The organism is Heyndrickxia sp. FSL W8-0496 (assembly GCF_038007825.1).
GTDB classification, from domain to species: Bacteria; Bacillota; Bacilli; order Bacillales; family Bacillaceae_C; genus Heyndrickxia; species Heyndrickxia oleronia.
The window spans coordinates 1500055-1615397 of record NZ_JBBOXX010000001.1 but is presented as its reverse complement, the minus strand read 5'-3'; the positions used below and the strand labels follow the sequence as shown (position 1 = coordinate 1615397).

Annotated in this window: 112 protein-coding genes, 1 riboswitch and 2 other annotated features (2 of these 115 only partly in view); of the genes, 32 read left to right on the top strand and 80 right to left on the bottom strand. The window is 33.8% G+C overall.

The window, feature by feature from the left end:
* The 5 genes from accA to dnaE all read right to left on the bottom strand — a co-directional run.
* Positions 1–649 carry the 5' portion of an acetyl-CoA carboxylase carboxyl transferase subunit alpha gene (accA, locus tag NST63_RS08060; RefSeq protein WP_058006012.1) on the bottom strand. 329 nt of this gene lie to the left of the window's left edge, so 649 of the gene's 978 nt are visible here — the first part of the coding sequence; the start codon lies at positions 647–649; its stop codon lies off the left edge, out of view.
* On the bottom strand, positions 643–1512 hold the full coding sequence (accD, locus tag NST63_RS08055) for an acetyl-CoA carboxylase, carboxyltransferase subunit beta (protein WP_058006013.1): 870 nt from the start codon (positions 1510–1512) through the stop codon (positions 643–645). The genes accA and accD overlap by 7 nt, the downstream gene beginning before the upstream one ends.
* A 24-nt stretch (positions 1513–1536) precedes the next feature.
* Positions 1537–2154, bottom strand: coding sequence for a FadR/GntR family transcriptional regulator (locus NST63_RS08050; RefSeq protein ID WP_071976967.1), 618 nt, complete (start codon positions 2152–2154; stop codon positions 1537–1539).
* Between the two features lie 8 nt (positions 2155–2162).
* Positions 2163–3401, bottom strand: a complete 1239-nt coding sequence (locus NST63_RS08045) for an NAD(P)-dependent malic enzyme (RefSeq protein ID WP_078110172.1) — start codon at positions 3399–3401, stop codon at positions 2163–2165.
* A 107-nt stretch (positions 3402–3508) separates the two neighbouring features.
* Positions 3509–6859: a DNA polymerase III subunit alpha gene (dnaE, locus tag NST63_RS08040; protein WP_341041776.1), complete on the bottom strand. Its 3351-nt coding sequence runs from the start codon at positions 6857–6859 to the stop codon at positions 3509–3511.
* A 299-nt stretch (positions 6860–7158) separates the two neighbouring features.
* Between dnaE and NST63_RS08035 the strand changes: the two genes are divergently transcribed.
* Both NST63_RS08035 and ytrI read left to right on the top strand, forming a co-directional pair.
* Positions 7159–7491 (top strand): YtrH family sporulation protein, encoded by a 333-nt coding sequence (locus NST63_RS08035; RefSeq protein ID WP_058006016.1) that lies wholly within the window; start codon positions 7159–7161, stop codon positions 7489–7491.
* Positions 7488–7988, top strand: a complete 501-nt coding sequence (gene ytrI / locus NST63_RS08030; protein WP_058006017.1) for a sporulation membrane protein YtrI — start codon at positions 7488–7490, stop codon at positions 7986–7988. The genes NST63_RS08035 and ytrI overlap by 4 nt, the downstream gene beginning before the upstream one ends.
* A 175-nt stretch (positions 7989–8163) precedes the next feature.
* Here ytrI and NST63_RS08025 read toward each other — a convergent pair whose 3' ends face one another.
* Entirely contained in the window at positions 8164–9099 is a 936-nt protein-coding gene (locus tag NST63_RS08025) for a DHH family phosphoesterase (protein ID WP_341041774.1), read from the bottom strand.
* 115 nt (positions 9100–9214) lie between these two features.
* Between NST63_RS08025 and NST63_RS08020 the strand changes: the two genes are divergently transcribed.
* Positions 9215–9517: a YtpI family protein gene (locus NST63_RS08020; protein WP_058006019.1), complete on the top strand. Its 303-nt coding sequence runs from the start codon at positions 9215–9217 to the stop codon at positions 9515–9517.
* A gap of 54 nt (positions 9518–9571) precedes the next feature.
* Here the strand turns inward: NST63_RS08020 and NST63_RS08015 are convergent, their stop codons facing one another.
* From NST63_RS08015 to NST63_RS08005, 3 genes are all read right to left on the bottom strand, one after another.
* Entirely contained in the window at positions 9572–10876 is a 1305-nt protein-coding gene (locus tag NST63_RS08015) for a CBS domain-containing protein (protein WP_058006020.1), read from the bottom strand.
* An 86-nt stretch (positions 10877–10962) separates the two neighbouring features.
* Positions 10963–11196, bottom strand: coding sequence for a hypothetical protein (locus tag NST63_RS08010; protein WP_139254930.1), 234 nt, complete (start codon positions 11194–11196; stop codon positions 10963–10965).
* A 106-nt stretch (positions 11197–11302) separates the two neighbouring features.
* Entirely contained in the window at positions 11303–11983 is a 681-nt protein-coding gene (locus tag NST63_RS08005; RefSeq protein WP_058006021.1) for a metal-dependent hydrolase, read from the bottom strand.
* 197 nt (positions 11984–12180) lie between these two features.
* Between NST63_RS08005 and NST63_RS08000 the strand changes: the two genes are divergently transcribed.
* Positions 12181–13278 carry a M24 family metallopeptidase gene (locus NST63_RS08000; RefSeq protein ID WP_058006022.1) on the top strand — a complete coding sequence of 366 codons (1098 nt, stop codon included), beginning with the start codon at positions 12181–12183 and terminating at the stop codon, positions 13276–13278.
* Between the two features lie 292 nt (positions 13279–13570).
* On the opposite strand, the gene NST63_RS07995 is transcribed toward NST63_RS08000, so the two are convergent.
* The 11 genes from NST63_RS07995 to sppA all read right to left on the bottom strand — a co-directional run bounded on the left by NST63_RS07995 (position 13571) and on the right by sppA (position 23152).
* Positions 13571–15145 carry an IS1182 family transposase gene (locus tag NST63_RS07995; protein ID WP_341041772.1) on the bottom strand — a complete coding sequence of 525 codons (1575 nt, stop codon included), beginning with the start codon at positions 15143–15145 and terminating at the stop codon, positions 13571–13573.
* A 278-nt stretch (positions 15146–15423) separates the two neighbouring features.
* Entirely contained in the window at positions 15424–15552 is a 129-nt protein-coding gene (locus NST63_RS07990; protein WP_259544660.1) for a hypothetical protein, read from the bottom strand.
* A 115-nt stretch (positions 15553–15667) separates the two neighbouring features.
* Positions 15668–16183: a MogA/MoaB family molybdenum cofactor biosynthesis protein gene (locus NST63_RS07985; protein ID WP_251346082.1), complete on the bottom strand. Its 516-nt coding sequence runs from the start codon at positions 16181–16183 to the stop codon at positions 15668–15670.
* 5 nt (positions 16184–16188) lie between these two features.
* On the bottom strand, positions 16189–17001 hold the full coding sequence (locus NST63_RS07980; protein ID WP_212943450.1) for an EcsC family protein: 813 nt from the start codon (positions 16999–17001) through the stop codon (positions 16189–16191).
* Positions 17002–17158: 157 nt separating this feature from the next.
* Positions 17159–18346 (bottom strand): acetate kinase, encoded by a 1188-nt coding sequence (locus NST63_RS07975; RefSeq protein WP_071977015.1) that lies wholly within the window; start codon positions 18344–18346, stop codon positions 17159–17161.
* A gap of 272 nt (positions 18347–18618) precedes the next feature.
* The gene (locus NST63_RS07970; RefSeq protein WP_341041770.1) at positions 18619–19614 is read right to left on the bottom strand and encodes a class I SAM-dependent methyltransferase; all 996 of its coding nucleotides are present in this window, start codon (positions 19612–19614) and stop codon (positions 18619–18621) included.
* A gap of 164 nt (positions 19615–19778) precedes the next feature.
* Positions 19779–20279 (bottom strand): thiol peroxidase, encoded by a 501-nt coding sequence (gene tpx, locus NST63_RS07965; RefSeq protein WP_058006045.1) that lies wholly within the window; start codon positions 20277–20279, stop codon positions 19779–19781.
* 87 nt (positions 20280–20366) lie between these two features.
* A complete protein-coding gene (ytfJ, locus tag NST63_RS07960) occupies positions 20367–20837 on the bottom strand; it encodes a GerW family sporulation protein (RefSeq protein WP_058006046.1) in 471 nt (156 codons plus the stop codon).
* A 22-nt stretch (positions 20838–20859) separates the two neighbouring features.
* Positions 20860–21537, bottom strand: a complete 678-nt coding sequence (locus NST63_RS07955; protein ID WP_212943452.1) for a DUF2953 domain-containing protein — start codon at positions 21535–21537, stop codon at positions 20860–20862.
* A 73-nt stretch (positions 21538–21610) separates the two neighbouring features.
* Positions 21611–22132, bottom strand: a complete 522-nt coding sequence (locus NST63_RS07950; RefSeq protein ID WP_212943453.1) for an RDD family protein — start codon at positions 22130–22132, stop codon at positions 21611–21613.
* A 12-nt stretch (positions 22133–22144) separates the two neighbouring features.
* Complete coding sequence (sppA, locus tag NST63_RS07945; RefSeq protein ID WP_212943454.1) at positions 22145–23152, bottom strand: signal peptide peptidase SppA; 1008 nt, start codon at positions 23150–23152, stop codon at positions 22145–22147.
* Between the two features lie 106 nt (positions 23153–23258).
* Here sppA and NST63_RS07940 point away from each other — a divergent pair, with 106 nt between their 5' ends.
* Positions 23259–24056, top strand: a complete 798-nt coding sequence (locus NST63_RS07940; RefSeq protein WP_212943455.1) for an NAD kinase — start codon at positions 23259–23261, stop codon at positions 24054–24056.
* An 81-nt stretch (positions 24057–24137) separates the two neighbouring features.
* On the opposite strand, the gene rarD is transcribed toward NST63_RS07940, so the two are convergent.
* The 3 genes from rarD to NST63_RS07925 form a co-directional block, all read right to left on the bottom strand.
* Entirely contained in the window at positions 24138–25067 is a 930-nt protein-coding gene (rarD, locus tag NST63_RS07935; RefSeq protein ID WP_212943457.1) for an EamA family transporter RarD, read from the bottom strand.
* 245 nt (positions 25068–25312) lie between these two features.
* Positions 25313–26899 carry an acyl-CoA synthetase MbcS gene (mbcS, locus tag NST63_RS07930; RefSeq protein WP_341041768.1) on the bottom strand — a complete coding sequence of 529 codons (1587 nt, stop codon included), beginning with the start codon at positions 26897–26899 and terminating at the stop codon, positions 25313–25315.
* A gap of 164 nt (positions 26900–27063) precedes the next feature.
* Complete coding sequence (locus NST63_RS07925) at positions 27064–27258, bottom strand: alpha/beta-type small acid-soluble spore protein (RefSeq protein ID WP_058006052.1); 195 nt, start codon at positions 27256–27258, stop codon at positions 27064–27066.
* A gap of 309 nt (positions 27259–27567) precedes the next feature.
* Between NST63_RS07925 and NST63_RS07920 the strand changes: the two genes are divergently transcribed.
* Positions 27568–27786: a hypothetical protein gene (locus NST63_RS07920; protein ID WP_341041766.1), complete on the top strand. Its 219-nt coding sequence runs from the start codon at positions 27568–27570 to the stop codon at positions 27784–27786.
* Between the two features lie 231 nt (positions 27787–28017).
* Here NST63_RS07920 and thiI read toward each other — a convergent pair whose 3' ends face one another.
* From thiI to refZ, 4 genes are all read right to left on the bottom strand, one after another.
* Positions 28018–29226 carry a tRNA uracil 4-sulfurtransferase ThiI gene (gene thiI / locus NST63_RS07915; RefSeq protein WP_341041765.1) on the bottom strand — a complete coding sequence of 403 codons (1209 nt, stop codon included), beginning with the start codon at positions 29224–29226 and terminating at the stop codon, positions 28018–28020.
* A complete protein-coding gene (locus NST63_RS07910; protein ID WP_212943461.1) occupies positions 29223–30374 on the bottom strand; it encodes a cysteine desulfurase family protein in 1152 nt (383 codons plus the stop codon). Before NST63_RS07910 ends, thiI begins: the two co-directional genes overlap by 4 nt.
* 398 nt (positions 30375–30772) lie before the next feature.
* A complete protein-coding gene (gene ezrA, locus NST63_RS07905; protein WP_341041763.1) occupies positions 30773–32464 on the bottom strand; it encodes a septation ring formation regulator EzrA in 1692 nt (563 codons plus the stop codon).
* Between the two features lie 269 nt (positions 32465–32733).
* Positions 32734–33366, bottom strand: coding sequence for a forespore capture DNA-binding protein RefZ (refZ, locus tag NST63_RS07900; protein ID WP_212943463.1), 633 nt, complete (start codon positions 33364–33366; stop codon positions 32734–32736).
* Positions 33367–33555: 189 nt separating this feature from the next.
* On the opposite strand from refZ, the gene NST63_RS07895 reads away from it, so the two are divergent.
* Positions 33556–34035 carry a GAF domain-containing protein gene (locus tag NST63_RS07895; RefSeq protein ID WP_212943464.1) on the top strand — a complete coding sequence of 160 codons (480 nt, stop codon included), beginning with the start codon at positions 33556–33558 and terminating at the stop codon, positions 34033–34035.
* Between the two features lie 59 nt (positions 34036–34094).
* Here the strand turns inward: NST63_RS07895 and NST63_RS07890 are convergent, their stop codons facing one another.
* The gene (locus NST63_RS07890; RefSeq protein ID WP_341041760.1) at positions 34095–35954 is read right to left on the bottom strand and encodes a sensor domain-containing diguanylate cyclase; all 1860 of its coding nucleotides are present in this window, start codon (positions 35952–35954) and stop codon (positions 34095–34097) included.
* 389 nt (positions 35955–36343) lie between these two features.
* Here NST63_RS07890 and rpsD point away from each other — a divergent pair, with 389 nt between their 5' ends.
* The gene (gene rpsD / locus NST63_RS07885; protein WP_058006060.1) at positions 36344–36946 is read left to right on the top strand and encodes a 30S ribosomal protein S4; all 603 of its coding nucleotides are present in this window, start codon (positions 36344–36346) and stop codon (positions 36944–36946) included.
* A 352-nt stretch (positions 36947–37298) separates the two neighbouring features.
* On the opposite strand, the gene NST63_RS07880 is transcribed toward rpsD, so the two are convergent.
* Genes NST63_RS07880 through NST63_RS07870 form a run of 3 tightly spaced genes read right to left on the bottom strand, consistent with a single transcriptional unit; the run spans position 37299 to position 39129 of the window.
* A complete protein-coding gene (locus NST63_RS07880; RefSeq protein ID WP_341041759.1) occupies positions 37299–37631 on the bottom strand; it encodes a YolD-like family protein in 333 nt (110 codons plus the stop codon).
* Positions 37628–38896, bottom strand: coding sequence for a Y-family DNA polymerase (locus NST63_RS07875; RefSeq protein WP_341041758.1), 1269 nt, complete (start codon positions 38894–38896; stop codon positions 37628–37630). The genes NST63_RS07880 and NST63_RS07875 overlap by 4 nt, the downstream gene beginning before the upstream one ends.
* A gap of 2 nt (positions 38897–38898) precedes the next feature.
* A complete protein-coding gene (locus NST63_RS07870) occupies positions 38899–39129 on the bottom strand; it encodes a WYL domain-containing protein (protein WP_212943469.1) in 231 nt (76 codons plus the stop codon).
* A 973-nt stretch (positions 39130–40102) separates the two neighbouring features.
* Here NST63_RS07870 and NST63_RS07865 point away from each other — a divergent pair.
* Complete coding sequence (locus NST63_RS07865) at positions 40103–40411, top strand: hypothetical protein (protein WP_341041756.1); 309 nt, start codon at positions 40103–40105, stop codon at positions 40409–40411.
* Between the two features lie 394 nt (positions 40412–40805).
* On the opposite strand, the gene NST63_RS07860 is transcribed toward NST63_RS07865, so the two are convergent.
* Positions 40806–41345 (bottom strand): Chromate resistance protein ChrB, encoded by a 540-nt coding sequence (locus tag NST63_RS07860; protein ID WP_212943471.1) that lies wholly within the window; start codon positions 41343–41345, stop codon positions 40806–40808.
* A gap of 134 nt (positions 41346–41479) precedes the next feature.
* On the opposite strand from NST63_RS07860, the gene NST63_RS07855 reads away from it, so the two are divergent.
* Together NST63_RS07855 and NST63_RS07850 are read left to right on the top strand one after the other, a co-directional pair.
* Complete coding sequence (locus NST63_RS07855) at positions 41480–41860, top strand: YkvA family protein (protein WP_212943472.1); 381 nt, start codon at positions 41480–41482, stop codon at positions 41858–41860.
* Between the two features lie 504 nt (positions 41861–42364).
* Positions 42365–43660 carry a VTT domain-containing protein gene (locus tag NST63_RS07850; protein WP_212943473.1) on the top strand — a complete coding sequence of 432 codons (1296 nt, stop codon included), beginning with the start codon at positions 42365–42367 and terminating at the stop codon, positions 43658–43660.
* A 173-nt stretch (positions 43661–43833) separates the two neighbouring features.
* On the opposite strand, the gene NST63_RS07845 is transcribed toward NST63_RS07850, so the two are convergent.
* The 6 genes from NST63_RS07845 to NST63_RS07820 all read right to left on the bottom strand — a co-directional run bounded on the left by NST63_RS07845 (position 43834) and on the right by NST63_RS07820 (position 48525).
* Positions 43834–44523: an N-acetylmuramoyl-L-alanine amidase gene (locus NST63_RS07845; RefSeq protein WP_212943474.1), complete on the bottom strand. Its 690-nt coding sequence runs from the start codon at positions 44521–44523 to the stop codon at positions 43834–43836.
* Positions 44524–44838: 315 nt separating this feature from the next.
* Positions 44839–45060, bottom strand: a complete 222-nt coding sequence (locus NST63_RS07840; RefSeq protein WP_212943475.1) for a BhlA/UviB family holin-like peptide — start codon at positions 45058–45060, stop codon at positions 44839–44841.
* Positions 45061–45442: 382 nt separating this feature from the next.
* Positions 45443–46573, bottom strand: a complete 1131-nt coding sequence (locus NST63_RS07835; RefSeq protein ID WP_212943477.1) for a phosphodiester glycosidase family protein — start codon at positions 46571–46573, stop codon at positions 45443–45445.
* Positions 46574–47135: 562 nt separating this feature from the next.
* Positions 47136–47603 (bottom strand): ArpU family phage packaging/lysis transcriptional regulator, encoded by a 468-nt coding sequence (locus tag NST63_RS07830; RefSeq protein WP_341041754.1) that lies wholly within the window; start codon positions 47601–47603, stop codon positions 47136–47138.
* An 18-nt stretch (positions 47604–47621) separates the two neighbouring features.
* On the bottom strand, positions 47622–47810 hold the full coding sequence (locus NST63_RS07825; protein WP_341041753.1) for a hypothetical protein: 189 nt from the start codon (positions 47808–47810) through the stop codon (positions 47622–47624).
* Positions 47811–48321: 511 nt separating this feature from the next.
* Complete coding sequence (locus tag NST63_RS07820) at positions 48322–48525, bottom strand: XtrA/YqaO family protein (RefSeq protein WP_212943481.1); 204 nt, start codon at positions 48523–48525, stop codon at positions 48322–48324.
* A 451-nt stretch (positions 48526–48976) separates the two neighbouring features.
* Here NST63_RS07820 and NST63_RS07815 point away from each other — a divergent pair, with 451 nt between their 5' ends.
* On the top strand, positions 48977–49204 hold the full coding sequence (locus NST63_RS07815) for a hypothetical protein (RefSeq protein WP_212943485.1): 228 nt from the start codon (positions 48977–48979) through the stop codon (positions 49202–49204).
* Between the two features lie 146 nt (positions 49205–49350).
* Here NST63_RS07815 and NST63_RS07810 read toward each other — a convergent pair whose 3' ends face one another.
* The 4 genes from NST63_RS07810 to NST63_RS07795 form a co-directional block, all read right to left on the bottom strand.
* Positions 49351–49845 carry a DnaA ATPase domain-containing protein gene (locus NST63_RS07810; RefSeq protein ID WP_341044160.1) on the bottom strand — a complete coding sequence of 165 codons (495 nt, stop codon included), beginning with the start codon at positions 49843–49845 and terminating at the stop codon, positions 49351–49353.
* 21 nt (positions 49846–49866) lie between these two features.
* Positions 49867–50151: a hypothetical protein gene (locus NST63_RS07805; RefSeq protein WP_341041751.1), complete on the bottom strand. Its 285-nt coding sequence runs from the start codon at positions 50149–50151 to the stop codon at positions 49867–49869.
* Complete coding sequence (locus NST63_RS07800) at positions 50135–50944, bottom strand: conserved phage C-terminal domain-containing protein (RefSeq protein WP_341041750.1); 810 nt, start codon at positions 50942–50944, stop codon at positions 50135–50137. Before NST63_RS07800 ends, NST63_RS07805 begins: the two co-directional genes overlap by 17 nt.
* 629 nt (positions 50945–51573) lie before the next feature.
* Positions 51574–51786, bottom strand: a complete 213-nt coding sequence (locus tag NST63_RS07795) for a helix-turn-helix transcriptional regulator (protein ID WP_341041749.1) — start codon at positions 51784–51786, stop codon at positions 51574–51576.
* A gap of 109 nt (positions 51787–51895) precedes the next feature.
* Between NST63_RS07795 and NST63_RS07790 the strand changes: the two genes are divergently transcribed.
* Complete coding sequence (locus NST63_RS07790; protein WP_058005578.1) at positions 51896–52336, top strand: helix-turn-helix domain-containing protein; 441 nt, start codon at positions 51896–51898, stop codon at positions 52334–52336.
* A gap of 8 nt (positions 52337–52344) precedes the next feature.
* The gene (locus tag NST63_RS07785) at positions 52345–52764 is read left to right on the top strand and encodes an ImmA/IrrE family metallo-endopeptidase (RefSeq protein ID WP_212943493.1); all 420 of its coding nucleotides are present in this window, start codon (positions 52345–52347) and stop codon (positions 52762–52764) included.
* A gap of 118 nt (positions 52765–52882) precedes the next feature.
* Here the strand turns inward: NST63_RS07785 and tyrS are convergent, their stop codons facing one another.
* Positions 52883–54142: a tyrosine--tRNA ligase gene (gene tyrS / locus NST63_RS07780; protein WP_212943496.1), complete on the bottom strand. Its 1260-nt coding sequence runs from the start codon at positions 54140–54142 to the stop codon at positions 52883–52885.
* Between the two features lie 111 nt (positions 54143–54253).
* Positions 54254–54475 (bottom strand) — a binding site (T-box leader).
* A gap of 138 nt (positions 54476–54613) precedes the next feature.
* Here tyrS and NST63_RS07775 point away from each other — a divergent pair.
* Positions 54614–57445 (top strand): transglycosylase domain-containing protein, encoded by a 2832-nt coding sequence (locus NST63_RS07775; RefSeq protein ID WP_341041748.1) that lies wholly within the window; start codon positions 54614–54616, stop codon positions 57443–57445.
* 231 nt (positions 57446–57676) lie between these two features.
* Here the strand turns inward: NST63_RS07775 and acsA are convergent, their stop codons facing one another.
* Positions 57677–59395, bottom strand: a complete 1719-nt coding sequence (acsA, locus tag NST63_RS07770; RefSeq protein WP_180211651.1) for an acetate--CoA ligase — start codon at positions 59393–59395, stop codon at positions 57677–57679.
* Between the two features lie 260 nt (positions 59396–59655).
* On the opposite strand from acsA, the gene NST63_RS07765 reads away from it, so the two are divergent.
* The 3 genes from NST63_RS07765 to NST63_RS07755 are packed head-to-tail and all read left to right on the top strand — an operon-like array spanning position 59656 to position 62128.
* Entirely contained in the window at positions 59656–60288 is a 633-nt protein-coding gene (locus tag NST63_RS07765) for a GNAT family N-acetyltransferase (protein ID WP_212943499.1), read from the top strand.
* Between the two features lie 29 nt (positions 60289–60317).
* A complete protein-coding gene (locus NST63_RS07760) occupies positions 60318–60968 on the top strand; it encodes an acetoin utilization AcuB family protein (protein WP_058005583.1) in 651 nt (216 codons plus the stop codon).
* On the top strand, positions 60965–62128 hold the full coding sequence (locus tag NST63_RS07755; protein WP_341041746.1) for an acetoin utilization protein AcuC: 1164 nt from the start codon (positions 60965–60967) through the stop codon (positions 62126–62128). The genes NST63_RS07760 and NST63_RS07755 overlap by 4 nt, the downstream gene beginning before the upstream one ends.
* 73 nt (positions 62129–62201) lie before the next feature.
* On the opposite strand, the gene lepB is transcribed toward NST63_RS07755, so the two are convergent.
* The 3 genes from lepB to NST63_RS07740 form a co-directional block, all read right to left on the bottom strand.
* The gene (gene lepB, locus NST63_RS07750; RefSeq protein WP_058005585.1) at positions 62202–62750 is read right to left on the bottom strand and encodes a signal peptidase I; all 549 of its coding nucleotides are present in this window, start codon (positions 62748–62750) and stop codon (positions 62202–62204) included.
* A gap of 167 nt (positions 62751–62917) precedes the next feature.
* A complete protein-coding gene (gene ccpA / locus NST63_RS07745; RefSeq protein WP_071976938.1) occupies positions 62918–63916 on the bottom strand; it encodes a catabolite control protein A in 999 nt (332 codons plus the stop codon).
* 251 nt (positions 63917–64167) lie between these two features.
* Complete coding sequence (locus NST63_RS07740; protein ID WP_212943500.1) at positions 64168–65244, bottom strand: bifunctional 3-deoxy-7-phosphoheptulonate synthase/chorismate mutase; 1077 nt, start codon at positions 65242–65244, stop codon at positions 64168–64170.
* A gap of 493 nt (positions 65245–65737) precedes the next feature.
* On the opposite strand from NST63_RS07740, the gene NST63_RS07735 reads away from it, so the two are divergent.
* The gene (locus NST63_RS07735) at positions 65738–67927 is read left to right on the top strand and encodes a cell division protein FtsA (protein ID WP_341041745.1); all 2190 of its coding nucleotides are present in this window, start codon (positions 65738–65740) and stop codon (positions 67925–67927) included.
* Positions 67928–67959: 32 nt separating this feature from the next.
* On the opposite strand, the gene NST63_RS07730 is transcribed toward NST63_RS07735, so the two are convergent.
* Positions 67960–68325 (bottom strand): YtxH domain-containing protein, encoded by a 366-nt coding sequence (locus NST63_RS07730; RefSeq protein ID WP_341041744.1) that lies wholly within the window; start codon positions 68323–68325, stop codon positions 67960–67962.
* A 22-nt stretch (positions 68326–68347) separates the two neighbouring features.
* On the bottom strand, positions 68348–68839 hold the full coding sequence (locus tag NST63_RS07725) for a DUF948 domain-containing protein (protein ID WP_212943503.1): 492 nt from the start codon (positions 68837–68839) through the stop codon (positions 68348–68350).
* 216 nt (positions 68840–69055) lie between these two features.
* Here NST63_RS07725 and NST63_RS07720 point away from each other — a divergent pair, with 216 nt between their 5' ends.
* Positions 69056–70171 carry an aminopeptidase gene (locus tag NST63_RS07720; RefSeq protein WP_212943505.1) on the top strand — a complete coding sequence of 372 codons (1116 nt, stop codon included), beginning with the start codon at positions 69056–69058 and terminating at the stop codon, positions 70169–70171.
* An 87-nt stretch (positions 70172–70258) separates the two neighbouring features.
* Here the strand turns inward: NST63_RS07720 and murC are convergent, their stop codons facing one another.
* Both murC and NST63_RS07710 read right to left on the bottom strand, forming a co-directional pair.
* A complete protein-coding gene (gene murC, locus NST63_RS07715) occupies positions 70259–71563 on the bottom strand; it encodes a UDP-N-acetylmuramate--L-alanine ligase (RefSeq protein ID WP_078109098.1) in 1305 nt (434 codons plus the stop codon).
* Positions 71564–71792: 229 nt separating this feature from the next.
* Positions 71793–74663 (bottom strand): DNA translocase FtsK, encoded by a 2871-nt coding sequence (locus tag NST63_RS07710; protein ID WP_341041742.1) that lies wholly within the window; start codon positions 74661–74663, stop codon positions 71793–71795.
* A gap of 248 nt (positions 74664–74911) precedes the next feature.
* Here NST63_RS07710 and NST63_RS07705 point away from each other — a divergent pair, with 248 nt between their 5' ends.
* On the top strand, positions 74912–75559 hold the full coding sequence (locus NST63_RS07705; protein ID WP_071976930.1) for a YhcN/YlaJ family sporulation lipoprotein: 648 nt from the start codon (positions 74912–74914) through the stop codon (positions 75557–75559).
* Positions 75560–75609: 50 nt separating this feature from the next.
* Here the strand turns inward: NST63_RS07705 and NST63_RS07700 are convergent, their stop codons facing one another.
* From NST63_RS07700 to NST63_RS07680, 5 genes are all read right to left on the bottom strand, one after another.
* Complete coding sequence (locus tag NST63_RS07700; RefSeq protein WP_341044159.1) at positions 75610–76404, bottom strand: DUF1444 domain-containing protein; 795 nt, start codon at positions 76402–76404, stop codon at positions 75610–75612.
* A gap of 89 nt (positions 76405–76493) precedes the next feature.
* Entirely contained in the window at positions 76494–76805 is a 312-nt protein-coding gene (locus tag NST63_RS07695; RefSeq protein ID WP_071976929.1) for a thioredoxin family protein, read from the bottom strand.
* A gap of 16 nt (positions 76806–76821) precedes the next feature.
* Positions 76822–77325 carry a hypothetical protein gene (locus tag NST63_RS07690; protein ID WP_071976928.1) on the bottom strand — a complete coding sequence of 168 codons (504 nt, stop codon included), beginning with the start codon at positions 77323–77325 and terminating at the stop codon, positions 76822–76824.
* Between the two features lie 106 nt (positions 77326–77431).
* Positions 77432–77947, bottom strand: coding sequence for a DUF84 family protein (locus NST63_RS07685; RefSeq protein ID WP_071976927.1), 516 nt, complete (start codon positions 77945–77947; stop codon positions 77432–77434).
* A gap of 57 nt (positions 77948–78004) precedes the next feature.
* Positions 78005–79075: a M42 family metallopeptidase gene (locus NST63_RS07680; RefSeq protein WP_058005598.1), complete on the bottom strand. Its 1071-nt coding sequence runs from the start codon at positions 79073–79075 to the stop codon at positions 78005–78007.
* A 339-nt stretch (positions 79076–79414) separates the two neighbouring features.
* Between NST63_RS07680 and NST63_RS07675 the strand changes: the two genes are divergently transcribed.
* Positions 79415–80254: a YtnP family quorum-quenching lactonase gene (locus NST63_RS07675; protein ID WP_341041739.1), complete on the top strand. Its 840-nt coding sequence runs from the start codon at positions 79415–79417 to the stop codon at positions 80252–80254.
* A 102-nt stretch (positions 80255–80356) separates the two neighbouring features.
* Here the strand turns inward: NST63_RS07675 and NST63_RS07670 are convergent, their stop codons facing one another.
* The gene (locus NST63_RS07670) at positions 80357–80668 is read right to left on the bottom strand and encodes a PepSY domain-containing protein (RefSeq protein WP_071976925.1); all 312 of its coding nucleotides are present in this window, start codon (positions 80666–80668) and stop codon (positions 80357–80359) included.
* A 162-nt stretch (positions 80669–80830) separates the two neighbouring features.
* On the opposite strand from NST63_RS07670, the gene NST63_RS07665 reads away from it, so the two are divergent.
* Positions 80831–82684 (top strand): LTA synthase family protein, encoded by a 1854-nt coding sequence (locus tag NST63_RS07665; RefSeq protein WP_341041737.1) that lies wholly within the window; start codon positions 80831–80833, stop codon positions 82682–82684.
* 46 nt (positions 82685–82730) lie between these two features.
* On the opposite strand, the gene trmB is transcribed toward NST63_RS07665, so the two are convergent.
* The gene (gene trmB, locus NST63_RS07660; protein WP_180211645.1) at positions 82731–83384 is read right to left on the bottom strand and encodes a tRNA (guanosine(46)-N7)-methyltransferase TrmB; all 654 of its coding nucleotides are present in this window, start codon (positions 83382–83384) and stop codon (positions 82731–82733) included.
* 107 nt (positions 83385–83491) lie between these two features.
* Between trmB and NST63_RS07655 the strand changes: the two genes are divergently transcribed.
* Positions 83492–83770, top strand: a complete 279-nt coding sequence (locus tag NST63_RS07655; protein WP_058005602.1) for a YtzH-like family protein — start codon at positions 83492–83494, stop codon at positions 83768–83770.
* 57 nt (positions 83771–83827) lie between these two features.
* Here NST63_RS07655 and NST63_RS07650 read toward each other — a convergent pair whose 3' ends face one another.
* The 6 genes from NST63_RS07650 to pepV form a co-directional block, all read right to left on the bottom strand.
* Positions 83828–84604, bottom strand: coding sequence for a phosphotransferase family protein (locus tag NST63_RS07650; protein ID WP_071976923.1), 777 nt, complete (start codon positions 84602–84604; stop codon positions 83828–83830).
* A gap of 308 nt (positions 84605–84912) precedes the next feature.
* A complete protein-coding gene (locus NST63_RS07645; RefSeq protein ID WP_180211643.1) occupies positions 84913–85863 on the bottom strand; it encodes a diacylglycerol/lipid kinase family protein in 951 nt (316 codons plus the stop codon).
* 6 nt (positions 85864–85869) lie between these two features.
* A complete protein-coding gene (locus tag NST63_RS07640) occupies positions 85870–86829 on the bottom strand; it encodes a hypothetical protein (protein WP_058005605.1) in 960 nt (319 codons plus the stop codon).
* A 23-nt stretch (positions 86830–86852) separates the two neighbouring features.
* Positions 86853–87416, bottom strand: a complete 564-nt coding sequence (thpR, locus tag NST63_RS07635; protein WP_078111179.1) for an RNA 2',3'-cyclic phosphodiesterase — start codon at positions 87414–87416, stop codon at positions 86853–86855.
* A 396-nt stretch (positions 87417–87812) separates the two neighbouring features.
* Positions 87813–88661 (bottom strand): D-amino-acid transaminase, encoded by an 849-nt coding sequence (gene dat / locus NST63_RS07630; protein ID WP_341041735.1) that lies wholly within the window; start codon positions 88659–88661, stop codon positions 87813–87815.
* Positions 88662–88684: 23 nt separating this feature from the next.
* Positions 88685–90103, bottom strand: a complete 1419-nt coding sequence (pepV, locus tag NST63_RS07625; RefSeq protein ID WP_341041734.1) for a dipeptidase PepV — start codon at positions 90101–90103, stop codon at positions 88685–88687.
* Between the two features lie 576 nt (positions 90104–90679).
* On the opposite strand from pepV, the gene NST63_RS07620 reads away from it, so the two are divergent.
* On the top strand, positions 90680–90901 hold the full coding sequence (locus NST63_RS07620; protein ID WP_078111183.1) for a DeoR family transcriptional regulator: 222 nt from the start codon (positions 90680–90682) through the stop codon (positions 90899–90901).
* 56 nt (positions 90902–90957) lie between these two features.
* Here NST63_RS07620 and NST63_RS07615 read toward each other — a convergent pair whose 3' ends face one another.
* Positions 90958–91683: a pseudouridine synthase gene (locus tag NST63_RS07615; protein ID WP_212943521.1), complete on the bottom strand. Its 726-nt coding sequence runs from the start codon at positions 91681–91683 to the stop codon at positions 90958–90960.
* A gap of 125 nt (positions 91684–91808) precedes the next feature.
* Here NST63_RS07615 and NST63_RS07610 point away from each other — a divergent pair, with 125 nt between their 5' ends.
* On the top strand, positions 91809–92024 hold the full coding sequence (locus tag NST63_RS07610) for a hypothetical protein (protein WP_212943523.1): 216 nt from the start codon (positions 91809–91811) through the stop codon (positions 92022–92024).
* 230 nt (positions 92025–92254) lie between these two features.
* On the opposite strand, the gene NST63_RS07605 is transcribed toward NST63_RS07610, so the two are convergent.
* A complete protein-coding gene (locus tag NST63_RS07605) occupies positions 92255–93847 on the bottom strand; it encodes a putative polysaccharide biosynthesis protein (protein WP_212943525.1) in 1593 nt (530 codons plus the stop codon).
* A gap of 125 nt (positions 93848–93972) precedes the next feature.
* Here NST63_RS07605 and NST63_RS07600 point away from each other — a divergent pair, with 125 nt between their 5' ends.
* A complete protein-coding gene (locus tag NST63_RS07600; RefSeq protein WP_212943526.1) occupies positions 93973–95229 on the top strand; it encodes a BaiN/RdsA family NAD(P)/FAD-dependent oxidoreductase in 1257 nt (418 codons plus the stop codon).
* Positions 95230–95308: 79 nt separating this feature from the next.
* Here the strand turns inward: NST63_RS07600 and NST63_RS07595 are convergent, their stop codons facing one another.
* The 8 genes from NST63_RS07595 to NST63_RS07560 form a co-directional block, all read right to left on the bottom strand.
* Positions 95309–95491, bottom strand: a complete 183-nt coding sequence (locus NST63_RS07595; protein WP_058005615.1) for a sporulation protein Cse60 — start codon at positions 95489–95491, stop codon at positions 95309–95311.
* Between the two features lie 278 nt (positions 95492–95769).
* Positions 95770–96081 carry a rhodanese-like domain-containing protein gene (locus tag NST63_RS07590; RefSeq protein ID WP_212943527.1) on the bottom strand — a complete coding sequence of 104 codons (312 nt, stop codon included), beginning with the start codon at positions 96079–96081 and terminating at the stop codon, positions 95770–95772.
* 172 nt (positions 96082–96253) lie between these two features.
* The gene (locus tag NST63_RS07585) at positions 96254–96757 is read right to left on the bottom strand and encodes a class D sortase (RefSeq protein ID WP_341041733.1); all 504 of its coding nucleotides are present in this window, start codon (positions 96755–96757) and stop codon (positions 96254–96256) included.
* Between the two features lie 62 nt (positions 96758–96819).
* Positions 96820–97953, bottom strand: coding sequence for a processed acidic surface protein (locus NST63_RS07580; RefSeq protein WP_341041732.1), 1134 nt, complete (start codon positions 97951–97953; stop codon positions 96820–96822).
* 233 nt (positions 97954–98186) lie between these two features.
* Positions 98187–100601 carry a leucine--tRNA ligase gene (gene leuS / locus NST63_RS07575; protein ID WP_078109574.1) on the bottom strand — a complete coding sequence of 805 codons (2415 nt, stop codon included), beginning with the start codon at positions 100599–100601 and terminating at the stop codon, positions 98187–98189.
* Positions 100602–100750: 149 nt separating this feature from the next.
* Positions 100751–100970: a binding site (T-box leader), on the bottom strand.
* Between the two features lie 84 nt (positions 100971–101054).
* On the bottom strand, positions 101055–102248 hold the full coding sequence (locus tag NST63_RS07570; RefSeq protein WP_341041731.1) for an MDR family MFS transporter: 1194 nt from the start codon (positions 102246–102248) through the stop codon (positions 101055–101057).
* Positions 102249–102528: 280 nt separating this feature from the next.
* Complete coding sequence (locus tag NST63_RS07565) at positions 102529–102699, bottom strand: hypothetical protein (RefSeq protein WP_058005621.1); 171 nt, start codon at positions 102697–102699, stop codon at positions 102529–102531.
* A 9-nt stretch (positions 102700–102708) separates the two neighbouring features.
* Positions 102709–102984, bottom strand: a complete 276-nt coding sequence (locus NST63_RS07560; RefSeq protein ID WP_071976915.1) for a YtzC family protein — start codon at positions 102982–102984, stop codon at positions 102709–102711.
* 167 nt (positions 102985–103151) lie between these two features.
* Between NST63_RS07560 and NST63_RS07555 the strand changes: the two genes are divergently transcribed.
* Positions 103152–103724 carry a class I SAM-dependent methyltransferase gene (locus NST63_RS07555; protein WP_341041730.1) on the top strand — a complete coding sequence of 191 codons (573 nt, stop codon included), beginning with the start codon at positions 103152–103154 and terminating at the stop codon, positions 103722–103724.
* A gap of 260 nt (positions 103725–103984) precedes the next feature.
* Here NST63_RS07555 and NST63_RS07550 read toward each other — a convergent pair whose 3' ends face one another.
* Entirely contained in the window at positions 103985–105106 is a 1122-nt protein-coding gene (locus NST63_RS07550) for a tetraprenyl-beta-curcumene synthase family protein (protein WP_071976913.1), read from the bottom strand.
* Between the two features lie 15 nt (positions 105107–105121).
* A complete protein-coding gene (locus NST63_RS07545; RefSeq protein WP_058005625.1) occupies positions 105122–105928 on the bottom strand; it encodes an alpha/beta hydrolase in 807 nt (268 codons plus the stop codon).
* 198 nt (positions 105929–106126) lie between these two features.
* On the opposite strand from NST63_RS07545, the gene NST63_RS07540 reads away from it, so the two are divergent.
* On the top strand, positions 106127–106639 hold the full coding sequence (locus tag NST63_RS07540; protein ID WP_341041728.1) for a gamma carbonic anhydrase: 513 nt from the start codon (positions 106127–106129) through the stop codon (positions 106637–106639).
* Between the two features lie 173 nt (positions 106640–106812).
* Complete coding sequence (locus NST63_RS07535) at positions 106813–107577, top strand: C39 family peptidase (RefSeq protein WP_341041727.1); 765 nt, start codon at positions 106813–106815, stop codon at positions 107575–107577.
* Between the two features lie 24 nt (positions 107578–107601).
* Here NST63_RS07535 and asnB read toward each other — a convergent pair whose 3' ends face one another.
* Positions 107602–109494, bottom strand: coding sequence for an asparagine synthase (glutamine-hydrolyzing) (asnB, locus tag NST63_RS07530; protein ID WP_341041726.1), 1893 nt, complete (start codon positions 109492–109494; stop codon positions 107602–107604).
* A gap of 328 nt (positions 109495–109822) precedes the next feature.
* Positions 109823–111019, bottom strand: coding sequence for a methionine adenosyltransferase (metK, locus tag NST63_RS07525; RefSeq protein WP_071976910.1), 1197 nt, complete (start codon positions 111017–111019; stop codon positions 109823–109825).
* A gap of 281 nt (positions 111020–111300) precedes the next feature.
* Positions 111301–111482, bottom strand: a riboswitch (SAM riboswitch).
* A 241-nt stretch (positions 111483–111723) separates the two neighbouring features.
* On the opposite strand from metK, the gene pckA reads away from it, so the two are divergent.
* On the top strand, positions 111724–113313 hold the full coding sequence (gene pckA, locus NST63_RS07520) for a phosphoenolpyruvate carboxykinase (ATP) (protein ID WP_341041725.1): 1590 nt from the start codon (positions 111724–111726) through the stop codon (positions 113311–113313).
* Between the two features lie 290 nt (positions 113314–113603).
* Here the strand turns inward: pckA and NST63_RS07515 are convergent, their stop codons facing one another.
* Positions 113604–113846, bottom strand: a complete 243-nt coding sequence (locus tag NST63_RS07515; protein ID WP_058005631.1) for a DUF2584 domain-containing protein — start codon at positions 113844–113846, stop codon at positions 113604–113606.
* 41 nt (positions 113847–113887) lie between these two features.
* On the bottom strand, positions 113888–114619 hold the full coding sequence (locus NST63_RS07510) for an alpha/beta hydrolase family protein (protein ID WP_078111239.1): 732 nt from the start codon (positions 114617–114619) through the stop codon (positions 113888–113890).
* A gap of 233 nt (positions 114620–114852) precedes the next feature.
* Here NST63_RS07510 and NST63_RS07505 point away from each other — a divergent pair, with 233 nt between their 5' ends.
* A protein-coding gene (locus NST63_RS07505) for an ABC transporter substrate-binding protein (RefSeq protein ID WP_071976907.1) crosses the window boundary here: on the top strand, positions 114853–115343 show its 5' portion. 514 nt of this gene lie beyond the right edge of the window; the window shows 491 of its 1005 coding nt (coding positions 1–491); the start codon lies at positions 114853–114855; its stop codon lies off the right edge, out of view.

Here is a 115343-nt window from a genome sequence, read left to right as displayed (position 1 = left end):
CAAGAACATGAATATGATTGCCAACACCTATACCTAACGCACCACCACTTGCTCCTTCTCCAATAACAATACAAATAACAGGTACTCTTAAGCCAGCCATTTCAAAAAGATTTTTCGCAATTGATTCGGAAATACCTCTTTCTTCAGCAGCTTTTCCAGGAAATGCACCTTTAGTATCAATAAAACTAATAATAGGTCGATTGAATTTATCCGCTTGCTTCATTAATCTTAAAGCTTTACGATACCCTTCTGGATGAGGCATACCAAAATTTCTCCGTATGTTTTCCTTCGTATCTCTGCCTCGTTGCTGTCCGATTACTGTAACAGGCAGTCCTTTATATTTAGCTATTCCACCAATAATCGCTTCATCGTCTCCGAATACACGATCCCCATGTAACTCAAAAAAGTCAGTAAAAAGATGTGGAATATAATCAAGGGTAGTCGGTCTACTTGGAAATCTAGCAATCTGTACACGATCCCAAGGCTTCATGTTTTCATAAATATCAGCTTCCACTTTTACAAGTCTTGCCTCTAGCTTGTTAATTTCTGCTGATAAATCAACATCTGAGTCTTTTGTAAGCTTTTTAAGTTCTGCAATTTTTTTCTGTAGCTCCAGTAACGGCTTCTCGAATTCAAGCTCATTTACCATGTTATTTCACCTGCTTGCTTATGAATTTCAAGAACATTTGTAATGGTATCTTTTAACTCTAATCGATCAATAATTGCATCTAACTGTCCATGCTTTAATAAGTACTCCGCCGTTTGGAAGTCCTCTGGTAATTCCTCGCGTACCGTTTGTTCAATTATTCTTCGGCCAGCAAATCCAATTAATGCACCTGGTTCAGCAAAATTATAGTCACCTAAGGAAGCAAAACTTGCTGAAACCCCACCAGTGGTAGGATGAGTCATAATTGATAAAGCTAATCCACCATTATCACTAAATTTCTTTAGTGCTGCACTTGTTTTTGCCATTTGCATTAATGAAAGAACAGCTTCTTGCATTCTGGCTCCACCAGAAGCGGTAAAAATAACAAAAGGAACTCCCTGTTTATCCGCTTCTTCTATGGCTCTCGTTATTTTTTCCCCTACTACTGATCCCATACTTCCCATTCGGAAAGTTGAATCCATTATTGCAAGGATTATTGGTATGTCATTTACATTTCCGCTACCCGTTAAAACAGCTTCATTCATTTTTGTTTTTTGTTGATCTTTTTTCAGTTTTTCTAGATAATCAGGAAAGTTTAAAGGGTTTTCGGATTGTAGATGTCGATCGAATTCTTTAAAAGTCCCCTCATCAATAAAGCTTTCCACACGTTCATACGCATTCATCGGATGATGATAACCACAATGCATACATACTTTTAAGTTTTTCTGCAATTCCTTTGTATATAAAATCTTCCGACAGTTAGGACATTTTGACATTATTCCTTCAGGAACATCGTGTTTAGCAGCCTCTGACGGAATGGTTGCATATTTTCTTTTCTTTGGTTTCGAAAAAAAGTCTTTAAGCAAAAGATAATCCTCCTTGTCGCTCTTTTACAATTTTCTTATTTGTTCATATAAGTGGAGTGATAAAAGTAAGTCTTCATCCAATATAGCATTAATGAGCTTTTTATATGGTTCTATATTGTTTATTTCTCTAGAGACATTTAATTGTGATGCATATTCTTTTATTAATAACCAAATTTTAAGTAGTAAGCGTATATTTGTAAGTTGAACTAACTCAAAAAAGAAATCATCTTCTAATAAGTAGACTCCTTGTTCCATTTTGGTCTTTAATAAGAAAATTGAATCTTTATCCTTTTGTTGAATAATAAGTCTAATTGCACCTTTTTCCAATAATTCTTTAGTAACAAAAACATCATTTTTTACTTTTTCATCCTGTAAAATAAAGGTACTTAATAATTCAACTAAATAATGGTCTGCAAAATCGCGAAGAAATGTTCCTTCCCCTCTACGTGTTTCAATTAAACCAAGTAACTCTAGAGCTCTCAATCCTTCTCTAACAGATGATCGTCCGATATTGAGACGCTCTGATAATTCACGTTCAGAGGGAAGCTTATCCCCAGATACAAGTCCGTCATCATGAATCATTTGACGAATTTGATTAACAATCTCAAGATAAGCCTTTGTTTTACTTGTTTGTTTCTCCACTTAATAAATCACTCACCTTTACCGATTACAGCAAGCTTTTCTGTTCTTGCTCTCACTTCCTCTGGGTCCACTTTTATACGTGCAACACCTGTTTCCATCGCAGCTTTCGCAACAGCAGCTGCTACAGCTGGGGCAACTCGTGAATCAAATGGTCTAGGAATCACATAATCTGCATCAAGCTCTTTTTCATCAATAAGATTTGCAATTGCTTCAACTGCAGCTTGTTTCATTTTTTCATTGATATGTGTAGCACGAACGTCTAAAGCACCTCGGAAGATCCCAGGAAACGCCAAAACATTATTCACTTGGTTAGGAAAATCCGAACGTCCAGTACCTATTACTTTTGCCCCCGCTGCCTTCGCTAAATCAGGCATAATCTCAGGATCAGGATTAGCCATTGCGAAAATGATTGAATCTTTATTCATTGTTTCAACCATTTCTTTTGTTAATGCCCCAGCTACAGATACACCAATAAATACATCTGCACCTTGAATAACATCAGCTAAGGTTCCTTCCAATCGATCACGGTTCGTATATTTGGCAACCTCTGATTTAATGCGATTCATTCCATATGAACGACCTTCAAATATCGCACCTTTTGAATCACACATAATAATATCACGAACACCGTAGTGATGAAGTAGTCGAATAATTGCAATTCCAGCAGCACCTGCTCCACTTGCGACTACCTTAATTTCACTTATTTTTTTGCCAACTAATTTCAATGCATTTAATAAACCAGCAACTGTAACAATAGCTGTTCCATGCTGATCATCGTGAAAAATTGGGATATTCGTTTCTTTTTTTAATCTTTCCTCTACTTCAAAGCAGTTCGGTGCAGCGATATCTTCTAAATTAACTCCACCAAATGTAGGTTCTAATAATTTTACAGTTTCAACAATTTTATCAACATCCGTAGTATTTAAACATATTGGGAAAGCATCTACACCAGCAAAGCTCTTAAATAATACTGCTTTTCCTTCCATTACTGGTAATGCAGCTTCCGGTCCAATATTTCCTAATCCTAATACAGCAGTTCCATCAGTAACTACAGCTACCATATTCCCCTTCATTGTATATTCATATACAGTTTCAGGTTTGTCATATATCATTTTACAAGGTTCAGCTACTCCTGGTGAATAGGCTAAACTTAAATCCTTTGCATTTTTTACAACAACTTTAGATTTAGACTCTAGTTTTCCTTTGTTTATCCTATGCATATGTAGGGCTTCTTCTCGCAAAGTCAAAGTTCTTCCACTCCTTTATTCTTCCTCCGAAACTTTCATTTAGGTGGTCTGACCACATTGGTCTATTACATAATATATCATAATTCTCTTTTCAGTGAAAAATATTATTATTGTAAAACGACATTCTGCTCTCCTAAAAATCCTTTTAACTGGTCAATACATTCCTGTGTAGGATTAACGGATTCTTTCTTCGGGAGTTGAATCGTTCGTTCATTTTCTTCGTAAAAAAGTATGACTGATGTTTCCCCATTAAAAGCATGAATAATCGCTTTTATTTTTTGCAAACTTTCATGTGTTGAAAATGATTGCGGGATTCGAAGAAATAATTTTTTCTTTCTTTCTTCTAAGCAATGAATATCAACAATTTCTTGCACAATTAATTGTATTCCTCCATTACGTTCCTCTAAATTCCCTTTAAGCAAGACAATTTGTCCCTCTATACAAAGTTCACGATATCGTTGGTAAATATTCGGAAAAATTACCCCTTCCATTTCACCAGTTGGGTCACTAAACCTTATAAAGCACATCAATTCTCCTTTTTTTGTCCTAATTGTCCGCGCATCTAATATGAGGCCTCCCATTGCTACTTTGCGCTGACTAGTTTGGCACCTATCGATAGTCAGATTTGAAAATTCCTCTAATAGATTTTTGTAAGGGCCTATCGGATGGTCGGATAAATAGATACCTAAAACTTGCTTTTCAAAGTTCAGCTTTTCAATTGATTTCATAGGCTCAACTTCTAGGTATTTGGGTTTTATATGAAATAGTTCTTCATCTACAAATAAATCTAATTCAGTTTCATCAGGTTTGACTAACTCAGCATGCTGAATAGCCACGTCCACACTAGCTAAAAGTGTTGCACGATCTTGATTAAATTCATCAAACGCACCAGCAAAAATTAATCCTTCTAGTACATTCCGATTAATGGATTTATAGACTGTCCTTAAACAAAAATCGAACAAATCACTAAATGGTTTGGACGATCTAACGTCTAATATATCCTTTAACCCGGCAACTCCAATCCCTTTGATTGCAGCTAAACTATAACGTATCGCTCCTTTCTCAACTGTAAACGGAAAGTAGCTTTTATTAATTGAAGGAGGGAGAATAGTAAGTCCCATTTGTTTTGCCTCACGTATATACTGTGAAATTTTATCCTCATTTCCAATTGCAGAGGTTAATAATGCCGACAAAAAATATAATGGGTAATGTGCCTTTAAATAGGCTAATTGATAGGCTATTACACTATATGCAACTGCATGGCTTCTATTAAATCCATAATTAGCAAATCGAACGATTAAATCATATATTTCATTAGCTGTACTTTGATCATATCCATTGTTTATTGCACCCGTTACAAAATGCTTTCTCTCTCGATCAAGAACATCCCTTTTCTTCTTACTTACTGCTCTTCTTAATAAGTCCGCTTCTCCTAAAGAAAAACGAGCCATTTTTGAGGCAATTTGCATAATTTGTTCTTGATATACAATAACACCATACGTATTCTTTAAGATTGGTTCTAAATCCGGATGAGGGTAATAAACTTTTTCTCTCCCATGTTTTCTATCAATATAAGTTGGGATATTCTCCATTGGTCCTGGTCTAAATAAGGCATTGACAGCAACGATATCCTCAAATTCGTTTGGTTTCAACCTTTTTAATACATTTCTCATTCCATCAGATTCAAGTTGAAATACCCCAGTTGTATCTCCTTTACTTAATAATTGAAAGGTTTTTTCATCATTCAATGGGATATGAGAAAGATTGATTACTTTCTTTGTTCCTTTTGAGATATTAGTTAGAATTCTTTCTATGAGAGATAAATTACGGAGACCTAGAAAATCCATTTTTAAGAGGCCAATCTCCTCTAGTATATCCATAGTATATTGCGTTAAATATACCCCTGCATGTCCTTCTTGAATGGGAATTAAATTGACTAGTGGCTCCTTACTGATGACCACCCCTGCCGCATGTGTTGAAACATGTCTAGGTATTCCTTCCAACTTTAGTGCTGTTTCAAATAGTTTCTTATGAAGATTTGATTCTTTTACAAAACTCTGCAGCCGTTCTGATTCTTTATAAGCTTGTTCCAAAGTAATTCCAAGTTTAGTTGGTATCATTCTTGAGAGCTGTTCCAATTCCTTGGAATTGAAACCAAAAGTTCTCGCTACATCTCTAGCAGCGGCTTTTGCTGCAAATGTCCCAAATGTAATAATTTGTGCAACATGGAGATTATCATATTTCTCTGTCACATATTGGATGACTTCATCACGACGATGATCTGGAAAATCAATATCAATATCAGGCATTGAGACACGTTCAGGATTTAAAAAACGCTCAAACAGTAATCCATAGGAAATAGGATCAACATCCGTTATATATAATACGTAGGCTACGAGAGAGCCTGCCGCTGATCCCCGCCCTGGTCCTGTATAAATTCCGTTATCCCTGGCAAACTTCATAAAATCCCAAACAATTAAAAAATAATCGCTAAATTCCATTCGCTCAATGATATCTAATTCGTAGTTTAACCGCTCCATGTATGTGGTTGTTTGATTTGTTATCCTTTCTTTTAAACCATTTCTACACAAATCTCGTAAAAAACTAGAAGCCGTTTGATTATTAGGTACTGAGAATTTCGGAAGAAGCTTACGGTTCATTTCTATTTGAACATGACAAGCTTCCGCTACTAAAATGGTATTTTCTAATGCATCTATATATGCTGCAAAATCCTCAGCGATACTTTCTTTATCTTTTAAATAATATTCCTCAGACATGAGCTTAGGTCGTTCATCATCACTTAATTTTTGATTTTCACGAATGGCCATTAAACATTCATGACTAAAGGCATCTTCTTTATCTATATATTGAACATCATTAGTGACAATTTGTTTTATCTCATATTTGTATCCTAACTCGATTAACTGTTCAATTAGCTTTTTTTCTTCTGGTAGACCATGATTCTGCAAAGAAAAAAAGAAAGAGTCCTTTTCAAATAGATTTTTAAAAGTTACTGCAACCTCTTTCGCAGCTTCATTATCTCCATTTAAAAGATACTGTTCAATTTCACCCTTTAACCCGGGAGTAAAAGCAAATAAACCAGAGCGATAACCTCTTAACCATTTTAATGGAATGCCTTGTTTAGATTTTGTTTGTATAGTACTGGATAGCTTCAAAAGATTTTCATAACCTTTTTTGTTTTTTGCCAATAGAACTAGAGGGTATGATTGCTCTTGATTGATTTCACTTATAACATCAATCGTTAATCCGATAATTGGTTTTATATTATTTTTTACACATTCTTTATAAAACGGCACAACACCGTATAAAACATTTCTATCTGTTATAGCTAATGCATGGTAGTTTAGCTTTTTCGCCTTCTCAATTAATTTATGAATGGAGACTGTGCTTGATAACAAACTATATGCCGTTGAAATTTGTAAATGAACAAATGACATCTATCGTCCCCTCCTTATTGATCTTCTTTGTATCTATTATAAATCGCTATGGTCAAAAAAGAAAATATGTTCCCATTTGATCTTTTTTATTAATTCTCTACATAACTAACTAAGTTGTCCCATATATATTGTAACAGGCTCTATTCTTAAACTTTGTCGAATTTATAGTTACAAGCTTTATAATTGGTAAGTTTTAAAATTAATGTACACTTTTTGATTCAACAATCTATACGGAAATATCCTTTTAAAAGAATTCACTAAAATCTTCACCTAATTTATGGTAGTTGGAGTGGATATATATGGATGAAGCTTTTTTCCCCGCATTTTTTAATAGTTTTTTTATCGCACTCGGGGTGATGTTAGGGGGCACCTTAATAGGTGGACTTGCAGCTTTTATAACTGGTGAACAGGTCTTATGGGAGATTTCCAGAATTTCCAAAGGCCTAAGAATCTGGGCAATTATCGCTGCAATTGGGGGTACATTTGATACAGTTTATAGCTTTGAAAAAGGATTTTTAAACGGAGAAACAAAGGATCTATTTAAACAATTTTTACTCATCTTATCAGCGATGGGAGGAGCGAATACGGCTTCTTTAATTATTTCATGGTTAACACAGGAGCATGGTCAATGAGAATTCCGCCTTTATATCGTCGACCTGCATGGCAGCGTTTCATTGCTGGAGTAGTCATTGGAGGATGTATAAGCTGGATTATCTTTCTGTTTATGTTTGGGGTATTGCAAGAGAAACAAGCTAAGAAAATCAAATCACAAACAGAAATTATCAATAATCTGGAACAAGATAAAAAAATATGGCAAGAAGACTATAAAGAACTAAATCGGAAAAACGCCGAACTTTTAATTATACAAAAGGTTCAAGTAAAAATTAAGAACTATGAAAAATATAAAATTGACCATTTAAGTATTATGGAAGCCGAAAATAGAATTAAAGATGACTTAAGCTCCCTTATCGCTAAGGACTTATATAACACTTACAAAAATAAAGATTTAGTTTATAAAACAATCGAGAATAGAATTGATAAATTTAACAATCGTCCATACAAATATACGATAAAAAACATCGTTTTCTATTCTACGATAAGTATTGAACTCGAAATAAAACTGAGTTGATGGTCGTCGAGAAATTGTCAAGCGCCTTGATCTAACTTGATGAGAGGATCAAAATTTCCATTGATTGCTAGTTTTTATCTTGAAAGGTTAGGCGCTAGGATATGACATATAATCGCTCAACTGCAATAATCCAATTGCACGTATTTATATTAATTTCTTAGACTAGTCGACATGACTAGTCTTTGCACAATTCAATCAAATCATCTATCACTGTATCCACTTCATTCCATGAATAAACTGATGCTCCTGCTGCTAATGGATGTCCTCCACCATTGTATTTCTTTGCTAATTGATTAATAACTGGTCCTTTTGAACGAAGTCGGACACGAATTTGATCTTCTTCTTCAATAAAAAAACACCATGCCTTGATCCCTTTAACATCGCCGAGTGTACTAACTAATAAGGATGCTTCTGAAGGAATGACATTAAATTTCTTCAATAGATCTTTTCTAAGCTTAACAACTGCTGCCCCATTGACATACATTTCAAAGTTTTGTAGAACATATCCATGCAATTTTATCACCTTTGGATCACGCTCATACATCTTGTCATATAATTCGTTACGATCGAAGGAAAACTTAATTAGCTCACCTGCGAAATCAAATGTCTTTTGGGTTGTACTCGGATATAAAAATCTTCCAGTATCACCAACAATCCCACTATAGATTAGTCTTGCGGCCTCATCGTTTATTTTTAACCCTTTTTCCAATCCAAATAGATAGAATTCATAAATCATTTCACTAGTGGATGAAGCTGAAGTATCTACCCAAAGCAAATCTCCATATGCATCTTCATTTGGATGATGGTCGATTTTAATCAATTTATCTCCCAGTTTATACCGACGGTCACATATTCTTTCTTCATTTGCCGTGTCACAAACAATCACTAATGCATTTTGGTAAGTCTCGTCTGGCACAATGTCTAATTGTCTTAGGAATTCCAATGATGGATCCGGTTTTCCGACAGCATAAATTTTTTTATCCGGAAATGAAGTACGTAAAATTTCTACAAGCCCACCTTGTGAACCATATGCATCCGGATCAGGTCGAACATGACGATGAACGATGATCGTTTCATATTGTTTTATAGTTTCTAAAATTTGATCTTTCATTCTTTTAACCCCTTTATAAATTGTCAAGATTATTTAATGAACCTCTGTGGCTTTTTCATTTAAAACTCGTTACAATAAAATCAATATTGTTATTATACGTGTTGGAGGGAAGTAAATGCCTTTTTTAGTATTGTTAATTATTTTATCACTGACATTCTATGTATTCTATAAAATAAAATTTGTCAGAAGTCGTCTTCCAATGGAGAAAAAATATTTATCTGGAAAATCAGGTATTGCACTTGGCTTATTCGTTGGTTTGTTTGGTATTAATCAATTATTCCTACACCCTTCGACCATTACCTACATTATAGGAGGTATTTTTATCCTTTTAGGTTTTTTTAGTGTGTGGGCAGGTATTAAGTCATTGCGTTATTTTAAACCTTTTGCCATAAAGGAACTTGAGGAAATAAATGAATAATCGCTGAATAGAAAGAGGGTGTCCTAATAAAGGACATCCCTTTTTCACATATACTTACCTATCAATTAATTGACACATTAATAAAGCTTTTCCAACAAGCTGCCCTTCATTAAATACTTCAACGTCCATTTTCCCGAATTTACGCCCTGCCTCTAAAATGGTCGGAACAACCTCAATTGTACTCTCGATTTGTACAGGCTTAATAAAATAGATTGTTAAATTCTCAATTACTATATCGCCCTTTTTTTGCTTTTTTAATTTTCTGGAAGCTGCTTCATACACAAGTGTAGTAAATACCCCATAAGAGATTGTCCCTAGGGGGTTGGTCATTTGCGGGGAAACTTCAAAATAATAGCTTTCATCACTACTATTTGCATCGATCTGAGTTGTAATAATATCATCAATTGTTTCACCAACTTGTGGCTGACGTTGGGACATTTGTAAAGCTTTTAACACATCCTGTCTACTAATGATGCCAAATAGTCGATGATAATCATCTACAACAGGAAGAACCTCAATCCCTTCCCAAATCATCATATGTGCAGCTGAAGTAACACTTGTCTTTAATCCTACGGTAATAGGATTTTTGGTCATTACCTTCTCAATTGTCACCTGATAATCATGTTCGATAATATCTTTTGAAGTGACCATTCCAAGTACTTTCATTCCTTTATCAACAACAGGAAAGCGACTATGGGAGGTCAATTTATTTTTTTTATACCAACTACCTAGATTATCATTATTCAGTAAATAGGCAGTTTGATCAATTGGGGTTAAAATATCTTCAACTAATATGATTTCCTTCTTAATTAATTGATCATAAATGGCTCGGTTAATCATCGTTGCAACTGTAAAAGTATCATAGCTTGTTGATAAAATAGGTAATTCTAATTCATCCGCTAGTTTCTTTACTTCTTCGTCTGTATCAAAACCACCTGTTATTAAGACGGCTGCTCCAGCTCTTAACGCTAATTCATGAGCCTTTGTCCGATTTCCGATAATAAGTAAATTTCCGGCACCCGTATACTTCATCATCGCCTCAAGCTTCATGGCACCAATAACAAATCGAGTTAACGTTTTATGTAGTCCTTTTTTGCCACCTAGTACTTGTCCATCAACAATATTCACAACTTCTGCAAAGGTTAACTTTTCAATATTGTTTTTCTTCTTACTTTCAATGCGAATGGTACCAACTCTTTCAATGGTACTGACATATCCTTTATTTTCAGCATCCTTAATCGCTCGATAAGCAGTACCTTCACTTACATTTAATGCCTTGGCAATTTGTCTAACTGAAATTTTTTCACCAATTGGTAAATTATCGATATATTGTAATATTTGTTCATGTTTTGTTGCCAAGCTCCCCACCCAATTCTTCCGCTTACTATATTAGTTACATTATAAGGTGAATAGCTTGGCAATTCAATTTTTAGCGCGAAAAACACTTAATTCGAACGTGCACGTTTTCGAGTGGTTTCAGCAATTTTTTGATTCGCTCGATATTTTTTTGGTGTATAGAGCCAAGCCGAAAGGTTACCTGCGAAAACTAGTAATGATAATCCTAACCATGCTAATGAAAAAATGCCCTGCTTATTTTCAAGTGAAAATGATAAATGAGGTAGTGCATAATACAGCATTAATATGGTTAATAACATACATAGTAAGTATCTGTTTCTCATAATTTATTCCCTCCCCATAAATAAGCTTGTATTATTCTATGCACAAACAACACGGTCAAATACTAAATATATAAAGAAAAAAAGAAGACCACATAGGTCTTCTTTTTTAAAGATTCATTGAATCTCCAGCACTCATTATCTTTCCATTATTTTTTTCTAATAAGTCAATAAAAACCTGTGGATCCTGTTTGATTGGTGGAAAGGTATTGTAATGGATTGGTACAACGACCTTAGCTTGACAGAACTTGGCTGCAATTGCAGCATCCTCAGGCCCCATCGTAAAATTATCTCCAATTGGTAAAAACGCTAAATCAATAGGATGTCTCTCACCTATCAGTTTCATATCTGAAAATAACCCTGTGTCACCCGCATGATAGATCGTTTTACCTTCTACCATTAATAGTACTCCTGTAGGCATTCCTAGATAAATTATTTCTTTATTTTCGGTGATTAATGCAGATCCGTGAAAAGCAGGTGTTAATTTTACTTTTCCAAATTCAAATTCAAACGAACCACCAATATGCATAGGATGAGTATTAATTCCCTGCCAGCTTAAATAATTGGCAATTTCATTATTCGCAATCACTAGAGCCCCGCTTTTTTTGGCAAGTTCAACTGTGTCACCGACATGATCCCCATGCCCATGTGTCAGAATAATATAATCGGGATGTTCATTTTCTACCTTTAAATCAGTTTGTGAATTTCCTGTAATAAATGGGTCGAATAAAATTGTCTTACCTTTCGTTTCAACCTTTACAATTGAATGACCATGATAGGATACCTTCATTTATTCTCTCTCCTTTTTTTAAAACTAGCTTATTTCTTTATTTCCATAGAAACTAAAGAAATCCTTCATCATATTAAAAAATACCCTTTTTGAACTAAAATTAAAAGAAACTTTTATATTTCATACAGCTTCAAAAATAGATAGTCTGAACCATTTCTGCTATTCTGTATATATACGTATTTAAGGAGATGAAAAAAATGAATCAACGACTACATGAATTAATGAATTGGCTTAAACAAGAAAATATAGATTCTGCCTTTATAACTTCAACTGAAAACGTATTTTATTTAAGTGGATTTCGAAGTGATCCTCATGAACGACTACTCGGTATTGCAGTGTTTCAGGAAGCAGAACCATTCCTAATCTGTCCATCATTGGATGTTAACGATGCTAAGGCTACTGGATGGGAATATGAAGTGATTGGATGTTCAGATACCGACAATCCATGGGATACACTTGAAAAAAACATGAAAAGTCGTGTAACGAATATACATACAATGGCATTAGAAAAAGAACATGTAATAGTAGAAAGATATGAACAGTTAATCAATCGATTTGAGGGCACTAAATTCATCGCTGCTGAAGAAAAACTACGCCAGTTACGTTTGATTAAGAACGAGAAAGAAAAAGAGCTATTAAAAAAAGCAGCAGAATTTGCTGATTTTGCTGTGCAAACAGGTGTTAGTGAAATTAAAGAAGGCAAGACAGAATTAGATATTATTGCTGCCATTGAATATGAATTAAAGAAAAAGGGAATCTCTGAAATGTCCTTCTCAACGATGGTGCTAACTGGAGCAAATGCTGCCTCACCCCATGGTAACCCAGGCCTAACTAAAATTAAAAAAGGCGACTTTGTTCTTTTTGATTTAGGTGTTGTATATGAAGGATATTGTTCAGATATTACTCGTACAGTTGCTTATGATCATTTTAATGAAGAACAAGAAAAAATTTATAATACTGTATTAAAAGCAGAGATAGAAGCAATTAATGCAACCAAGCCAGGTGTCCAAGCAAAAGATTTAGATAATATTGCTAGAAATATAATTACTGAAGCTGGCTATGGAGAATACTTCCCACATCGCCTTGGTCATGGATTAGGTATTGGTGTTCATGAATATCCTTCTGTAACAAATACTAATGAACTTGTTATTCAGGAAGGAATGGTCTTTACTATTGAACCAGGAATTTACGTCCCTAATGTTGCTGGTGTCCGTATAGAAGATGATGTATTTGTCACAAAAGATGGAGTTGAAATTTTAACTGCTTTCCCTAAGGAGTTGCAAATTATTAAATAAGACTCTTTTCTCAAACATTGTTGCTATTTAAGTAAAGTTTCAACTAATAACTATCGGCTGAAGACCACTGCACCTTTATTTCTCTGAGAAAAGAGCTGCAATCTTCATAAAAACCGATGAATCTTTATTAGGTGTAAAAGCCGGCAGTTGGGCTTTTACAGAAACAACAAACTATACGAAAACAGCCTTAAATAAAAAGAGGCTGGGACATAACTAGCTTCAAATAGTGAAAAAGTTGAATTTGAGCGAACTCAAATTCAACTTTTCCTATTTTTGTGTGTTAATTCTTCTATTACCGTAGTTGTTTGGCCGTGAATTTTCTTAAATTCACGGCCATTAATGCGAGTCCCATTTCATTTTCTACCTTCGATTTTCCTCGTACAGAAAATCGAGTGAAACGCAAATTAGCCTTCAAGAATCCAAAAACTGGTTCCACATCGATTTTGCGTTTTCGATAGATGGAGCTCGTTTTCTCTTCTGAAAGCTTCGCTCTCACATATTCCTTTTGTTGTTCCCATTGTTCATTCACCATTAGTTTTCGATTGTTGCCTTCTTTCGCTTTTGTACATGATGAACGGAATGGACATCCCGAACAGTCCTCACACTCGTAGATCTTGAACCTTCGTTGGAATCCCGTACGATCAGTACGGACAGAATGATATTGAAATTCAAGACGTTTCTGGTTAGGGCATATATATGTATCTGTTTCTTCACAATACTGCCAGTTGTCGGGATTCAATGGGTTTTGTTTGTACTTTTTCTTTTGCTCCTTCAAATACAGATTATACGTAATCAGTGCTTCTCGTTTTCTGTTCGAAAGGATATCATTATAGTTTTGTTCACTACCATAACCTGCATCTGCGACAATATGTTTCGGTAACACGAAATAATGGTTCTCGATTTCATCAAGAAATGGAATTAACGTACGTGTATCTGTTGGGTTTGAAAATAAACTATAGGCAAGCGTGTATTGCCCTTCTGTTGCGATTTGTACATTGTAACCAGCTTTCAATTGTCCGTTTTGCATATAATCATCTTTCATTCGCATAAATGTCGCGTCCAGATCTGTTTTGGAATAGCTATTACGTGTGCCTAAGATTTCAAAGTCTCGTTGATATTTTTGTTTTCGTAAGACAAAATCAATCAACTGTTTACGCACTTGTTTCGGGTATTTGCGTTCACTTCTTAAAGCTTTTCGTTCTGGAACGTCTGATGATTCCTCAATTTGTTTATCATACTCAGCTACGACATTGTCCACTTTTCCTACCAATTGAGCGAGCTCTTTCAATGATAATTGTTCATCACCTTCCCGTTCAATTTCAGGTATAATTTCGTTCTCAAGTAGCTCGTTATATAGCTGGTTTGACCTTTCAATTAAACTGTGATGATATTTCTCAATCGATTTCTTCCAGACAAACGTAAATTTATTCGCATTTGCTTCAATCTTTGTACCATCAATAAAAATTGCTTCTTGATCGATTAGTTTTTCCTCGATTAATTGGCAACGAAATTGGACGAAACATTGGCGAATTAATTCTTTCACATCTGAATGAACACGGAATCGATTGATTGTACGGTAGCTTGGTTCATACCCTTGAGCTAGCCACATCATCCGGATACTGTCTTTTAATAGAGCTTCAATTTTTCGCCCTGAAAAGACAGATTGGGTGTAGGCACATAAAATAATTTTAAGCATCATGCGTGGATGATAAGCAGGACAGCCCTCATTTCGCAGAAATGGTTCGAAAACTTCATGAGGAATACTTTCAACTAGATGATGGATATGAAAGGCAATATCATTTTTTTGTAATTTTACTTCTAAATCTAAAGGCAAAACTAATTGATTCATGGTATAATTTTTAAACATAAGGATCCTTCTTTCTGTATAATTTTGTTGTGGTGACTTAATTTTATCAGAAGTGGTCCTTATTTTTATTCAAAAAATAATCAAAGCCGGTGAAATTTTACTTGTCGTAAAATTTCACCGGCTTTTTCATCTCAGAAGTGGGTTTTGTCCCAGCCTCTTTTTTATTAGGATCTTTTCTCTTACAATATTGCTGTTAAGGTAAAGATTTAACTTGAAGATCGTTCCTCCGATTTCACTGAGAAAATAATTTGCAAACATTATAAGAGCCTTTGAAGCCTTTATTTACTATTTTCTTCTTCATCATTTATATCTGGTCGATCAACTGTGCCACTCGTATAAGCACTCATTATTTGATTACTGATTTGCTCTACACCTTGTTCATCATAGAATAATTCTTTTTTATTCATCATCTAACCCCTTCCTATTTTCTAACCTATATTGTTTGAATTATAGGATTAGTTATGCCCTCTAAAATTTGGAAGAGGAATGTTTAACGCTGTTTGTCGCTTCTATAATGAAAATTTATCGTATATCTTTTGCTAACTCATGAATAATATGAGGGAGTTCCGGAATAATTAGTTTCGTCATTGCAAGCTTAACTGCTCCAGTAGAGCCAGGTGTGATAAAGATGATTTTATTTTTATAAACACCCGCTGTCGCTCTTGATAGCATGGCTGCTGAACCAATATCCTCTGTATAGCTTAAATACCGAAATAACTCACCGAAGCCTGTAAGCTCCTTATCAAATAAAGGACTAAGCGATTCAATAGTAACATCCCTTATTGCAATACCTGTGCCACCATTGATTAAAATGACTTCAATATGATTATTCTCCGACATGTTCTCGACCGCTTCTAAAATTTGTGCTCCTTGATCAATAACAATTCGATAATCATGCACACGATGACCTTTTGTAGTTAATAAATTCATCATTAATTTCCCACTTCTATCCGTCTCAGTTGTTCGTGTATCACTTACTGTAATAACACCACAACTAACTTTTCGAGTGCCGTCCTCTTTATGCTTTGTAACGCTCATTCCAATCATCCTTTATCAAGTAAATATCTATATTTGTAAAATTTATCTGCAAAATCAGTTACTTTTCTTGAAAATTGATAATTAAGCCCTGCTCCAATTGCAATCGGAATAATTGACGGCTTCGATTTAAACATTGTGATAAAATATGTTTTTAAAATTTGCTTAAAGGGTTCTTCCAGCCATTGATATGATAATAAATTTTCGGGACCTTGATAAAAATAGGGGTCTTCCTGGAGATCAATTACAATACCTTCCCATGCTTCTCTTCTCAATCTTTTTGGTAATGTCGCTGCATGAAACACTTTAAGAGAAATCATCAATTCAAGTGGGGTTTTTACATCATATCCATAAGAAATTGCAGTAATTTGTACCGATCGTAAATTTAACATCATTAGAACTAAAAAATCAGTACTAAGTAAAATTGATTTCCCCGTTCCCGTCATTCCTCCTTGTGCTAATGCATATAAACGATGTCTTGCACTATGTTGATCTGCAATGAAAGAAAGCTGATCAATCGATAGTTTTCGCATATCTGCAATGGTTTGTATACTTTCATCAAACACACGTGCACTTGTAAGAATTCTTATTCTTGCATCCTCTTGTATTTGAGAAGCTTGAATAAATGAATGTAAATGAAACATCCAAGAATCTAATTTTTCAAAAAAAATGTCGGATAAATGTTTAGGTATAAACGAAATTGCTTGATCTACCCATTGAATATATGTATCTTTAAAATCGTTCGAACGGATAGCCTCAAGTGAATGAATATAGTTTTCGATTTCTTCCCAGACGGCTTGATCTCTATTGGTCCATCTCATCAGGATTCACCTCGTTATTTAGATATTTATCCAGTTTAACCAAGTATATCATATCGCTAAAATAATTCCTTTAGTCATTATAAATTAACGAAAATGATGTAATTCTTCATTCTTTCAATAAAACAAAAAGGCAAACGAATATGTTTGCCTTTTTGTCTTATTTTGATAATCGCACAACATCGCGTGCAATCATAACCTCTTCATTGGTCGGTATAACCATGACTTTAACTGGAGAATGAGGGTAATTAATAAATGCTTCCTTACCACGGATTTTATTTAAAGAAGGATCCCAATATACACCCATAAATTCTAATCCATGCAGTACCCGCGCACGAATAAGTTCACTATTCTCCCCAATGCCTGCAGTAAAAATAATTGCATCGACACCTGACATTCTTGCAGAGTAGGAACCGATATATTTATGAATCCGATTCGCAAATACTTCTAAAGCTAATTCTGCACGTTTATTGCCCTTTGCCGCTTCTTGTTCAATATCCCGAAGGTCACTTGATAAACCAGATACTCCTAACATACCTGATTTTTTATTTAAAACCTCAAGTACTTCATCAGCTGTTTTACCAGTTTTATCCATGATGAAAGGAATGAGAGCTGGATCAATATTCCCAGAACGTGTTCCCATCGCTACTCCTGCTAATGGAGTAAATCCCATGGATGTATCAATCGATTTCCCTCCTTCTATTGCAGCAATACTAGCCCCATTACCAAGATGACAAGATATTAATCTTAATTGTTCAACTGGGCGTCCTAGCATTTCTGCCGCACGAAGGGAAACATATTTATGTGACGTTCCATGGAAACCATATTTACGGATGCCATATTTTTTATAATAATCATAAGGTAAGCTATATAAAAAAGAATTTTCCGGCATTGTTTGATGAAATGCCGTATCAAAAACAGCTACTGATGGAATGTTCGGCAAAACAGATTTGAATGCTTGGATCCCTGTAATATTAGCTGGATTATGAAGAGGAGCTAATTCTGAAAGTTCAATTAGCTGTTGAATGACTTCATCGGTTATAAGAACAGAATCATTGTATGTTTCTCCTCCATGTACAACACGATGACCCACTCCTTCAATTTCATCTAAGGAATGAATGATGTGAAGCTTAGTTAAACGATCTAAAAGGAGTTTTACTGCTACTTCATGATTGGGAATATCAAGAATCTCCTCGTGTTTTTCATTATCTACCGTTATCGTAAAGATTGAATCTGATAATCCAATTCTTTCAATTAGACCTTTTGTTATAACACGTTCTTCAGGCATTTGAAATAATTGAAATTTTAGTGAAGAGCTTCCAGCATTTATCGCTATAATTTTCGCCATTTCTACCTTCCCTCTCATCTTTTGAAAGTTAAAAACTCGATAGTATGAATTTTATCTATACTTACTATTCGATTTATCATTGTAATCCCCAAAATAGATATTATCAAGCATTAAGCAGAGTAAAAGCGTTTACAATAAAAAAGAAAGTTAATTCAAATGATTTGGAAATACCATTAAATAACCTAAAAAGGGAAAAATAAGAGGCCACCTAGGCAGGTGACCTCTTCATCATTTTTTATTACAAAATACAATCGTAAAATCAAGAAATAAGACTACTGTTCTAGTTTATTTTCCATGAACCATTTATCAATTTTTCCAATCATATTTTCCATTGAAGATTGATTAGAAAGAGAAGGAAGATTCGCAATTAATACTTGCTTAGGTGCTTTTAAGGCAGGAGCTTTTTTTTGTAAAATAAATATACTTTTTGCTGCATTTGGATTTTTAAACATGGATTCAGGAAGTTTTAATATTCCTTGTATATTTACTTGCTCTGATAAAAATTTGTGGAGCTTAGGTGCCTGTTCCGATTCAAATAAACCATTTGGAATAAGAAAAAATAAATATCCACCTGGTTTCGTTTGATTAATACTTTGCTCAATAAACAAATGATGAGCATAAGAATGTCCATTATCTGCTTTTAATGTATATTTTTCTGCACCTTCATCATTCGGATAATACCCCACTGGTAAATCACATACAACAGCATCCACTGATTCTATAAATAATGGCTCCAATGAATCTTGGTTAAAGAATTGTATAGGCTGACTTTGTAAGTTTGCACCGATGTAAGCTAATTTTATGAGTAAATCATCAATATCTACACCATAGGATGTTATTTCTATATCATCCATTTGATTTAAAATGGTTGTTAGTAAATTCCCTGTTCCTACAGCTGGATCTAATAATGAAAAAGAACTCAATTCTGCCATGAATTTTTTTATTAAATAACTAAAGACTAGCCCAATTGAATCAGGTGTCATTTGATGATTGGATTGTACACTATCCTTCATACCTTTTAAAATGGCTAATTGATAGGCTTTACGAATTTGCTCTTGACTGAACAAATCTATGTTTAATTCACTATATTTTTTTTGCAATCTTTTAACAGTTAATTCACTTAATTCTTCCTGAATAATATTACCATGAAATAAATTCTCACCTGTCTCAGCAAGAGCTTCTAAATAAGAGCAATTCAGTTCCTCTTGCAAAATCGTGGTAGTCTCATTAAAGATATTAAATATCGTTTCCATTGGTGAAATCTTCATATTTTTCCTCCTTTTCCTTCACTCTACTTATTCTTCAATCAACATAAAAGAGGATGACCCATCAGATAAAATGGGACACCCTCTTTTTAGAAGGTTCTTTCGCAAAGATTTGTTAAAATCTACGTTTTAACCTATTACCTATCCGCATAATTCTTACTTTTAAATTACTTTGCTTGCTTAACAGCCTCAATTGCTTTTTCATAATTAGGATGATTCGTTCCTTCACTAACATATTCTACATATGTAATTTTGTCATTACTATCCACAACAAACACAGAACGAGCAAGTAAGCGTAATTCTTTCATTATAACACCATATGCTTCACCAAAAGATAAATCTCGGTGGTCAGAAAAAGTTTGAACGTTATCAAGGCCACTCGCTGCACACCAACGACTTTGAGCAAAAGGTAGATCAACTGAAATCGTTAAAACTTCTACACCATTTAATTTAGAGGCTTCTTCATTAAATTTACGTGTTTGAGCATCACAAACACCAGTATCAACAGAAGGTACAACACTGATAAGACGTACCTTACCTTTTGTATCATTAAGAGTTACTTCTGAAAGATCGTTTGCTAAAACTGTAAAGTTTGGTGCTTGATCACCGACCTTTACTTCATTCCCTAAAATTGTAACCGGGTTTCCTTTAAATGTAACATTCGTCATATTCATTTCCTCCTTTATTTACTCATCTCTCTTTATCATACTGAACTATTTATATTTTTTCCAATTAAAAACTCGCCATTGGCGAGTTTAAAAGTCAAAATCTTGTTTCTGAGTAGATGGCTGATGATTTTTCCACCCGTTCGAGCCTGTATTCTGGTTATTTTTCTTCATCATTGCCTGAATTTTATCTACTACACTTGGTGCTACATCTAATATTTTTTCTAGCAAATGTGTACCTTCATCAAGATGAAGCATTTTTACCCCTTGAGAGTTTACTATCAGAAAGGCAATCGGTGTAATCGAAACTCCACCCCCACTACCTCCACCAAATGGCAGTTCGTTTTTACTTCCTTGTCCTTGACTACCAGACTCAGATTTCCCACTTGCATTAAATTGACTTCCTCCAGCTGCAAATCCAAATCCAACTTTTGATACAGTTAAAATCACACTTCCATCTGGTGTTTCAACAGGATCCCCAATAATGGTATTAACATCAATCATTTCCTTTAAGTTTTCCATTGCAGCTGACATTAATCCTTCAATCGGATGTTCACTCATAGAAATCCTCCTATCAATTTGTTTACATGGATTGACCAGGATCTTCCTTCGATACTTTCGATAAAGGTTTAGTTCTAAATGATCCCTTACCGCCTCTCCAAAACTTAAATACTTTTAATCCTGCTAGAATAGCATTCCCGATTCGTAATTTAAACATACATTTTAGTGTTGTTTCAGATAAAGGTATTTGAAAGGACGGCGTAACTGAATAAGTAGGTAATTGAATAAGATTCATATGCATACTAAGAAAGGCAATCAGTAGACCCTTCACTGCCCAAATAACACCGGTAATTTTCCCAGTAAGTGCTGCATCTTTAAGACCAATAGTTGTATACCATTCCAGCTGTTCAACTTTAATTTTCTTTAAAAATTTTGAAATGATGGTTTTTAATCCAAGAACATGCTCAAGCAGCTCCTTAAAATCAGCTAGCTTATCTGATATTTCTTCAGGAGTAATTTCACTGTGCTCATTTGTTCCCGTATTTGTTTCCTTTTTAAAGGTGATGGTAGGTTCATCTTGTTCTACTTTGATTTTCGGCACTTTTATCTTGTAACGGATCACCTTCCAAATAATCAGTTGAATGATTAAATGATCATCGTCTTGTCTATGGGAATAATCAATTAAAATGCTGACCGTTGTAAACCAAATAACCAAAAATAAAAGAAAAATAATTGCAATAGTAATGAGAGCAACGATCATTTTTTCACAACCTTTCAGCCTACCATTATCGTCAAAGGAGCAAAAAAATAAACCCGCTTTTAGCGGGAAAAAATCAAGCAGGTTGAAATTGTTTTCTTACACGTTCATATATCACTGAGGTATCTGCAAAAATATCATGCAGGGCTTGCTTTTTCGGTGTAAATGCAACGAGTAAGTATAATAATTTAATGAGAACTGAGATATATCGGCCAATTCCTTCACGAAAAATAATTGTCGACCATGAGAGCCTACTTTCTTTTAAGGATATAACCCTCAATCCAAAAACCATTTTACCAATTGTTGCATGAAAGTATTTTGTCATAAGAATAAAATAAAAATAAAAAATTAACACTGAAGCAATAGTAAATGGAGAAAACATACTGGAATCAAAGGATAGATCTGCTACTCTGAAAACGGGCTTGATGATCAAGCGTTCAATACTCGCGATAACAACTAAATCGAGAAGATAGGCCCAAAATCTCATCCAAAATCCAGCATACTCGTATTCGATGTTTTTCTGAAGAGTATTTATAACATCTCCTTGTGATCCAGCAGCTAACTGTATTTCCTGCTCAACATTATTATCTTCTGTCATTCTACTCCCTCCTTATTCGGAATACATGTACATCAATCTAGGAGCATTAGGTTGGGATAACATTTTTAATAAACCTGTCGCCTCGGCTTCTCGTCCCATTAACTTTTGAGCAGTCAAAGAAAAAAGTGATCCGAATCCCCCATTATTTGAAAAGCGAACTACTTCTGCATTTTTTAAATGATAATCCTTTTTCACTTGCTCAATAACATCATCTAGATAACCAAAATCATCAATTAAATTGAGATCCTTTGCCTGCCTTCCATCGTAAACGCGACCATCGGCAATCTTACGAACATCTTTTTCAGTCAAATGTCTCCCTTCAGCTATTACACGAACAAATCCATCATATGAATTATTAACCATGTTTTGAATAATTTTCTTCTCATCTTCTGTCATTTTTCTTGATGAGCTCATGATATCCTTATAAGGTCCACTTTTAATAGTTACAAAATCAACCCCGAAATTTTTAGCAAGTTCAGAGTAGTTAATTCCTTGCATAATCACTCCAAGCGAACCTGTCATCGTTTCAGGAGTGGCAAAAATTTTGTCTGCTGGAGTAGAAATATAATATCCACCTGAAGCCGCCATTGCTCCCATTGATACATACACTGGCTTTTTCGTTTCCTTTTGAATTTCGATAATTTTGTCATGAATCTCAGCAGACTCAACAACCCCTCCACCAGGAGAATTCACTCTTAAAATAACTGCCTTTATATCATTATTATTTTTTACATAATTAAGTTGTTCCATAAATCCTTTGTGATTATATGTACTACTATCAAGCAATGAACTACTTCCAGTATCCTGAATCACTCCCTCTACATCAAGAACAGCTACTTTCCTCAATTCATTTCCATCCTCAATAATTTCCTCGGAAAATGATCGTTCAGGCTTAGTGAATATTTCATCAAAAATTGACGTTATGTCCGTCGTGAAAGCTACAGTTGCTACATTTACAATAATAGAAACACCAAATAGAAATACTGCAATAGCTAATGCAGCCCATCTTTTTTTATTCATTTGTCATCTCCTCCCTTTTCCTATGTAAAAATGGTAAACTAATTATATACTCATTTGCAAGATTTTAGAAATCGTTAAAACAGAAAGAATAGAAAGGGGTTTCTATATGTCTGAACGGAGGAATATTTATTTTTATAGTAATCAACAAAATATAGAAGAAAAAGTAGAATTACTAAAAAAGACCGCGATTCAATATGACTTTCATATCGTTGAGAATGATCGAGACGCTAATATTATCGTAAGTGTTGGTAGTGATGGAACCTTTTTACAAGCTGTTCGTAAATCTGGATTTAGAGATGATTGTTTATATGTAGGAGTATCAACAAAGGATCGTTTAGGAATGTATTGTGATTTTCATATTGATGACCTATCCGAAATGGTTGAAGCGATGAACAAGGATAAAATCGAAGTAAGAAGATATCCAATTATTCAAGTCAATATTGATCAACAAGGATCGTTCTATTGCTTAAATGAATTTAGCATCCGATCTAGCATCATTAAAACATTTGTCATGGACGTTTACATCGACGACCTCCTCTTTGAAACCTTTAGAGGAGATGGATTATTAATTGCCACACCAACTGGGAGTACAGCCTATAATAAATCCGTGAATGGCGCGATTGTTGATCCACTTCTTCCTTGTATACAGGTAAGCGAGTTGGCATCGCTCAATAATAATCAATATCGAACATTAGGCTCCTCATTTATTCTCAGTGGTAGCAGAAAACTAACACTAAAAGTCGTCCAGTCTGGAAATGATTATCCTATCATGGGGATGGATAATGAAGCAATCAGTATTCAACATGTTGATAAAATTGATATCTCATTAAACGATAAAAAAATTAAAACTGTAAAATTAAAAGATAATTCTTTCTGGGAGAAAGTGCAAAGAATTTTTTTATAAATAAAACAATCTTGCTCTTCTAAAAACAAAATTTGATCAAGTTACTAATAGAAAAGAGCAATCACTATGGATTGCTCCTTTCTATGCACTGAAGCTTTTATCTTTTTTGATACGATTCGTCAAACTTATAAACCATTTTGAATTACCAATTGATAGAACAATAGCTGCAGTCCATATGCAAATAAATGCAATCATGTGTGCAGTACTAAAGTGTTCGTGATAGACAAGTACACCTAAAATAAGCATAATCGTTGGGGCAATATACTGGAGAAATCCTAATAAATACAAAGGAATTCTTTGAGCTCCTTTAGCAAATAAGAGTAATGGAATCGCTGTAGCTGCTCCAGCTCCAATTAATAGAAAATCGATTTTTAACGATCCATTTAAAAATGAAAAATTGCTAGTAAACAATAGATAAATCATATATATTAACGCAAGTGGAGCAACTGTCATAGTTTCCAGGGTTAAACCGATTGCAGAATCTACTTTAATCATCTTTTTTACTAATCCATAAAGTCCAAAAGTTATTGCTAGACTAAAAGATATCCAAGGAAAATCGCCATAGGAAATTGTTAATATTAATACACCAAGTGCAGCAATACAGAATGAGATGATTTGTGCTTTATTCAGTTTTTCTTTTAGAATGAAAACCCCTAATAATATGCTTATAAGTGGATTAATATAATAGCCAAGACTTGTTTCCACGATATGATTCTCATTAACGGCCCATATATAAATAAACCAATTCGCAGTAATGAGAAGAGAGGCTAAAATAAGTGAAAGAAATACCTTTTTATTGACCTTTAAGTCTTTTAATGTTTGTAAAAACACCTTCCACTTTTTAGTTACAGCTAAAAGCACAAGCATAAATATAAAAGACCAAAATATCCGATTTGCTAATATTTCTTCAGCAGATACACTGCTGAGCCATTTCCAATATACAGGGAGAACTCCCCAGATAATGTATGAAAAGGCAGCATAAAAAACACCTATTTTTTCCCCATGTTTCATCCAAATTCCTCTATTCTTTAGATTTTCGAAATAATTACTATTTTAAAACGTATCATATATGAATACAATCCTTTTTTAACAATATTTTCAGACAAAAATTTTAACAGAGTAAACTTCTTACTATATTGCCTTTCTTTAGCCGTTGATTATCGCGAAGTTATTATTATTTCGCCATTATACTAGGAGAATAGAAAACAGATGAAGCTGCTTGACTAGTCTTCAAACAGCTTCATCTGCTCATACATTTATTTATTTAATTTTTCATATTCCTTAAGTCTCAGTTCAATTCTCCTTATTTTACCAGAAGTTGTTTTCGGCAATTCATCTATAAATTCTATTTCACGAGGGTATTTATAAGGTGCTGTCAAGTCTTTCACATGATCCTGTAATGTTTTAACTAGGCTCTCTTTATCCAAATCAACGACTCCATCTCTTAGTACGACATAGGCTTTGACGATATTCCCGCGCACATCATCTGGACTTGCGACAACTGCACATTCCTTAACTACTGGATGTTTTACAAGTGCATCCTCCACTTCAAATGGCCCGATCGTATACCCAGAACTGATAATAATATCATCAGACCGTCCTTCAAACCAAAGATAACCATCCTCATCTACTTTCGCTTTATCTCCTGTAATATAATAGTCACCTCTAAATTGCATAGCCGTACGTTCAGGATCTTTATAATACTTTTGGAATAATGCGGGTGTTTCAATATGAACGGCGATATCTCCGACTTCACCTATATTGCATGGTACACCATGTTCGTCAATCACTTCCACACGATTTCCAGGTGTCGGTTTGCCCATTGATCCAGGTTTTACTCTCATCCCTTTTGTCACACCAACTAATAATGTATTTTCCGTTTGACCATATCCATCACGTACTGTTACTTGAAAATGCTTTTCAAAAGTATCTATTACTTCTCTATTTAATGGTTCTCCTGCAGAAACAGCACTATGCAGTTGCTTCAGCTGATAGTCGGCTAAATTATCAACTTTAGCCATTAGACGATATTCTGTTGGCGTACAGCATAGAACATTCACTCCATATTTATCAAGAAGATTTAAATAGGTTTTAGGTTCGAATTTCCCATAATAAACGAGACCGGTTGCACCTGATCCTAATACAGAAAGAAAGGGGCTCCAAATCCATTTTTGCCACCCTGGACCAGCTGTTGCCCAAACAATATCATCTTCTTTAATACCAAGCCAATGAGGTGCAGCAGTTCGCAAATGGGCATAGCCCCATCCATGAGTGTGTACCACACCTTTGGGATTTCCGGTTGTTCCTGATGTATAAGAGAGAAATGCCATATCATCCTGTAATGTTTTTGCTATATCTAATTCATCACTTGCATTCTCCATTAATTGATCTAATAAAAGCCAATCATTTGTTTCCTTTCCTATCACAAAACGTTTAAGCTCATTAGAATTTTTTACTTGATTAACTTCTTCAATATAAGGAAAATATGAAACGACTCCTTTTACATCTCCATGTTCAATGCGATACTGTAAATCTTTCGTTTTTAGCATTTCTGAACATGGAATAACAACTATTCCTGTTTTTAATGCAGCTAGATACACTTGATAAGCTTCAATTATTCTTGGAATGATGACTAATATAGTATCTCCTTTTTTAAGTCCATTCTCTAAAAAAACATTCCCCGTTTTATTTACCTTATTTATTAATTCTTTATATGTAATTTCTTTAGTTTCACCTAATTCATTCACCCATTTAATGGCTAATTTTGAAGGACTAGATGCATATTTTTCTATCTCTTCAACAATATTGTACTCTTTAGGTGCTAATAAATCTTCACGCTTCATAATGTTTCCCCCTTACAAATAATTAGGTGATAAAATCCTCAAACTCATTACTCTATTTAATATTATACTAAATAATTTTAAAATTTAAAATAGTTAGCTGAGAGAGAGGAACACAAATAAGGAAGCGGGTTATGCCGCTTCCCTAAGCCAAAATATTAAATTTTTTAACGAAAACTTCCACCTAATTGTTGTTCAGCCATAGATACAAGGCGTTTTGTAATTTCACCACCAACTGATCCGTTAGCACGTGAAGTTGTATCTGCTCCAAGATTTACACCAAATTCTTGAGCAATTTCATACTTCATTTGATCTAATGCTTGTTCCGCTCCTGGTGCTAGTAATTGATTATTGTTTGGCATGTGTCTTCACCTCCTTGTGAGTATAGAGTGTGCGAAAACACATACCTTCATACGGAATTTCTATTGGTAATTCTTCCTTTTTTATAAGGATTTTTCTAGTAAATTTTTATACCTTCCTAACTATTTATCTTTATCGTCACGTGTTCGGTAATAAAAGAATGGTTACTTATCTAAAAAAACAATTATTTATCTAATTATCTTCTGCAAGTACAGTAATTTGTTCCCATCGCCTGATTGAAATATGATCAAATAAATATTTAAAAATTTCCACGATCTAGTTGTAGTTCTTATGTAGAAAGAAGGAGTAAAATGATCAAAGGATTTCAATGGTTATTTAAACAACGACAACAAGATTTGGTTACATTTATTACTTTTATTATCGGTTTATTGATAATAAGTTTTGTAACAGCAAACATTAAATCAGGAGTAAACCATTGGTATTGGATCATTCCATTGCTTATTTTATTGTTAATTCTCTATAAAATCATTGAAGATTGTTATAAGATATTTGTTTGTGAAGGGAACTAAAAAGGTAAACAGTGGATACTTTGTATTGGTAATAATCGTAGTAGCATTCATCAACACACTTATTCAATAAAAAAATCATTATTGATGATAATACAAGTAATGTACCTAATTCAAACACTATAAAAAAACAGATTTTTTACCGAAAATTATTAATGTCGATAAAAAATCTGTTTTTATTAAAGCTCTTTTCTCCAATACTACCTGTAATAATTTATCAGCAATAATTAAAATTTAGAGTAGATCAGCAAAATCCTCTATATCTTCTTTCACTTCCGTTGAAACATTAATCGTTTCTATATTTTGCAATGTTTCCTGAATAAGTGAATCAAAATCGACTTTACTTTCAAAATACTGCATTTTATCAAGTTTTGGTCGTGTTTTTGGTGCAGGAGGAGTAAAGATCGTACAACAATCCTCATACGGTAAATTGGATATTTCAAATGTATCAATCTTTTGAGCAATATCAATAATTTCTATTTTATCCATTGAGACTAATGGACGAAGAATTGGCGTTGATGTTACATCATTAATTGCAATCATACTTTCTAAAGTTTGACTAGCTACCTGCCCCAAACTTTCTCCGGTTACGATAGCAAGACCACTGTTCTTGCGTCGTATTTCATCCGTAATTCTTAACATCATTCTTCTAGTTGCTGTCATTGAATAGCCTTCTGGAATTTCCTTATGGATAATCTCTTGAATTTTTGTAAATGGAACAATATGCATTTTTACATTCCCATTATAAGGGGCCATTTTTTTAGCAAGATCAATGGCTTTTTGCTTTGCACGTTTACTAGTAAAAGGTGGGCTATGGAAATGAACCGCCTCTATTTTCACACCGCGTTTCATTGTTAAATAACCTGCAACAGGACTATCTATTCCTCCAGATAGCATTAACATAGCCTTTCCAGAAGAACCAACTGGAAGACCACCTGCACCACGAATAATTTCACTTGATAAATAGACGCCATCCCTTCTGACATCAACAATCAGATTAATGTCGGGTTTCTTTACATTGACGTTAATTGAATCCATATTCATTAAAATATGTGAGCCAATCGCATGATTGATATCATTTGTATCGTATTGAAATGATTTATCCCCACGTCTTGTTGAAACCTTAAAAGTCATTCCTTCTTGATACAGCTGTTTAACAAGTGTTAAGCCTACATCTTTCATTTCATCAAGATTTTTTTCTGTTTTTACTGCTAAACTAAAGGACTGAATTCCAAAAACCTTTGAAAGTTCCTCCATTATTGGTTGACTATTATGCCCATTTAATAGAATGTACATTCGGTCATGCCCACCTTGAATGACAAGTCCTTTAAATTCCTTTAAGACGCTGCGAATATTTCTTTTTAAATGGGTGATAAAATGGTTTCTATTTTTACCTTTTGTTGATAGTTCACCATATCGAATTAATATGCGGTCATATTTCAATGTGTATCCCTCATTACTTCATTCAATTTATTAATTATACTTTCTAACTTACTCATAAATATTTTTGCTTCATCCATCGTATTTTCATACGAAAGGCTAATACGAACTGCGCCTTCGGCTATATCCTCAGTCACCCCTATTGCTTGAAGCGTCCTACTGATTGATTTTTGCTTAGAAGAACAAGCACTTGTCGTTGATACATAGATTTTTTCAGCCTCAAGTGCATGGACAACTACTTCTCCCCTTAATCCAATCGCAGAAAAATTAATAATATGGGGTGCAGAAACGGATGGGACTGTGTGAACCTTTATAGTTGAAAGCTTCGTTAAACTTGAAATTAAAAAATCTCTTATTGAAATCATTTCTTCAAGTTTTTGCTTCCGATGGGCTTCAGTTAATCGAAGTGCTTTTGCCATTGTGACAATTCCACCTACATTTTCTGTACCACTTCTTACTTTATTTTCTTGATTTCCTCCTGAAAATAATGGAGAAATTCGAACACCATTACGGATATAAAGAATTCCGCTCCCTTTTAAGCCATGAATTTTATGGGCAGAAATCGTACAAAAATCCACATGAGCTTGTTTTAAGTTTAACGGGACTTTTCCAATTCCTTGAACATGGTCAACATGAAACAAAATCTTAGAATATTCATTTAGTAGTTGGCCAATTTCCTCAATTGGTTGGATTGTACCCATTTCATTATTAACATGCATGATGGAGACCAGTATAGTTTCATCTTTAATGGCCGATTTGAGATCATCTAGCTCAACCTGTCCCTTTTGATTGACAGGCAAATAGGTAATGTCAAAACCTAATGAGCGCAATTGCTCACAAGCTTCATAAACAGATGGATGCTCAACAGTTGTGGTAATAATGTGATTCCCACGAGAACGATACTGAAGAGCGGTCCCTTTAATCGCTAGATTATTCCCTTCTGTACCACCTGAAGTAAAATATATTTCATTATCCTTCACTTGTAAAAGTGAAGCGATTTGTTTTCTTGCCTGATGAACTAATGTTTCGACTTTTCCACCAAAATTATGAAGTGAAGAAGGATTTGCATAGTACTCTTGGGAAACTTTTGCAAATGCTTCAATTACTTCATTATAAGGTTTCGTTGTTGCACTATTATCAAAATAAATCATTCATTAACACCTTCATATTTAATATTCCAACAATGATAAATCATAACATAGGATGAGAAAAGCGCAAGTTCCTTGATTAGCTTTCACCATGATAACATGGGAATCATTTCGTCTTTGGAACTATCTTTTAGACAAAGATTTTTTTTGTATAATTGGCAGCTCTTTTCTCAATAAACGAAAGCGGGAGAAGATGGTCTTCACCCTATATCTATTAGCTATAGCAACAATTTGAGAACAGACTCCTAATAAAAAACTACTTTCTGCATTTTATCTCTTTTTAGTTTTAATCTTCCTAACACATTTCACCAAGGAAAATCTAGGATAACTCTTTTTTATAGATCTAGTATTATAACTGTGTTATCTAGAAGTAAAAAGACGAAAGCAACTCTGCCATCGTCCTAAATTTCTTCTTTAGTTATCATTTCCTCAATTTGTTTCAGTGCTCCCTGCTCTACACCTTCGATTGCTGAAGCGGCTTCTTCTAAAGCTGAATAGTAATCATAGCTTCTAAAATATTCTTCTGCTCTTTGTAAACCTTCTGCAAGGTTTCGATTTCTTGCACGGTAACGGTTCCCATACTGTATGACTTTCTCAACTAACACGACTGTCTCAATCATTTCAACAGATTTATTATAGAAAACATCTACTGCTTCAATTGCGTTCTGCAAGAAATCTTGTATAACTTTAATATTCAAAGGTTTTTCATTTAAGCTTTTAAAAACATCTTGAATATGTTTATTAACATCATCCATTAATTGTTTATAATCATCTGGAAGCCCAGGTATATTACTTTTGGTAATGAGCCTTGTTGCCTCATTCGTTTTTCTTCTTAATTCAGTAAGTTTATCACGTGCTTCTAATTCATCTTTTCGCAAGTTTTGTAAATGTAATGAGAAATCGTGTTGGTCCTGATTTAGCTTTTCTATCCCTTCACGTATTTCTCTTAAATCAGCACCAAGAATCGTAAATGCAGAATGGTCTTCTGTAATCTTAGTTTCAAGTGCTTCAAATCTCTTCGTTAATTTTGTTAATTGTTTCTCCAAACTATAAGGCGTATTCAATTCTCCGTCTAATAATTGATAACTTTGTTGGACAAAATTAACTTCCTCTTTAATTTGTTCGTTTGATTCTTTTATTCTTTCTAATTGGTTCTTTGTTTCTTCACGATTTTTAATGATAAAATGCTTTTCATGAACCTCTTTTTCTAGCAATTCATATAATAGGTCTATTTTTTCCTTTTGCTCATATATTCCTGACTCAACTTCTTTAACTTCTGTTTTCACAAGAAGATCCGTACTGATCTCTAACGACTTTCTTAATTCTTCCAACTCTTTATCCATGTTTAGGTGATCCAATATGAAACCTTGGTCAATCATTTCTTTATATCCTTCTTCAATCTCATTTAACTGTGAAGGGATGATGTTAACCTCAGTAATTAAGTCTGGAATTTTTTCGATTTTTTCAGTAAGTGTTTGAATTTCATCTTTTAGCATGATGACAACTTCTCTTGCCTTCAAGTAATCTCCATTTGCTGTAAGATCATTGTAAACAACAAATTGTTCCGACAAAGAATCTAATTTCTTTTCTAATGCATCAATTGATGTTCCATATGTATGGCGCTGAATCAATAATGTCTTTTTTATTTTTTTATGCTCGGCACTGAGTTCCTCCATTTCAGCACGATTTGACTCTTCACTGCCGATCAATTCATTTAACTCCCCAAGAATTTTATCTATTTTTGCATCAATGTTTGTTAGAATGGCTTCTATTTTTTGATTCGACTCCTTTGCCAACTTAAAACGATATTTGTCCGTAAATTCCTCAGAATCAAACAGGTGATCTTCAATATCAGGTAGTTCTACAGCAACAATGTCATCCCAATTTTTTCTCCATCTTTCAAACATTTCCTCGGTTTCACCGGTCATGTTAAGCTGTTTTACTTTTCCTAGTTCGTCTATTACGGGACGATTCATAATTTCAATTTTCCAAGATTCAAGTCGATCAATTTCTTTATAAAATTTTTTCTTAATAATATAACCACTTACAAATATGATGAGAATAATTAAGATTGCGCCGATGACTAACTCCATCGTAAGCCTCCTGTTCCAACGTTCACTTATCTATTTTTAATAAATCAATTAATTAAATATGTAATGTAGTATTAATGATACCATGTAACGACAATTTTTGACTATTAAATTAAACATTTTTTACAATTTTCGTAGAGCTTTCTAGTTCATTTGTATGATTTATAAAAAAAAAGAAGGATGGTCCAGTAATGTACTGAATCATCCTCTTAACGAACTAATACATCAATTCACTGGGAAAAGAGCGACAAACTATACGAAAACAGCCTATATTAGACAGGAATATTTAAGCGACTATTCCTACTTACTAGTGATTCTTCAATCCACCTATCAAGATGCTGATAGTATTTTTCAACAAAGTATCGCTCATGAGGAGAAACATTCCAGACCTCACGTAAGTACTGCCCATTAAGAAATGGCATGGTTAACAAACTCCTTAGTTGAATAATCAAAAAATGAATATCTGAATTCGAAAATACTTTTCCTGCATTTATCTCTTCAATTAATTTTTTAATTAAATATCTTTCTTTCATGAAGTATGAAGAGGTAATTTCTCTAACAATTTGAGAGTCAATGGATACCTCTCTCCAAACAAATCGTGCTAATAAATGATTGGTACTTTGAAAATATAAAATCTTGTAGATGGCTCTTTTTAAACAATTTTCTGGACGATCAAATTTTAATGATTGAGCTTCTTCCTCAAAAAATGTCAGATAGGCTTCAAAAAAATGAATAAAGCATTTTTCTAGAAGGCCCTGTTTTCCGTCGAAATAATAGGATATATTTGCAGGATTCACCCTTGCTTTTTTGGCAATATCTCTCACCGATGTTCCCGAATATCCTTTAATATTAAATAATGATATGGCTGCATCAATAATCGAATCCTTTGTAGACATCTTCGCCATCTGATATCCCTCATTTCAATCATTTTGCTTGAATCAATCATCTATTTATGCTAAAAGTAATTCAACTGTTTAATATACTATTTCTTGTTGATCCAAATATTTTCCTTTAAGAAAATATCGACAATATCCTGTATAATCAATGAGAATTTGTTGCTTTAAGTAAAAATTTGTTGAGATTGGGTGATGACTATGTTTCATACGACAGCCTATGAAGGTACACGAGATGAAAAATATCAATTAGTAAAGAAGCAACTTACTGCACTTATTGAAGATGAGTCTAATATGATTGCAAATTTAAGTAATGCAGCAGCCTTACTGAATCAGTTTTTAGATCGAATCAATTGGGTAGGTTTTTATTTAGTAGAAGGAAATGAGCTCGTATTAGGGCCATTTCAAGGACTTCCTGCATGTGTTCGGATCCCTTTTGGAAAAGGTGTTTGTGGTAATGCGGTTAAAGAACGTAAAACTTTAAGGGTCGAGGATGTAAATCAATTCCCAGGCCATATCGCCTGTGACTCTGCTTCTCAGTCAGAGATTGTCGTTCCAATTATAAAAAATAATGAAGTAATCGGTGTATTAGATATTGATAGTCCAGAAATCAATCGGTTCGATGAAGTTGATGAGATACATTTAAAAGAATTTGTTGACGCTTTAGTTAAACATTTATAAGATCAATTGTTGATAGATGAAAAAAGGAGTTTTCCGTTACAGGAAAGCTCCTTTTCACACTACTTATTACCAACCTCTTGTACAACTACTTGATTCTTTCCCAACTCTTTTGCAAGGTATAAACCAATATCAGCCCGATTAAAAAGATTCGGCACCTGATCCTCTCTATTCCTCGTCCAATAGGAAACCCCACAGGAGATTGTCACTTGCGGATTTGTATTTTCATAGACAGCTTTCACTAATCTATTCGCTACACGAGCTCCTACTTCCAATGGTGCACCCGGAAGATAGATTGCTAGTTCTTCTCCTCCCCATCGTGCCCCAATATCAGTTTGTCGAATATTTTGGTTAATTAATTTTGCTACTTGTATTAAGATTTCATCACCAATTTGATGTCCATATGTATCATTGACTACCTTAAAATTGTCAATATCTAATAGGAGGAATGTTCCTTCTTCATCATTCTCCATGGATCGTTGGATTGTATCATTTAAATAGTTTTTTGCATATAGTTGTGTCAAATGATCTGTTATTACCATCTTTTCCAATTCCTCTCTTAACATTGAATTGGTGACAGCTAATGTTGAATGATGAATTAAAGACTGAAATAATTTAAACATATCAAATGTAAAATAATAGGGTTGTTCATTTAAAACAACACAGAACCCTTTAATGGTTTCCCCTTCAATCATAGGTACAGCCATTAATGATGAATAAGGAGATAAATGTTCCATTTGCTTTTTAACATTACTAAAAATAATTGATTCCTTTCTTTTCATCATTACATCTGTAACAAAATCAAGATATGCCTTACCTTGGGATGTTGTAAAAAAATCATGACTCCCATCCAAAATCGTTCTTTTTTCTTCATTTAATAAAAAATATCCAGTAATATTTGTGTGAAATGATTTTAATATTTGTGAGTTAAGAAAATGTAAGGTTTCATCTAATCTTGCTGATGAATTTAATCGATGTGACGTCTCATTAATCAACTGTAGATCCTCAACTAATCGTTGAGATTGTTCATATAATTTAGCGTTTTCCAATGCACTTCCACCTGTATTTGCAAGTAAACGAATAAATTCTACTTCGCTATTTTGAAAAACAAAGGAAGAAAAGGTGACTACTTGCAATACACCATAAACACCTTGTTTACCGCTTAATGGGGCGTATAGCATCGTTTTTTGCTGAGGTTTTTCCACAATATTGGTTTCCCCATTTAGAAAGGATTTCATCACAGCTTCGTCTGCGTCATCGAATTGAATTTCTTTTATCGGTAAATTCTTATCATGTTTAGTATCATTCGACAATAGTAAAGTATATGTAAAGTGCGGAAAAACTCTTCTAAGTGTATTTATAATTTCATATAAAATCGCATCCACATCCATTGAATCATGAAATGTTTCAGTCACTCTAAATAATTCTTTAAATTTCTTTTCCTCTTCCACAATACAAGAGATGCTTTCTAAAACACTAATAAATTTTCCACTCTCATATATAAAAGAAGTTTGATGCGGGGCAATATATTTTTTCAGACTATCTTCATTACTACATAAAAACAAACAGCCAACTTCTTGTCCCTTATATATAAAATTAAATGCAGAATTAAACCCCTCAAAAAGCATTGGATATTCCACAAGCTTTTTTCGATCAACATAATTAGATTCACTAAACAAAGACTGTATTATTTCTTTATTTATACAATTTGGATACTCAATCTCTTCATTTGAATATGTATATTCCAAACAAAGCTGATTATTAATTTCCTTCTTTCTCTTATAAAAAACTGCTTTTCTGACTTCCAAACACTCTACAAGGATGGATATCCATTCAGTAATTCTTTTATCTTTAGGAGCTTCCATTAAATCAAATAGTCTAGATTTATAATATAATAAGAAATTTTGTACGCTAAGATTCATTTTTTATCACCTATAGAATCAATTTCAAATTTTAAATTTCAATAATAATCCTTAATACCTATTTATTTCCGAATTTCATCTAGTACTATTATACTATATTCTATTTTTTTTGCATTATCTTCTTAACAATTTATTATTAAGCTATTCAAGCTAACTTGACTTTCTAATTTATCCATCATATAATACTCTTTGTGTAAAATAATGCAGCCTTTGCGGACAACTTTATGATCGTATGTTGTTCCCGTTTTAGATTCTATTTCTAAAATGAGGTGTATCGCGTAACCCTCTGCTGCTAGGGCGATGGTACATGAAAACAATATACACTTAATTTTTGTTCACACCTGGTTTTTATTTTATACAAAATAAAAACAATGAAGGAGGAGTCTTAAATGGCTCGTTATACTGGTCCAAGTTGGAAATTATCACGTCGTCTTGGCATTTCTTTAAGCGGAACTGGTAAAGAACTAGAAAAACGCCCTTATGCACCAGGACAACATGGTCCAAACCAACGTAAAAAATTATCTGAATATGGTCTTCAATTACAAGAGAAGCAAAAGCTTCGCCATATGTATGGAGTAAATGAACGCCAATTCCATAACACTTACTTAAAAGCAGGAAAAATGCAAGGTAAGCACGGTGAAAACTTCATGATTCTTCTTGAATCACGTTTAGATAACCTTGTATATCGTCTAGGTTTAGCACGTACTCGTCGTCAAGCACGTCAGCTTGTTAACCACGGTCATATTCTTGTTAATGGTAAGCGTGTTGATATTCCATCTTACCGCGTAGCACCTGGTCAAACAATTGGTGTTCGTGAAAAATCTAACAATTTATCTATCATCAAAGAAGCAATCGAAGTTAATAACTTCGTACCTGAATACCTTACTTTTGATGCAGATAAACTTGAAGGTACTTTCACTCGTTTACCAGAACGTTCTGAATTACCAGCAGAAATTAACGAATCATTCATCGTTGAGTTCTACTCTCGTTAATAGTAATCTTAAAAGCCTAGAAAACATTGATAAATCAATGTTTTCTAGGCTTTTTGTGTTTTTTAGGTTTGTAGAATAATGTATTCTCATGTAATTGATTGGAGGTCTTTTGGGGCTCCTTTTCTAATAAGTGGACAGATGAGATCCATTCATTTTATACTGCTTCCCTCCTTATTTTAGAACATTTTGAATAAGTGACGATCCTTGTTAAAGCATGTGGCCCATTATCACAAGGTGGTCATGAATCATTGAAACTAAGGAGTTAATAATGTAGTAGGTGTTACTGGATCTATAAATGCGATAAAGATTTTAATAAATGGAGAAACAAAATAAACCGTCCACGCGGGCGGTTTTAATCTAAAATCTTAATTTCTATAACATCGGTGAAATTTATATACTCAAATTCAGATTTCATTGTCTTTATCTTAATTTGCTTGGATAAAGGATCTAATTTAATGACTCTTCCAATACTATTTTTTATAAAACCCAGATCAAATATACTGAATTCCAGCAGCAACTTATATTCTTGTGCATACTTTATCCGTTCTTCAAACTCCTGAACCTGGTATTCATCAATCATTGGTCTACTTTGTCTATTTAGATCCACTTTCATATCCTTTAACATCTTGATATGTTCGGGGAGCATAAGTGATACCCATTTCTTATTACCTCTGTCACGAATCATGCTTTATGACCCCCAACAAGTGCTGAACGTTTCAGTGATGTTCCAGCTTCAGTAAAAGATACAGCTCTCAATAATGCTGCGGAACCAAAGCGATCCCTTATTTTATCTACAACATAACCTAAGTCATGTAATTTCAATTTATCAGGCTCAAATAAATTTAATTGTAATGTCACATCATCAGTGATTTTTGAAAGTGTTATTGATATTTGACGTACACTTTTCCCCTCATAAAATTGATGAAAAAGCTTTAAACACTCATTATAAATATCCATTGTAACATTAGTTGGTTCATCAATAGTATGTGATCGATGAAATCCCCCTCCAAAATCAGAGTCACTGTATCCGATGCCTAAGCTTATTGTCCGTCCTGCCTTTTTAGCAGATCGCGCCCTACGTGCAACTTCCTCGCACATTTCCAATATCACCGCCTTAATTTCATGCTCTTCTTTATAGTCACGAAGGAGTATTTGTCCTTTTCCATAACTTATTTGCCCTTGTAAAAGTGGTGCACCTAGATCAGATAAATCTACTCCCCAGGCATGATGATAAAGTTGGTTTCCAATTATTCCAAATTTCTTTTCTAACATTTCCAAAGGATACTTTGCTAATTGTCCTACATTAAAGATCCCCATTCTATTTAAATTTCTTTCCATTCTCCTCCCTATCCCCCACATTTCACTTAATGGAGACACTGGCCATAGTTTGGATGGGATATCTTCGTAGGTCCATACAGCAATACCACTTGGTACTTTTTTAGATTGTAAATCTAAGGCTAATTTTGCCATAAGCATATTAGGTCCAATCCCAATAGTGCAAGGCAAACCAAAATTTTTATAAATCCCATCTTTGATCATCTGTGCAATTGTATAAGCATTACCAAAAAGATTTTTCAATCCATCGACCTTAATAAAGCTTTCATCAACAGAATAAACATGGATATCTTCCATTGGAGCATACTTATTAAAGATTTTTATGATTTCTGTAGATATTTTTAAATATGAAGACATTTTAGCTTCTTCTATTACAATTCGCTTATCATCCGGAATATTAAAAAGCCTAGAAGATGCTGATTTAACACCAAATTCTTTTTTTAATCGTGGTGAGGCAGCAAGCACAATACTACCAGGTTGCTCTTTGTTACCAACTACAGCAAGATAACATGTCATAGGATCCAATCCTTTCATTACGGCGCTGCAGCTAGCGTAAAACGACTTCATATCAATACAAAGAATTTGATTATGTGGAAGTTCATCGTAATTAATCATTATTAAGCCCCTTTTCTAAGATGTTTATGATGTTTTCTAACAGGGCCAATCGATAAAATGTTACTCATACTAAAAGTGCGAATCTGGTTTCTTGTATAGCAATATGCACGAAAATAATCCTCTCCAACTTTCTTCACTTTGATAATACGTTGAGTGATCTCACCTTTATTGGACAGATAGATCATTTCAAGCCTTTCACCAGCAGTTGAAGCTTTATGAAGTAACCCTTTCATCGATTGTCCCTCCTATTTTCTAATGATGGGCAGTTGATACCTGCAGTATATCCATAAAAGGAATCTTTATTGTTTCCATTTTACTTTCCACATGTAATATATTAATTTTGTTTGAATATCCATTTTAGTGATGGTGCCTTTTCGTTTGTTGAACTCCCCCTTCCTTCCACACTTTTAAGGTTAACTAAAGTTTTGTCTTGATATGTTTCAACAAACATACTCTCTAATTCAAATTCATCGTGAGTAGGTCTTTGAGGTTTAGTTTTTTAGGAATTTTTACCCCTATTATTTATTACCTCCACATAATACGAACTATTGTTCTTATTATATGCGAACAACTGTTCTTTATTCAATGTTTTTTACTGGAAAATAAATAGAAATTATTTGGGAGTAATGGTATAAATTTTTATAGATACCAAGTAAATAGGAGTAGACGAAAGAGATATGCGTAATGGATATAGACATTAGTATTAGTAACATAGTCTAATACGGAATTTTTTAGTTAATTACTTTAATTTAGGCTCTTTTCTCATAGACTTATGAAATGGAAGGGGCTGAACTTAGGTCTCACTTTGAAAATGAATTCGAAAGAAGGAGACGCGAATTGAAGAAAACCTTGACGACGACTTCTTTGGCGACTTCAAGGGAACAAGAATAAGGAACTTATAAACAGTGTTTTAAAGAGTTAACTGGCTCTTTTTTAGGGAAAGCTATTTATGTATTGCATTAATTCTTTATAGTTACTAAGTATATATAAATCTGAAACATAATTTTCTTTTTGGAACTGTTTGTTTTTTTGAGTAGCATTGGGATTATAAACATCTTTTCAACTAAACACAAGAATAATACGGTATAGGGTTCTAGAGTATTTGTCTTACTAAAAATGGGTAGTAGTGCTAGTACATATGACCAGGCCACATTATAGATAGCGAATATAATAATTGTGAAAAAATGAATAAGGAGGAATTTTAAAATGGAAAGAAGGCGAAATAATAATACAAATGTTGATGTTGACACAGATATTGACAATCGTTTAAGAAATCAATCCGAATCAGAGGCTGAGTCAAATGTACGCAACTTTGATAGAAATACCAATATAGCTCGTGCAACAGTAACAAACTCAGGTAATTCAAGAGTAGATGTTCGTTTAAACAGCAGAAGTAATTCGAACGTTAGAGCTGAACAAGAACAAGAAAACGACCAGGATCAAGACCTTAATATTGATATTGATGTTGATGTTGAAGAGAGACGTAGACGTAGAGAATTCGATGAAAGTTTTTAACTTTTTTACCATGGATGGAGTTTTTAACTTCATCCTTTTACAATACAGGTTAAAAAATGTACATTAAAAGGGGCTTTCGCTTGAATTACTGGCAAAGCTTTTTTTTATTTTAGTATAGGTTTATCAATTACTAACTAACTTTATTAAACTACGGGGAGCAAGAGCTAAAGAAGATTAAGACGTTACGGAGATTTTTTTGTTCCCCGATGGGGTAGGTTAGTTTCATAATTTCCCCTGCACTCTTTCCTTTAAAGCGATATTGATTAATAAGAATAATTTATAAAAACATATAAAAGACGCTGAATATTCTTAAAGCCAACGTCCGTTTTTTGTTTCCTAAAAAGTTTTTTAAAATGACTTACATTAACAAGGAAACTTTTTTATCTTTATTCTCTTAAGTAATTCCTTCACTTCTGTATACCTTTTCCGTAAAATTGTCAAATGTCTTTTCGCATTCCTCAAAACGTGTTATTGCTTGTTTTTGCAATTGGCATTGAAAGAAGTCTCTTTTTTTTATTTTTATTAACCAATTTTTTAACCGTCGTAATTCAACTTCATTCTCTTCAATTTCACGGAATGAAAAGTTGGCTTTCTTTGTTTCATTTTCTATTTCATTTAAAAACTTTTCCGATTCCTCAATAAATTCCTGATATTCAAGTGTACGTTCTTGATTAAATTCATCTAAAATTGTTTCTTCGGATTTTGTAGATAATTTTTCAACTTCTAAAAGAGTAATTTCTCCACCATTTTCAACAATAAGTAATTCTAATTTTTTTAATCTTTTAAGTAGCTCTTTCGTATTTGGACAAATGCAGACAGATTGTTGAATGTAATGAACCCCTATTGATTTAAGATTTCTCCATACCCTAACTCTAATTGAAGACGGTTCAGAAGGAATTTTATATGCAAAAATAATCCAACCATTGAATCCCATAAAGTTTAAAACCCCTTAAGTGAATTTTTCTTTTATTTTACCACAACTTTAAAAGTGTAACATCTGTTGCATTATCAAATATCATAAGTTACACTTTTATTATAAAAGAAGCATCTTTATTGGAGGATACATACGTGGGGGAAGCAATTGCGAAATTAAAATCTAAAGCGAATAAAATAAAACAAAATATTTTTGTATTAATAGAAGCATCCAAACACCCCCGAACTCCTATATTAGTAAAATTCTTATCCATTATTGTCGTAGCATATGCATTTAGTCCAGTTGATTTAATTCCTGATTTTATTCCAGTGCTAGGTTATTTGGATGATATTATCCTTATCCCACTAGGAATTATCTTAGTATTGAAATTGATACCGAAGGATGTCCTTCAGGAATGTTGGAATAAAGTAGAGAAATTAGAGAAGATAAACTACAAAAATTGGATTGCTGGAACAATCATCATACTCCTGTGGATTGTGGTTTTATTTTGGATTGTAACTCTATTCATTCAATAGGAGTGAGAACATTGGAACTTATATTAAAGAGGTTAAATGTTAAGGGATATTTTATTGATATTAAGAAAAGGATAATAAAAAAATAATCCGACCAACGGATATTTTATACCTATCATTCTCTGTTTTATTTATAAGTATATTTGATATTGTGACATCATCAATTCTTTTTGAAATCTTTAAAAACTATGGTCATGTTACCACTTTCATTTTTAAAATGAAGTCCCCACTGTTAATTGTTTTATCAGTGTTGTAATTTTTATTTTTTCAATCATTTCTTGGATAATACAAAAAGTTAAAAGTTTATTAACCTTTATTCATCCCAACGAAATCATTTCATTGGGCATTACTAATAATAACCTTTGTTATCAATAGTGATTTTATATTTTACAATGATAAATTAAATATTCTTTCCAGGTGGATGATATGTGGAGTAGCATAAGGTTATTTTATTGAACATTGTGGATACTTTAGCATTTTTATTGTTTAAATTGGAGATGTAAATTGATGAATGAAATGATCCAGTTATTAAATCATTATGGATATATTGTTTTGTTCTTATCACTTTTGTTGGAACTTATAATCGTCCCTATTCCTAATGAAGCACTAATGAGTTATGTAGGTGTTCTTTGCTATCAAGGGAAAATGAATATCATTCTTTCCATTCTCTTTGCAGGGGTTGGTGGCGTGGCAGGAGCTACTATATCTTATTGGATAGGATATAAACTTGGAGTTCCGTTTTTCAGGAAATTTGGTCACTATTTTCACATGGGCCCAGAAAAAATGGAAAGAATGTCCAGGTGGTATGGGAAGTATGGAAAAGTTTTACTAATTATTTCTTATTTTATTCCTGGAGTCAGACATATTGCCAGTATTATTACTGGTGTGATTAAGCTACCATTTGTTTCATTCTGTATCTTCTCCTATATTGGAGTTTTCCTTTGGGTAGGGACATTCATAACTCTGGGGAATGTTTTCGGACCTCAATGGGATCAATATCAAGGCGAAATAAAAAAATGGGTAGTATTGTTCAGTATCGTAATCGGTTTTTTTGCACTTATCTATTTTATATTTAGAACAAATAAAAATTATATTAAAGAATCGATAGTTCTACTACATCAGGCTGCTTTTAGAAGGTTTAAAAGTTTTTTAAAGATAAAGTTTTTAATTTTGTTCATCTTCATTTTATTTATCACCTTTTTTACGTTAATGGTTGGATTAATTCAAGATCTAATCAGTAATGAATTTGGCCATTTAAACATCATAGTAAATACCCTTATTTTTACAATATTTAATGTTCATTGGCATTGGATAATGTATTCTGTATTTTCCCTTTCATCTTGGAAGGTCTTGGGTGCAATTGCACTATTAACAATAGTTGTAATCTTTATTAATAGAAAAAATAAATGGCTTGAGTTGACCTTTTTTGTTTCAACATTAATTGGGGGGGTTCTTTTTTCAAAAGGAATTCGATGGATATTTCATTACATGCTTAGTAAAAATAAGATCAGTCCTGATTTTCCAAATAGTGAAGCAGCGCTTTTTGTGATGACCTTTGCTTTTTTCTTTATTATGATGATGCGCCATAGCAGAAATTATTTTTATATAGGTGCAATGTTTTTTGTGTTTATCTTTATTTTAGCCGGGTATTTTATTAGTGCAATTTATGTTCATCATCTCAAACCAAGTGATTTATTAGCAGGTTATGTTTTTAGCGCAGTTTGGGTCACTGGTATGGTATTTACAATGGAGATGTTTCGTTTATTATCTCTAATAAAAAGCGATTTAACTAAAGATAAATGATGTGAAAATACAAATTCTTATTTTATATTGATATATAACCGTTGTTAAATCTAATAATTTAACTTTTTTATTAAGTTTGCGAAAAAATGTACTTAAACTGGAAGGGGCGTTAGTTAAATAAGAAAAAGCCCCTCTCTATTGAGAAGAGCTCATTTTTTTGTTCAATTAATTTATTATTTAACTCTCAATACTTGTCCTACATAAATTGTATAATTCGCATCAAGATCATTCCAATCACGTATCTGCTGAATAGTGCTTCCATACTGTCTACTTAGTGAATATACTGTATCACCCGCAATAACAGTGTGATAAACTGCCCCACCCTTCTTTTGTAAATTAAAAGCTTTAGCTAAGCCATTCACATGACCACGAGCTACATCTGTTATCCAAGAATCACTTTTCATTTTTGCCGCGTCATTAGCGTTATCAATAAATCCATTTTCAGTTAAAAGAGCAGGCATATTAGATTCACGTAGTACATGAAGGTTACTTTGTTTTTTCCCTCTATCCGATAATTGATTAAGTTTCATTACTTCATTATGAATAGTAGATTGATAAGTAGTTGTCGGAGTACCTACTCCAGGATAAACAAAGCTTTCAAATCCAGTTCCACCCCCAGCATTAATATGAATGGACAAGAAATAGTTAGCTCCCCATGAATTGGCTGCATTTGTACGGTCACTTAATGTTGGATACGTATCCCCAGTTCTAGACATAAGAATAGATACATCACTGTACTCATTTAAGAGAAAATCCCTTATTTTTGTAGCAATCTTTAAAGTAATATCCTTTTCTTGAATCCCATTACCTACTGCACCTGGATCACTACCACCATGACCTGGATCTAAAAATAATTTAAACATTTAGCATCTACTCCTTTAATATATAAAATGATTTTCCTTACTATTTGGTACAGGCTATCTGACAAAAAAATTGATTGATTACTTAGTAACCCTCTAGCTTTTAAAACTTCTCTTTGTTTCTTTCCTTTTGCAGTAAGTTTTTGAACCAAACCATTGAAGCAGTAAATCCACCTGATAAAACTACTATTGTTCTTCCTCTGTTCCTGGTTTTTCATAAAGTCTGAAACCCTCTAGAAACTAATTCACTAAAATAGCCAATATGACTGTACCTTTAACCATTGACCTCACCTCCTTTCAAGCAATAAAAAAAGACGATTACTCTTTGAATGGTAATCGCTCCTCCATGTCATCTAATTTTGTTATAATGATGTCGTACTTTGTACTAAACCTTTTAATGATTTCATTCTGATTATCAATCGTTTGATACAATTGTTTTTCTCTTTCTTGGCTTTCCTTTCTTGAAGAATAAAAAAGCCAAACAAATAGGACCGCAAAGGGTCCTTGTGTTAAAAAATATTGTGCTAAACTTGCATCCATATGATATCACCACCTATATAAAAAATAGCCTTGATCGATTCAAAGCGTTGCTGAGGTCTTGGTGTATGTCTTAGCCTGGTATGATTCACATTCAGTTAGAGATGCACTAATTACCATTCCAAATGACAAAGTTTAAGTAGCGCTAATACATAACCCGCCTCCATATAAAAAAGCACCCAAAAATGAATGCTTTACATTTCTATATGACTTAAACACGGGTAAGGATTTGCACCTTACATGAAACTAGGATTAAAGGGAGAACACCATAATATAGATTTATAGTGTTAGTTTCTTATCCCACCTTGCCAAGCGTCTACCTATTCCGCCACCGTGTAACTGTTACTACCTTTTCTTAAAGATCATTAGAAATTCAGTAAATAACTTATACTGAACGCCAAGCAAACCATTTTTTTTCTTTTGGATCAGTTCTTCGGCTTTGAAGTGTATTTTTGCTCCAATGATACGGAATTGCTAGCTGCAATGCATTCCAATCACTATGTTGAATATGGAGAACAGCCCAAGCACTTTCTGTATTTGGTGCACCAGCAGATTGACCGTTGATCCAGTAGATACCATTTTCTTTTAAATCATTCAAACTAGTAACAACTTTAGTTTTTGGAGAGAATTCACCAATTGAATTAGTTGTATCATCAAGTTTCTTTTTCACTTCACCGATATCTTCATGAATATTCGCAAGATCTATATCTCTAGGGATTTGCATTTCCTTAGAAAAATATAGAAAATCCGGAACATGTCTTTCAGTAAAACCATTATCGTCGATAGGCGTATTCATTAAATGTCCTCGAATAACAGTTTCTGTAGAACCACCACCATCAAGCATATAGGCAAACTGTACATTTTTCGCTAAAAGGATACGAATGACATCCTTATCTAACATTCCTGCTTGGTCTGGTTTTCTCCCTTCACAAGTAAAAAACACCAAGTCTTTATTGGCCATTTGTCCAATGACTTGTCTAGGATTTCTTACAGAACCATTTGCGTTGGTATCAAGTATACTTTGTGAAACAGCAACACCATTAGAAATTAACGGAGTGAAAGCTGTCAATGCATTCACACACCCATCAGCAAGCATTTGCTGAGCGGAAGTACCAGGATTATAGTATGTTAGAGTATTATCAGCTTTAATTCCTAAAGTATATCTTTGAAGGGTTTTATTCTCATTAAGAATCTGTGAATTAAAGATATGAGTACCAGTAATTTCATAAGTTGTCGTATTGAAAATTGAAGCATTCACAGCAAAAGTAACTCTATTATCATTAGCAAATTTCCTCACAGAAATAGCCTTATTATCTTCAGTAGTTGCAGGTGCAAAACCTCTTTTTAATTTAATTAAATTTCCATCTGAGTCCTTATTTTTTACCGTTGTTATCCAATAGTCCGTTCCAGACGTAGCATCTCTTTCTTTGACAACTTTAATATTTTGTACAAATGCAGAGCTATTAAGTATTGTGTTTACATCCTCTTGTTGTAATTCAGTAGTATAGATTTCCATAATTATCTCTCTCCTTGTTGTAATAATGTTTTTTACGAGTAACCTATTTAGAATTTATTTCATAACCTCACCTCCTTAAGGCATAAAAAAAGCACCCAATACTTTGGATGCTTTCCCTTTTTATACTCTCTTTTCTTTTAGAACAGTAGCTTAAAATAAACAATGTTCTTGCTCCATTCCTTTAATGGGTCTTCATTTCCCATTGCCCAAAATTCTTTTAATATTTTACTCTTGATGGTTAGTAATGTTAATTAATGCCCTTCCTTTTTGCGGTGTAATCGCGAATCATCCTGATTCATTTCTTAGGGATTATGAAAACAATGTAACCGGTAATGGAGTAAAAAGAAAAGGAACCAACGATTGCTGGCTCCTTTGATCAATTGTCTATGATATAAATTTAACACATAAATCCCCTTTTGTTCTGTCATTTTCCTGCCATAGTTCTGCCATTATTTTAAATTAATTTCAAAAAGCAATGAATATTAATGTAATTCGCATGATGATATATTATTATATTTTTTGACTTTATCTCAAATAGTGCCTGTAACAGAAAGTAGATAAATTAGGTTTGTTCATGCCTATGATTAGAAATATCTCTTTTATAAACTTCTAATCGTAAGACAAATGCCAATTTATAAATAGCTCTTGATTTAATTCTGTGGTAAGTTCTTTCGCTTAAATTCATGTTATTGTAAACTTCATAATCATAAACATCATCTTCGGTCATATATCGATCTATTAAAATGGCTCTTTCTTTATACCCAAGGCGATTCACAGCCATACTAATGCGTCTAATGTATTCACTTCTTTCCCTTTCATAATCAGCATTAGCAACAGCAGCATCTTCTGTTGAAGAATAAAATTTATTTGTTTTTGCAGGCGGTACAATTGAGAAATCTTGAGTTACTTTCGGTAAACGATCTAATTCTTGAGTAAGAAGCATAATACGGTATTTTTCTAATGCTTTTTCTACATTTTTCTTTGTTTCTACGCGATTAATTTGATCTAATTGAAAATCTAACTGTTTCATTTTATCACCCTCGACCTTCTACTTTCTTCGGATTGCTCCACCTCTACCACGTCTATAAGTATCTCGATTCACTCCCATAAGATCTTTTATCTCATCATCAGATAAACTCTCTAATTTCCGCCTTCTGTTCGTCTCACGCTCTTTTCTAATCAAATCCTTATATTGTTTTTCCCATTGATTTAGTTGTTCTTTAAATGATTTATTCATTTCTTCATCCCCTTTTAAACAAATAAAAAAAGACACGATACGGCAGCATAAAAAGCTGTCGCTTCGTGTCCTCACGCTTTCGGTCTTGGACTCTTCTATTTCCTCATAATCTTTTTCATGAATGAAAGGTACAATCAATTTAGTATTTTCTTCTTTTAAGAAAGAAATCACCCTTGAATTAAATGAATGTTATCTCTAAGATTACTGGTACAATACAATCAATTGAGACGCTATTACCTTTTTTAAAAAGTCTTTTCTCAAACATTGTTGCTATTTAAGTAAAGTTATAACTAATAAATATCAACTGAGGATCGCTACACGTTTCATTTTACTGAGAAAAGAGCTGCAATCTCCATAAGAACCGCTGGAATCCTTTATTGGGAGTAGAAGCCGGTAGTTGTGCTTTTACAAAAGCAACATATGATACGAAATCAGCCTTTTAAAATATCGATAATTTTAAAATCTATCTCAATTTTTTGTGAAGGCAACATAATTAACACCCTATCAATTGTTAAAAAAGTTCACCCTCTTCAAATTTAATTTTAGTAGCTTTCCCCTTAGCTGTCTCTATAATTGTAAAACCGTGTTCAACGGCTTCTACACACTTAACTTTTCTTTGATTTCCATCTAAAATTACAACTAAAACTTTCCCAAGTTCAAGTTCCTTTTTTATAGACAGATCCTCTATATTAATATCTAGTTCTTTCGCTCTCACCAATACCCCTCCTAATGGTTTCTTGGATCCCTAGAATAGATCATTGACCAATAACTAATAACCAACACAAGGATTATTACCATACTTTATTCTATTAATTCTGTTTTTAATAAAATTATAGGAAGTTACAACAAAATCGATTAGCATTTCTGGAAATCCATCTGACTGATATAATGTCATTAGCAATTCACTGCCCTTCTGTATTTGCATTGCCTGATAAAAATTTTCTAACGAAAATAATCTATTTCTACATATCCAACACAACAAGTCCTGCAATTTCCATTCCTAAACCAATCCGTCTATTCCTGCAAATAAATCTAAGAAGTTCAATTGATTACAATCTTTAGATAACACGCATACTAATGTGTTCCGTCATCTCTATATTTTTCAAATTCTTCAGAAAGTGGTATCATATACATTATTTGAATCTTAAAAAAGGGAGATATAAAATATGAAATTGACTCCTAATGAACAATCCGTATTACATGCATTAACCACAGAGTGGCAGACACCGATACAGATTGCTGATCAGCTACCTAGTTGGAAGCAATCCGAAGTAAATCAGTCTCTTAAAAATTTAATGCGTAAAGATTTTGTTCAGGCGAATTCAGTAGTTTTTGGCATGTATCGATTGACTTCGGAAGGCTCTGCAGCTAAGGCAACTATGCTAGGGGAGTAATTGCTCCCTTCCTTATTGTTACTGCTTGAATCGTACCTATCCTTAAGACTTTCAGTTTTTTATTATACTCTCGTATTACCTCTTTTGTTTTTTGTATTAATCCTAGGATCACAAAGATTGTTGAATAAATTTGATCCTCCATTCTCTTAAAATGGAATACTTGCTAATCTCTTATCTTTAGTTTCTTTAAATAGCACATACTTTGGGTTTTTCAAAAGTCTTGATACTAATTTCTTATCATACATTTTGAAAAGTACTTCGCTGGATAAATTAGTTGTTAGAATAGTCGCTTTATCTTGTCTTGTAGTAGTAATTGCATATAAAATCCGTTGCACAAAGTCTGAAGCTGTTTTATCCGTATCAATGGCTCCTGTTTCAGCTCCAACATCATCTAGTACTAGGAAATCTACAGACGACAGTAAATCAACAAAGTACCGTTCTGTATATTTACTTTGACGATTACTAAAGGAATCTTTAATCTTCCTCATCATGTCCTCAACATTTATGAATAAACATGATTTATTTAACTTGGCATCATTGATTCTTTTAAGAATAGAATAGGCTAAATGACTTTTCCCCGTTCCTTGTATACCTTGCAAAAATGGATTAAATACTTGTCCACTTTTTAATCTCTCTGCAATTTCGATGCACGTGCTTTTATTTTACCGCTCTTCTTGAATGCTTGTTTCATAATTTTCAAATGAAGCATTTAAAATGGTTTGATCAGTTATAATGCTTTTATTTAAAAATATGTTATATATTTTCTGACTCTGAATACCATCATAGTAAGCTTGTACCTCATTTGTTAAAGCTTGATGCTCTTTTTCTAATTCGCATCGAGGGCAAACAACATGTCCCCCGATGACCATTTTTTGAATAGGATTTACAATCTCTTTCCCATTCTTTCTGTATGTATGTTCTTGGCAGTATTCAGAATGGAAGATCATACTCTTCTGCAAACTGTGCGGTTTCGTTAGTTTTTCTATTGGACCCACCGCCTTTTTGATTTAGATAAGATTCAAACTTGGTTCCAAACAATGTCTCTGGTCTTAGAAATTTATTCATTTTATCATCCTTCAGCCATTCTACTGATTTCTTATCAATGACATTTTTAAAATCCTCTAGTTTAAATCCTTCATTCCATCGTGCTTTAATTAAATTTTGTGTTTTTTTAGATGTAAACCGATACGAAGAATTAGTTTTTAAATTTAGATATGAAACAACTTCCTCATAAGGAATAAATTCTTTTTCTTCTTTTTCTTCTTTTTCTTCTTTTTCTTCTTTTTCTAATTCTTTTTCTTGTCCACCTGACGTTGACGATTCGTAATACGCCTCGTACAATCTTTTGATATCTTTTTTTTCGATTCGTTCACCAACATACTGAATTAATGATGTATCTTTAACAGCTTTTAGCTCAGACTTAACGCAATCTATAATTGGCTTTCCACCTTTATTGAAGTTATATCTTCCCCAATTTTTAAGGGCTATTTCTCGTGATTCAGTACTAAAACGAACGATTTTATGATGATTGATAAATCTCTCTAACAAGACATTTACACTTTCAAGTGAGTAACCCATATCAAATGCCATTTGTTTTTTTGTAATTTGGTAGATTCCTATTTGAGTAGTATTAGAATTTGTAAGAAGATATAAAAAGAAATATTTATCCTCTGGTGTCATTTCTTCAATCACTTTAGGATCATCCCAAAATTCAGTATGAACCATTCGAAATCTTGCCATATCCTCACCTCTTATTGTTTGGAAATAAAAATAATGATAAGGTAGTAGTAACTAAATTATTTTCTTATTTGCAGTAGGTGTTGCAGCACTTACTGCTATTTCTTTCTCGGTAATCATGCTTCATATAACCAATACCTTTTAGCATTCCTTTAATAATTTCTGTTAAAAACCTTTTGTTCTATTAATATGATTCAGTTAATTGAAAAGCATTTAAAATAGGTTAGGATTTAATTTAGAAAAAATGCGCTAATCAGGATGCCTATAAGCATTACCATGGGTACCAAAAAGAATAGAATTCATTTGAATTAATTCTTCTTAAATGCGTCTGTCCACGCCCTAGTCATTACCATTCATTATTTCATCCTTCAAGACCTTGACTATAAAACCAATATTGTTTTCCTTCCTTCATTCGAGAATCATGTAAAAACTCATTTTCTAAAAATAATTGCATGCGGGTTTCTTTTTTGGTTTAATTCAACGTTAATTTGATTAAAAAACAAGAATGTTCACCTCCTAAGTACTAACGGTACTCTAAGTACCATTATCAACAAAAAAATAAAAGAGTTAAAATAGGTATTGACAGTACCATTATTACTACCTATACTCAATAATAGGTACAACGAATACCCTCAAACACAAATGATGTCTTTAAATAGTTCTTCTGGTGTGGAATTCAATTCCTTACATAATTTATACATTAAGTGAATACTAGGATTGACTCTTCCATATTCAAGACTTTTTATGTGCTCGAAACTTACACCTACTAACGTTGCAAGTTCAGTACGGGTTAATCTAAGAGCTTGCCTTGATTCAATAAGTGCTTGTCTTTTTTGAGCAGTCAACATTTTCACCTCACTTAACATTTGATGTACCTTGATTATAAATGGTACTTATAGTACCGTCAATTATTTTTAGGACCATTTTTTATATTTTTTTTCAGGGGGAACATTTATGTCTTTAGGTAAAAGGATAAAAGAGCGTAGATTAGAAAAGGGGTTAACTCAAGAAGATGTAGCTAAAAAGTTAGGTATGGGACGATCAAATTTAGGTCATATCGAACGTGGAAGAACTAAGCCAAGTGCAGAAGTCTTAAATCAAATTGCAAGTATCTTAGATACGACCACAGATTACTTACTTGGTAGATCTGAAAAGAAAGATGAAACTTTTAACCCAGAACTTACAGAAAAAGATGAAAGAGATATAAAAAAAGAACTTCAGAAAATGATTGATGGTTTAAACAACAAAGGGAGTTATGCTGCATTTGATGGTCAAACTCTCGACGATATGGATGATGAGGATCGTGAATTATTGATTGCTTCATTAGAGAATTCTTTAAGATTAGCTAAAAGGATTGCAAAACAAAAGTTCACTCCTAAAAAATATCGTAAGTAGGTGTTTTGATGTTATCAATAAAGGGGAAAGCCAATGAACTTATAGATAAATATGGGACAAACTGTCCATTTAAGATTGCAAAAATGATGGGAATAATTATAACTTATGAAAATTTAGGAAATACACTTGGATATTTTAGCAAAAATTTCAGGGTTCCTATTATTCATATAAATGAAAAAGCAAGTGAATATGGAAAAAAGTTCATTTGTGGTCATGAATTAGGACATGTAATTTTACATCCAGAGGTAAATACTCCTTTCTTAAAAAAGAGTACCTTTTACTCTACAGATAAAAAGGAAAAAGAAGCAAATATTTTTGCAATAGAATTATTATTTCCAGACAGTATGTTGGAAGTAGAAAATATCACTTTATATGAAGCATTAGAGCAATATAAAATTCCAAAAAACTTAACTAAATTAAACTACTAAAATTTTTTTACCTTCATTGGAAACATAGTTAAAGGATATAACCAGAAAAAACTGCACCACTATTGTTAATGTTATTGATTCTAACAATTATGGTGCAGATTATTTTTATCTATTATCATTAATAACGGATAAGGAAATACTTTTTCTTCCCTCTACGTATAATCGTAAATTGCTCTTCAATACGATCCTGTTCACCTAACACATACTGTACATCTGTATTTCTATCACCATTTATATAGACTGCTCCATTCTGAATATCTTCACGAGCTTGTCGTTTAGAAGGTGAAATTTTAGCTTCCACTAATAAGTCAACTAACCCTATTTCTTCGCTATTACTGAAATTAAATGATGGAACATCTTTAAAGCCTTGTTTTATTTCTTCAGCTGTCAAATTTTTTACTTCTCCACTGAAAAGAGCATCTGTAATTTTTATAGCTTGCTTTAACGAATCTTCGCCATGAATTAAACGAGTCATTTCTTCTGCTAATGCTTTTTGTGCATGACGTAAATGTGGTTCTTCTTCAACAGCTTTCTCAAGCTTCTCGATTTCCTCACGAGATAAGAAGGTAAAGTATTTAAGATACTTCACAACATCTGCATCTGCTGTATTAATCCAAAATTGATAGAATTCATATGGTGATGTCTTTTCTGGATCTAACCATATTGCGCCACTTTCTGTTTTACCAAATTTCGTTCCATCTGCTTTTGTCACTAAAGGAATCGTTAAGCCAAAGGCTTTTTCCCCTTCAGGATTCATTTTACGAATCAGCTCTAAACCAGTTGTAATATTTCCCCATTGGTCACTTCCACCAATTTGCATTCTACAGTTATGATTTTTGTGTAGATGGTAAAAATCAATAGCTTGTAAAATCGTATAAGTAAACTCAGTAAATGAAATACCTGTATCAAGGCGAGATGCAATTGTATCTTTTGCTAGCATATAATTAACACCAATGTATTTCCCGTAGTCACGTAAAAATGTGACTAAATCCATTGATCCTGCCCAATCATAGTTATTCGTCATAATTGCGCCATTTTCGCCTTCAAAATCAAAGATTTGTTCCAGTTGTTGCTTAATACTTTTCACATTATATTCAACGGTTTCTAATGTTTGAAGCTTACGTTCTTCCTTCTTACCACTTGGATCTCCGATGAGGCCAGTAGCTCCACCAACTAAAACGATGGGACGATGCCCTTCCCTTTGAAATCTTCTTAATGTTAAAAATGGAAGTAAATGACCAATATGCATACTATCAGCAGTTGGGTCAATTCCACAGTACAAAGAAATTTTTTCCTTATCTAATACTTCACTGATTCCATCCTCATCTGTTTGCTGATAAATAATACCTCTCCATTGTAATTCCTCTAATAAATTCATGCTACCTCTCCTTCATGTAAAAAATGTAGTTTTCAATTAGTGAATGATTTTCTGAAAAACCAATTCAATTAGAAATTTGTAGAGAAATAAAAACGTCCCTTCGCAATCATGCGAAGGGACGACTATTTACCGTGGTACCACCCAACTTGAGAAAAATATAATTTCTCCACTCTTATTCTATAACGGTTTAATCCGTTTACTGCTACTTACTTTTTTCACAGTAAAAGCTCCAGGAAGTAATTCATCTAAGCTATTTGTATCGATTCTCACCAACCATCGACTCTCTACAATAACAGGGATAGAAAGACTACTTTTTCCTCTCAATGCTTATTCTATGTAGTTGTGTATGAAAACTTAATCTATTTTAAACATAAATAAAAATGAATGTCAATTAATTTCAGAATTCGATCGATTTTAACATTTTCCATAGTAAATTATGCTATAATGTAGGTGATTTTAAGGGGGTATATAATGAAAGAAACATCAAACAAATGGGTAAAAACTCTCCAAAAGTTTTTCTCTTTTTTCCAAAATGAAAGACTACAAAAAAATTCAAGAATAACCTATGGAGTTATCTGGAACTTATTATTAATATTATTTATTGTTTGTATTATAGGTGGAGCATTTGCTGGAGGGATCGGTGCAGGGTATTTCGCCTCACTAGTGAAAGATGAACCTACTCGTTCATACGCCCAAATGAAAAAAGATATTTATAATTATGAGGAAACCTCCAATCTTTACTTTGCAGATAATGTTTATTTAGGAAAAGTACGCTCTGATTTAGAACGTGAAGAAGTAAAAATTGAAAATGTGTCAAAATACCTCAAAGACGCCTTAATCGCAACGGAAGATAAATATTTCTATGAACATAATGGTATCGTGCCAAAAGCCCTACTACGTGCAGTATTTCAAGAAGTAACCAATTCCTCAATGCAAACTGGAGGTAGTACATTAACACAGCAAATAATAAAAAACCAAATACTTACAAATGAAGTCTCTTTTGATCGAAAGGCTAAAGAAGTTCTCTTAGCTCTTCGACTTGAACAATTCTTTAAGAAAGATGAGATTTTAGAAGCGTATATGAATGTTTCTACATTTGGAAGAAATTCATCTGGTCAAAATATTGGTGGGGTTGAATCAGCTGCTAAAGGAATATTTGGTGTCTCAGCAAAAGATTTAAATTTAGCACAATCAGCCTTTATTGCAGGTTTACCACAAAGCCCTTTTATGTACACACCTTTTACAAATGATGGCAAGCTAAAAAGTAAGGAAGGCTTAGAACCTGGTTTAAATCGGATGAAACTAGTTCTACACCGTATGAATGAAAATGGATATATTACAGATAAACAATACAAAGAAACGATCAATTATGATATTGTTAAAGATTTTATAAAGCCTCAAAAAAATCCACTTGATAAATATCCATGGCTAACAAACGAAATTGAACAACGGGCAAAAAATATTATAGCTATTATGCTTGCAGAAAAAGATGGTTATAAAGAAAAAGATCTAAATAAAAATGCTAAGTTGTACGAAAAATATATCACTCTAGCAGATCGTAATATTAGACAAAATGGTTATAACATTCATACAACCATTAATAAAAAGATCTATGATAATATGCAGAAGACTAAAGATGAGTTCAAAAACTACGGTCCTGATAAAACTGTAACTAGAGTTAATAAGGAAACAGGTGAAGAAGAATCCTATGTCGAACCCGTTCAAATTGGGGGCATCATGATAGAAAACAAAACAGGTAAAATACTTAGTTTTGTTGGGGGTAGAGACTTCAAGCAAGAGCAACTAAATCATGCTACCCAAGGAAGACGACCAAATGGATCAACGATGAAGCCTTTACTCGTTTATGCACCTGCAATGGAGATGGGCGTTACCGCACCTGGAACGGTAATTGCAGATTCTGATACTGGAATTAGAGTTGAAGGAAGAGCATGGCCAAGCAATTATGTTACAGGAAAATATTATGGCCTTGTAACCACTCGAGAAGCTTTGGCTAAATCACATAATGTAACTGCGATAAAAGTTTATCAACGTATCATTAATAAAAGACCAGCTCAATATCTTGCTAAAATGGGATTCTCCGATTTAACAGATGTTGATTATGAAGTATTGAGTGTGGCCTTAGGAGGTTTAACAAAGGGAGTAACAGTTGAAGAAAACGTTAATGCTTATACTACCTTCGCAAATAATGGTAAATTTATTGATGCCTATATGATCGATAAAATCACTGACCAAGACGGGAAGATTATCTATAAGCATAAAGTAGAGCCTGTTGACGTATTCAGTAGCCAAACTTCATATTTAATGCTGGATATGATGAGAGATGTTTTTAAATATGGTACTGCTGCCTCCGTACCTGGAATGTTGAACTTTTCAACTGACTGGGCAGGCAAAACAGGAACAAGTAATGACTATAATGATGCATGGCTTGTTGCTTCGAATCCCAATATTACATTTGGTACTTGGATAGGATATGATACACCAAGTAGCCAAGTACGAGGATATGATCATAGAAACTATCAAATATGGAGTAAGTTGATAAATTCTGCCTATGATGCAGATCCAAATTTAATTGCTACAAAGGAACGATTTAAGATGCCTAGTGGAATTGTCCAACGATCCTTCTGTGCAATTTCAGGTATGCTTCCTTCTCAAGGGTGTTCCAGTGCTGGATTAGTTCGTACTGACTTATTTAACGCAAAATATGTTCCAACTGAAGTAGACAATAGTCTAATTCAAGGTAAATATGTAGTCATAAATGGAAAGAAATATATGGCACTTGATTCTACACCTGCAGAGTTTTCTCAATCTGGTCTGATGCTAAATCCTGATTTTATCAAGAAACTATCACAAGGTGGTAAGATCGATGCAAATCAAATAATCCCAGAGGGTCACCCTTTATGGGAAAAAATCATGGCACCAGAAAATAAAATGAGTGATGATGGTAAAGCACCTTCATCGGTAAATGCCAATGTCTCTGGTAATAAATTAGTTTGGAGTGCTTCGGGAAGTCCAGATGTAATTGGATATCGTGTCTTTACAAGTGGCGGTCAGCAGGTGGGCTCTATTCACGCTGGGTCCAATTTATCCATATCATTGGGAAATGGTGAATATTTTGTTGTAGCAGTTGACATTGCTGGAAAACAATCAGGTCCTTCCAATAAAGTCACAATTGGTACGATCAAACAAGAAAAACCACCTGAAAATGAGACACCTGATGAAAATGACAAGAATACTAATAATGAAGAAAATCCAGGAGATGAAGATACGATACCAAATCCGTAATCATTTCAATGACTTTAAAAAGCCCGCATCATCGATGCGGGCTTTTTGTTTATTTTAAAGCGATAATATTTAATATTGATTACAAAGTTAAGACATCTTGTCAGCTCTAATCAAGAGCCTTGCTCTTACCTACTCTATGCCTAAACATATTACATTTAGGCTCTTTTCTCAAAGATTGTTGCTATTTAAGTAAAGTTTTTCGAATAACTATCTGCTGAAAACTTCCTTTATTTAGTCCTCCATCGTAGATAAATCTCCAGTAGGAAGATCTAACTCCCATGCTTTAAGGACTCTACGCATGATTTTTCCACTTCTTGTTTTCGGAAGTTTATCACGGAATTCAATTTCCCTAGGAGCTGCATGAGCCGCTAAACCCGTTTTCACGAATTGACGAATTTCCTCTTTTAGTTCATCTGATTCTTCATATCCCTCTAATAAAGCAACAAATGCTTTAATAATTTCACCACGAACTGGATCTGGTTTCCCAATAACTCCCGCCTCAGCGACCGCTGGATGTTCTAATAATTTGCTCTCTACCTCAAATGGGCCCACACGTTCCCCAGAGGTCATAATTACATCGTCCACTCTTCCTTGGAACCAGAAATATCCATCTTCATCCATATAGGCTGAATCCCCTGAAACATACCATCCTGACGGAAAAAAATATGAGTCATATTTTGCTTGGTTATTCCAAATTGTGTGCATCATTGATGGCCAACCTTTTTTAATCGCTAAATTTCCCATTCTATTCGGAGGCAGTTCATTTCCTTGATCATCAATAATCGCTGCTTCCACACCCGGAATTGGTTTACCCATCGATCCAGGTTTAATTTCCATACAAGGATAATTACAAATTAAATGTGCACCTGTTTCTGTCATCCACCATGTATCGTGGATACGTTTATTAAATACCTTCATCCCCCAACGGATTACTTCAGGATTTAACGGCTCACCCACACTTAAAACATGTCTAAGGCAACTTAAATCAAATTTCTTAATAATTTCATCCCCAGCTCCCATTAACATACGAAATGCGGTTGGCGCACTATACCATACAGTTACACTAAAGTCTTCAATTGTTTTATACCAATCCTCTGGTTTAAAACGTCCACCAACAATAACATTTGAAGTTCCTGTTAACCATGGACCGAAGATTCCATAGGAAGTACCGGTAACCCAGCCAGGATCAGCTGTACACCAATAAATATCCTCTTCTTGTAAATCTAGTACCCATTTTGCCGTTTGATACTGTTGAATCATCGCATTATGAACATGGAGCACACCCTTTGGCTTACCTGTTGAACCAGATGTATAGTGTAGAATTAAGCCATCAGTACGATCCACCCATTCAATTTCTAAATCTTTTGATGCAGTTTTTACATGCTTTAAAAAATCAAGATATTTATCATCTTCTTCAATATCCGAACCGACAATAAATATTGTTTTAAGAGCAGGTAATTGATCTACAGGTACACGTTTTAACAATTCAGGTGTTGTTACTAAAACCTTAGCTTCACTGTCCTCTAAGCGGTCTTTTACCGCCCCCTCCATAAATGCTTCGAAAAGTGGACCAACGATGGCACCTAATTTAATCGCTCCAAGAGTGGCTATATATAACTCTGGAGATCTAGGCATGAAAATAAAGACCCGATCCCCTTTTTCAACATTTCCATATGCTTTAAAAACATTTCCTGCTTTATTGGAAAGATCTTTCATTTCTTTAAAAGTGTATTTTTCATTTCTAGTTTCATCCCGATAATATAGGGCTACTTTATTTTTGCGAAAGGTATTTGCATGACGATCTATCGCTTCATACGCCATATTCACTTTACCTGTTTCGGACCATGAGAAGGCTTGTTCTACATCCTTCCAGTCAAAACTATTATACATATCTTCATAGCTTTTAAGATTATAATCACCTTTTACAGATGGCAGCGTTACTAATTTCATTACAAATCCCCCTTTTTAAAAAATTCACACTATTATTATATTATAAAATAAAATATTTCACAAAAAATTTAAATTTTCGGAAGTAGCATAATGGAATTTAGAACTGTTATGAATATATAATTTCTACACCTTTTAAAAAATTTTAAAAACATTCATAAGTTTACTCTTAAGATAATCATCTTATCATGTATAATAAGTACGAAATCCTGTTATGAAAATTTAGTATATTAAATAAAAATGCTGAAATAGGAGGTGTTACTATGGAACATAAAAAAACATATAATGCGATGGAATTAAAGACAACAAAAGGCAGTCTAATTATAGAAGGTCCAATTTCTTCAGAACAATTAGCAGGTTATGAATTTCATCAAGATTTAGTTGCTTTTCGTCCTCCCAATCAACAGCATAAAGCTCTAATTGAAATCGCTAATTTACCAGAAGGTAGAATTATCATTGCTAGACAATTTAATACCATTGTTGGCTATGTAACATATCTATACCCCGATCCACTCGAGAGATGGTCGCAAGGAAAAATGGAAAATTTAATAGAACTAGGGGCAATTGAGGTAATACCAGAATTTAGAGGTTGCTCTGTTGGAAAAAGCTTGTTAAGGGTGTCAATGATGGATGATGCAATGGAAGATTATATTACCATTACGACTGAATATTATTGGCACTGGGATTTAAAAGGAACCGGACTAAATGTCTGGGAGTATCGAAAGGTGATGGAAAAAATGATGGGAGCAGGCGGGCTAGAATGGTTTGCAACGGATGACCCTGAAATTAGCTCTCATCCTGCCAACTGTTTAATGGTCAGAATCGGAAAAAGAGTAGATTATGATTCGGTTCAAAAATTTGATCAATTACGGTTCATGAATCGATTTATGTATTAGTCAATGACTTAAACAAGGAGTTGAATGGCATGATCATTGAGGAAATAATGAAAACAGATGTTATTACATTACAGCCTGAAGATACGATTCACTCTGCTTTATTGATTATGAGGGAAAAAAAAATCCGTCATATTCCTATCGTTGACAGCGAACAGCATTTATTAGGTTTGGTGACAGAACGTGATATTAAGGATGCAACTCCATCCCCCCTATTCGAAAAGAAGCGGTTGGAAAAAGAATTGACAATCCCTCTTGAGCAAATAATGAATCCAAACGTAATTACCGGTCATCCTTTAGACTTTGTCGAAGAAGTGGCTGGTATCTTATATGAACATCGAATTGGTTGTTTACCTATTGTCGTAAATAAAAAGGTAGTTGGTATTATCACTGGTACTGACATCCTCCGAACTATGGTTGAATTAACTGGAGCCAATCAACCTGGCTCACAAATTGAAATTAAAGTGCGGAACCGTACTGGAGTTTTACACGAAGTCACAGGCATATTCAATCAATATCATGTTAATGTTCATAGCGTGCTCGTATATCCCGATAAGAAAGATCCAAACCATAAAATACTAGTTTTTCGAATTCAAACAATGAACCCAATCATTGTAATTGAGCATCTTAAAAAAAATGGCTACCAAGTATTATGGCCAAATATGCCTGGAATGTCATTATGACAAAAGAAGCGGTTTTTATTTACTCAGATGAACTTCTTTCTTATCGTTTTTCAAAGGACCATCCATTTAATCAATTCCGATTGACATTAACATTAGATTTATTAAAAGAACTCAATGCTATAACAAATGAAGATATCATACCTCCTAGAATGGCAACTGATGAAGAGCTTTGCTTAATACATGATTCATCCTACATAGAAGCGGTGAAAAGTGCGGGAAATGGACGTTTATCAGAAGAAACTGCAGAAAATTATGGATTAGGTACAGAGGACACACCCATTTTTTCTGGAATGCATGAAGCAAGTGCCCTACTTGTTGGTGGTACATTGACGGCAGTGGATCAAGTAATGACAGGACAAAGTCGACATGCTGTACATCTAGGCGGAGGATTGCATCATGGATTCAGGGGGAAAGCTTCCGGATTTTGTGTTTACAATGATAGTTCAGTAGCTATCAAATATTTACAAAAAAAGTATAATGCTAGAGTTCTATATATTGATACTGATGCCCATCATGGGGACGGAGTTCAATGGTCATTTTACGATGATGAATCAGTCTGTACATTCTCAATTCATGAAACCGGAAGATATTTATTTCCCGGGACAGGTAATGTCAATGAATGGGGTAGTGGTAAGGGTTATGGATATTCATTCAATATACCAGTGGATGCATTTACTGAAGATGAATCTTGGCTCTACTGTTACGAAACAGCTTTGAGGGAAGTTGCTGCCTATTTTAAACCTGATGTTATTCTTACTCAAAATGGTGCAGACTCACACTACTATGACCCACTTACCCATTTATCTGCTTCTATTAATATATATAAAAAAATTCCAAAGCTTGCACACCAACTTGCTCATCAATATTGTGATGGAAGATGGATTGCTGTTGGTGGAGGTGGATATGATATTTGGAGAGTTGTTCCTAGAGCATGGTCACTTATTTGGCTAGAAATGAACAATTATCCAGATGTAAAAGGTGAACTTCCAACTTCATGGGTCAATAAGTGGAAAGCAAAAGCACCGATACCATTAGCAACCGCATGGGAAGATCCGGAAAATATGTACAAACCTATACCAAGAAAACCAGAAATCACAGAAAAAAACAAACAAACTGTGGAACGTTTATTACATTTTATTAGACAGCAAACGTCTCGTTAAAAATGATTATAAAAAAAGGGTTGTCCCATTAGTGTATGAACACATTTGTAGACAGCCCTTCTCTCTTTAAAACTTATTTAAAATAATCAAACTCATTTAATGGCCAAAAGCGAATTTTCACCTTTCCTATGACAGAATCCATTGGAATGACACCGAAATATCGGCTATCTTTACTTACTAAGCGATTATCCCCAAGAACAAATAAATAACCCTTTGGAACTTTACTTTTACCCGTTTTTTCCTTCAAAGTAAAGTCTTCAGTTAATTGTTGCATAGGTAGTAGATCTTTACGATTTTCTTTCAAATAAGGTTCTTTGTATGCTTTTCCATTTATATATAGAACATCATCTTTCATTTCAATAGAGTCACCCGGTAAACCTATAACTCTTTTTACGTAATGTTCATCAGCATCTGGTGCATGAAAGACAATTTCATCAAAACGTTTAATATCACTTAGCTTACTTACAATAATTCGGTTTCCATCCTGTAAATTAGGCATCATCGATTCTCCTACAACAACAGATGGTGTGAAAACAAAATATCGACAAACAAGAACAATCACTACCGCAAGCAATATTGATTTTATCCATGAAAATAATTCACTTTTCTTTTTCTCTTTCAAACTCTGTCACATCCTTTTGACTTCATAACGAAACTCTTACCTTACTATATAAAGAGTATCAGAAATAAATAGAGGTATCAATTCACAATAGAAAAAGCTGCTAATATTTTTCTACTATGTCCGAAATAATATATGCCTTCCGATAATAATCAAAAGGCATTTATTATTTATTTTGTTGAACTTCTATGTTCAATTCTATGAGGTAGTATTACAATATTTTCGGATACCTTTTCTTTATTCATATATTTAGTCAACAGGCGCATGGCCACCGCACCAATATCATACAATGGCTGGACGACAGAGGTAAGCTGTGGACGGACCATTAATGCCAAACGTGTATTATCAGATGTAATCACTTCTACATCGTTAGGAATTTGCAATCCATTATCTTGTGCACCATGTATTACACCAATTGCCATTTCATCATTGCCTACAAAAACAGCAGTAGGTCTATCAGGAAGAGAACTTAGCTTCTCCCATGCTTCAATTCCTGAATCATAGGTGTAGTCTCCCTCAATTACATACTCCTCATTAAATGGAATTCCCGCTTTTTCAAGTGCTTCTTTGTATCCTTCAAGTTTTTGTTCTTTATTAATTTGATTGTGTAATGGACCTACTACAAAGGCAATATGCTTATGTCCTTTTTCAATAAATTCCGTTACTACATCATATGTTGCTTGACGATAATTAATATTTACAGAAGGTATTTTATTAAATGGCTCTATCGATCCTGCTAAAACAATTGGCACTGGTGAACGTTCGAATTCTGCTACATGCTCCTCAGTAATATTACCACCCATAAATACAATTCCGTCAACTTGCTTTCCAAGCATTGTATTCAATAGATGTAACTCTTTGTCTTTATTCTGATCTGAATTACTCAAAATGATATTGTATTTGTACATTGTTGCGATATCCTCAATACCCCTTGCTAATTCAGCGAAGAAAATATTAGAGATATCTGGAATAATTACTCCTACAGTCGTTGTTTTCTTGCTGGCTAATCCACGCGCAACAGCATTGGGACGATAGCCTAATCTTTCGATTACTTCATTCACCTTTTTTCTTGTTGCTGGCTTCACATTAGGATTCCCATTCACTACCCTAGATACAGTAGCCATTGAAACATTCGCTTCACGGGCTACATCATAGATGGTAATATTCATAAAACATTCACACTCCATTACTACTATATATAATCGTTAGTTTTTATCAGTCATCACATTTCTAATCACTTTAAATTAAAGAAAGTAAAAAATATGTACTCATATAATCATACGACAGACAACTACTAACTGCAATGAATAACACTAATTTGACACGATTTTTACATAGAAAACACAAGTATTTATCCATTATCTTCATTAATTAGAAAAAACAAAAACCCTCTGAATGTTTCAGAAGGTTATTACAGCAATTATACCCTTACTGGTTGCGATTGTTGTAATTCACGATAAAAATGTTCGAATTGATCTAAGTCCATTTGCTGGGCTGAATCAGAGAGAGCAACTGCTGGATCAGGATGAACCTCAGCCATGACCCCATCAGCGCCAATTGCTAATGCTGCTTTCGCTGCTGGTAATAATAGATCTCTTCTTCCCGTTGAATGAGTAACATCTACAAATACGGGTAAATGGGTTTCTTGTTTCAAAATTGGAACGGCTGTAATATCTAATGTATTTCGTGTTGCACGTTCATAAGTTCTAATTCCACGTTCACAAAGAATAATTTCACCATTACCTTGTGACATTATATACTCAGCTGCATTAATAAATTCATCAATCGTTGCTGCTAAACCTCTTTTTAATAAAACGGGTTTTTTCACTGAACCAGCAGCTTTTAATAATTCAAAATTTTGCATGTTACGTGCACCAATTTGAATCACATCTAAATAATCCACTGCCTTTTCAATATCATTAGGCGTAACGATTTCACTGATAACGGCTAAGCCATATTCATCTGCTACTTGTTTTAGTATTTTCAATCCTTCAATGCCCAATCCTTGAAAATCATAAGGGGAAGTTCGTGGTTTATAAGCCCCACCACGTAATAAAGTTAACCCTTTAGCCTTAACTGATTTTGCAACTTCTGCAACCTGTTCATAAGACTCAACTGCACAAGGTCCAAAAACAAAATGTGGTCTACCATCACCAATCATCTCGCCCTTAATTTCTATAATGGTATCCTCAGGCTTCTTTTTGCGGGAAACAAGAAGAGCTTTTTGCTGGTTTTCCTGTTGAAGATCTAAGCCAGCTTTAAAAATCTCTTTAAAAAGATGTTCAACAATCTTGTCTTCGAATGGTCCATTATTATGTTCTTTAATTACATTGAGCATCATTCTTTCTCGAACCGGATCATAACGATTAACACCACCAGCTTCTTTAACTTTCCCTATATCCTGAACAAGTTTTGCTCTTTCATTAATAAGTGTTAACAATTGTAAATTAATATCTTCAACCTGTTGACGTAACTGATCAAGCTCTTGATTACTCAAAACGTACCATCCTCTCCAAATTATTGTGATGATCTGAACATTTGTAATAGCCTCTTTCCAAGCATTGCTGCTATTTAAGTAAAGTTTGAACTAAGATGTTTAACCACCTTTAAGAAAAGTGCTGAAAACTTCATAAGAACCAACTTATCCTTTATTAAAAAGCTCGGCTATGAAGGGCTTTTTCAAAAGCAACAAACTAAACAAAAATAGCCTTGCAAATAAAATTCTTTACAATAACGTTCACACCAAAAATCTTTGAAATGACAAGTCAGTTTAATTTTATACTCCTTTGTGATACATTTTAAAAAAGGAAGAAAAAATAAAATCTGATCCTATTAATATTAGGACTAATTATAATCTATTGTTAATAAAATGTCACGATAAAAGTTTTAATACTTAAACGCTTTTAAGCATTAAAGTATTTTTAGAGAAATTATAAACTTTTTCATTGATCTTTATTGCTACATATATTCATTTAAAGAAGGTGTATCTCTTGCAAGAAAAAAACAAAATATTTGCACTTGATATTGGTACACGGTCCGTTGTAGGAATTATCCTAGAGGAAGCCAATCAACAATATTATGTTTCCGATATTTTTATAAAGGAACATAAGGAAAGGGCCATGCTCGATGGACAAATCCATGATGTCCTTTCCGTTTCAAAAGTGATAAAAGAGGTAAAGGAACAATTAGAGAAAAAGCATGGAAAGTTAACTAAGGTTTGTGTTGCTGCCGCAGGGCGTGCTCTAAAAACAGAAAAAGCTCATGTAACCATATCTATTAAAGGAAAACCAATGATTACAAAAGAGGATATTTTGCATCTAGAATTAAGTGCTGTTCAAAAAGCTCAAGCTATCGCAGCAGAAAAATATTCATCTTTAAAAAGTCATTATTATTACTGTGTTGGTTACTCGGTGTTTAACTATCAGTTAGATGGCGAGGAGATTGGAAATCTTATCGACCAGCAAGGAAATGAAGCATCTGTCGAAATAATCGCTACTTTCCTACCTAGAGTAGTCGTTGAATCATTAATTTCTGCCCTACAACGGTCAGATTTAGAAATAGAGGCATTAACATTAGAGCCCATTGCAGCTATCAATGTCCTAATCCCTTCATCTATGCGACGATTAAATGTTGCACTTGTTGATATTGGTGCCGGCACATCTGATATTGCCTTAACTGATTTAGGCACAGTAACTGCATATGGAATGGTTCCTATTGCAGGGGATGAAATTACAGAAGCAATTAGTGATCAATTACTGCTGGACTTTCCTATTGCAGAGGAAACTAAAAGACAGTTAGTAGCTAGAGATACGATAATCATTCAAGATATTTTAGGGTTTGAAACGGAAGTAACTACTGAATATATTATCGAACAAGTTTCTCCAGCGATTGATAAGCTAGCCAGTGCTATTTCTAAGGAAATTCTTTTATTAAATAATGGAAAGCCCCCAAAGGCAGTGATGTTAGTTGGAGGTGGTAGCCAAACGCCAAAGATTACAGAAAGAATTGCAAAAGAATTGCAATTACCTGAAAATCGTGTAGCGATAAGAGGAACAGATGCCATTCAGAGCTTAGTTCTTTCAGATCAAATCCCAAAAGGCCCTGAATTAATTACACCGATTGGTATTGCTATCGCAGCTAAACAAACACCTGTCCATTATGTAACAGCTTACGTAAACGACCAACCTGTAAGATTGTTTGAAATAAAGAAGCTAACGGTTGGAGATTGTATTCTAGGTTCTGGAATGAAATTAAGTCAATTACATGGAAAACCTGGAATGGCAAAGATGATAACTGTTAATGAAAGACAGATTACCGTTCCAGGGGAGCATGGTAAACCGCCAGTGATCATGAAAAATGGGGTAGAAGCAAGTCTTGATCACCCAATTAATAACGGTGATGAAATTTCTATCATTAAAGGAAAAGACGGTGCCCATGCAGTGGTGGAAATTAAAGAGTTTCTTGACGATATTCCAACTAAAAAGGTCTATATTAATGGAAGGTCATATAATGTTTCAATGATAATAAAAAGGAATGGCGAATCGGCTTCAGAAAATGATCTTCTCGAAGACCGCGATTCTCTAGAGATTTATTTTCCTAGAAACATAGAGGAATTATTTCTTTCCTTAAATCTATATGATTACCTTCAAGAACTAAAACCATTTCGAATCAATATTGATGGTAAAGAAACTTTTTTACCTTCTCAGTCTCATAAACTATTGCTAAATGATCAAGAGGTTAAACTAGCACAAGGTTTTCAAAATAATGATCAGATAAGTATCAAAAAGAAAAGTCCTTTGACGGTAAATGACCTTGCAAAGTTAAAGAATCTTCGTTTAAATTATCATATTAATATTACTTTCAACGGACAACAGATAAAGATTCATAAACCACTTACTGAAGTGATTCGTTCAGGGAAAATACTGACCAAAGATGAAATTATCCATTACGGAGATATGATAGAATTAAAATCTCATAAAATCGAAGAATTTATTTTTCAAGATATTTTTAAATTCGTAGAAGTGAATATGCCAAAGCATAGTAATGGTAATTTTCAATTGCTTAAAAACAAAGAACAAACCACCTTCTATGATCCAATAAGAGAAGGTGATCAATTGGAAATTATTTGGCCAACTGAACATACAAAACAAAAGGGACTTAACCAAAAACACACTATCTAGTAATAATCTAGATAGTGTGTTTTATAAACAGTTTAAATAAATTCTTCCTCTGTCTCTACTTCTTCGTTTTTGAGCATTTTTTCTTTTTGTTCTTTTACAGTTTCCTTCAACTTATTCCCTGCATCAACAGCTTTATCCTTCAATTGAATCGTTTTTTCTTTTGTTGCAGCAGCTAAATCATTTCCTTTTTGAGTCACAGCTACACGGAGATCATCCGTCTTGTCTTTTAATGAAATAAATTGCCCGCTTACATCATTTCTTAAGTCTTTACCTGATTTGGGAGCTAGGAACAAAGCAGTTGCAGCTCCTACTACACCACCAATGATAGCTCCTATTACAAAATCCTTCGTATTTAAATGTTTTGGTTCATCCAAATGTTTTACTTCATTATTTGCCATTTTTGATTCCTCCTTATTATTTCTACCCTCTTGATCTTTTTACTTCACGCAGATGGGATTCATCTTCAATCGCATGTTTCACTAATTGCTCTGTTTTTCTTTTTTCTTTTTTTTGTACCCATTTATCTTTTATTTCTTTTAATACATTACCCCATTGTATTGCCTGACTTATTTTATCTTGATTTTGTTCTAGTTGATTTGAAACATTATTCGTTACCTTTCGAACAGATGCATTTAGAGATTTAATGGTTGTCCCAACTTCTTCAACAGCATATACTACTGTATTTAACTTTTCAGCTTTATGCTGAATATCTTCTGCAAGTGCATTTGTCTTATGTAATAGCATTGTTGTTTCGCTTGTTATTCCTTGTAACTGTCCTTCCAAACCATCCATTGTTTTTGTCATTTGATTAACTGCGTCTTTTACTGAATTTAATGTTTTTGACACAAATATGACTAAAACCAAAAAAGCAATTGCAATCAAGGCGACACTTAAATAAAGAATTATAATCATGTTAGTTGACCTCCCTTGTATAATACACAGTACCCTTTCTTTTCTTTTGTAAACAACCATCTTCTTTTTCAGACATAAATTCCTCCTTTATTTTCTCATATTCTGCTATCTTCGCCAAATATTTTTACTAGTAAAGTGCTAATTTTCTTTATTCAACAATTGGATAAATAAGAGTACAATGAAAAAGTATGAAATATTGTTTATGGAGGAAAAAAGATGAAAGATCCAAGAGTAGAACTACTAGCAAAAAATTTAATTAACTATTCTGTGCAATTGCAACCAGGAGAAAAAGTTCTGATTGAAAACTTTGGTCTACAAAAAGAACTTGTAGTCGCATTAGTAAAGGAAGCATATGCCGCAGGTGGGTATCCTTTTGTCTCAATTAAGGATCACCAAGTAGATCGTGCACTATTAATGGGTGCTAAAGAAGAACAATTTGATATGATGGCTGATTTCGAAGCAGAAGTTATGAAAAAAATGGATGCATATATTGGCCTAAGATCTGGTGATAACATTAATGAACATGCAGATGTTCCCGATGAAAAAATGAAAATACAAGGGAATACTGTCGGCAAAAAAGTTCATCGAGAAATTCGTGTTCCGAAAACTAAATGGGTTGTTCTTCGTTACCCTAATTCAGCAATGGCTCAATTAGCAAAAATGAGCACAGAAGCCTTTGAAGATTTTTACTTCAATGTATGTAACCTTGATTATAGTAAAATGGACAAAGCGATGGATTCTTTAGTGGAGTTAATGAATAAAACAGATAAGGTTCGCCTTATAAGTCCTGGAACTGACCTAACTTTCTCAATCAAAGATATTCCTGCTATTAAATGTGCTGGACGTCTTAATATTCCAGATGGTGAAGTGTATACAGCACCTGTGCGTAATTCAGTTAATGGGACTCTTACATACAACACACCTTCTCCATATCAAGGCTTTACTTTTGAAAATGTAAAATTAACGTTTAAAGATGGGAAAATTATCGAAGCAACATCTAATGATACAGAAAGAATCAATAAGATTTTTGATACAGATGAAGGCGCTCGCTATGTCGGTGAATTTGCAATAGGCGTCAATCCATATATTCTGCATCCTATGCAAGATATATTATTTGATGAAAAAATTGCGGGAAGTATTCATTTTACACCTGGACAATGCTATGATGTAGCCCCTAATGGTAATGACTCTAACATTCACTGGGATATGGTGCTTATTCAACGTCCAGAGTATGGTGGAGGAGAAATATATTTTGATGACGTGCTTATTCGTAAAGATGGATTATTTGTTTTACCTGAATTAGAATGTCTCAATCCAGAAAATTTAAAATAAAAAAACAGCTTTCACATATAATTAGAAATTAATCGATTTTCTAATAACAAAAAAACAGGCCCTATCAAAAATGATAGGTAACCTGTTTTATTGTTTTTCTAAAAGCTGTTCATAGGCACGTTGATATTTTTGAATATCGCCTGCCCCCATAAATAAGATCACACTATCTTTTAGCTCAAGTAGTGGGGATGTATCCTCTTCTAAAAGTATTTGTGCGCCTTCGATTTTGTCCTTCAAATCATTTACTGTTAATTTACCATGAACTTCTCTTGCTGAACCAAATATCTCACATAAGAAAACATGGTCAGCCTCACTAAGACTTTGCGCAAATTCCGTTAAAAATGTTTGTGTTCTTGTAAAAGTATGCGGCTGGAATACGACAACTATTTCTCTATTTGGATATTTTTGTCTAGCTGAATCTATTGTTGCTTTTATTTCTGTAGGATGATGCGCATAATCATCGACAATAACTTGTGTGCCTACTTGCTTTTCCGTAAATCTTCTTTTTACACCTTTAAATGTTTTTAAATATTCCTGAGTTTTCTCTGTTGATATTTGCTCATAATGACATAAAGCGATGACTGATAAAGCATTTAATACATTATGGTCGCCAAAAGTTGGTATTTCGAATGTAGCAAAATAATTATTACGAACAAATACATCAAATTTAGTTCCCGTAGAATTTTTTTCAATATTTCTTGCTTGAAAATCATTTTCTTCAGCAAAACCATAGAAAAGAACAGGAACTTTAGCCTGGATTTTTTGAAGTTGCTCATCATCGCCGTAAGCGATAATTCCTTTCTTCACATGCATTGCCATTTCTTGGAATGCAGAAAACACATCGTCAATATTTGCAAAATAATCTGGATGATCGAAATCAATATTGGTCATGATTGCGTAGTCTGGGTAATATGAAAGAAAATGACGTCTATATTCACAAGCTTCAAAAACGAAGTATTCTGCATCTTTTTCACCATGCCCAGTTCCATCCCCAATTAAATAAGAAGTAGGCTTTGATCCAGAAATTGCATGAGCAAGTAACCCAGTGGTTGATGTTTTCCCATGGGCGCCTGTAACAGCAACACTCGTAAACTTCTGCATAAATTCCCCTAAAAATTTATGGTAACGGATAACTGGTACTCCAACTTTTACTGCTTCTTCGATTTCTTCATGTGTATCAGGAAAAGCATTTCCTGCAATAACAGTTAAGCCTGGTTTAATATTTTCGCGCTGGAATGGTAATATTTTAATTCCAGATTGCTCCAAGCCTTTTTGGGTAAAGAAATATTTTTCATAATCTGATCCTTGCACTTCATAACCCATATCGTGTAGTATTTGTGCCAATGCACTCATACCGGACCCTTTAATACCTACGAAATGGTATACAGTCATAATAGAACCTCCAACAATGTCTATATGTACACAGTATATGATATACGTATATCATTTGCTATAATTGGTTTTATGAACGATTGACAATAATCAAATGTTCATATTGAAATATTATAGCACTTTTTCTATTCCATGACTATGCTATGTATGACATCTTCATTTTAGGAATATTTTCAAGGACTGTGCTTTATAAATTTTAAAGTAATGGGCAGAGAGAATCTCTGCCCTTTCATTTCATTTGATTGCCATAGGCAACCTCTAAATCATCCCTAGAAATTAAAACATCTCTTGGTTTGCTTCCTTTTGCTTCAGAAATAATTCCTTGTTGCTCCATCATTTCAATCAACCTTGCAGCCCGATTATAGCCAATTCGAAAATTTCTTTGTAATAATGATGTAGATGCACCGCCCTGTTCAATAACAAATTCACATGCTTCAAAAAATATTTCATCTTCTTCATCTTCAATTTGTGCCTTTTTTAATAATTCATCTTGTTCAAATAAATAATTAGGTTTTTCTTCATTTCGAACATGTGCTACTATACGATCTATCTCATCATCCGTTACAAAGGTTCCCTGTATTCGGGCAGGTTTAGAGGATCCATTCTCTAAAAATAGCATATCTCCTCTTCCCAACAGCTTCTCAGCACCGCTAACATCAATAATTGTCCTAGAATCCACTTGTGAAGATACCGAAAAAGCAATCCTCGTTGGAACATTTGCTTTAATCAATCCAGTAATAACATCAACTGACGGTCTTTGTGTAGCAATGATTAGATGAATTCCGCATGCTCGCGCTTTTTGGGCGATTCTACAAATAGCTTCTTCTACATCAGCTGGAGACATCATCATTAAGTCTGCCAGTTCATCAATAACTATAACAATGTATGGAAGCTTCTGATTAAACTGACGGTTTTGTTCAGCTACCTCATTGTATTTTTTTATATCCCTAACACCTGTATGAGCAAATAATTCGTATCTTCTCTCCATTTCTTCAACAGCCCATTTCAGTGCTGCTGTTGCTGCCTTCACATCAGTAATTACAGGACTAACTAGATGTGGAATATGATTATAGGGTGCAAGTTCCACCATTTTTGGATCAATCAATAATAATTTTAACTCACTAGGTTTTGCCTTATATAACAAACTCACAAGGATTGAATTGATACAAACACTTTTTCCTGAGCCAGTAGCGCCGGCAATTAGACCATGTGGCATTTTTCTAAGATCGGTTATAATTGGATTTCCCGAAATATCAAGCCCCATTGCTGCTGTTAAAGGAGAATCACTTTCTTTAAAAACTTCACTTGAAATAATTTCACTGATCATCACTGGTCTACTACTAACATTTGGAATTTCAATTCCAATTGCATGCTTACCAGGAATAGGCGCCTCAATTCTAATATCTCTTGCTGCAAGACTCAGCTTAATATCGTCGCTTAAATTCGTAATCTTATTTACCTTTACCCCTGGCTCAGGTTGTATTTCAAATCTGGTTACAGACGGTCCTTGACTTACATTTACAACCCTTGCTCTCACATTAAAATTTAATAAAGTCTCATTTAAAATGGTACTTTGCTCTTGTATCCAATCATGATCTAATGATTTTTCAACAGGTGGAATCAATAATTGGAAGGAAGGGAACATATAAGACTGTATAGGCTCCATATCCAAATCATTTTCCTGATTAATGGTTAATACTGACTCAGGTTCTATCTTTACGGAAGTCTCCTTTTTGAATTTTTTCTCTAACTTCTGTCGATCCTGCTTTAACATAAGGACATTAAATGGTATATGAGAACGATTTGGCTTCTCGACAGTGTCGGAAGCTTCATCTGCTTCTATCATCGCTGCCCCTTCCTCAAATCCTAGATCTCCATCATTTGATGGAGAATTCTGAGATAATGGTTTACGATCTATTTGAAAGTCTTTTTCGACTCCTACAGCTATTTCGTCTACAGTTTCAGAAAATTCTTGTATGAATTTTTCCTCACTTTGGAATGTTGGATTGTTTTCTTCCGCTTTCATTAATGGTTGTATTTCTTGTGTCTCTTGCTCCACATTCATTGAAGGTACTTCTTGCAGCTCTGCTTCATTGAACATCAATATAGGAAATGCCTCATTTTCTTCTTTGGTTTTCTGTATAGGTAGTGTCCGCATTTCTTCTTCTGTTTGCTGCACTGGTATTCTCGGTTGCTCTTCTACCATTTGCTGTACTGCTTCTCTCGGCTGCATTTCTGCCATTTGCTGTACTGCTTCTCTCGGCTGCATTTCTTCCGTTTGCTGTACTGCTTCTCTCAGCTGCATTTCTTCCGTTTGCTGTACTGGTTCTCTTTGCTGCATTTCTTCCGTTTGCTGTACTGCTTCTCTCAGCTGCTGCTCTTCTGCCGTTTGCTGTACTGCTTCTCTCAGCTGCTGCTCTTCTGCCGTTTGCTGTACTCGTACTTTCGGCTGCTCTTCTGCCATTTGCTGTACTGCTTCTCTCGGCTGCTCTTCTGCCACTTGCTGTACTCGTACTCTTGGCTGCTCTTCCACCGCTTGCTGTACTGGTTCTCTTTGCTGCATTTCTTTCATTTGCTGTACTCGTACTCTCGGCTGCTCTTCTGCCATTTGCTGTACTGCTTCTCTCGGCTGCTCTATTTCCTTTCGGATCCCTTCCATCTTTTTGAGTTGGAGATCATTCATTGAAGTTAATTCATATTCACATATTTCTTCTTCTTTTTTCGCTTGTTTTGGACGTGAAAATCCATAAACAGGTGAAGGAATTTCTGTTGGACGAAAAGGTTGTCTATTTTTTGGTTCTATTTTTCTAGCGCTTTTTTGTATGTATACTCTTTCTTTTTCCAATTCTATTGGTTGTTTAACTTTTTGTTTAACTGGCTCCTCCCTCTTTGAAATCGACCTATTACTATTCCTCGTTCTTTTTTCATCGGGAATGGCAGGAAAGCGAAAATTCCCCTTTGGATATTGATATTTCATACGAGTTTCCATCGTTCTATATGGTTCATTTTGTTTTTTTTCAATTAATGTATTTTCCTGTGGTTCAATTGTATCTTCAACCTCAACGGTAAATATATTTAATATTTTTCTAAACCAGCCCAAATTACTCACTCTTTCTTTTTATACTACAAAATAGTCCTTTTTTTACAACAGACTGTTCTAAGATCATTAAAAACACAGTCATGTCGAAAAACTTGCTCTTTTTCATTATACAAGTAAAAAGAAAAATATCGAGAGATTTTACCATTTTAAAAAAAACGAAATGTAAATTTAATTTTTTTTTAATTAGAGCATAAAAAAAATTTTGCATGGAAAATTAGTTAATGAATAAAAAAAAGGAGGCAACAATGATGAAATTGACAAAAACCTTGCTTTGTGTTGGTTTAATATCAGGGCTTTTAGCTGGATGTGGAACAAATAATAATGATAAAAACGTTGCAAATAGAAATAATGTTAATCCAGTAAGATATAATAATGATGATCGTAATATGAATCCTAGAAATGTTAATTATGACAATGATTTAGGAAACAATAACAACAATATGAACAATGGCTTAGGTACGAATAATAACAATGGTTTAGGCACAAATAATACTAACAACAATGGTTTAGGCACAAATAATGATAATAACGGTATTGGAAATAACAATGGACAGGTAAATAATAAAATGAGAGTAGCGGATGAGGCTGCAGATCGTGTAGCCAAATTGAAAGAAGTTAGCCGTGCAAATGTCATTGTTACTGACAATAATGCATACGTGGCAGTTATGCTAACTGATCGTTCGCGAAATGAATTAAACAAAACTTTTGAGGATAAAATTGCAAAAGAAGTTCGCAAAGCAGATAAGGATATCGACAATGTTTATGTTTCCGTTAACCCTGATTTCTATGATCGAATGAATGATTATGCTAACGATATCAGAAATGGAAATCCAATTAGCGGCTTATTCGATCAATTTAATGAAACTGTCCAACGTATTTTCCCTAATGCTCGTTAATTTTGGTATACACTTTTTATCATTAAAATAAGAGGGAACTCAATTCCCTCTTATTTTTTACTGTTTTTTCCCATAATAAAAATTGGTTCAAGTTCACCATCATCATAAATAAAAGATAATGCAGTGATCGGGACATGGCCATTGGTAAAGAAGCTCATCGTCATTTGTGCTAATACATCATATCCTGTTTCATTTCGAATATCCCCGATAATAAGAACATCCTGATGTGGGACAGACACAGTCATATCACCAGTGATTTTTTCTGACATTTCTTTTAGAAATTTATCATTTAATATCCTACTTGCATCATATCCGTCATTCGTATTTAAAAAATAAAAGATATTATCTGCTACAGTGTCCTGCTTAGTTAACGTACTTAATGACCGCACATTAAATCGTGCCATTTCTTTAATTTCTTCTCTATCCCACTTTTCTTTCCTTAGCATTTCATCATCAATCAAACGATAGGTATTCCCTAAATCTAGTGCATAATATATTCTTGTCTCAGCTGTATGATCTTCTGTAAAAAAGGAAACCCCTTCTGATGTTTCTTTAGGAAATGAGGTAGACCGAATCACAGGAAAAATCCTACTTTCCTTGCCACCCATTTTTTGTTCCGTCCCCATTACATTTAATGCTTCCTCTACATAATAAACAATTTCATCGACTGCTTTTTCCTTTTTTTCATGCCATTTCGATACTGCATTGGACAAAGATACAGTAATTCCTTTACCTGTTTGTTTATTTTCAATTCTTAAAGTTTCTTTCTCACGATTATAAATAATGCTTCGGTTATCATGCTCTAACCGTTTTTGAAGCTCCTTTTTCATTTTGATTGTATCCATTTTCATGATTATTTTCCCACCTTTGATTGATTGCTTTACTCATTCTACATGAAAAACTCCCTCATCTCAAAGATGAAGGAGTCGAATCATTAAAGCCCTTTTAAAAAGTTTTCAATTTCCTCTTTTGTTTTACGATCTTTACTTACAAAACGCCCTAGTTCATTGCCTTCTTTAAAAACAATAAAACTTGGAATCCCGAAAATATCTAAATCAGAACATAGATCAATGAATTCATCTCGGTCTACATATACAAAAGTATACTCTGTAAAATCAGCCTCTATTTCTGGTAAAAACGGATCGATAAAGCGGCAATCAGGACACCAATCAGCCGAAAACATAAAAACTGTCTTCCCACTATCCTTCAATGTTTCGAATTCTTCCATTGATGTTAATTTTTTCATTTCCATCCTCCTAATATTATTTTTTGTATTGAACTGATTTAACTACTCTCATCATTTTACTCGCATTGGCCGAAATATTCTTCTCTTTTGACTCGGTGGTCATCTTAATACCTCCAATGCCGACAGTCACTTCATACATATCTTTCTCTACCTTAGATACAATTAAGTACCCAAATTGTTTTTTATTTTTAAAGGTATGGTCAACAACTAAATTTTTTTCAGGTTTAGACATTTGATATACAATTTTACTGTCTTCTTTCTCATTCTGATTATAAAATAATATATAATCATTTTTTCCTTTAATAATAACATTGTTAGGGGATTCATCTTTAATAGACATACCAAATGGTAAATAAAACTTCACATTATTTGATCCATCGGTAATTTTTTCGCTTTTATGATTAAATGCTTCCTCAACATTTTTAATAGCATCGTCGTTTTCATCCTTTAATGAATGACTGCAACCTGATATGACCATCATGAGACAAATGAAAACGACCCCACTTATCCATTTTCGCAAATTTACTTCCTCCTAAACATATGAGGCTCTTTACCTATTCTAACGAAAATAGACAAATGTTGACAAGAACTTTTCGCAAAATTCCCAATAGGAGTTCATCATTTTTTTACTTCTTTCTAAATTGAAATTGCCCAATTAATATTTTCATTACATGAGTAAACATCTCATCCCTTGTTATTACATTATTCGTGAATATTCCAATAGCCCCTTCTTTCTTACTAACATTTCTTACTTTTGATACATCCTCCATTACAGGACCTAATTCCTCCCCTTTCCTTAAACGTTCTGCCACATCTTCTGGTAATCGAATTCTAGCCCCACCCGCAATAATTGGTGACTCCCCCTTTACTACAAGAGCTCCCCAATTACATACGAATAGTCCAAAAGGAGTTTCTACAACTCCCCCCTCTAAACCTATTCCAATTTCTATGTTTTCCTCTAATAAACAATTTGTCGCACGATTGACCGCACCTTGTATCGTTTCTTCATCAGAAAAAGGCTGATTACTTACTCCTGAAGGAACTGACATTGGGGTAATGATTACATCGATATCTTGTTCTTTACATGCTTCTTCTACTGCCTTAACTTTTGCAGGATTTACAGATCCAATAGCGATTTTCATGCTTTCACTCCTAATTTATTAATTTCCATAAAAAAAGAGGCAATAGCCCCCTTTTTTTTAATTATTTAATATCGTATTAACTGTGGATTGGTCACATAATTGAACAAGTTTGACTAATAAAGCCTTTGCTGCTGCATAATCATCAACGTGGATAATAGATGCATGTGTATGAATATATCGAGAACAGATTCCAACGACAGCACTTGGTACACCTTCATTTGAAGTATGGACACGTCCAGCATCCGTTCCACCTTGAGATACAAAATATTGGTATGGAATATTATTACTTTCAGCTGTATCTAAAATCAGCTCTCTCATACCTTTATGAGTAATCATCGAACGGTCCATGATACGAAGCAATGCTCCTTTACCAAGTTGGCCAAATTCATTTTTATCCCCGGTCATATCGTTTGCAGGGCTAGCATCTAAGGCAAAGAACAAATCAGGCTTAATCATATTAGCTGCGGCTTGAGCCCCACGAAGGCCGACTTCCTCTTGCACATTTGCTCCTGAGTAAAGAATATTAGGAATATCTTTTCCTTGAAGCTCTTTTAATAATTCAATGGATAAACCACAGCCGTATCGATTATCCCATGCTTTAGCTAATATTTTTTTCTCATTAGCCATAGGTGTAAAAGGACAAATAGGAACAATTTGCTGACCAGGCTTAATTCCGATGCGAATGGCATCCTCACGATTATCAGCACCAATATCAATTAACATATTTTTAATATCCATTGGTTTATTTCTTTTACTGTCATCTAATAAATGTGGAGGAATTGAGCCAATTACTCCAATTACAGGACCATTATCTGTTATAATTTCCACTCGCTGAGCTAATAATACCTGACTCCACCAGCCACCGAGTGTTTGAAAACGAAGCATTCCATTATCAGTGATAGAAGTCACCATAAATCCAACTTCATCCATATGGCCAGCTACCATAATTGTTGGTCCTTCTTCCTTACCACGTTTTATCCCAAAAATTCCGCCTAAACGATCCTGAACTACTTCATCCGCATATTTTTCAAGCTCCGTTCTCATAAAAGCTCTAACTGCATGCTCATTGCCTGGTGCACCGGGCAATTCTGTTAATGTTTTAAACAACTGTAAAGTTTCTTGTTCCATCGAATATCCCTCAATTTCTATTTATTATGTACCCTTCTATTTTACAGAACTTTCATACTGCTTTCTAGTTTTCTGTTTTGTCATTCTTTTTTGATTGGCTCTTTTCTCATACATGCTTAAGTATGCTTTAACTACTATATATTAGTTTGATACACCTCTCATTGAACACCAATGACCCTCTAAAAATCCTTTATTCGCTGTAAAAAGGGAGGCTATTAGGCTTTGACAAAAGCAATAAACTATACGAAAAACAGCCTTTTGATATCAATTCATTCTTTAATCTTAATTTTCCTAATAGATTATTCAACATGATACAATAAGGAATGAGGAGGGATAAAGATGGAGAAATTATCAATTGGTGAAATAAGTATTTACTGGTTAGATGGAGGGGTAACATTTTTAGACGGAGGGGCAATGTTCGGTGTTGTGCCTAAACCGCTTTGGTCAAAAAAATATCCTGTCAATGAAAAAAATCAAATTGAATTAAGAACTGATCCAATGCTACTACAGATTAATAACAATAATATTCTAATAGAAACTGGGATTGGAAAGGGAAAGTTAACTGACAAACAAAAAAGAAATTATGGAGTGGTTGAGGAATCGAAACTAGATGAATCATTAGCCGAAATTGGATTATCACCAAAGGATATTGATATTATCTGTATGACACATCTTCATTTTGACCATGCTAGTGGATTAACAAGATGGGAAGATCATCAATTAGTTTCTGTTTTCCCTAATGCAAAAATTTATACCTCCAAAGTTGAATGGGAAGAGATGAGGAATCCAAACATTCGGTCGAAAAATACATATTGGTCAGAAAATTGGGAACCTATACAAAACCAAATATACACATTTGAAAATCAAGTGGTTATTGAAGAGTGTATTAAAATGATTCATACTGGCGGACATAGTGACGGACATTCTATCATTGAAATTGAAAGTAATGGTCAAAAACTAATTCATATGGCCGATTTAATGCCGACACATGCCCACCGTAATCCTTTATGGGTCCTAGCCTATGATGACTATCCGATGACATCGATTTTTGCAAAGGAAAAATATATTCCATATGCAATCGAGAATCAGTCATGGTTTATTTTCTATCATGATGCCTACTACCGAGCATTAAAATGGGATCAAGACGGAAATATCATCGACGAGATAAAACGGAATTAAAGTATCATTTTGACCCAAAAGCACATCTTACATTAATTTCTATATCAAAGAGTGCACTATCATTCGTAATGTAACGGTGCACTCATTATTTTATTATGTAGATTATATTGGATAAACATCCAATACAGTACCTGTATAGGCATCAGCAATAAATTCATATTGCATCCTTTTGTCATTTATACGACAGGTAACCCCGCCACGATAAATTTTTGCTTTAATAGGAAACTTCTCATAATCTTCCTTCATTTGCTGAATCCAAGAACCCTCTACATCTGTTGATTCTTTAAATGCTTTTTTTACATTTGACAATACTGTATCACTAGAAATAAAGGTTTTACTTTTAACTACCTCATTAACTAAGTAACCGCTTACCGCACCAATTGCTATACCAGTAACAAAAGATTTCAAATTCATGCATCATACCTCCTATTTCCCTATAGTTTATCATATTCAAAATTATCCATGATATATTTTTAAACCTTTAATGATACAGAAATAACTATGTAAAATAAATTCAATTTTGCTTGTAAAAGGTATCTTACTTTTTTTAAAATGGAGATAGAGAGGATGAATGGCATGAAAAAACTAAATAGTTTTTCCTTCTATATACTAGCCGTTATAGTATTATGGCTAAAGACACTTGTGATATACTTCTTTGAATTTGACCTAAGAACGAGTACATTTCTTGAAACATTCCTAATATTAGTGAATCCACTTGGATCAATTGGATTATTTTTAGGGATTAGTTTGTTTTTTCCAAAAAAAGTTAGAAAAACAGCTTTTATGGTTTTATACATATTACTAACTGGTCTTTTATATGGAAATATTTTATATTATCGTTTTTATATTGATTTTATTACTGTTCCTGTTTTATTTCAATTTCAAAATGTAGGCGGATTAAGTCAAAGTACATTAGAACTCATTAATTGGACCGACCCTTTTCTATTTATTGATATTGCTCTTTTAGCCTGGTTACTCGTGAAACGAGTAGATAAAGGTTTACCGCTAACCATAATTAAAAGAACATCAATGATATGTAGTAGTATTGCACTTATCATTCTTGTCATTTTAAGTGGTTTCATTGAGAATCCACAGCTTTTTAAAAAATCATATGACAGAGAAAACCTAGTCAAAACGCTTGGGAGTTTTAATTACCATATCTACGATATCCTATTCAATTCTAAAATGTCTGTCCAGCGTGCGTTTGCAGATAGTACCGATGTTGATGATGTGACTAAGTATATAAATAAATTAAATTCAAACGCACCCCCGTCCTCAATGAGCGGATTGGCAAAGGGGAAAAATGTCATATTAATCTCTCTCGAATCAACACAGCAATTAGTCATTAATCGTAAAATTAACGGCGAGGAAATTACGCCGTTTCTCAATTCAATTTTAAAAGATAGCTTGTATTTCCCTAACTTCTATCATCAAACTGCCCAGGGGAAAACATCTGATGCTGAATTTATGATAGATAACGGGCTCTACCCATTATCGGGCGGTTCTGTTTTTGTCAGAAGGCCAAGGAATGATTTCTATGCATTACCAGAAATTTTAAAAGAAGATGGGTATTATAGTGCCGTTTTTCACAGTAATGATGAAACTTTTTGGAACCGTGAAAATATGTATGAAACGATGGGATATGATCAATTTTTTTCGAAGAAATATTATCATGTTTCTGAGGAAAATAGTGTGAACTACGGTTTAAAAGATATTCCATTTTTTGAGCAATCCATACCCTATTTAAAAGATTTGCCACAGCCCTTTTATGCAAAGTTTTTAACATTAACCAATCACTTCCCGTTTTTATTAGAACCGGAAGATCAATTTCTTAAAGATGACGAAGAAAATCCTGATTTAGTTCATCGTTATTTCCGTACAGTTCGCTATGAGGATGAAGCAATTAAACGTTTCTTTACACTATTGAAAAAAAATGGGTTATATGATAACTCCATCATCATTTTATACGGTGATCATTACGGTATATCAAAAAGCTACCATAAAGAACTTGAACAAGTATTAGATAAAGAAATTACACCTAATGAACAAATCGATCTTCAAAAAGTGCCTTTTATTATTCATATTCCGGGAGAAAAGGGAAAAATCATTAAGACCATTGGAGGTCAAACAGACATTAGACAAACGATACTTGATCTACTTGGTATTCACCCTGAGAAGCCTGTGATTGATTTTGGTCATAGTTTAATTTCTAAAAAGCCGAAGGATCTTGTTGTATTTAGGGATGGTAGTTTTGTAACGAAAAAATACACCTTTACAGAAAATGCTTGTTACAATAAATTAACAGGCGATAAAGTGAAAATGAGCAAATGTACACCTTATTTTGATCGAGTTCAAAATGAATTAAATTTCTCAGATAATGTGATATTCGGTGATTTATTACGATTCAATGATGAAAAAATGGCAGAATAATAAAAAGGCGGCAACCCTATGATTACAGGGTAGCCGCTTTTTTGAATTAGTTATTCGCTTCATTTTGATACTTCACTTCACAGCGATAAATCCGTTGACCCTTTGCAGAAAATTTTTCTTCATATTCCGTCATAATATTATCTTCAAACTCACTATTATGCAGATCCAAGCTAATATATTTTAATAGCAGCCCGTATTCAGAAAAACTTTGAAGCGAGTATTCGAATAATCCCTGATTATCTGTCTTAAAATGAATTTCTCCACCATCAATTAATAATCCTTCATATAATTTAAGAAAGCTTTTATAAGTTAGTCTTCTTTTCGCATGTTTCTTTTTAGGCCAAGGGTCAGAAAAGTTTAAGTATACCCGCTCAATATCCCCTTTTGCAAAGAGATCACTCAAATTACTTCCATCGATATTTAATAACTTAATGTTAGTAAGCTCTTCTTCGATCAACTTGTCCAATGCCGAAACAATTACACTATCCTGCATTTCAATCCCAATATAGTTAATTTCAGGATTTGCTTTTGCCATCCCAACAATAAATTGTCCCTTTCCCGTTCCAACCTCAATATGAATAGGATGATCATTATTAAATAGTTCTCCCCATTTTCCTTTATATTTCTCAGGAGTTTGAATCACAAATTGGGGATATTCCATTAGTTTTTCTTTTGCCCATGGTTTATGTCTCAATCGCATTTCTATACACCTCAATATGAATTTTTTAGTCCATCATGCATAAAGACAAAAGGAATTCACAAAATAATTGTGGATTCCTTTTTACTAATACTGAAAGGAGATTGCTCATGCCTCTTAGTCATCATGATCAAATGACCTTATTAAAAGATATTTTAAACAATCATCAAGTTGATTGTTGTGGCTCTGTTGCCGAATGTGAACAGTTGGAACGCTTAGTTAAATCATTAATGGTAAATCCAAATATTCATGAAAATATTAAACCTATTTTACAGGAAGTATTCAATTACAGTCAAAATGGTCAATATACTCAACACTTGGATTTCCATATTGAATCAAATCAAGAGAATATATCTGAATGGGTAGATCAAATGAATATATATAATTAAAACGTCTCTCGCACAGATTTTTTACCTCTTCAATTAAAGATAGTTATGAAAGAGACCTTAAATTATAACGGCAGATAGCCGATCTAGCCAATCATTCACTTCGCTTATGCGATTTTTACTTTTATTCCATTGTACGGCCAAGAGAGACTGTGAAATATAATACCATTTCATCCGTAATAAAAGATGATCATTTAGATGAAGGCCATATTGTTTTAACCACTGATCCCAGTTTTGTCGATCAATGTATAAATATAAAAGCATCCCAATATCAAGAGCAGGGTCGGCGATCATTGGACCATCCCAGTCAATTAGATACAACTGGTTGTCATCTGATAACAGCCAGTTGTTATGATTAATATCTCCGTGGCAAACAACGTATTCTTCGCTTTTAATATTTGCAAGCTCGTTTTGGAGATAATAGATAGATGACTGAATAATGGGTGTTGATAGTAGGTCATGATCTAATTCAGTTTTTATTTGTTCCAGTATCATATTAGCTTCAATTGGAGTTTTTCCTAACCGAAGCAGCATAGAAAGTAATGGACCAGATTCATGGATTTTTTTCAATAGCTTAGCAACAATATCTTGGCTCATTTCATGAGACTTTAATTCTCGTCCACTTAGCCATTGCTGTGCCGTGATGACATCCCCATTTTCTGTCCTTTTTGTCCAGACAAGCTTTGGTACAATCCCTTCAGCCGATAATACAGCTAAAAAAGGAGAGGAATTTCTTTTTAAAAATAATTTTTGTTCTTGATGTCTGGCAAAGAACGCTTCTCCCGTTGCCCCACCGGCTGGGGTTATTTCCCAACCTTGACCAAGTATGTGTTCCAACATCATTCACCTTCAATTGTTTCGCCCATCACCATTTTAATTACAGCAAAAAATAGTACTAAGATTTATAAGATGGCTGTTTTCGTAAATAGATTTAGACCTTAAACAGTATAAAAAGCCTATAAGAATAAAAAAGATAGCTATTGATACGGCGTACAACAATAGCCACCTTTACTAATACAGATTTTAAATTATTGTCGCAGCTTTATATAAATAAAAAACTGCATAAATCATATCATTTATCGACTTTATAAAGATCTTTAAATAAATTTTATTCTTTATGACATTTTTCGTCAAGTTGTTTTAACCTAGGCAATTAGTTGTTTCACATTTTCATATGTTTTAATTAATTTCCACGAATGAGGACAGACCTTAATTTGAACTGGTGTTTCACCTGCAAACTCACCGTCAGCATGAACAGGAATGTTAGCCGTTGAATGAATGAGAATATCTGTCCCTTTGAGCAAATGAACAGCTTTAAATTTTGTATGGCCTCCCCAAAATACACTAAGAAAGATAAATAAGATCATTATTCTTGAAATTTCCGAAACAACTGTAATATCTAATTCGCCATCTCCCGGATCTGCCAGTGGAGAAATTTTCATCCCCCCGCCGTAGAAGGCTTGGTTAGATATTGTTACAAACCATGCCCTTTCGAATGTATATTCTACACCGTTAATGACAAGATAAATCGTTGTTGGGCGATATCGAAAAAGCTCTATTAGCATGAAAATAGCGTAAACTAATTTTCCTAAACCTAATAGATTTAACCACTTTTTTGTAAAGGAAGAATTCACCCTTCTAGTAATTGATGCGTCAAAGCCTGCACCTAGACTATTAACAAAATGCCCTTGACCCGTTATATTCGTAAATTTTCCTGTATCGAAAAAAACTCCTTCATTTTCCTTCATTTGCAATAGGTGAGCTAAACATTCATCCGGTTTCGTAGGAAGTTTGTAGCCTTTAGCAAAATCATTACCAGAACCCGCTGGTATATAAGCAATCGTTACATGCTGGAATGAAACAACACCATTAATTACTTCATGGATGGTACCGTCACCACCAACTGCAACCATTAAAATAGGATCAGATATTGATAGAGCAATAGAATGCGCTAGATCCTGTGCATGTTTTTGATGTTTTGTATAGAAAACCTCATATGGAATATTATCCAGCTTATAGTTTAGCTTATTCCAAATCTTTTTGCTTACTCCATTTTTAGCCGAAGGATTTACAATAAATACAAGCCTTTTCTCCATACTTCCTCATTCCTCATTCCCTTCTTGTTCAACCCACTCTGGTCTTCTTGAACAAGTCGTCTGACAATAATCTAGGAGAATCTTTGCTGTCTTTAATTGGACATGCTTTAAAGGTGATTGTAATTTTCTTTGCTGTTGAAACCATGTAGGGTAGGATCTTTTTTCCAGTAATACAAGATCAGCCGGTGCATTAGGAAAATCAATATACCCATCTCTACATATAACAGCCTTTTTTAACGGGATATCGAGCTGATATTTATTTAATAATTGTTTGATTATTTTTGACATGCGATTCAGTGCAATGACAGGGTTTAAAATTTTGCTTTCTCCCCCAATTGATCTTTTTATCCAAAATTTTTCATTTGACCCAAGGTACACTGCATCCTTTTCTTGGTCTAAGAAGGATAAGCACCATACTTCAGTTGGAGAAATTAAGATAACCTCCATTTCAATCGGAGCTTTTTTTAACAAGAAGATCGGTTCATATAAAAATAAAAAAGTATCAGGAAAACGTTGCAATAAGTATTTTAAATTTTCATTTCGATAGTATCTTTGGTCAGGAAAAGATTTTTCTACTATTGTCGAACTTGCCCATTTCATTTGGAAAGAAAATAGCTGATCTAAGAATAACTGCTTCAACTCATCAATTGAATCCGGATAATACGTTAATTCAGGCATAAATTGAAACAATGATTCTTTGTTAATTGGTTGTTTGTCTACGGTCTCTTCTTCTATTTTTCCTTTCTTAAATAATCGTCTAATAATATTGGTCGATGTTGACCGTTTATTCTCCACATGCTCATTCCCTATAGGTGAAACAAGTTGGATTTGTTCCTCTCTATTTTCCCAACGATCCTTTAATTTGTCCCATTGTTGTTTCTTTAGTCTTACATACTGTGCTGGATACCTAAACGGATCCATTTCGTATCGTGAAATATAATCTTGTAACTTTATTAATTGTCCCATGCTGTTACTACTTCCTTTTCTACCTATTCGTCACCCAAATATATGCTTGCTTTTTTTTGATATTTAGGAACCGCTTCAAGAACGGTTTCATATAGTACAACTTCCTCTATATTGAATTCTTCCATTTTTATAAACTTTTCTTGTAGAGATGATAATGAGAATGCACCGAATGATTGCTCCCATTTTCTTGCCAAAGTAATATGAGGACGAAATGGTTTTTCATCTAATTGAAATCCAGACTGTATACATTTTTCATACACATTTACTCTTAGTTTGTTTAATTCATTCGATTCATGTACACCAGCCCAAAAAATCCTTGGAGTCTCATTTCTTCCAAATATACCTATATGATTGATCTGTAAACGAAAACTACTAATTTCTATAAGAGATTCTTTCATCAAATTAAGTGCTAAATTTAATTGATTTATTTCGGCATTACCTAAAAAAGCAAGTGTGATGTGATAATCTTCTGGATGAACCCATCGCTTAAAAGGATAATCTTTTTTAATTTCATCACACCATTCAAATAGTTTGTTTTTTATAGCAGAAGGAATGGGAACAGCAAAAAAATAATGTCTGCTTTGCATTAGGTCACCCTCTATAAAGTTTGTGTTACTCCTATTTTATCAAATTTCTTCTTGAATATGACATATTTCTATTTTTTCCTACATATATTGAAATGACAACAAGGTTTTCTTTTAGTTTTATTGGGTAAAGGATACAGAATTGTATGAAGGGAGAATAGATTTGTGAAAAAGGGAGAAAAGGTTATTTATAACGGGGAGGAATATGAGATCTTTTTTTTATATGATAGTGGATACTGTGAAATCAAAAGGCTTTACAGAAAAAATATTTTATTAGTCCATCATACCGAAATACAAAAAATACATAAATTTGACCATTTTGGAAAATTATCCCCAAACAATAATTACATAACAGAACCCCATAAGTGTTAACGAAGCTTATGGGGTCTTATTTTAATTTTATTCACTTAATTTTTCGATTTCACGTTTAAATAAATTCTGAAGTTTTTTGGTAATCTTTCCTGGTGTTCCGGAATTTATTTGTAATTCATTAATTTGTACAATTGGCATAACTTCAGAAGTTGTACTGGAGATAAACACTTCATCAGCTTGTTTTAAATCGTTAACAGTAAATATTTGTTCCTTATATTCTATTCCATTTTCCTTACACAATTTTAATATTACTTGTCTTGTAATACCATTTAAAATAAGATTAGTGGCTGGACGCGTAATGACACAGTTATTTTTTACAATAAATACATTAGAGGAAGATCCTTCAGTAATTTCCTCTCCACGATGCTGAATTGCTTCATAACAACCAGCCTCAGCCGCTTTTTGTTTTGCTAATGTATTTCCAAGTAAATTTAAGCTCTTTATATCGCATCTTAGCCAACGGATATCTTCTACTAGTAATCCTTTTACACCATTATCCATCGAGACCTGTGGAATTGGCATTTCTCTTGTATAAGCAACATATGTTGGAATAATTTCTTCACTAGGAAAACCATGTTGTCTTGTATAGGTTCCTCTTGTTATTTGTAAGTAAATGATACCAGTATCTAACTGATTTGTTTCAACCAATTCCTCTAATCGCTGCATTAAATCTTTTTTGGAAAATGGAATATGGATGGAAATTTTTTCGGCACTTTCATATAAACGCTGTATATGTTCATCTTTCGTAAATAAGTGACCATTGTATACACGAATAACCTCGTATATTCCATCACCAAATTGGTATCCACGATCTTCAATGTCAATATTCACTTCTGATTTTTCTACAATTTCTCCATTAAATATAATTTTCTCCATACTTTTCCTCTCCCATCAAAATATTATTTATTTTTAGCTAATTCAAAAATAGCTTGTGCATAAATAGCAGTAGCTTTGATTAAATCCTCAATAAACATAAATTCATCCTTTTGATGCATTACATCTGGTCTACCTGGAAACAATGCTCCAAACGCTACACCTGATTTCAATGAACGTGCATAAGTTCCTCCACCAATTGATAATAATTCTGCTTTTTCACCAGTCTGCTCTTCATATACCTTTTGCAAAGTCTTTACAAGATCAGTATTTGCATCTACATGGTGCGGTTTCGAATCAGAAAAATTCTCAATAACAAATCCCTTTTCATTTACCTTATCATTAATGATTTTTTTATTTTTTTCCATATCGAATGTCACAGGATAGCGCATATTCAAGCCGAAGCGACCACCGGAATTTACTTCATAGAGCATTTTTCCGACATTGATAGTTAGGTCTCCTGTAATTTCATCCTGATACTGAACTCCCAATCCTTCCCCACGTGATTGATCAAAGAGGAAATTCACTGCAAAATCAATATAACGTTTGGAAGATGTATCTAAATCTAATTCATTCAAAAATGTTGTTAATAATAACCCGGCATTTTTCCCATTTTTGGGTTCCATCCCATGTGCGGAAACACCTTCAAGTTCTAAATGTAGCTCCCCATTATCAATAAAGTATTTTCCTTTTAAACCTATTTTCTGAAGAAAATCACTATATCTTTGTAAAATATCTGTTTTCTCCCCGTCAAAGGTTAAAACAGCTGATGCAAAATCGGGTACCATATTATATCTTCGTCCAGATTGGAAGGATAGAAGGGTGATATCCGCTTGTTCTTCAATTACTGAAAAAGGTAGAACTATATCATAATCAGCAATTCCCTTTTCCGCATTAATAATTGGAAAATCGGCATCTGGAGCAAAACCGATTGATGGCATTTCTTCATGCTTGAAATAATGTTCGACACAGCGCCAGTTACTTTCCTCATCCGTACCTATGATCATTCTTACTCTTTTTTCAATTGGAAGACCTAATTCTTTTACGATTTTCATCGCGTAGTATGCTGCCATAGTAGGTCCTTTATCATCGCTAGCTCCTCTAGAGTATATCTTTCCGTCTTTCACTTCCCCACCATATGGATCAACACTCCAACCATCGCCTTCAGGAACTACATCAACATGACACAGAATACCCAATAAGTCTTTCCCATCTCCCATTTCTAAATGACCAGCTAGGTTCCCCACATTTTTAGCTGTAAACCCATCTTTTTCTCCTAAATCTAATAAATATTGCAAAGCATCTTTTACCCCTTGGCCAAGAGGAGCATTTGGTGCACTATTTTCTTCGTCTAACACACTTTTAATTTTTAAAATGCCCTGTAAATCTTTAATTAGATCCTCTTTTCTTTTTAAAACCTCTTCCATCCAATTTATCTTTTCCATTGCTAGCACTCCAATTTTATGTATTTTCTAAAAGTTTATCGTTTTTTATTTTACTCCTTTTCATCAATTTAATAAATCTTTTATATTCTGTTCACAAACATTGTTTCTATTTAGATAAAGATTTAACTAATAAATATAACTTGATCTCATTATTTCACTGTAAAAAGAGTGTATCACTCATACAAACTCGAGGAAGCCTTTATTATAATTACAAACTATACAAAAACAGCCATCATTAATAAAGAAATATATTTGAAGGAAATGGAGAGATTATTTTATTTTTCTGAAAATTATACTAATTTCATTTTATTTTCATATAATATACTATGACAATTACCATATTAATTCCTTGTTATCTCTGGATATTTTAAAAAAGAAGGTGTACAATGTAATTGTCTGAAATCAAAGTCAATAATTTAAGAAAAAAAGGAGTTGTCTGTGAGGAGAATAAGTCTTTTCTAATTTTATTGAAGAATAATTTCTAAACTGCTTGATTAGCATTAAAACAGAATTTTCTTCAATTTCATAAGCCGTCTGTAGTCTTAGTCTTTGGAAATAAGATGAGGGAGTGGTTTTTTGAAACCTTCAACCAATCGAATGCTAACCCGAATTAAATCAATCTACATGTTTATTAAGGAAAATGGGACAGTAACGACACAGGACCTTGTAGATGAGTTCGGCATCACTCCTCGCACCATTCAAAGGGATTTGAATGTGTTAGCATACAATGACTTAATAATAAGCCCAAATCGGGGAAAATGGACAACAACAGATAAAAGAGTAAAGATGTCTTCTTAACCAAACAGAAAATCATCCTATATACTAGATAGGGCTGTCTGAATCAGACAGCCCTATTATTTACCCTTTATTTCATATGTGGTGAGTAGTTGAACTTCTTCATCAGATAATTCACGATAGTCACCAAGTTCAAGACTTTCATCTAATTGAAGTGGCCCCATCTCAATTCTCTTAAGGTATATAACCTTTTTATCAACCGCTTCAAACATTCGTTTTACTTGATGAAATTTCCCTTCTGTAATAGTTAATTCTATATCAGACCGTAGACCTGATTTTAAAATTTTTAATATACCTGGTTTTGTATAATAACCATCCTCTAACATGACACCATTTCGAAAAGCCTCAACATCTTTTTCCGTTACTTCACCTTGAATGACAGCAAAATACGTTTTTGGCACATGATTTTTAGGGGATAGAAGGCGATGTGCCAACTTACCATCATTTGTTAGTAATAATAAACCTTCCGTATCTTTATCTAATCGTCCAACTGGAAAAGGCTCCATGATAGCATCCTCTATTTTTAATAAATCAACAACGGTTTCTTCATTAACATCTTCAGTTGCAGAAATGACACCTGGTGGTTTATTCATCATAAGGTATATAAACTCACGGTATATGATCTTTTCACCTCGTACCGTTATTTCATCACTTTTGGGATTTATATGTATTTTACCATCTTTCGTTAATTGATTATTAACTACAACCACGCCATCTTTTAACACTTTTTTTACTTCTTTTCTACTACCTAGACCAGCATTAGCTAAAAATTTATCTAATCTCATGAAAGCACCTCTATTTCTAATTAAATCTTTTTTATTTAGTGAAATAGCCTATACGTATTTCTTTTAGGGGCATAGGCTAATATGGGAACCATTCATAAACAAAAGAAGACTGGAGTGAATTTTTTATGGATTATAGGCAACAACAAGCACCGGCGCAATTTCCATGGCCACCTGGACAACAAAATCAAAATGTAAATAGAAGACTGGATAATATTGAAAGGCGACTCGATCGTTTAGACCGTAGGTTTGACCGTTTAGAACGCCGTGTGACTCGGCTTGAACGTCAAATGGGTTGGGGTCAAGGTCAAGGGTCTCCAGGACGAGAATACTACTATTATTAATCTAGGCTCTTTTCTCAAGCATGGTTTGCTATTCAGGTAATGTTTTACTAATAAAAATAGATTGAAGGTCGACATGTCCTTCATTCCTCTTAGAAAAGAGCTGCAAACTACTAAAATAACGCTGAACCCTTTATTAAGGGTAAAAGCCGTGGAGTAGGGCTTTTACAAAAGCAAAAAACTATACGAAAACAGCCTTAATCTAAAAGGAGGTCAATTCTAAGACCTCCTCTTTAACTAATGTGTAATTTTGATTTAATCCTTTGGAGTCTGTCACCAAATAATTTATCGGCTAACTTTGATCTTAATCCCATATAGCCATAAACCACTGCGCCAATTCCACCGCAAATAATAACGATGATCAATGATTGGATTTTTGAATCAGTCATTAAGAATAGTGTAAGGAGCTTATATACCAATAAAACGACTACAGCCATGACCCCATTCATTAAGAGAATGAATATCGTTCTTCTAATGATGATTTTAAATGGATATTTGGCAAAAATCTTAATGACAATTAAATTAATTAGTATCGTTGCTGTATATCCAAGAGCAGTTGCATATACTGCCCCTTCAGTCTCATATAACTTCATTAATGGAATATTTAAACTTAACTTAACCAATAACCCTACCAATAAACTCAATACTGTAAATCTTTGTTCATTAATTCCTTGAAGGATAGCAGCTGTAACTGAAAACAATGCAAATAAAATAGCAACTGGTGCATAGGTAGCTAATACATCTGTACCGAATTTACTGTGTTCATAAAATACAGTATAAATAGGTTCCGCCAATAAAGATAAACCAATTGCTGCTGGTACAGTTATGAAAAGAAGAACCTGAAAAGTTTGGTCCACTTGACGAACTAATGTATGTCTATTCCCTACTGCATAAGATTCTGTTATGAGTGGTACTAAGGTTAAAGAAAAGGCAGTAGCTAATGAAACTGGAATAATAACTAACTTATGAGTGGAGAAATTTAAAACTCCGAGATGCTCAAGTGAAATTGCTCGACTATATGTTAGTTGATCAATCCCTTGAAATAATGAATTAGCAATTCCGACTAAAATAAAAGGAAATGCATAAACGAAGATTTCCTTATACATAGAAATTAAGGATATCTGCATTTTTCCTTTATCATGTTCAAGTAATTCATCAAAATGATGCTTTCTTTTTCTCCAGTACCATAAGAGTGTAATAAGACTTGCAATTCCTCCAATAAAAGCTGCAAATGTTGCTGCACTAATGGCAGAAACCATACTACCTTTTAGAATTTTTAATACAAAAAAGGCACCGAATAATAAAAATACAATACGAATAATTTGTTCAATAACCTGTGAAACCGCCGATGGTCCCATCGATTGATGTCCTTGAAAATATCCTCTTAATAAACTCATTACTGGTATGATAATTAGGGCAAAACTAACAGCTCGAATTACTGTTGCAACTTCAGCAATAGTATATGGACTATCCGCTTTGTTCATAGACATTTCCGCAAAAAACGGCGCAAATATATACATGATTAAAAAGCTGAGGATTCCTGTGATCAACATCAGCAATATACCAGATTTAAATAATTTTCTTCCAACAGCATATTCTTCCAATGCATTATATTTCGCTATATATTTTGATACCGCCAATGGAACACCTGCAGTTGCAATACTTATAAATATTGTATATGGGACATAACCAAATTGGTAAAGGGCTGCTGGCTCAGACCCACCTATAATTGCATAAAAAGGGATTACATAAAATAATCCTATTATTTTTGATATAATAGTCCCTAGTGTTAATATAAATGTACCTCTTATTAGTTTCGAAGACATACGATCCCTCAATTTTAAAAATTAAATTGCACTAATAAGTAGTGTACCTCTTACAAGATTAATTGACAATTTATTAGAGTAATCTTTTTTTTCTTGAACATAATTTTTACAAAAGGTGTGAAATAATGAAATATGATGTAATTGTTATTGGTGGAGGGCCATCAGGACTTATGGCTTCTATTGCAGCTGGTGAAAACGGATCAAAAGTTCTATTACTGGATAAAGGAAATAAATTAGGAAGAAAACTCGCTATATCTGGTGGAGGAAGGTGCAATGTTACCAATCGATTGCCTATTGATGAAATAGTAAAACATATTCCCGGGAATGGACGTTTCCTGTATAGCGCTTTTTCTATCTTTAATAATGAAGACATTATTCGTTTTTTTGAGGACTTAGGCATTGAATTAAAGGAAGAGGATCATGGAAGAATGTTCCCCGTTTCTGATCGTGCTCAATCAGTCGTAGATGCTCTGTTAGATAAGTTATCAAAATTAAATGTAGAGATTCGAACAAATACAGCTGTCAAAGACATATGCTATGCCAACGGTTGCGTTGAAAGTGTTGAGCTTATGACTGGAGAGAAAATACCTACTAATGCTGTAGTGGTTGCAGTTGGAGGAAAATCTGTCCCTCAAACAGGTTCAACAGGAGATGGTTTTCCTTGGGCTGAAAAAGCTGGACATACCATTTCAGAATTATTTCCTACAGAAGTTCCAGTGACCTCAAATGAGCCTTTTATAAAGGACAAGCTACTTCAAGGTCTGTCATTAAGAGATGTAGCAGTAAGTGTTTTAAATCCAAAGGGTAAAGCGATAATTACCCATCAAATGGATATGATTTTTACTCATTTTGGCATATCAGGTCCCGCTGTACTTAGATGTAGTCAGTTTGTTGTTAAAGCGATGAAAAAGTGGAACTTAAAGGAAGTATTGATGAGTATCGATGCCCTTCCCGATTACAATGAAGAAGAGCTATTCCAAAAGATAATGAAAAACATCAAAGAAGAGCCTAAAAAAACAATTAAAAATTCATTGAAAGGATTAGTTCCGGAACGCTATTTACTCTTTTTGCTTGAATTCAACCAAATAGATGTAAATGCACAAGGTGGTACTATTTCAACAGAGTTAATTAGAAAATTTGTGAAGTCTTGTAAACAATTTCAGTTTCATGTAAACGGTACACTCCCTTTAGAAAAAGCATTTGTCACAGGGGGCGGTGTCTCTGTAAAAGAAATTGAACCAAAGACAATGGCATCTAAACTTATGCATGGCCTATATTTTTGTGGTGAGGTACTAGATATCTACGGATATACCGGTGGCTATAATATTACTTCAGCATTAGTGACTGGAAGATTAGCTGGCATGAATGCGGCCCTGAAATAAAAGGAGTCTACCTAGATAGTGCACCCCCCATTTTAAACATCGTTTAATATGAAGAGGTGCACCTCATTTAGGTCTCATTTTATTTACGATACATTACCAAAGCACTAAAACAATAAATTTGTTCTTCATTTTCCTCAGTCATTGCTGCTACATGAAATTTAATGTCTATAAGCTTATCTTCTTCTAAGCGGCTTAAAAATTGATTAACATCCTCTTCTAAATCCTTCTCATGCTCACAATCAAATACTTTTACCTGAACCATTTATATCTTCTCCTTTAATTGAATAGTATTTATTATTGACAAAAAGTAATAATATTCAATCATTTCCCCTAAAAATACTGTCTTCGTATCATTGATTGTTTTTGTAAACACCCTACTACCGACTTTTACGCTTAATAATGATTCAGCTTGTTCTTATATAGTTTGACGGTTTCAAAATATTTATTAGATAACACTTTGACTAAATAGCAACAATGTTTGAGAAAAGAGCCTAAAAAAAAGAACCAACTGCATTTCTTGTACAGTTGGTTTCTCTCTGATCATTTCGGTTTTGTTACTCCTGTCCAATTAAGCATGCCACCCTCCATATTCACGACTTTATAGCCATTATCTTGAAGAAATTGACAAACCCTGGCACTTCGACCGCCAGAACGACAAATCATAATGTATTCCACATTTTGATCTAATTGATCTAATGACTCTGGAATTTCTCCCATTGGTATATGTTTTGCTTCTGGAATCATCCCTTCTGCAACTTCATCAGCTTCACGGACATCAATTAAATTTAGTTTTTCTCCTTTTTCCAGCTTTTCTTTCAATTCATCAGGAGTAATAATTGGAAATTCTCTCATTCACTCTTCTTCCTTTCAATATATAATCTTTTGTTATTATACCAAAGTTATTATTAAAGGAATAATTAAGGCTCTTTTTAAGCTCTTTTTACAAGAGCTATCTTTATAGAGAACACCGGGTAAAATTCAGTTTTAAGAGTTTACAGTAAGAAACACAATAAAAAAACGAACATCAACGAACTAGATCAGCAACTAAAATAAATCGTTTAGGTGCATCACCAATAAAGTTAAATGGATAACAGGTTGTGACCGTTAATGTTGCTCTAGGTTTTGGAACAATTATCGTTCGATCATCTGCATCAACGATTTTAATTTTTTTAATTTGATAGGTGAAATGTCCAGCGGATGTCTTTACGATTAATTTATCATCTTTTTTCATTTCACCTAATTTGCGAAAAACAGTGTCCCGATGCCCTGATAGTACCGAATTATCTTTTTCACCAGGCAGTACACTTTTTGCAAAATGACCGACACCCTTCTCTAACTCCTCGTCTTCTGCCCCTTCATAAATTGGTAAATCGGCATTGATTTTTGGAATAACTAAATTTCCAATTATGTCACCCTTTTTCGGAGCTTTTTGATAAAGCTTCCGACTGTTTTCAGTTTTTAGCTCGGTGGTTATGTCTTTATTGTTGGGATGTTGCGAATAAAACAACTTATATCCATTTATGCTCATTATCCATATTCCACATAAAATAAATATACAACTGAAAATAAAAAGAAAGATATTTTTCATTCTCATATTTTCTTTGTTCGCCACCTACGTAGCACTAGACTACCTACGATAAGCATAGCAAGTCCACCTAATATATTATCAACATAGTGTCCAGCAGTATTCGGTAATTTACCGCCTTTTATTGTTTTCTTAACTGGTTTGGTTATACTTTTTTCAACTTTTTCTACCTTATTAATCGTATCCGTAATCAATTCAGAACCAAATAGATTTGCTGAAATCATCATATCTGCTAAAAAATCACCATTATAATTATATAATTCGATAGATAGATTATATCCATTCGTTGTTTCAAGCTTGGTTAATTCATTCAATGTTATTGGTTTTTTATCTGTACCTTTTACTAAATAGAACTTAGCATCTAGTTTAAATAATGCTAAGATTTCTTGATATGCTTGAATAATCTCTTGAATCTGATCGTTTGATAAATCTGTCTCGCTTTCAAAATCCCCAATCGCCATCATACGCTCAGAAATGGCTACAAGCTTTTGCTCCATTTTTTCATCCATATCAATGGACATAAAATGATTCAACAAATTTTCAACTTCATCATCTGTTATCCCAATTTCTTTAAAAATATCAGAGAATATCTCTGAATCATCTGTATAAGCAAGAATTGCATTATCGAGGTCTTCAATATATTTATATTGGTCGATAGAATCTCCATTACTTGAAAGTAATTCTATTAGTTCCTCATAGCTCATATCATAATCTTCTAATAAAGACTTTAGATTTTCCTTCGTGATTGGTGTACCGATATAAAAAGAAATGGTCTCATCTAAAGTATTGATAAAACGATAAACATCATTTAGATTATCCTCTTTATCTATTTCTCCATTTTCTACTAAGAAATCCTTAAGATCTGCTTCATCTTTAAATTGATACTCTACGATTAATTTTTGTAAATTATCATTATTAATAGGTTCTCCTAGAAACTCCTTCAATTCAGCCACCGAAGAAAATGAATCAATATTTTCATCATAAAAGTATTCTAAAAAGTCATTCAATTCTTCCTCTGACATATCAATATCTTCAAAATATGACATGAGCTCCTCTTCAAAAGATGCTGCCGAACTTAAACTTGGTAAAAAATTTAAACATACAATAAATGCTGTGATAAATAAAAAAATCTTTTTCAACTTTTTTCCCCCATTATTATTAAATAAATACTTTCATACTATAAGCTAGAAAATTTTTTTAAGATAGTATTGATTTTTTTATTTCGTTTATGTAAAATATCAAATATTTTTTTCACCATAAAAAAAGGGCAGAAACCTTAATAAATAAGGATTCTGCCTTGTAATCAAATTATAATCTTTCACAAAAACAATCATTATTTTACCTGTATTTCCCTTTAATTCCATCATTTTTATTAGTTTGCAACAATGTTAACTAGCTTTCCAGGGACAGCAATCACTTTACGGATCGTTTTTCCATCAATCAATTCTTTTACTTTTTCATCCTCCATTACGAATGCTTCAAGTTGTTCACGAGAAATTTCGCTTGAAACCATCATTTTCGAACGGACTTTACCATTAAGCTGTACAACGATTTCAACTTCTGCATCAACTAGTTTCGATTCATCGAAACTTGGCCATGCTTCATAAGTGATTGTACCTTCATGCCCTAATTTACTCCATAGTTCCTCAGCAATATGTGGGCAAATTGGTGAAAGTAATTTAACGAAGCCTTCAATATATTCTTTCGGTAGAACATCAGATTTATATGCTTCATTAATGAATACCATCATTTGTGAAATTGCTGTATTAAATCCAAGTTGATTAAAGTCTTCCGTTACCTTTTTCACCGTCTGATGATACACTTTTTCAAGCACATCAGAATGTCCTTGCTGAACTTTGCTTGTAATTTCACCTGTTTCATCAACAAGTAAGCGCCACACACGGTCAAGGAATCTTCTTGCACCATCTAATCCGTTGGTTGACCAAGCAATCGATGCATCTAAAGGTCCCATAAACATTTCATATAGACGTAATGTATCTGCTCCATGACTATCAATAATATGATCTGGATTAACAACATTTCCTTTTGATTTACTCATTTTTTCATTGTTTTCTCCAAGGATCATCCCTTGATTAAATAATTTTTGGAATGGTTCTTTAGTTGGAACAACACCGATATCATACAAGAATTTATGCCAGAAACGTGCATATAACAAATGAAGAACAGCATGCTCTTGACCACCAATATAAATATCAACAGGAAGCCATTTTTTTAATTTTTCAAAGTCTGCCAAGGCATTTTCATTTTTAGGATCTACATAACGTAGGAAATACCAACTGCTACCTGCCCATTGAGGCATTGTATTTGTTTCTCGACGACCTTTTTTACCAGTAGCTGGATCAACAACATTTACCCAATCACTAGCATTCGCAAGTGGTGATTCTCCTGTTCCAGATGGTTTGATTTCTTTCATTACTGGGAGTGTCAACGGAAGTTGATCTTCAGGAACAGTAGTCATTGTTCCATCTTCCCAATGAATAATAGGAATTGGTTCACCCCAATAACGTTGACGGCTAAATAACCAATCTCTTAAACGGTAAGTTATTTTTTTCGTTCCTATATTTTTTTCTTCGAGCCACGCAATCATCTTCGAAATAGCGTCTTCTTTGTTTAATCCATCAAGGAAACCAGAGTTGATATGTTCTCCATCTCCTGTATATGCCTCTTTATCCACGTCGCCACCAGCAACGACTGCTTTAATTTCTAATCCAAATTTCTTCGCAAACTCATAATCGCGTTCATCATGTGCTGGAACTGCCATAATTGCTCCTGTCCCATAACTCATTAGAACATAATCAGCAATCCAAATTGGCATTTTTTCATTATTGACTGGATTAATTGCATACGCTCCTGTAAAAACACCTGTTTTATCTTTCGCTAAATCTGTTCTTTCTAAATCGCTTTTTGATTTAATTTGCTCAAGATAATTTTCAATCGCTTGCTTTTGTTCCTCTGTTGTAATGTCATTAACGAGCGGGTGTTCAGGTGCTAAAACTGCATAAGTAGCGCCAAACAAAGTATCTGGACGAGTTGTAAATACTGTGAAATTTTTACCTGTGCCTTCAATAGTAAAAGTTACTTCAGCACCCTCTGAACGGCCAATCCAGTTACGTTGCATATCCTTTAGATTTTCTGGCCAATCAACGTCTTCTAAATCATCAATTAAACGATCCGCATAAGCAGTAATTTTAAGCATCCATTGTTTCATCGGACGACGTTCAACAGGGTGGCCGCCACGTTCACTCTTACCATCGATAACCTCTTCATTGGCAAGAACTGTCCCAAGAGCTGGACACCAGTTAACAGGAACTTCATCGACATAAGCAAGTCCTTTTTCGTATAGCTTTAGAAAAATCCATTGCGTCCATTTATAGTAATTAGGGTCAGTTGTATTTACCTCACGCTCCCAATCATATGAGAACCCTAGCTCTTTTATTTGACGAGTAAACGTATTAATATTATGCTTTGTGAATTCCACTACATCGTTACCTGTATCAATTGCATATTGTTCGGCAGGTAATCCGAATGCGTCCCATCCCATTGGATGAAGTACATTATATCCTTGCATTCGTTTCATTCTTGATACAATATCTGTTGCAGTATATCCTTCTGGATGACCAACATGAAGACCCACACCAGATGGATAAGGAAACATATCTAATGCATAAAAATTAGGCTTATTCTCGTCTTCAGTTGTTTTAAATGTTTTATTCTCTTCCCAAAACTTTTGCCATTTTTCTTCAATTTCATGATGATTAAAACTCATGTAAAATCCTCCTTCTTTATCAATGACCCTTTTCTCAGTTAAATAAAGAGTTGCCTTTTACTTAACTTAAATAGTTAAACTTACCTAACTAGCAACAATGTTTAAGAATAGAGCCTTAAAAAACAATATAAAAAGCCTCTCATCCCTATTAAAGGGACGAGAGGCTGTATATTCTCCCGCGGTACCACCCAAATTAGTGTAAACCACTCACTTCATTCATCCTTAACGCGGAAAACGGCAAATATTACTTAATTGATGTTCACATTTGCAACTCCAAGGTGAGTTCATGATGTTCCTGATTGGCTTGCACCGACCGCCAACTCTCTTATCAAGGAGATCATCACTACTATTCCTTCTCAACGTTTAGCTATCTGATAATTGTATTCACCATTGTAACCAATATTATACTTATTATCAAGTACATTTTACTATTTTAATTATAAATAGTCTTCCTTACATAGGTATGGATTGTTTTTCTACTTTTGATTTTGATTTAAGTGGGCGATCATATATTAATGATAAGATAATGGAAACGATTAGTAATACAATAAGAGCTTTAAATAATAATGACATACTATATACATCCACTAAAATTCCGCCCAATAATGGACCAATCATTCTCCCACCCGTTGCTGTACTATTAACAATTCCTTGGAAAAATCCTTCTTTTCCTTTAGGTGCTAACTTATCGGCTATGGTTGGTACAGTTGGCCATACAAACATTTCTCCAATGGTAAGTATAATCATCGCAGTTAAAAATCCTTTAAAATCAGAAGCAAAACTGGCAATTCCAAATGAACACATAAAAATAACAATACCTGTAATAATTGGACCTTTTAAATTTGTACCGAACAGTTTCATTATAGGATTTAACAATGGTTGACCAAGGACAATTAATGCACCATTTATTGTCCACAACATACTATATTGACTTAAGGAAATGTTAATTTCTTGTGTATAAGTAGCAATCGTTGACTGCCATTGAACATAACCAACCCAACACAATAAATAGCCTGCACATAAGATCATTAAAGAAATAAACTTTGTTTTGTTCTTAATTGGTTTTTTCTCATGAATAACAGAGGTATGATTCCCTTGTTCGGATTTTATATTGCGATATCCAAAAAATGAAATGAAGAAAAAAACAATAAACATAAGTAAATTAGCAATAAAAATATAATCAAAGGAAAAGGAAGCTACAAAACCTCCTAATGCTGAACCGACTGCAACTCCAAAATTCTGTGCAATGTAAATAGCATTGAATGCCTTTCTTCCTCCCTCTTTCCAAACGGAGCCCGCCATTGCAAAAATAGCTGGAGGAATAATCCCTGAGCCAAACCCGATAACAGTTAAAAAGATTGCATATGTTGGCCATTCATGCCAAAAAGTCATACCAATCAAAGAAAATATGGTGATAAATACACCAATTAATATCGTACGATAACCACCAAACTTATCATAAAAACTTCCACCTAATAAATTTCCTAGTACACTTGCAGCAGAATTTAACATTAATACGATACCTGCCACAGATAAAGATTTCCCTAGATGATCATGCATGTAGATAGCATTTAAAGGCCATAAAAAAGAAGAGCCCGTTACATTTACCATCATACCGATTACCAACATCCATAATGACTTTGGCATGAAACCGCCCCCTCCCCCATTATTTATATAAGTACTAAATAAATTCACTTAAATTATTTATTAGTACATGAGTTATTTAACTTAATCTCCTTAATCACCTTCCCAATTTTATTCCTTTTCGCTACACTCTACAAGTACCAATCAACCAAGAATGTAAACACATAATATTCAGTTAAATAAGGTTGATCTTTCCTATATTTTATTTATAGTAAATTCTACAAACAGAAAGGGTCGACTCAATGAAGATGCTTCAAACACCTTTTTGAGTCAACCCTATAATTTAATCTGGCTTTTCTATACGTTGTTTTGAGCGGATTGGTTGGCTTTTTTTTGCATTTTGTTTCTTCAGTTGTTTTACTGGATCATACTCCCTACCTAACTCCATATCTTGATTATTGATGCCATTTTTAGTTTTTTGTTCTGGATTATTTGCCTTCGATCTTTTTTTCATGATATCCTCCTATATTGGCCGATCATGATTTAACAAAATCATTTGATTTTGTATTTGTTGAAGTTGTAATCTCATCCGATGTAATTGTTCCCTTTGCTGTGAATTCGCACTGTTTGATAGTTGGGCTAACTCATTATAGGAATTCTCCAAACCTTGGAGAGCATCTTGATATTCATTATCATAATAATGTTCCTGACGACTTCCCTCAATAAACTGTTCTTTTGCATATTGAATAGCTTCTTCACATTTTTGGATATGTTCACCAACCGATTGTCTAGTGGCCAACTTCATCCCCACTTTCATATGCTTTTTGAAGCAATCGCTTCTTCTTTATTTTGTTCATTTATATACTTACTATGTTGGCAATCGAAGGAATCAAGATTAGACTGGTTTGATTGTACATGATAAAATTTGAATGATTTTTATATTAATTTTGAAATTGGAGATTTGCCATGAAACTTATGAAAGTAATTGATTTTGCTCATAGCTTACTAAAGAAAAGTGTAACGAAGAAGGAAATAGTTGTTGATGCCACTGTTGGAAATGGCTATGATACTGAATTTTTAGCAAATTTAGTTGGCCCTGAAGGTAGGGTATTTGGATTTGATATCCAGAAAATGGCTATCGAACAGGCAAAAAGGTATTTAGCTGAAAAAACATGTACTGAAAATATAGTACTGATAAATAAAGGTCATGAAACACTTAAAGATTCGATTCCAGAACAATATCATGGGCAAGTTGCAGGAGCAATCTTTAATCTAGGTTATTTACCTGGTGGGGATAAACAAATTATTACTCATGGGAATACAACCATAAATGCCCTCAAGCAATTATTAGAAATAATGAAGCCTGGAGCTCTTATTGTTCTTGTTATTTATCATGGTCATCCAGGTGGGGAGATTGAGCGTGATCAAGTTTTAAACTTTGTACAAACTATTGATCAAAAAAAGGCACATGTACTTCAATACCAATTTATTAACCAGATCAATCAACCGCCATTTGTCATTGCAATTGAAAAACGATAATCATTCAGTTGATTATCGTTTTTTAGGTATTTTCTCAAGCATTGTTTTTTTAGTATAGTCTTAACTAATGGCTCTTTTCTCAAACATTGTTCCTATTTAAGGAAAGTTTCAACTAACTACTATCAGTTGAAGACCGTTACATCTATCATTTCACTGAGAAAAGAGCTGGAAACTCCATAAGATCGCTGATCATTTATTATGTTTAAAAGCCGGGCAGTTGGTTTTTAAACATGCAAAAACTACATAAAAACTGTCGATCATTAACCAATTTCCGCACTTTTCTTTTTCGATTTTAAAATTATTTTTACTACGCCACTTGGTACCATACTTTGCACTTTACGATATGCACGCCCATTCCAATAAAAGAAACGACTAATCGATCCACCATGTTTAATCATTTTTCTCGAAATTCTTTGCACATCTTTTTGTTTATTTACCTTATTATCCGATAAATATACAGCTAATAACCCACGATTGATTAATTTATGGAAAGTCTGGTCTGGTAATTTATCGGTATGTTTATCTGCTTCAGTTAGAAAATGGGTCAATCTTTTCAATAAATGTTCATTGTTTTCATAATAGAAACAGAAATTTAAATCTCCCCCTTCGCGATCCTCCTCCTGATCAATAAAATAATCTAGAAGGATATGTAATCCTTGAATATATGGGAAATAACCATTACGTATACTTGTAGCATGTTCCTCTTTAAAATCCTCACGTAATGCATAAGAGACTAGACAAAAAATTCCAAGTGTTGAACCAGAACAAGCGGAAAATTCGTACCAGTCCATTTCTGGTAAGGAATCTTTATATTTTTCAAACCATTCTTGTAACCGTCCCTCTCTCTCATCAACCTTTACATGTTTATGTATTTGTAAATCACAATAGTAGGAACATAGTTCCAGTAATGGTTCCTTGATTAAATGATAATTCTTCAGTCTGGTTAAAACCTTTTGGCATGTGAGGACTAAATCATGTAAATATCCACCATCATTTTGATCAGATCTCAGTCGATAATAATTTTTCGGCTCTGCCCCAACTGTTAATGAATCTTTCATTGATTCGTGTAATGCAGCAAAATCATCCGGATCTAACGATGTACTTCGATCACATAAGTTATCGAGATAATCACTTATTGTTTGATATGCGACGATAAATTCAATCGCTTCATCTCGCCTCTCTAATGCAAGAAGACCAAGAATAGACCCACCTTCGCAATGGAATGTTTTATGATTAATACTTGCTAATGCTTGATTCTTTAGCTCTTTATTTGGGATAGATGCCGCCTTCTCTTTCCATTGCAGTAGCTCACGATGGACACTAGGAAAAACCCTTTTGTACACCTGAGTCATTAATGAAATAGGATGTGATGGAACTGACATATTTTTCGGATCACCTCATTTTATGATATAACCTAATGAACTCAGTCTTGTTTCCACAAAATTTTTCGCATATTGGAATACCTCTTCTCGTTCAGGTTCACTAAATATTTCGTGATAACTTTCTGGCCATATTTTGTACTGTTTCTCAGATAGTGAAACTTTATTAAACCAATCATTCACTGCTAACTTATTAACAATTTTATCATTTCCACCTTGTAACACGAGTAAAGGAATATCTGGTACATTTGATATTTTTGAAGTAGCTAATTTCATCGCCTTTAAAAGCTCCCGATACCATCTAACTGAAACTTTAGTAACATATAGTGTATCGTTTAATGCCAAATCCTTCGCCTCTTCATTTCTTGTCACTGACTCAATGGATAATCCACTTGAGAATTTTAATTGGGGAGCAGCACGATTTAAAAATATCGATAACACTCCTAAAAAACTCGATGGATATTTTACTAAATCTAAACATGGTGCAGAGAGGATAACACCTGCTAAATTTAACTTTTCCTCTTGGATTGTTCGAATAACCGCAAGTCCTCCCATACTATGTCCTAATAAAAATACCGGTACATTAAATTGATAAGAAGTTTGTACCCAATCTTTTATTTCAAAAATATATTCATCAAAGGATTCGATATGCCCTCGCTGCGATCTACTTGTCATTCCTTGTCCAGGTAGATCACCCATAATCACATGAAATCCTGAAGATCGCCACATCTCAATAAGCCAATTATATCTTCCATGATGTTCCATCGCACCATGAACGATAACAATGACAGCTTTTGGATCTTCATCGGCTTCCCATTTCCACATATCTGAAACCTCCTCTTCTTTGCATTGTAATACTTAACTATTTTAAATGAAACCGATTGATATGAAAAGGATTTGACTATTCCGTGGCAAAGCAAGAATAATTTATCATTTTTCTTATTGTACCCATTATAAAATAATGACAAAATAAAATAGAAAATAATACACAATTAATTTATGGAATAGAAGGGATTGGGTCAAATGATTTACCCATATAAGGGGAAACTGCCTAAAATTGCTGATTCGGCATATATTGCAGATTATGTCACGATTTCTGGAGATGTAGAAATCTGTGAAGAATCTAGTATTTGGTTTAATACGACCATTCGTGGGGATGTTGCACCAACTATTATTGGGAAAAAAGTAAATATACAAGATAATTCAGTCTTACATCAAAGCCCAAATAATCCATTAATTATTGAAGATGAAGTAACCATAGGACATCAAGTAATTTTACATAGCTGTAAAATTAGAAAGAAAGCACTTATTGGGATGGGGTCGATTATTTTAGATCGTGCAGAAATCGGTGAAGGAGCATTTATCGGAGCTGGTAGTCTCGTCCCCCAAGGGAAAGTCATTCCTCCAAATACACTAGCCTTTGGCAGACCGGCAAAAGTGATTAGAACATTAAACAATGAGGATATCCAAGATATGATTAGAATTTCAAAAGAATATGCTGAAAAAGGGAAATACTATAAATCAATACAAAAGTAAAACATACAATACTTCGTTATATTAATTGTATGCTCGAAATAAAAAGTTAGTAAACGATATAATATAAATTTGCTGCTTTCTAAATAATTTGTTGAATGGTGACATTCTTCACTAAAACATTGCAGATTATTGTCGATGTAAATAGTAAAGATGATGGAATAAGGTGATAATTAATGAAATCTATTCTCTCTATTTTTGCTATTTTTCTATTGGCATCTATTGTTTTTTTATTTGGTTATATAAATAAAGAAGATAACAGCTTTGCCTTTGAGGAAAATCAAAAATTGACAGAAACCTTGTCTGCTTCAGATCAATATAAAATTATTAAACTAAAAGATAAGGTCCTTCTTGATATACCTGTTATTTCTCAATTTCCTGAGTTGGCACGCGGCTGTGAAGTAACAAGCCTATCGATGCTCCTACTAGCAGCTGGAATTAATAAGGATAAGATGGCTTTAGCGAGTGAAATTGAAAAAGATCCGACTCCTCAATCTGTAGTCAATGAAAAAGTGTATTTTGGGAATCCACATAAGGGGTTTGTTGGCAATATTTATACATATGATCAACCAGGATTAGGAGTGTATGTTGAACCTATAGTTAAACTGGCTGAAAAATATTTACCTGGGAAAATTGTCAATTTAACGAATTCAACATTTGAAGACTTAAAAATATATTTATCAGATGAACGCCCAGTATGGGTTATTATTAATACAAAGTATCAACAACTTTCGGATTCTTACTTCAAAACATGGTACACCGAAGAGGGACCCATTCGAGTTACTAGTAAGGAACACTCTGTATTAGTTACTGGGTATGATAAGGAATATATTTATTTTAACGATCCACTAACAGGAACAAAAAATAAAAAAGCACCCATTGTCGACTTTAAAAAAGCCTGGGTGCAAATGGGCAGCCAAGCAATTACATTCCAAAATTAGGTCTGTAATCATTGGCTGTTTTTTTTATAATGTTGCAGCTGATAGCTTATATTGTTTCTGGAAATCGTATTTCTCTTCAACATACACTGCATGCCAGATCATAAATACAAGAACCGTCCAAATTTTACGGCTATGATCCATTTTTCCTTGACAGTGCTCCTCTAATAAATTCAAAACATAATGTTTATTAATAATATGATCAGTTGCACTTTCATGAATGATTTGTTTCGCCCAATCATTCATTTCATTTTTTAACCAGTGGCGAATTGGGACGGGAAATCCTAATTTCTTTCGATTAAGAACATGATCAGGTACAACCCCTTCAGCCGCTTTTCTTAAAATATATTTGGTTGTATTATTTGCTGTTTTTAAACTAGTTGGTATTTTCGATGCGATTTTAAATACTTCTTTATCTAAAAATGGAACGCGCAATTCCAAGGAATGTGCCATTGTCATTTTATCTGCCTTTAAAAGAATATCTCCACGCATCCATGTATGGATATCAATGTACTGCATACGATCAACCGGATCATATCCTTTTGTTTCTGCATAAAGTGGTTTAGTTATATCTGTATAATCTATACCTGTTCGATACTGAGCTAATAAATCCTTTTTCTCCTCTTCAGTATACATTTTGGCATTTCCAATATATCTTTGTTCCATTGGAGTCACACCGCGTTCAATAAAGCTTTTTCCTTTTACTCCCTCAGGTAAAATTTTTGCTAATGCTTTTAACAAAGATTTTCCAATCGCAGGAATTTTGTCAAACACTTCTAATGATTGCGGTTCACGATAAATATTATATCCACCAAATAGCTCGTCTGCACCTTCACCAGATAATACAACAGTTACATGTTTTCTCGCTTCACGTGCGACGAAATACAATGGAACACATGCAGGATCAGCAAGTGGATCATCTAAATGCCAGATGATTTTAGGAAGTTCTTTCATATATTCTTCAGGTGAGATGATATAACTAATATTCTCAACACCTAATTTTTCTGCTGTTTCCTTAGCCACATCAATTTCACTAAACCCATTATGTTCAAAACCAACTGAAAATGTTTTAATGTTCGGATGATATTGCTTGGCAATAGATGCGATAATTGAAGAATCAATACCTCCAGATAAGAAGGATCCTACCGGAACATCACTTCGCATATGGACGTTTACTGAATCAAATAATACATCCCTAATTTCTTTAACAAATTCATCCTCTGATTTTTGAACTGGTTGGAAAGAGGCTTTCCAATAACGTTCAATCTTCATCTTCTCTCCAGGCTTTTTCGTAAAATAATGTCCTGGTTCTAATTTTTTTATTCCTTTTGTCATTGTTTCTGGTTCAGGAACAAATTGATAGGTCATATAATGTTGTGCTGCATCATAATTAAGCTCTTCATGGTCCATTGCAAGTAGAATACTTTTCTTCTCTGATGCAAAGAATGTCCGTTTTTCTTCTTCACGATAGAAAAATGGTTTAATGCCGAATGGATCGCGAGCACCAATTAAAACTTGCTCTTGTTTATCCCAAATCGTAAAAGCAAACATTCCCCTAAGTTTCTCCACCGCTTTTTCTTTATAATGACTATAAAGAGCAATAATTACTTCTGTATCTGAAGAAGTTTCAAAAGTAAGTCCCATCTCAATTAGTTCATTTCTGAGCTCAACATAATTATATATTTCACCATTAAAAATAATCCAATAGCGCTCATTTTCATAGGTTAATGGCTGGTGTCCACTTTCTATATCAATAATACTTAATCTGCGGAAACCAAATTGGATATGCTCATCTTCAAAAAAACCTTCATCATCTGGTCCACGATGTGTAATAATATCATTCATATTCTTAAAAAGCTGTCTATCCGAATCTCTTAAACCAATCTCTCGGTCATGAATACAACCAACAAATCCACACATTTATGTATGTCACCTACTCCATTTCTAATTAACATACTTTATTAAAGGCCAACCGCCTTTTAAAAATACACTCCACTATACTATCATTATTTTACTTTTTTTGCAGTAGACATTATATATATTTTTATGGAAAGAACTACAAGTGAATAACAAACGTGCAAGCATCTTGCTCAGCCCCGCCAAGTTATGGTAACGCTTTTGATTTTCCTTTGGTGAGGTTGTTTGGAATCAGGCTCGACGTAAACAACAATCATGTGATTAATATCTACGGTGCATATTTTCCTTAAGAATAAAAAATGGGGCTACCCATGTAGCCCCATTTCATTCTTTAAAGTGAAAAGTCACGTAATGCTTCTGCTTTGTCTGTTCTCTCCCATGGAAGATCAAGATCATGACGACCGAAATGGCCATATGCAGCTGTTTGCTTGTAAATTGGACGGCGCAAATCAAGCATTTTAATAATCCCAGCTGGACGTAGGTCAAAATGCTTTCTAACTGCTTCGATTAAGATATCCTCTTCAACCTTCCCTGTTCCAAATGTATCAATTGAAATAGACACCGGTTGAGCTACCCCAATCGCGTAAGCAAGTTGAACTTCACACTTATCAGCAAGACCTGCAGCTACAATATTCTTAGCAACATATCTAGCCGCGTAAGCTGCTGAACGGTCAACTTTTGTAGGATCTTTACCAGAGAATGCTCCGCCACCATGACGTGCATAGCCACCATAAGTATCAACAATTATTTTACGACCTGTTAAACCAGCATCACCTTGTGGTCCACCAATTACGAAACGACCAGTCGGATTAATAAAATATTTGGTATTTTCATCGATTAACTCTTTTGGAACTACTGGATTAATCACATATTCTTTCACATTACGTTGAATTTGTTCTAAGCTTATTTCCGGATGATGCTGAGTAGATATGACAATTGTATCAATACGAACAGGTTTGTCATTTTCATCATATTCAACTGTTACCTGGGTTTTAGCATCAGGACGCAAATATGGAAGAATATCCTCTTTACGAACTTCAGAAATTCTTCGTGCTAGCTTATGAGCTAAGGAAATAGGTAATGGCATTAATTCTTTTGTTTCATTACATGCAAAACCAAACATTAACCCTTGGTCACCTGCACCAATAGCCTCAATTTCCTCTTCAGACATCTGACCTTCACGAGCTTCTAATGCTTTATCTACACCCATTGCAATATCTGCAGATTGTTCATCAATAGAAGTTAGCACTGCACATGTTTCTGCGTCAAAGCCATATTTTGCACGAGTATATCCAATTCCTTTAATTGTTTCACGAACAATTTTCGGAATATCCACATATGTACTTGTTGTAATTTCACCAGCAACAAGTACAAGCCCTGTAGTTACAGATGTTTCACATGCTACACGAGCATTTGGATCTTTAGCTAAAATTGCATCTAAAATCCCATCAGAAATTTGATCACAGATTTTATCTGGATGACCTTCTGTTACAGATTCAGATGTGAATAAACGACGCTTTTTTGTCATATTTATTCCTCCCAAAAATTACTTCTATCTATTTTTACGCTTCACGGTACTCATTCCCTAATAGTATGAAATAAACCATAGATTTTATCCTTTAATGTTAAGGAGCAAAATCCTTTTCATGGGTTTAGAAAGACGATATTGTATAAAAGATGGCTTTTCGTATTCTTGTTAAATTTATGCAGAAATTTACCTAATAGCTACAAAGATTAGAATAGAAAAAATAAAACCTTTCCCCGCATGTTTATGAGAGGAAAGGTTAAGATCCATTATCGCGCCTTTCACTCTTATCGTTCAAGGTATTCCCTTGCGTCAGGTTAGCACCATTGCTTTCTAGTTTAGAAAATCTTAAAATTAGATTACACAATCGATAAACATCGGTTATGATCTAACTAAAAAATTCTAACATAGAATGCCGGTTGCTGGGTTTCATCGGGCCTGTCCCTCCACCAGCTCGGGATAAGAGTATCCGTTCAAGGTAAAATATTACGCAATTTGCAAGTTCGTGTCAACATGTTCCTACAAAAATTTTTATTCATCTCTTATTTCCTATTAAATAGATCACGAAATGTATGAAGAAAATATGTCGAAATAATGTTGTTAAAAAAAATGTGCACAAATAGTATAGACTATTAATACAATTGTGTTATACTAATTAACGAATAAAAAACAATCTTTAAATTTTTGAATAAAGGAAGGTTAGTATAATGAAATCTGTCGCATTTTCAAATACATTAGCTGAAATTTTAACTGGAAAAAATGTGTTATCCCAACTATCTGTTCCTCAATTAGTGGAAAAAGTGTTACAACGTAAAGAGGGAAAATTAACATCAACTGGTGCTGTTTGTGCTGAAACTGGTAAATATACTGGCCGCTCCCCTAAAGATAAATATATTGTTGAAGAAGCTTCTACAAAAGATCTTATTGATTGGGGTTCTGTAAACCAACCAATTTCGGAGGAATCATTTGATAAGCTATATAAAAAAGTTAGTAATTATCTTAAGGAACAAAATGAAATATTTGTTTTTAAAGGTTTTGCAGGTGCAGATAATAAGAGTCGCTTACCGATTCAAGTAGTAAATGAATATGCATGGCATAATCTATTTGCACATCAATTATTTATCCGTCCAACTGAAGATGAATTACAAACACATCAAGCAGAGTTTACCATATTGTCAGCACCGAATGTGAAAGCGGATCCAACGACCGATGGAACTAACTCTGAAACATTTATCGCTGTTTCATTTGAACGTCGTATAATCTTAATTGGTGGAACTGAGTATGCTGGAGAAATGAAAAAAGGAATTTTCTCCATTATGAACTATCTACTACCTCAAAAAGACATCCTACCTATGCACTGTTCTGCCAATGTTGGAGCAGAGGGTGATGTTGCGTTATTTTTCGGATTATCAGGTACAGGAAAAACTACACTATCCGCTGATCCAAATCGCCGTCTAATCGGGGATGACGAACATGGATGGTCTTCAAATGGAGTTTTCAATATTGAAGGCGGCTGCTATGCAAAATGCATTGGATTAACAAGAGAAAAAGAACCACAAATTTTTGATGCCATTCGCTTTGGGTCTGTCTTAGAAAATGTCGTTATAGATCCAAAAACTAGACTTCCCCTTTATGAGGATGCTACATTAACTGAAAATACACGAGCTGCTTATCCAATTCAAGCGATTGATAATATTATCGAACCGAGTATTGCTGGCCATCCACAAACAATAGTATTTTTAACTGCTGATGCATTTGGAGTGTTACCTCCTATTAGCAAGCTTACGAAAGAACAAGCTATGTATCATTTCCTAAGTGGCTACACTTCAAAATTAGCAGGTACAGAGCGTGGAATTACTTCACCTGAAGCTACATTCTCAACTTGCTTTGGTTCACCATTCCTTCCATTACCTGCAACAGTGTATGCAGAAATGCTTGGTAAAAAGATTGATGAACATGGGGTTCAAGTCTTTCTTGTCAACACAGGTTGGACTGGCGGAGAATATGGTGTTGGTAGCCGAATGAAATTAAGCTATACTCGTGCAATGGTGCAAGCTGCACTTGAAGGTGAATTAACTCATGTTGAAACGTCACAAGATGAAATTTTTGGACTGCATATCCCATTACATGTTCCTGGTGTACCAGATGAAGTGTTAATCCCAAATAAAACATGGACGAATCAACAGGAATATACAGATAAAGCAAAAGAGCTTGCTGCAAAATTCAACGCTAATTTCAAAAAATTCCACAATGTACCACAAGAAATTGAGGTAAATGGCGGACCGATTTTTAAATAATTTACTATTAAAAGCCCTTTTTTCAAACATTGTTGCTATTTAAGTAAAGTTATAACTAATAAGTACCGACGGAGGATCACTACATGTTTCATTTCACTGAGAAAAGAACTACAATCTCCATAAGATCCGCTAGAATCCTTTATTGGGAGTAAGATCGGTAGTTAGGTTTTTACAAAAGCAACAAACGATGCAAAAACAGCTATATAAAAAGAGGTTGATACGACATGATCAACCTCTTTTTTATATTCTACATTCTACTTTTAAAAATTACTTAACTGCTAGTTCTTTTTTTAGTTTATCGAATTTAAAGAAACAAGTTGATAAATAATTCTCGTTTTTCCGTTTTCCCACTCCATCTTTTTAATCACTGCTGTCCCGCTTGTATCGCTTTCTTTTGATCGACGAATATCTAATGGGATTTCAATTGGATACAGACGATAATCATCTTTCTCTAAAATAAATAGATTCTCCTCTAATCTCTGTTCCTTACCTTTTGTTACAATCATTGTATTTAGTTCTAATGGCATACCCATAATCATATTCTCCTCTTTCGTACATGTTTTCTCTTATTTTATCATGCTTCATGCTTACTTTTCATCCATGAACATAAATCATTGACGATTTGCCGATTCATTGCTGGTGGAAAATAATGAGTATAATTAGCAAAATACCAAGTTTCCACTTTCCTTCCAAATGAGGTTAATCGTTCCTCCAATCTTTTTGCATGTTCAATAGATACATTTTCATCTTTTTCCCCATGTATGATCAAGATGGGTTGGGTTAGTTTTTCAATGAAAAATAGTGGCGTACGATCCTGATATCGTTCTGGGTATTTATTCGGCGTGCCACCTATAACCCTCTTGAGCATTTTTCGCAAATCTTTTCTTTCTTCATAAGTTAGAATCATGTCAGATACCCCTCCCCAAGTGACAACTGATAATGCTTCTTTGCGTGCTATCGCTGTATGTAATGCCATGATTCCCCCTCTAGAAAAACCAAAAATATGGATTCGTTTACTATTTACTCGATGATATTGTTTAAGTAGATCGAATGCAGCGTATGCATCTACTCGATCATTTCCTGCAAAATCTTCATTTCCTTCTCCCCCCCTATTACCACGGTAAAAGGGAGCAAAGACGATAAATCCCTCCGCAGCAAATTGTCCAATTCTAGCTGGACGAACCATCCCCACACTTTTTATCCCTCCCCTTAGATAGAGAAAACCATCATATATTTGTTCATCCTTCGGTTCTGCTAATAATCCCTTTACTCTTAATTCATCAGACCAATATGTAATCATATACATTCGTACCTTAGGATTTGGTGATGGAAAGGGCTGTTTCTCTATGATTAAACCATTACATTTCTGATTCGTATGCAATACGCTAACCTCCAACTACTAAAATCTTTCAAAAAAATAGGCATTCACACATTTATTAATTCCTCATACGATATTTTATCAGACAAAGGCGAAAGTACCATACCCCTTACGGAATATGGCATTGTACAATCGTTAAACAGCTAAAGGAGGATTATAGTATGAAAAAATGGGTTAAGCTTAGCTTCTCACTCTTGATCGTATCCATTCTGATTTTTTCTCTTGGAGCATGCTCAAAGAAGGAATCCTTAAAGAAAGTAAGAGTAGCGGAAGTAACACGTTCAGTGTTTTACACTCCTCAATATGTAGCACTTGAAAAAGGATTTTTCAAAGATGAAGGATTAGATGTTGAATTAAAGACAACTGCTGGCGGTGATAAGACCATGACTACTTTATTATCAAATGGTGCAGATGTAGCACTCGTTGGTTCAGAAACATCTATTTACGTTTATGCACAAGGTGCAGAAGATCCGGTTATAAATTTTGCACAGCTAACCAGAACCGACGGTACTTTTCTTGTATCTAGAGAAAAAATTGATAATTTTTCGTGGGATCAGTTAAAAGGCTCTACATTCCTTGGTCAAAGAAAAGGTGGAATGCCTCAAATGGTTGGGGAGTTCGTCATAAAGGAGAATGGAATTGATCCCCATAA

Coding starts and splice junctions, on each gene's coding strand:
- NST63_RS07950 (WP_212943453.1), bottom strand. CDS start 22,132: ATGACAGAAGATAATAATGTTGAGCAGGAAATACAGTTAGCTGCTGGA.
- NST63_RS07550 (WP_071976913.1), bottom strand. CDS start 105,106: ATGTCAGTTCCATCACATCCTATTTCATTAATGACTCAGGTGTACAAA.
- metK (WP_071976910.1), bottom strand. CDS start 111,019: ATGACAAAAAAGCGTCGTTTATTCACATCTGAATCTGTAACAGAAGGT.
- NST63_RS07570 (WP_341041731.1), bottom strand. CDS start 102,248: ATGCCAAAGTCATTATGGATGTTGGTAATCGGTATGATGGTAAATGTA.
- murC (WP_078109098.1), bottom strand. CDS start 71,563: ATGACTGTATACCATTTCGTAGGTATTAAAGGGTCCGGTATGAGTGCA.
- NST63_RS07565 (WP_058005621.1), bottom strand. CDS start 102,699: ATGAAAAAAAGATCGAAGGCAAATAATCCAGAACAAAAAACTAAAAAT.
- NST63_RS07825 (WP_341041753.1), bottom strand. CDS start 47,810: ATGAATAAATCATTTAAAGAACAACTAAATCAATGGGAAAAACAATAT.
- sppA (WP_212943454.1), bottom strand. CDS start 23,152: ATGAATAAAAAAAGATGGGCTGCATTAGCTATTGCAGTATTTCTATTT.
- leuS (WP_078109574.1), bottom strand. CDS start 100,601: ATGAGTTTTAATCATCATGAAATTGAAGAAAAATGGCAAAAGTTTTGG.
- NST63_RS07920 (WP_341041766.1), top strand. CDS start 27,568: ATGATCAAAGGATTTCAATGGTTATTTAAACAACGACAACAAGATTTG.
- NST63_RS07830 (WP_341041754.1), bottom strand. CDS start 47,603: ATGAAACAGTTAGATTTTCAATTAGATCAAATTAATCGCGTAGAAACA.
- pepV (WP_341041734.1), bottom strand. CDS start 90,103: ATGGAAAAGATAAATTGGATGGAAGAGGTTTTAAAAAGAAAAGAGGAT.
- refZ (WP_212943463.1), bottom strand. CDS start 33,366: ATGGCGAAGATGTCTACAAAGGATTCGATTATTGATGCAGCCATATCA.
- NST63_RS07645 (WP_180211643.1), bottom strand. CDS start 85,863: ATGGAGAAAAGGCTTGTATTTATTGTAAATCCTTCGGCTAAAAATGGA.
- NST63_RS07840 (WP_212943475.1), bottom strand. CDS start 45,060: ATGGATGCAAGTTTAGCACAATATTTTTTAACACAAGGACCCTTTGCG.
- NST63_RS07665 (WP_341041737.1), top strand. CDS start 80,831: ATGAAAAAACTAAATAGTTTTTCCTTCTATATACTAGCCGTTATAGTA.
- NST63_RS07755 (WP_341041746.1), top strand. CDS start 60,965: ATGACAAAAGAAGCGGTTTTTATTTACTCAGATGAACTTCTTTCTTAT.
- tpx (WP_058006045.1), bottom strand. CDS start 20,279: ATGACGAATGTTACATTTAAAGGAAACCCGGTTACAATTTTAGGGAAT.
- NST63_RS07600 (WP_212943526.1), top strand. CDS start 93,973: ATGAAATATGATGTAATTGTTATTGGTGGAGGGCCATCAGGACTTATG.
- NST63_RS07675 (WP_341041739.1), top strand. CDS start 79,415: ATGGAGAAATTATCAATTGGTGAAATAAGTATTTACTGGTTAGATGGA.
- NST63_RS07955 (WP_212943452.1), bottom strand. CDS start 21,537: ATGATCGTTGCTCTCATTACTATTGCAATTATTTTTCTTTTATTTTTG.
- NST63_RS07610 (WP_212943523.1), top strand. CDS start 91,809: ATGGATTATAGGCAACAACAAGCACCGGCGCAATTTCCATGGCCACCT.
- thpR (WP_078111179.1), bottom strand. CDS start 87,416: ATGCAAAGCAGACATTATTTTTTTGCTGTTCCCATTCCTTCTGCTATA.
- NST63_RS07655 (WP_058005602.1), top strand. CDS start 83,492: ATGCCTCTTAGTCATCATGATCAAATGACCTTATTAAAAGATATTTTA.
- NST63_RS07760 (WP_058005583.1), top strand. CDS start 60,318: ATGATCATTGAGGAAATAATGAAAACAGATGTTATTACATTACAGCCT.
- tyrS (WP_212943496.1), bottom strand. CDS start 54,142: ATGAATTTATTAGAGGAATTACAATGGAGAGGTATTATTTATCAGCAA.
- NST63_RS07545 (WP_058005625.1), bottom strand. CDS start 105,928: ATGTGGAAATGGGAAGCCGATGAAGATCCAAAAGCTGTCATTGTTATC.
- rarD (WP_212943457.1), bottom strand. CDS start 25,067: ATGAAACATGGGGAAAAAATAGGTGTTTTTTATGCTGCCTTTTCATAC.
- NST63_RS07970 (WP_341041770.1), bottom strand. CDS start 19,614: ATGAAGATTTCACCAATGGAAACGATATTTAATATCTTTAATGAGACT.
- NST63_RS07595 (WP_058005615.1), bottom strand. CDS start 95,491: ATGGTTCAGGTAAAAGTATTTGATTGTGAGCATGAGAAGGATTTAGAA.
- NST63_RS08035 (WP_058006016.1), top strand. CDS start 7,159: ATGGATGAAGCTTTTTTCCCCGCATTTTTTAATAGTTTTTTTATCGCA.
- NST63_RS07765 (WP_212943499.1), top strand. CDS start 59,656: ATGGAACATAAAAAAACATATAATGCGATGGAATTAAAGACAACAAAA.
- NST63_RS07890 (WP_341041760.1), bottom strand. CDS start 35,954: ATGAATCTTAGCGTACAAAATTTCTTATTATATTATAAATCTAGACTA.
- NST63_RS07785 (WP_212943493.1), top strand. CDS start 52,345: ATGTTATCAATAAAGGGGAAAGCCAATGAACTTATAGATAAATATGGG.
- NST63_RS08020 (WP_058006019.1), top strand. CDS start 9,215: ATGCCTTTTTTAGTATTGTTAATTATTTTATCACTGACATTCTATGTA.
- NST63_RS07585 (WP_341041733.1), bottom strand. CDS start 96,757: ATGAGCATAAATGGATATAAGTTGTTTTATTCGCAACATCCCAACAAT.
- NST63_RS07615 (WP_212943521.1), bottom strand. CDS start 91,683: ATGAGATTAGATAAATTTTTAGCTAATGCTGGTCTAGGTAGTAGAAAA.
- NST63_RS07685 (WP_071976927.1), bottom strand. CDS start 77,947: ATGAAAATCGCTATTGGATCTGTAAATCCTGCAAAAGTTAAGGCAGTA.
- NST63_RS07695 (WP_071976929.1), bottom strand. CDS start 76,805: ATGAAAAAATTAACATCAATGGAAGAATTCGAAACATTGAAGGATAGT.
- NST63_RS07700 (WP_341044159.1), bottom strand. CDS start 76,404: ATGGATACAATCAAAATGAAAAAGGAGCTTCAAAAACGGTTAGAGCAT.
- NST63_RS07995 (WP_341041772.1), bottom strand. CDS start 15,145: ATGTTTAAAAATTATACCATGAATCAATTAGTTTTGCCTTTAGATTTA.
- trmB (WP_180211645.1), bottom strand. CDS start 83,384: ATGCGATTGAGACATAAACCATGGGCAAAAGAAAAACTAATGGAATAT.
- NST63_RS07925 (WP_058006052.1), bottom strand. CDS start 27,258: ATGCCAAACAATAATCAATTACTAGCACCAGGAGCGGAACAAGCATTA.
- asnB (WP_341041726.1), bottom strand. CDS start 109,494: ATGTGTGGATTTGTTGGTTGTATTCATGACCGAGAGATTGGTTTAAGA.
- NST63_RS07725 (WP_212943503.1), bottom strand. CDS start 68,839: ATGATTATAATTCTTTATTTAAGTGTCGCCTTGATTGCAATTGCTTTT.
- NST63_RS07835 (WP_212943477.1), bottom strand. CDS start 46,573: ATGGAAATCTATACTACTGAATTACAACAAGAGGATGTAAACACAATA.
- NST63_RS07845 (WP_212943474.1), bottom strand. CDS start 44,523: ATGTTTAAATTATTTTTAGATCCAGGTCATGGTGGTAGTGATCCAGGT.
- NST63_RS08010 (WP_139254930.1), bottom strand. CDS start 11,196: ATGAGAAACAGATACTTACTATGTATGTTATTAACCATATTAATGCTG.
- NST63_RS07985 (WP_251346082.1), bottom strand. CDS start 16,183: ATGAGCGTTACAAAGCATAAAGAGGACGGCACTCGAAAAGTTAGTTGT.
- ezrA (WP_341041763.1), bottom strand. CDS start 32,464: ATGGAGTTAGTCATCGGCGCAATCTTAATTATTCTCATCATATTTGTA.
- NST63_RS07880 (WP_341041759.1), bottom strand. CDS start 37,631: ATGATTCGTGACAGAGGTAATAAGAAATGGGTATCACTTATGCTCCCC.
- NST63_RS08005 (WP_058006021.1), bottom strand. CDS start 11,983: ATGAAGGTATCCTATCATGGTCATTCAATTGTAAAGGTTGAAACGAAA.
- acsA (WP_180211651.1), bottom strand. CDS start 59,395: ATGAAATTAGTAACGCTGCCATCTGTAAAAGGTGATTATAATCTTAAA.
- NST63_RS07640 (WP_058005605.1), bottom strand. CDS start 86,829: ATGGGACAATTAATAAAGTTACAAGATTATATTTCACGATACGAAATG.
- NST63_RS07870 (WP_212943469.1), bottom strand. CDS start 39,129: ATGAAAGGGTTACTTCATAAAGCTTCAACTGCTGGTGAAAGGCTTGAA.
- NST63_RS07720 (WP_212943505.1), top strand. CDS start 69,056: ATGAAAGATCCAAGAGTAGAACTACTAGCAAAAAATTTAATTAACTAT.
- ytfJ (WP_058006046.1), bottom strand. CDS start 20,837: ATGAGTGAACATCCGATTGAAGGATTAATGTCAGCTGCAATGGAAAAC.
- NST63_RS07875 (WP_341041758.1), bottom strand. CDS start 38,896: ATGATTAATTACGATGAACTTCCACATAATCAAATTCTTTGTATTGAT.
- NST63_RS07705 (WP_071976930.1), top strand. CDS start 74,912: ATGAAATTGACAAAAACCTTGCTTTGTGTTGGTTTAATATCAGGGCTT.
- NST63_RS07990 (WP_259544660.1), bottom strand. CDS start 15,552: ATGAATAAAAAAGAATTATTCTATGATGAACAAGGTGTAGAGCAAATC.
- NST63_RS07980 (WP_212943450.1), bottom strand. CDS start 17,001: ATGAGATGGACCAATAGAGATCAAGCCGTCTGGGAAGAAATCGAAAAC.
- NST63_RS07555 (WP_341041730.1), top strand. CDS start 103,152: ATGAAACTTATGAAAGTAATTGATTTTGCTCATAGCTTACTAAAGAAA.
- NST63_RS07975 (WP_071977015.1), bottom strand. CDS start 18,346: ATGGCGAAAATTATAGCGATAAATGCTGGAAGCTCTTCACTAAAATTT.
- NST63_RS07850 (WP_212943473.1), top strand. CDS start 42,365: ATGAATGAAATGATCCAGTTATTAAATCATTATGGATATATTGTTTTG.
- NST63_RS07515 (WP_058005631.1), bottom strand. CDS start 113,846: ATGGGTATGCCATTAGAACTAAATACAATGATTGTAACAAAAGGTAAG.
- ytrI (WP_058006017.1), top strand. CDS start 7,488: ATGAGAATTCCGCCTTTATATCGTCGACCTGCATGGCAGCGTTTCATT.
- NST63_RS07540 (WP_341041728.1), top strand. CDS start 106,127: ATGATTTACCCATATAAGGGGAAACTGCCTAAAATTGCTGATTCGGCA.
- NST63_RS07605 (WP_212943525.1), bottom strand. CDS start 93,847: ATGTCTTCGAAACTAATAAGAGGTACATTTATATTAACACTAGGGACT.
- NST63_RS07910 (WP_212943461.1), bottom strand. CDS start 30,374: ATGATTTATTTTGATAATAGTGCAACAACGAAACCTTATAATGAAGTA.
- NST63_RS07730 (WP_341041744.1), bottom strand. CDS start 68,325: ATGGCAAATAATGAAGTAAAACATTTGGATGAACCAAAACATTTAAAT.
- dat (WP_341041735.1), bottom strand. CDS start 88,661: ATGGAGAAAATTATATTTAATGGAGAAATTGTAGAAAAATCAGAAGTG.
- NST63_RS07790 (WP_058005578.1), top strand. CDS start 51,896: ATGTCTTTAGGTAAAAGGATAAAAGAGCGTAGATTAGAAAAGGGGTTA.
- NST63_RS07865 (WP_341041756.1), top strand. CDS start 40,103: ATGGAAAGAAGGCGAAATAATAATACAAATGTTGATGTTGACACAGAT.
- mbcS (WP_341041768.1), bottom strand. CDS start 26,899: ATGAAGCGTGAAGATTTATTAGCACCTAAAGAGTACAATATTGTTGAA.
- NST63_RS08000 (WP_058006022.1), top strand. CDS start 12,181: ATGAATCAACGACTACATGAATTAATGAATTGGCTTAAACAAGAAAAT.
- NST63_RS08025 (WP_341041774.1), bottom strand. CDS start 9,099: ATGAAAGATCAAATTTTAGAAACTATAAAACAATATGAAACGATCATC.
- rpsD (WP_058006060.1), top strand. CDS start 36,344: ATGGCTCGTTATACTGGTCCAAGTTGGAAATTATCACGTCGTCTTGGC.
- NST63_RS07895 (WP_212943464.1), top strand. CDS start 33,556: ATGTTTCATACGACAGCCTATGAAGGTACACGAGATGAAAAATATCAA.
- NST63_RS07680 (WP_058005598.1), bottom strand. CDS start 79,075: ATGGAACAAGAAACTTTACAGTTGTTTAAAACATTAACAGAATTGCCC.
- NST63_RS07940 (WP_212943455.1), top strand. CDS start 23,259: ATGTCTGAACGGAGGAATATTTATTTTTATAGTAATCAACAAAATATA.
- NST63_RS07805 (WP_341041751.1), bottom strand. CDS start 50,151: ATGATCTTCCATTCTGAATACTGCCAAGAACATACATACAGAAAGAAT.
- NST63_RS07670 (WP_071976925.1), bottom strand. CDS start 80,668: ATGAATTTGAAATCTTTTGTTACTGGTATAGCAATTGGTGCGGTAAGC.
- NST63_RS07590 (WP_212943527.1), bottom strand. CDS start 96,081: ATGAGAGAATTTCCAATTATTACTCCTGATGAATTGAAAGAAAAGCTG.
- NST63_RS07535 (WP_341041727.1), top strand. CDS start 106,813: ATGAAATCTATTCTCTCTATTTTTGCTATTTTTCTATTGGCATCTATT.
- NST63_RS07510 (WP_078111239.1), bottom strand. CDS start 114,619: ATGTATATGATTACATATTGGTCTGATGAATTAAGAGTAAAGGGATTA.
- pckA (WP_341041725.1), top strand. CDS start 111,724: ATGAAATCTGTCGCATTTTCAAATACATTAGCTGAAATTTTAACTGGA.
- NST63_RS07775 (WP_341041748.1), top strand. CDS start 54,614: ATGAAAGAAACATCAAACAAATGGGTAAAAACTCTCCAAAAGTTTTTC.
- dnaE (WP_341041776.1), bottom strand. CDS start 6,859: ATGTCATTTGTTCATTTACAAATTTCAACGGCATATAGTTTGTTATCA.
- ccpA (WP_071976938.1), bottom strand. CDS start 63,916: ATGAATATTACCATCTATGATGTAGCCCGTGAAGCGAATGTTTCAATG.
- NST63_RS07860 (WP_212943471.1), bottom strand. CDS start 41,345: ATGGGATTCAATGGTTGGATTATTTTTGCATATAAAATTCCTTCTGAA.
- NST63_RS07800 (WP_341041750.1), bottom strand. CDS start 50,944: ATGGCAAGATTTCGAATGGTTCATACTGAATTTTGGGATGATCCTAAA.
- NST63_RS07815 (WP_212943485.1), top strand. CDS start 48,977: ATGAAATTGACTCCTAATGAACAATCCGTATTACATGCATTAACCACA.